Origin of the sequence: Micromonospora sp. 15K316 (assembly GCF_004348525.1) — a bacterium.
In the GTDB taxonomy this organism is placed as follows: Bacteria; Actinomycetota; Actinomycetes; order Mycobacteriales; family Micromonosporaceae; genus Micromonospora.
The window spans coordinates 1-80,879 of record NZ_SMKG01000007.1 but is presented as its reverse complement, the minus strand read 5'-3'; the positions used below and the strand labels follow the sequence as shown (position 1 = coordinate 80,879).

The following is an 80,879-nucleotide window of genomic DNA, read 5'->3' as shown; positions in this document are numbered from 1 at the left end:
CCCGCGCCCCGGCTCGACTACGCCGAGCCGATCGGCCCGAACCCACCGCCGACCCCGGTCGTACCCGAGCCCGCGCCCCCGGTCGTGGCAGACCCGACCCCTACGCCGGAGATCACGCCGGCCGTCCCGGTCACCGAGGTCAGCACGGTCGGTCACCCGGACACGCCCACCCCGCCCGCGCCGGCCAAGCCGTCCCGGCCGGCGGTGGTCTGGCCGGTGGTGCTGCTGGCCCTGCCGGCGTTCGTCGCCATCTGGTCCGGGTGGGTCGGACTCGGCGGACTCACCGGGTTCGGCGTGGTGCACCCGCTGCCGGGCATCTGGGACAGCTTCTCCCTCAACTCCGCGATCACGCTCCCGATCGGCGTCGAGACGTACGGCGCGTACGCGCTCTACGTGTGGCTGTCCGGCCGGGTGCCCGAGCGTGCCCGCCGGTTCGCCAAGTGGTCCGCGATCGCCTCGCTTCTCGTCGGCGCGCTCGGGCAGGTGGCCTACCACCTGTTGGAAGCGGCCGGCGTCACCTCGGCCCCGTGGTGGATCACCACCGCCGTGGCCTGCCTCCCGGTCGCGGTACTCGGCATGGGCGCCGCACTGGCCCACCTCGTGCGCGAGGCCCACTAGCCCCGCCCGGCGGCACGGCACACCGGCCTAGGAACCGCACCGTGCCGCCGGCCCACCGATCGACCGCAAGGACCCACCGGGGGAGCACTCATCATCCCCCGGCACCCAGCCAGCCCCGCAACCCGAAAGGAGCCCATCCGTGGGCCGCATCAACCGCGCATCCGGAAACGACCGCGTCGCCGTGCAGGTCGGCCAGATCCACCGCCGCAGCGACACCCGCAAGGCCAGCAAGGACACCCCGACCCCCGACACCACGCCCGCCCGGACGGAGAACATCCGCGCCGGCAACGCCCGCGTCGGCCGGCAGGCCGACGCGGTGACCGGTGACCTGCACATCGGCTTCTGACCCCCCGGCCCGGCGGCGCAGCCCCTGGCGACCAACCTGCGCCGCGCCGCCGGCCCCCACCTGACCCGAACCAACGGACCCGTTGGAGGAACCCCCATCATGACCTCCCCCCGAGACGATGACCGTTTCGACTGGCAGGCCGCAGAGAACGACCTGACCGACACCACCGGCGGCGTGGGCGCCGAGGTGGTCGACCTGGACGACGCCCGCGCCCGCCGGCTGCCCCGCCCCCGGCCCGCCGACGACACCGCCGAGGACGACGACACCGGCGACGACGACGCCGAGAGCATCGAAGACGGGCCGGAACGCCTCGGCGGCCCGGTCGACGCCGCCGAGGACATCCCGCGTGACGTGCTGGCGCGGCAGCGTGAACGGCGGCCGATCCTTGCCGACTGGGCTCGCTCCGGCCGCGCCTTGCGGGCCGCTGTGAAGCATCAGACCAAGGACGCCGGTTACGTGGCCGCGTACCACGGCGTGCGCCTACCCAAGTACGCGGTGAAGGCCCTCGCGTGGGCGCCGATCGGCGCGGTGCGGGGGATCGGTCAGGCGCTGCGGTGGGCGACCGCCGAGGAAGGGAACTGGCACCTACGGCAAGCCGCGGCGACCCGTGGTGACGCCGACACCTGGCTCAAGCTGGACGCCCGCCGGCAGCGTCAGAGCGTGTGGCGGTGGTGGGTCCTCGCCGCTGGCACGGCGGGCACCGGAACCGGCGTGATCGTCCTCGCGGCTGGGCCGGAGTGGTGGCGGTGGGTGGCCGGGGCGGTGGTGGTGCCGCTGCTGGCGACCCGGGGCCGCCCGGTCGACAAGCCGCTGACCGACCGGGTGTCGGAGGGCACCCGTTACCGCAAGCTCACCGCCAACCTCGTGCGGCGGGCGCTGACTTCGTTGCAGATGCCCGCGATCAACAGCGCGGTTGCCAAGGACCCGAAGGCGATCAGCTTCCCGGTCGACATCCACCGTGACGGCCCCGGCCACCTCGCGGTGGTCGATCTGCCGTACGGGGTGGAAGCGGCCGAGGTGGTCGCCCGACGGGGCAAGCTGGCCTCGGCGATGCGGCTGCCGCTGGATCAGGTGTGGCCCGAACCGGCACCCGGTCACACAGGCCGCCTGGCGTTGTGGGTGGGGTATGAACCGGCGTCGCAGATGAAGCAACCCGCCTGGCCGCTGCTCTCGGCGACGGCCAAGGTGGACGTGTTCAAGCCGTTCCCGTTCGCCACCACGCCCCGCCTCGACCCGGTGAGCGTCGATTTGATGTTCCGCAACTTCCTCTTCGGCGGTCAGCCCGGATCGGGCAAGACGTTCGCGCTGCGGGATCTGATCCTCGCTGCCGCCCTGGACCCGCGTGCCGAGATTCGCGGGTACGAGTTGAAGGGCGTCGGGGACTTCGCTGTGTTGGAACCGGTCATGAGCGAGTACGGCAACGGCTTCGATGACGACACCCTCGCGCGTTGCTTCGCCTTCATCGAGTGGCTGTATGAGGAGTGCCGCCGCCGCTCGAAGCGCATCGAGCACTACGCCCGACTCGGGAAGGCGCCCGAGAACAAGGTCACCCCGGAGCTCGCCAGCCTCAAGGGGTCCGGCCTGCATCCTCTCGTGGCGTGGTTCGACGAGTTGCAGGAGTTGATGACCAGCAAGTACGGCAAGGAAGCCGGCGAGATCCTGGAGAAGGTCATCAAGCTCGGCCGGGCGCTCGGGGTGATCATCCTGATCGGCACGCAGATCCCCGACAAGGACAGCCTGCCGACCGGCATCACCCGCAACGTCAACTCCCGGTTCTGCCTCTCCGTCGCGGACCAGACGGCGAACGACATGATCCTCGGGACATCGGCGTACAAGAACGGCTACCGGGCGACCGTGTTTCAGCCGGTCAGCGAGGCCGGGTGGGGCATCCTGCGCGGCTTCGGCCCCAAGGCGGCATCGGTCCGCTCGTTCTACGTCGACACCACCGCCGCCGGCCGCATCGTCGCCCGCGCCGTCACGCTGCGGCAGACGGCCGGGACGCTGCCCAAGCCCGACGAGCAGACCCGCGAGGTTGCCCCGGTGGCGGACGTCCTCGGAGACCTCGCCCGGATCTGGCCGGGCGACGACAAGGCCGCGTGGAACGAGACGCTGTGCGGCCTGCTCGCCGAGCTGCGGCCCGAGGTCTACGGCGGCTGGGAGGCCGCGCAACTCACCACCGCCCTCAAGCCCCACCCGGCGATCAAGGTCGCCGACGTGGGGCGGCGCATCGACGGCAAGCCCGTCACCCGGCGCGGCATCAAGCACACCGACCTGCTCGCCGCGATCGCGGAGCGTGACCGCAAGCGGTCCGCCGGCTGACAACTCCGCAGGGTGCTAGCGCTAGCGGTCCGACCTGCTAGCGCTAGCACCCCCGCTAGCACCCGAACCGAATCATGAGCTGCCCGCTAGTAGCTAGCAGCTCACGGCCTCGTGCACCCGAAAACGGCCCTGGGAGGCACTTGTGAACCCCCACCTGACCGCCGCTATCGTCCTCACCGCGATCCCCACCGCCGTCACACTCGGTTACGCCGGGCTGTGCGCGGTGAGCCCCTTCAAACGCTGCGACCGGTGCGCCGGAACCGGCCACATCACCACCCGCGTCCTACGCCGCCCCCGCGCCTGCCGCCGCTGTGACCGAGGGCTGCGGCTGCGCACCGGCCGCCGCGTCTTCAACTACTTCCGCCGGCTGCGCACCGAGGCCACCCGATGAACCGGCGGTCCGCTGGACACACCGACTGGTGCGGACGCGACCACCGCTGCAACCTCGGCGAGCACCGATCCGACGAAATCGTGGTCGACGCCGGCCACGCCCGCGCCGTCCTCGTGCGCGTCCGCACCGCCTCCGGACGGGAGCACGCCGAGGTGCGCGTCAGGGTCGCCCTCGCCCCGACCGAGGTGACCGCCCGCCGTCAGTTGGTCGGGCTGCTCGGCGACATGCGGCACGCGGTAGGCCGCGCGGCGATCGCGGCCCGGCCTCGGCCGGGGCGGTGACCCGGTGGCCGCCCGGTGGCTCGCCGCAAGCACGGTGCTCGGCCGACCGGTGACCGGCGCCGAGCCCTACCCGCACCTCTGCGGCCGGCTGCTCTCCGCCGCCGACAGCCTGAGCGGCCGACCCGTCCGGCTGCAACGGCGTGACTGCGCGGCCTGCGCGCACGAGCGCCACCAACGCACCGCGCGGCAGCCCGATACGGCGGGCGGGTTGCTGATCGACCTCGACAACGCCCGCGCTCGCCGCCGCGCCGCCGCCTGAATCTCCGATCACTCGGAAGGGAGACCTCGTGTCCCGTCCTGACCTTTTGGCCGCCGCGCTGGCCTGTGCTGCGCGTGGCTGGCATGTGTTCCCGCTACGTCCCGACCGCCCGCGTCTCGCCGACGCGGATGAGCCGAAGCGTCCGGCGTTCCCGGCCCGCTGCACCGCCGAACGCTGCGACCTGACCGACCCGCGCTGCCGGGCCGCCGGCCGTCACGTCGGGTGGGAGGAACGGGCCACCACCGACCCCGACCGGATTCGCCGGGCGTGGTCGACCCGCCCGTACGGAATCGGTGTGGCGTGCGGCCCGTCGGGGTTGGTGGTGGTCGACCTGGACCTGCCCAAGCACCCCGGCGACGCCCCGCCCCTGCAGTGGGAGGGAGCGCGTGACGGTGCGGACGTGTTCGCCGCGCTCGCCGCCCGCCACGGTGGGATCGAGGTGACCCACACGGTGGTCACGCCCAGCGGCGGTAGCCACCTCTACTACCGCCACCCCGACGCCGGCCCGAAGCTGCGGAACACCACCAGCGGCCGGGGACGCGGCCTCGGGTGGAAGGTCGACACCCGCGCGCACGGCGGCTACGTCGTGGCCGCCGGCTCGACGGTCGCCAGCCGACCCTACGTGGTGGCGTTGGACTGCGAGCCCGCGCCGCTGCCCGAGTGGGTCGCCACGCTGACCGCGCCGCACGAGCGGCCGGCGTACCGGCCGGCGGCCGTCGCGCTGCCAGCGGACCGGCGCGGTCGGTACGTCGCTGCCGCGATCCGCCGGCAGGTCGACCACCTGACCGGCGCCGCCGAGGGCGGCCGTAACGCGGCCCTGTTCGCCAGCGCGGTGGCGCTCGGGCAGCTCGCCGCGGGAGGCGCGCTCACCGACGCGGACGTGTACGCCGTGCTGGAACCGGCCGCCCGGTCCCTGCCCGGCCGCCGACCGCTCAGCGATCGGGAGATTGCCCGCACGATCGCATCCGGGCTACACGTCGGCGCACGTCAGCCCCGCCACCTGAACAACTCCGGGAGGGCAGCATGAGCAGCACCCGCTTGCAGATCGGCACCGGCCCAGAAACCATCCGCACCCTAAAAGCCGCCCTGACAGACGGGCTTCTGCCGGACACGTACGTGTCGGCCGGGTCGCTGGTGCACATGGAAGCCGTCTCGGGTGACCTCGCGCCAGCCGCCGACGAGGACTCGCCGTTGCCGGTGTCCGCCAGCGTGGTCACACCGGCCGGGCTGGCAGGGCTGCTCGCCGAACACGCCTACGTCTACCGGATGAAGACCCGCAAGGGCGACGGCGGTGACCCGGAGATGTACGAGGAGGAAGTCACCCCGCCCCGGGACACCCTGTCGTCGGTGCTGGCGGGGAAGACGTGGCCGGGTGTGGCGCCGCTGCGCGGCATCATCGGCGCACCGGTGCTGCGGCGCGACGGCACCCTGTTGCAGACCCCCGGCTACGACAAGGCCACCGGCCTGTACCTGGCAACCCGGGTGGCGCTGCCGGCCGTTCCCGACGAGCCGACCCCGCAGCAGGTAGCCGAGGCGAAGACGTTCCTGCTCGGCCGGTTCCTGCGTGATTTTCCGTGGGCCAGCGCGGCGGACCGGGCCAACTACGTGGCGCTGCTGGCAACGCCGATCCTGCGGCACTTCACCCGATCCCTGACCCCGTTCGCGCTCATCGACGCCACCATGCCATCGAGCGGGAAGACGATCCTGACCGCCGGGCCGGGAATGCTCTACGGGCAGCGCGTCATGAACTGGGCCTACTCCGACGAGGAACTACGCAAGTCCATCACTGCCGTGTTCGCCGAGCAGGTCGGCGTGGTCATCTGGGACAACCTCGCCGAGGGCACCGTCATCGACTCCGCCGTGCTCGCCCAGCTGGTCACCAACGGCGTGTGGTCCGACCGGCAGTTGGGCGCGTCGCGCAACATCGCCACCGTCAACGACCGGTTGTGGATGGCCACAGGCAACAACTTGCAAGTCGGCGGGGACATGGCTTCCCGCACCGTCCGGGTGCATCTCGACCCGGACATGCCCCGCCCCGAACTGCGCGACCAAACGGCGTTCGGTATTCCGCATCTTGACCAGTGGATCACTGCCCCGGCGAACCAACTCACGGTGCTGTGGCACCTGCTCGTGCTGGTGCTCGATTGGACGCGGCAGGGAGCGCCCCGGGCGGCCGGGTTATCAATGCGGCAGTTCACGCCGTGGGCGCAAGCCCTCGGGGGATTCCTGGCCCATCACGGCGTCGACGGGTTCCTGTCCAACGCGGCTGAGGTACGGGAGATCGATGAAGACGAAACGCGCTGGCGCGCGTTCCTCACCACCTGGCATGAGCGCCACGGCGGTCGACGTCTGACGGCCGCTGACCTGCGCCGTGACGCCGAGCCCATGCACCTCGGCAGCGACGAACATGACCCGTGGGATGGGCAGTTCATCACCACCCACAACGGCCGCCTACCCAACCCGCTGCAACTCGGCCGGCTGCTCACCGGGCAAGCCGGCCGGTGGCGCGGCGATCACGTCATCCGCGCCGGGAAGAACGAGCGCGGAGACCGGGCCGTGTTCTGGGTCGAACGCCACGACAGCTGAAACCCGCTGAACCATCTCCGCATCTCCGCAACGCCGCAGCAACCCACCCTCACCAGGGGAAACAGCCTGCGGAGATCAGACCATCAGGAACCATCGATCTCCGCATCTCCGCACGATCTTGCGGAGATGAACCTCTCTTGCGGAGATCTCCCTCAACGGAACTCCGCATCTCCGCAAGCATTCGCCCAGCTCACAGCCATGTTTGCGGAGATGCGGAGATGCGGAGATGGTTCAGCCCCTCCCACAACGAGCACCGATCACCGCGACCGACCCGCGTAGGCCGCCCCGCTGAGAGCCCTGAGTCAACCCGTTGCCTTCTGCGGTCGCTTCCGTTCGGAGCTGTGCAGGGCGGCACATTTCTTGGCCGTCCCGATGGTCTTGGCGGACGGGTCATGAAAGGGTGTTCCGATGAGCGCCACCTTAGCTGTGAGTCACCGGGCCGGTATCCTGGGTGTCGGCTACGAGGGCCGCTCCATCGATGAGTTTGTGACCGGCCTCGCGGACATGGGCGTCACGCGCCTAGTCGATGTTCGGATGACGCCGATCTCTCGCAAGCGTGGCTTCAGCAAGTCAGCCCTCAGTCAGGCGCTCGCCGCGCAAGGCATCGTCTACGAGCACCGTCGGGAGCTTGGTAATCCGAAGGAGAACCGCCCAGGGTTCGGTGGCAACTCCGAGGAGTTGCGATCTGCGCGGGCGGTGTATGCCTCTCGGCTGCGTCACGCTGAGTCCCTGGCAGCGCTCGATGCGCTCGCCGAGACGGCGCAACGCGAGCTGGTGGCGCTGCTCTGTTTCGAGGCGGATGAGAGTCGGTGCCACCGCCAGGTCGTGATGCGCGCGCTCGAAGACCGTATGCCTATCGCTTCGGCCAGTACACGCCCAGCACGCTGAAAACGTGAACGCGCTTGGCCTGGTTGCCGACGTAGAAGGCGACGTCACGGTTAGGCGCGCACATCTCCTCCAGAAATTTGGCCTCCAGCGCATCCCGAAGCGCGGCGTCGGAGTAGCCAGCGAGCCGACGCTGTAGCGCTACCAACTCCCAGTCGATGATGTGCTGCTTGTGTCCGTTGCACCCGGGTTCCTGGCAGCGGTAGTGGTACGCCGCCTTGAAGCGGGGCGCCTGTAGCGGAGATCTGCTCCGGCCGCTGAAGAGGTCCGGTTGACTCGCGTACGCCTCGATCTTGCGCTGCTCGTCAGCGCTCCAGCCAGGGTGCGGCTTGACCTTGAGATCGTGAACCTCCTTGGGCCGCACGAGTGCCAGCGATTGCGCGTCAGCGCGCTCCTGAGCGTCGCGGTTGAGGCGACACATCGAATCCTCGATAGCCGGATCAAGCAACGGCTGTCGAGACCTCCAGCCGTCGAGATGGCGCTCCTTCTGAATCCTGTCCATGATCGGCTTCCAACTTTCGCGCCGCTGATCCTGCCGCGCCGGTTTGGCATCGACGGAGATGATGTCGTACTTCTTGAACGCCTCGTCACTGTCGAGATGCCGGAAGTTGATCGGGTAGAGGCGAACCCACGTCGGCCGCAGCACGTCCGTCCGCAGCCCCGCTACGCAAACGGTCTCTCCGTACTTCTCTGAGGGGTTCGGTGCAGCCTTCACAGTGATCAGGAGCTGTAGCCGCACAGGGCGGTCGTCGGCCGGCTTCGGGTCAGGTCCCGCGTCACTGGGACCGAAGAGCGACATCTGGGCCATGCGCGCCTCCAGCGGAGATAGCCGTAGGTAGTCGTGTGATCACGCGAGGGATTCAGGTTCTCATGGGATCGACCGATCGGCATAGAGCGCGTGGTGCCGCTTGTGGTGCGAAGTGAGGGTGGTTCGAGTGGTTGCAGTGCGGGAGAGTCGCCTCGACTGTGGCTGTAGTTGCAGCTAGTGGGCGCAGTCTCCGCCACGAGGGCCACTCATAATCCCTCGGTCGCGGGTTCGAGTCCCGCCCGCCCCACCTCCAGCCTTTGAGCTGGGCAAACGTGAAAGCGGATGTGGCGGTACCCGAGCCGGCTTGGCGAACGCGCCGAGACCTGGGCGTCTGCGTGGTGCGGCCGTCGTCGTACGCGGACGACCGAGTGCTCCGAGGGCCGCGAGGATCGACCGGATCAGGTACGCCCTCGGGTTGGGCTTTGCTGGTGTGAGCGGTGCCGGAGGTGTCGCGCCGGGGCGGTGTCTGGCGGTCCGCCGATGTTGATGGACGGCTGCGCCGATGGGCTGCTGACCACCTGGCTGAGCTGGCAGCGCGCTTTTCAGCGGCATGAAGGTCGCTCAAGGGCTGGGCTCCTCTCGCGGCTCGGCAGTAGTTCTCGGCCATCCGGCCTACGAGGGCCTCACGAATGCGGCGCGGCCGAGGCGACCAACATGTCGCCGAGGTCGGAGCGGCGGTAGAGCACCGATCGGCCGTGTCGGGTGCCGACCAGCAGTCCGCCCGCACGCAAGGCCCGAAGGTGCTGATTGACCGCGGTCGGGGTGACGCCGAGGCGGGCGGCCAACTCGGTGGAGGAGGCGGGCGTGTCGAGATGGTTGAGCAGACCGGCCCGAGTGGTGCCCAGAAGTCCGGCGAGACCGTCCGGCGCGGGCAGGGTCTGCGGCTCCCACAGGGTCGCCGCGCCACGCGCGGAATAGAGGATCATCGGTGGCTCGTCGGCCGAGATGGGTGTCGAGGCGTTGGTGGTCCACAGGCTCGGCACCAGGGTCAGCTCGCCATTGGCCGGTCGCGCGTAGTCGAGCTTCGAGCGCAGCCGTACCTCGACCACGTTTCCGACGAGCCGCACCGCGTCCGACAATCCGCTGAGCATCGTGGCGAGACCCCGCTGGGCGATTTGTCGTCCTCGGAACGTGACGTCGCCTTCGAGGACCGCCCGCATCCGGGGCCAGTGCGGCTCGAAACAGCACCGCCAGTACGCGGCGAGCGCATCGATGATCCGATTGAGCACCTCCGCGGCGGAACCCTGTAGTGGTTCGGGAAGTGGCGTCGCGCCGTGCACCGCTCGCAGGTCTCGTTCGATGACCGCCGGGTCGTTACTGGCCAGTCTCGCGAGTTCGTCGTCGAAGCGGGTCAGCGGTGAGTGCGGACGCGGGTTGAGAAAATCCGGCGTCCACAGCCGTACGTCCGTCAATGCGAGCAGCATGGCCTCGTCAAGGCTGTCGCGCACGGCTTCGAGCGTGCGTAGCCAGCGCAACTGAAGCGGATATCGTCCTGGATCGCGCCAAGCCCGCAGGGACAGCACCGCCTCGTTGAGCGGGGACACCGCGAATCGGAGATCGGCGACATCCATGCCGAGCAGCTCGTACCGGACCATGAAGCAAAAGGCTACATCGTTGGCGTGGCCGGCCAGTACGCTGCGACAACTGACGGCATGCTTCTTGTGACAGACCGCCACAGGTCGGCGGCGGCCGGCTGGGTTCGGCGGTACCTGCGTCCGGACGATCCCGTCGCCCGCGCGCTGACCTGGGCCACCATGACCAGCTCGCTTTCCAAGGGAGTCTTCTTCAGCGTCAGCGTGATGTTCTTCACCCACGTCGCCGGCTTCGCCGCGACCACGGTCGCGCTCGGGTTGACGATCGCCGGGGCGGTCGCCGTCCCCGCCGCGCTGGCTGCGGGCTACCTGGCCCGTGTCGTCGGCGCGCGCCGGGTGCTGCTCGCCACGACCGCCGGCCAGGGCCTGGCGCTGGTGGCCTACCTCCTGGCGCACACCCCGGCCGCGTTCGTTGTCGTCGCCTGCGCCGCCGTCGGACAACAGGCCATGCAGCGCACCGCCCTGACGACGATGATCGCCGAGTCGTTCACCGGCCCGGACCGCGTGGAGATGCGCGCCCGCCTGCGGGTGGTCACCAACGCTTTCATCGGCGTGGGAACCGCGCTGGCAGCCGTCGCCCTCGTGCTCGACACGAAACTGGCATATCTGCTGGCGATGCTCACCACCGGAGCACTGCTGTTCGTCTCCGCATTCTTGCTGCGCCGGATGGACCGCGGCGCCGAACGCACCGCGACCGACGGGTCTCGGACGGCCGGCGTACGCCAATCACCACTGCGCGACCGGACCTATCTGGCCATCACCGGCCTCTACGCCGTCATGAGCATGCAGGTCGGCATGCTCACGGTGGGGGTACCACTCTGGGTCGCCGGCTCGACGAAGGCACCCCCGGCGACCATCGCTGCGCTGTTGGCATTGAATACCGTCATCGTGTCCCTACTTCAGGTCTGGGCGGCACGCGGGGCGAAAGCCATCCGCTCGGCCGGCCGCGCGGTCGGCGTGGCCGGTACCTTGCTCGCGCTGGCCTGTGGCCTGTACGCCCTGTCCGCCTACGGCGCGATCGCTGTCGTCGTGGTGATGCTGATGCTCGCGACCGTGGCACACAGCCTCGCCGAGATCCTGTCCGAGGCAGGCAGTTGGACGCTCGCCTTCGAGCTTGCCGACCCGGCCAACGTCGGCGCGTACCAGGGTGTCAGCCAGACCGGAGCGGCACTGGGCTCGATGCTCGCGCCGCTGGTCGTGACGGCGACCGCGATTCAGCACGGTTTGCCCGGTTGGATTCTTCTCGGCGTGCTGTTCCTTCTCGCGGGGGCATTGACGATGGTGCTGGTCCGACGACAGGTGGACGGGTCGCTGTTGCCTGGCTAGAAGACTGCCGCTCCGGCAGATCTGCCTGACGGGGCCGCCCGCCCCGACGGCGGGCGGCCCCGTCCGTCGAACAGTGGTGATCGCCAAGCGAGAGCGCCGTCGGCCGCTACGGAGCCGACGATCCGGTTGGGGTCCTCGGCCGGAGTCCCGACCTGCCTACGATGCCCGACCACGAACAGCCGAAAATGACACAGCAGGCCCCTGAACTGCGGGAACGCGGTTCGGGTTCTGCCACATCCGGTCCACGCACGATTCCTGGGCTGGGAGACGTGAAAGCGGATGTGGCGGTACACGAACCGCCTTGGCGCGTGCCGTGACCTGGTTGAACGTGGTGTCGGCGTACGGTTTCACGCGCATGATGCGTACCAGCCGTTAGCCAGGCTTGATGCTGGCGAGCTGCGCGAGCAGCTGAACCGCGACGTTCGCCGCGCCGGCTCGGCCCCGGCCTGCCGGCGACCTCCGGCCGGCCCTGCCCGACGAGGAGTTCCGACGCAGCAGCGCGGCTGTCATTCCATTGAACGAGCAGTGAGCTGACCTGGGGCCTCTGGCGACATGGCCTCTGGGCGGCTTGGAAGCGGGTCGTCGGACTGCCTCCATCCGGAGTCGTCACTCATATCCCATGGCCGGGATGACCTCGCCGAGTGCCTCTTCGATGAGCTCGCGGGTCTCGTCGTCGAGCTGGTCGTTGCGGTTCGTCAGCTTGTGCGACTGGAACGCCGAAGGGGTGGCGAAGTCGTCGACGCCGAGCTGTTCGAAGAGGGCGCGGCGCTGCCCGGGCCAGTCGGCCGCGAGATCTTCTGCTTTCACCTCGACGTATCGCCTGCCCGTCAGGGCGACCGTGTTCTTCCAGGTGAGCCACCGGTGGTAGACCGGCTTGAGGTAGGCGAGCGCGCCGTCGACGGTGGGCGGTGCCCAGGGCTGGGACAGGTGGGATGCGAGCACGGAGACCGGGTGACGTTTGATGTGCACGATGGTCGCTTCGGGGACCAGCTCCCAGAGGAACTCCATGTACAGCAGGTTGAACGGCGTCTTCTCGCACCAGGTCGGCTTGCCCGCGTCGGCGGCTGCACCGCCGAACATGGTGTCGATCAGGCCCCGCAGGATGCCGAACAGTTCGCCCCGGTCGCTGAAATACCTGGGAAGTACCCGCCGGCGGCTCAGCGGCTCGAACGGCCCGGCGGGACGGTCGGCGTTCCCGAAGCCTTCCGCGGGTGCGGGTTCGTCGTACGTGTACGCGATCAACTGCGGCCAGAGCCGCTGCACCGCGTCCCGGTAGCGCTCCTCGCCGACCAGTTCGGGAATGGTTCTGCCGCGGTCGTCACCGACGGTGGGGTCGTATCGATGGGTGAGCGCGTCGGCCAGGTCCCGCAGGCCATCCGGGTCGACGAGGAACCGGGTCTCCATGGGAATCCGATGGATCAGCGGATGTTCGCCGATGATGTCGGCGATCCGTGACGTTCCCGAACGACCCGTGCCCGCGACGAAGATCGGTGCGGGGAGCGGCATGGCGAGCAGTCAACCTCTCAACCCCGCGCCGCTGCAAGCCACTTATCCCCCGCACCCGCCGCTACGGCCCGGACCCGCGCCCACCGGGCTGTCGCTCCGTCGGCGGAGCGGTCCCCGCGGACCTCGGCAGCCGATCGGTCGGCAGGAACGCGGGCAGCGCGAAGCCGGCCGCGTGCTCGTCCTCGGAGAGCACGAACGTGCCACCTCGCTCCTCGGGCTGCCAGCCGATCCGCAGCTGCCGCAGTCGCGTCCGCGCGTGGATCACCTCCGTGATCGATCTTTCCGCACCGGCACGAGCCGCCGCGCTTAGTTTTCTGCGGCGTTCCCACGAGGGCGGGCGTGGGGGCTCAGGCGCTATCCGAGGGGCGCTCAGGCCACGTCCGCCAGCTGTGCGCGTAGCAGCGCCTTGTTCACCTTGCCGAGGGCGTTGTAGGGCAGTTCCGCCCGGATCACCGAACGGGTGGGCAGATACCACTCGGTCATTCCGCGGCCGGTCAGGAATTCGCGCAACTCGTCGAGCTCGGGTGGCGTGCCGGACGGCACCACCACGGCGCAGATCTGCTCCGTGCCGTCTTCGCCGGGTAGGCCGACGAGCGTCACGTCGGCCAGCGCCGGGTGGTCGCGCAGCGCGGCCTCCACGTCGGCGGCCGGCACCATGAAGACCCCGCCGATCCGATCGGCGAGCCGACCCGCCAACCGGATGCCGTTCCGGCCGTCGGGGACGGCGAGATCGCCGGTGTCGTACCAGCCGTCGTCCTGCTCGTGGGTGAGGGTGACGCCCTGCCCGTCCCGGTCCAGCGTCGCGAGACACACTCCGGCGCCCCGGATCATCAGCTGTCCGGGCCGGCTCTCGGTGACCGGTTCGGTCGCGCGCAGGTCGATCTCCGTACCGACCGGGGGCCGTCCGACACTGTGCGCCGCCCAGTCGGCCGGGTCGTCCGGGCCCGTGAAGGTGTTGCCGGCCTCGGTCATCCCCCAGACCGTGTACAGCGTGACGCCGAGGGTGTCGACGACGTCGGTGACGATCTGCGGCAGGACGGTGGTGCCGGAGGTGGCGACCACCTGGAGGCTGGGTATCGCCTCACCTCGCCGGCGCAGCTCGGCCATCAGGCCGTTGAGGAAGACCGGCGCCGCGCTCAGGAAGGTGGCCCCTTCGGCCGCCAGCATTGTCGCGGCGTGCGACGGCTCCCAGACATCCAGCATCAGCGAACAGCCGCCGACGAGCAGCGGGCACAGGTTGCTGCCGAGAATGCCGCCGAGGTGCGTGGCCGCGTGCGGGGTGAAGATGCGATCGGCGGGGCCGCGCGTCCAGGCCCGCAGGAAGTCGGTGTGGGCGTGGATGGTGTTCAGCGAGTGGACGGCGCCCTTGGGCCCGCCCGTGGTCCCGGAGGTGAACAGGACGAGGGCCGCCCGGTCCGGGTCGACGTCGATCTCGGCCGGTGTCGTCGCGTGCTCCGGCCGCCAGTCCCTGCGTACGAAGTGGTCGGTGAAGCCGACCTCGCCGGACCGCCGTGCCTCACCCAGCACGATGCGGTGCCGGAGCCGCGGGAGCTTCGGCGCCAGCCCGGCGAGGCGGCCGGCGTAGTCGGTGCCGCGCCACTCGTCGGGCGTGACGCAGACCGCTGCGCCGACGCGGCGCAGGATGAGCTCCAACTCTCGCGTGCCGAGCGTCGGCATGAGGGGCGCCACCACGGCCCCGACCCGGAGCGCCGCCAGCAGCATCGCGTTGGTCTGCCACCAGTTGGGAAGCTGGACGGCGACCACGGTGCCGGGGCCGACACCGAGCTGCGCCAGACCCGCGGCGAAGCGGTCCACCCAGTCGGCGTACTGCTGGTAGGAGAGCTGTTCGCGCCCCACGCCGGAGCGGTACGCCACGATCGCCGGGGCGTCCGGCGTCCGGTCCCGCCACTTCCACAGGTCGGTCAGCGGGCTCTCGGCACGCCAAGCGCCGGTACGCCGGTGGCGCGCGACGACGGCCTCCGGCGCGCGGATGCCGGCGATGTCCAGCCATGCGTGGTCGTGCGGCATCTGGGCTCCTCTTCGCCGGGTGGCCTGAACGGTCCGGTCCGTGTCTCGTGGCGCGGCCGGCCGCCTCCTCGCCTGACGAGGAGGCGGCCTTCACCACGGACGGTGTGGCGGGGGGCTGGTCCGCGTAGCGGCAGCCCCGGTGGCTGGGGCCGACCCCTGCGGTCGGCCCCGACGATCGATGACCGGTCGGTCAGTCCTTGACGATCTCGTCGATGAGCGCGGCCAGCTCGGCCGGGCGGGCGAGGAACGGGGAGTGGCCGGTGGGGACCCGGCGGGTGGAGGTGGCGCGGACGGCCATCTGCTCCTGCAGCTCGACCGGGAGTGAGGCGTCCCGCTCGGTGAGGATGTAGGTGGAGGGGAGGGTGCGCCACGCGGCCCCTGTCGCGCGGTCGGCCCACGGCTGGAGGCGCTGCTCGACGAGCTGGCTGATGGCCCGCTCGGCCACCGCGTCGGGCACGTCGGCGTAGAGCTGGGCCCGCGGGTCCGAGCCGATCGGGAAGAGGCCCTCCGTCGAGTCGGGGTCGGGCATGCCGTGCAGAGTGAACATCGACTCGTTCACGTCGGGCACGTAGGCGGCCAGGTAGACGAGGTGCCGGACGTTGGTCAGGCCGGCGAGCCCCTCGGTGGCCGGGATGCCGCCGTACGAGTGGGCCACCACGACGACCGGGCCCTCGATCGCCTTGACCGCCGTGCGGATCGCCTCGGCGTCCTCCCGCAGGCCGCCACGGGGCTCGGGGCCGGTGGTCGGCAGCTTCACCGCGCGGCTGGCGTAGCCGAGCGCGTCGAGCTCGCCACGGAGCAGGTCGAAGGTGGCGGGGAGGTGCCAGGCGCCCGGTACGAGCACGAGTGTGGGCCGCTGAGGGGTCACGTTGCTGTCTCCGCGTGAACAGGACGGTGAGTCCAGGTGGACAAGACGGTGTGTCGAGACATGGTGTCTCGCACAAGCGTAGGGTCTCACCTCTAAACTCGCCCTATGGCCTCTGTCACCCGCCGTCCCTCCACCGGGGGCAACCGCCGGGCGACCGCCGACGCCAAGATCCTTGAGGCGACCGAGCGGTTGCTGGCGGGCGGCGCGAGCTTCACCGAGCTGGGTGTGCAGCGCATCACGGCCGAGGCAGGTGTCGTCCGCTCGACCTTCTACCTGCACTTCCGGGACAAGACCCAGCTGCTGCTGCGGCTCATCGAGCCGCTCGCCGACGGCGCCTACGACCTGATCAGCTCGACCGCGCCGGAAAAAGGCCTCGAAGGCATCGTGGCAGCCATGGTCCTGGACATCCGCTACTACCGGGAACGGCGACACCTGCTCGCCGCGGTGCTGGAGGTCGCCGGCTACGACGCGGTGGTGCGGGAGTTCTGGAACGCCCAGATTCAGCGCTTCACCGACCTGGCCGAGGTGTGGCTGCGCGGCGAGCAGGAGGCCGGCCACACCGCGCGTGACCTGGAGCCCGCCACGGCCGCCCGGGTGCTCACCTGGGGCGGCTTCCAGGTGCTCGCCAACCACGTGCTCACCGGCCCCGAGGATCAGGACGAGATCGTGGCCCGGGAGATCGCGCTGCTCGAGTGGTACGGCGCGTTCCGCCGGCCGGCTCAGCACTGACCGTGCGGCCGGGGGACGCCGGGTGAGGACAGTGACGGGGGAGACGGGCGGGCTCGACGTCGTACGCGGCGCACTGGCCGAGGCGTGCCCCGGCATCGGAGTCGCGAGCGTCCGCCGGCTCGACGCCGGCTACACCAGCAGGCAGTGGGTCGCCGACACGGACGAGGGCCCGTTGCTGATCAAGACGCCGGTGCGGAACGCTGACCCCGAACACCTGCGGCGGTTGATCGCCACCACCCGCCGGGCCGCGGAGGGCGGCATCCCCGTGGTGCGGTTCCGTGCCTTCCTGCCCAGGAGCGGACTCCTCGACGCGCCACTGCTGGTGCAGGAGTACCAGGACGGCACGCCCGCCGACGAGCTGTGGGAGGGGATGAACCCCGCCCAGCGACTGAGCTTCGCCGCGGCGCTGGGCGAGCTCGTGGGGCGGCTCCACTCCGGCTCCGGCCCCTGGTTCGGCGACGTGCTCGGCGTACAGAAGCACCCGGACGTCCGCACCTTCCTGCACGCCCTCGTCGACGCGCGGCTCGCGGAGGCGCCCGAGGACATCACCTCGGCCGGGCGAGACGGCCTCGCCCCGGCCCTGCACCGCGCCGTCGACACCGTGCCCCCGAACGGCGTACCGGCGTTGACGCACGGCGACCTGTGGCGGCAGAACGTCGTCCTGCGCGACGGGCGGATCGCCTGCCTGCTCGACTTCGAGCACGGGCTCTACGCGGACCGATTCCTCGACTTCGGCAAGCTCGACGAGCACGTCTTCGACGGGTATCCGCAGGGGCGTCGGGAATTCCTCGACGCGTACGACGAGGTGTGCCCGCTGCCGGACGACTGGGAGGCGCGGGTACGGCTCGCGCACGCGGTGCACGCGCTGTCGATGGCCGTCTACTTCCTGCGCTGGACCCCCGAGTACGCGCCGCAGTACGTGGCCGAGCTGGAGGAGTGGCTCGCCGAGGCGGCGTGACCGGCCGAGGCCGAACGCGCGTGACACCGCGAACGGCGCCCTCCGGATCTCGAGTCCGGAGGGCGCCGTTGTCTCACCTGACCCGCACCGGGGTCGAGAGCAGTTCGTTGTCCGCCGGAAGCGCGTCCCGGTTCTGCACCACCTCAGCCACCGCCTGGAAGGTGACCTTGCCGGCAGTCCGGTCGTCCGCGGCGACGGTGTACGTGAACGGGAAGGCCGTCGTCCGGCCCACCGTCCTCGCCGGGACGGGCTGCGTGACGTCCCCGACGTACTCGTAGCCGTCGGGGCTGCCGCGGTAGAGACGAACCTGCACGTTCTCGTCGTAGCGGATGTTCTGAACGTTGACGGTGATGCCGACGGTCTGCCCGGCGCGGGCGGTCGAGGGCACGGAGAGGCGGACGATCGACACGTCGTGAGTGCGGATCGTGATGGCATGCGAGACGGAGTTCGACCGGCCGTCGACCGTCCACGCCGTCAGCGTCACGGTGTAGTCGCCGTCGGCGGTGAACCGATGGTTGGGGTAGAGCGTGTCCGACGTCGTCCCGTCACCGAAGTCCCAGGTGTAGCGGGCGATGCCCAGGCCGGCCGGGTCGTTCACCGAGGGCCAGAAGGGGATGGTGTCGAACGTGTTGTGGTCGACCCCGGCGGCGTAGAAGTCCACCACCGGAGGCGGCGCGACGTCCAGTCGGAAGGTGACCTGCTCGGCGAAGTCCGCCCCGATCCGGAACAGATAGGTGGTGCCCGCCTGCGCCTCGAAGGTGACCGGGGTGTAGCCGTGCGGCGGCTGGCAGGACACCTCGGAGAGGCTGTCCAGCGAGCTACCCGTGTAGATCGCGATTCCGGGATAACCCGGGCCGGTCTCGCCCGTGAGGATGCGGGTGGTCGTGGGTGTGTACGAGTACCACACGGTGCGGGTGGAGCTGAAGCAGGACGTCGGCTCACCGTCCTGCGCGGTTGCCGTGCGGAGATCCTGGACGTTCGAGTACGGCAGCGCCTCGACAGGGAGAGCGCCCGCGAAGTCGTCGTTGCCCGGAGTGGCGAAGGCCGCGGTGGGTGCCGCGACCAGTAGCGCGATCACCCCCGTGAACGCGACGGTGAGCCGTGCGAGATGTCGTCTGACCACTGGATACCTCCTGGGCTTCTGCCCATCGTCCGAAGGGCCGTCCGACCGTAGATCTCGGAAGCCAGTGGCGTAGTTAAAGAAATCATCGGATTCGGTTAAGGCGGTGGCCCCGAGGCGCGCGGTTCCGCACGGCTCGGACAGGCCGAGGAGCATCGGACAGACCGATGAGAAGTCGTCGACGCGCCGCCGGTGGCGGCGTCAGCGGGGACGGTCGTGCCTCGACGGTGATGCGGAGAGGTCGAACTTGCCGGCGACCGCGTGCTCGGTCTCCGTCACCTTCCCCGTTTCGAGGAGCTGCTTCAGCCGGCGGAGGTTGGCCTCGACCTCCGCGGCGGGCGGCTTGCCGATGAGGGTCAGCGCGGTGCGGCCCAGTCTGCCCAAGGGCATCGCGAGCAGCTGCTGTACGTCCGTCCCGGTCGGAGCGTCAGCGAAGCGAACGGTCCAGCGCGCCCTCAGTCCGGGCGGACCGGCGCTCTCGTAGCGGATCAGCTCGTTCGTACGCTCCTCGGTCACCGTGATCGCCGACGTCAACCGGATGCCGAGTGGGCCCTCGATCGTCCACCGGTACGTGGTCGGGTCGGTCCGTCGCACGGCCATGACATCGCCCAGGAACCGAGGCAGGTTCTCCAGGTCGCGGTAGAAGTGGAAGACCTCCGGGACCGGCCGTCCGATTGTCACTCTCGCCTCGACCGAACCGCACCAGAGACAGGAAAGTGGGGTGGGCATCTCCGTGCCACGCTCCTCCATCGGGTACCACGGCGGCCTGACCGGCCGGTGGCGCTTGCCCGAGTGCCCGCCGGTTAAACCTCGGCGTCCACGTACGTCGGGCGACCCGGCCGCCTCGTGGATCGAGCCGCAACCGGCTCCTCCGGGGAACGCGAGGGGTGCTGTCCGATAGCTGACAGGACGCCGGGGGCCTTCACGTCGCACTGTTGTAGCAGGTGAGAGGCGTACGGATGGCGGGCCACATCCGATTCCTCCGGCCCGGTGGCGACAGCAGCGTCCCGCCGGTGCCGTGATCACCGGGTCCGGCCCGCCGCCGCGGCGGCGCCGGCGTAGCGCAGCGCCGGCCCGTACGCATCGACGAGGTCGCGACCGTGGAGATCGTCCCGGGCGCCCGGGACCGCCACCTCCGACACCGACGTCGCCACACCCTCGCCGCCGTACGTCGGGCGCGTCGTGCCGCCGCTCGACCCGAACGGGCCACCGCGATCCGAGACCGGCGCAGCGCCGCACGCCTCGGCGCGAACCGACGACGCGACCGCTCACCCGGGGACCGGGAGCACCGACGCGCCCGGCGGCCCCGGTCGTTGCCGCAACCGACGACAGCCCGCCGGACCGGTCCCGAACCGCTCCGGCGTCGAAGAAGGAAGGAGGGGCCGGCATGGCCGCTCCCACCGCGTCCGCATCCCTGAACGCGTCGACCTACTCACCCGGTGACCAGATGAACCTCACCGTCACCTACGGCGACGCCGACACCAGACCGCTGACCCTCACGATCGTGGTCACCGACGCAGCGGGCAACAGCAGCGCGCCGATCCGCGTCGCCGCGGTCATCGATCCGCTCACCGTCACCGTCACCGACGACTCCGGCCGCACCTGGACCCGGTTGTCGGACAACGGCGCGGTGGCCGTCTACCGGGCGGTGGCGTGATGCCCCGGGTGACCGTCACTGTGCGCGACTCCGGCGGACGTACCGCCACCGCCGCCGCCGACTACACCATCGCCCGGCCGGTCCTCGGCGGCTACTACCTCTCCGGCGGCGCCGACCCGACGGCCGACATGGCGGGCGGCAACTTCCGCTCGCTCACCCAGTACCGCAGCTTCGCCGACGGCTACGTCTTCCCCGGCTACCAGCGACCGTGGCTGACCGCTCTCGGCAAGGCGGGCATCCAGATCAACATGGTCCTGGAGTTGAAGCACTACGGCGCGCCGAACGCCGGACCGCAGACTTTCACCGTGGACGGCACCTCCTACACGGTCCCGGCGCCCGCGATGACCATCCAGCAACGCCCGGGGACGACCTGGCCCAAGGCGTACGGCTACGGCCAGGTGCTCGCCGGGCAGTGCGACGGGCTCTTCGCCCGAGCCCTGTCCCAGTACCGCACCCTGGGGTTCCCGGTGAACATCCAGCTCGCCTCCGAGCTGGACACCGATCACGAGTTCGGCACCAGCGAAGCGGGCAAGGCCTACACCTGGGCCGAGTCGGACGCCCGGGCGGTGCAGGCGGTGACCTACATCGTGAACTGGTTCAAGGCACGGACGCTGCCGGCCGGCAGCACGTTCTCCGTCGGGGTGGGCGGCTTCGACCGGGCCTGCTACCGGCGCACCCACCCGGAGTCGCTGATGGCGCGCCTGGACTACCTGCAGTGGAACGTGTACGCGACCAGCCCCACCCACACCGCTCTCGACCGCTTCCGGCGTACGAAGGACTGGGCCGTCGCCGACCTCGGCCCGGTCGCGCTCTCCCGCCCGGTGATCATCGCCGAGTGGGGTGTGCGGGTCGCCGAGATCCCGAACCAGGCCGCCTGGATCGCCACCGTGCCGGCGGCGATCGCCAAGCTCAACGCCGAGCGCGGACCGCGGATCGTGCGGACGAACTACTTCAACTCCGGCTGGGGCACGCTCTCCCCGAAGGCGACGGGCCTGTCGGCGCTCAAGGCCGCCTACGCCACCCGCCCGTACGTCTGACCGTGGCCGGGACGCCGGGCCACCCGCCCGGCGTCCCGGGCGGTCGGCGCCCGCATCGACGCCCCGTTGATCGTGCCGGTCGGGCGGGCGCGGCCCGGAACCGCTCCATATGCTCGGGGCATGGAACTGCGGATCTTCACCGAGCCCCAGCAGGGTGCCAGCTACGACCAGTTGCTCGCCGTGGCCCGCTGCGCGGAGGACGCCGGCTACGGCGCGTTCTTCCGCTCCGACCACTACCTCATGATGGGCGACGCGAGCGGTGAGCCCGGCCCCACCGACGCGTGGACCACGCTCGCCGGGCTCGCTCGGGAGACCAGCCGGATCCGGCTCGGCACGCTGATGACCGCCGCCACCTTCCGGCTGCCCGGGCCGCTGGCGATCACCGTGGCGCAGGTCGACCAGATGAGCGGCGGCCGGGTCGAGCTGGGCATCGGTACCGGCTGGTTCGCCGAGGAGCACACCGCGTACGGCATCCCGTTCCCGTCGCTCGCCGAGCGGTTCGACCGGCTGGAGGAGCAGCTCGCCGTCATCACCGGTCTCTGGACGACGCCGCGCGGCGAGAGGTTCAGCTACGACGGCCGCTACTACCCGGTGGCCGATTCGCCCGCGCTGCCGAAGCCGGTGCAGACCCCACGCCCGCCGGTCCTGATCGGCGGAATGGGCCGCAAGCGCACCCCGCAGCTCACCGCCCGGTACGCCGACGAGTTCAACCTGCCGTTCGCCTCGGTGACGGACTCCGCGGCCCAGTTCGACCGGGTACGGGCGGCGTGCGCCGAGATCGGACGCGACCCGGCCGAGCTGTCCTGGTCGAACGCGCTGGTGCTCTGCTGCGGGCGCGACGACGCCGAGGTGGCCCGCCGGGCGGCGGCGATCGGCCGGGAGCCCGAGGAGTTGCGTGCCAACGGCCTGGCCGGCACGCCCGCCGAGGTCGTCGACAAGATCGGCCGGTACGCCGAGATCGGCGCCGAGCGGATCTACCTCCAGGTGCTCGACCTCGCCGACCTCGACCACCTCGAACTGGTCGCGGCCGAGGTGATGCCGAAGGTCTGACGCTCGTTCGCCGACCTGTTCCGCCGGGGCGGCGGGCCGGGTGTCGGCACCGGCGTCGGCGCGGGTGGCGGCGCCGGCGTCGGGCGGGGCCCGGGCGACGAGGCGTCCGGGCGTGCCGCGGCCGCATCGCGGGTGACCAGGGCGGCCCGCCCCGGCCGGTGCAGGACGTCCCCGCTCGGGGCCGGGTCGAGGTGACTTCTCATGGGCGTAGGGTTCCCCGAGGCGCCGGTGCCAATCGTGTCCGAATGACCGGTGCCCGCCGGTCCCGGGCTGTCGGAGGATGCGCACACCGACGCCCATGGTCAGAACGGGGGAAGGGCGTGGAACTGCGGCGGAACCGAGGATCGCTCGTGCTACCCGTGGTCTGCGTGCTGGTGGGCGTGGCCCTGCTGGTGGTGCCCAGCGAGGGCGCGTTGCTGCGCGACCTCGTCGCGACCGGCGCCATCGTGCTGGGTGGCGTGGTGCTGCTCGGCGGGGTCCGGCCGTTCCGGTTCGGCATCCGCCCGGAGGGGCTGACCGTACGGCGGCCGGGACCGCGGCGGGTGATCAGGTGGACCGAGAAACCGCTGACCGACCGGGAGACCGCCGCGTGACCACCGCCGACGAAGTGACCGACTCCGTGCCCACCGCCGCGGGGGCCGACGTGCCGCGCCGGAACTGGGCGGGGAACGTGCGCTACTCGGCGCGACGGTTCCACCGGCCGACCGGCCTCGACCAGCTGCGCCGGCTGGTCGCCGGCGCCGAGCGGCTCCGGGTGGTCGGCACCGGGCACTCCTTCAACCGGTTCGGCGACACTGCGGGTGACCTCGTGAGCCTGGCCGGGCTCCCTCCGGAGATCAGCATCGACAGGGACCGCCGGCAGGTCACGGTCGCCGCCGCGCTGCGCTACGGGGACGTGGCCACCCGGCTGCACGCCGAGGGGTACGCGCTGCCCAACCTCGCCTCCCTGCCGCACATCTCGGTCGCCGGGGCGATCGCCACCGGCACCCACGGCTCCGGCGTGGGCAACGGCAACCTGGGCACCTCCGTCGCCGCGCTGGAGCTAGTCACCGCCGACGGCGACCTGCTCCGGGTGGACCGCGACACCGACCGGGACGTCTTCGCCGGCATGGTGGTCGGCCTCGGCGCGCTCGGCGTCGTCACCCGGGTCACCCTCGATCTGCTGCCCACCTTCGAGGTGCGGCAGTACGTCCGGTTGGACCTGCCGCGCGAGCACGTGGGCGAGGCGCTCGGCTCGGCGTACAGCGTCAGTCTCTTCACCGACTGGCGCTCGCCCCGGATCAACCAGGTGTGGCGCAAACAGCGCGCCGATGAGGTCGCTCCGCCGCCCGACTGGCTCGGTACGACGGCGACCGACGCGCCGCAGCACCCGGTGCCCGGTATGCCGGCGCGCAACTGCACCCCGCAGCTGGGCGTGCCCGGGCCGTGGCACGAGCGACTGCCGCACTTCCGGCTCGGTTTCACTCCGAGCAGCGGCGACGAGCTGCAGTCGGAGTACCACGTGCCCCGCTCGGCGGCGGCCGAGGCGCTCGCCGCGCTCGACCCCATCGCGCACCTGATCGCGCCGGTGCTGCAGATCTGCGAGCTGCGTACGGTGGCCGCCGATCGACTCTGGCTCAGCCCGAACCACGAGCGGGACAGCCTCGCGGTGCACTTCACCTGGATCGACGATGCCGCCGCCGTGATGCCCGTGGTGGCCGCCGTCGAGGAGCGGCTCGCGCCGATGCTGCCGCGCCCGCACTGGGGCAAGATGTTCGGGATCGACCCGTCCCGGGTGGCCGCCGTCTACCCCCGGTACGCCGACTTCGCCGCCCTGCTGACGCGCCTGGATCCGCGGGGCGTGTTCCGCACCGAAGAGCTCGACCGCTACTTCCCGCGCTGATCGCCCGTATCGGGCGGCCGGGCGGCCGGCCGGGATCAGCGGCGCTCGCCGGCCATCTGGTCCCGGAGGCTGCCCCGCTGCACCGCCCGGCTGATGTCGCTCGGCGAGACGATGCCGACCAGCTGACCGCCGGTCACCACCAGCGCGCGGCCGTCCGCGCACTCGTTGAGCCGGGGGAGCAGCTCGTTCAGCTGCTCGTCCGGATTGGCGAGCACCAGCTGCTCCTCCCGGCACGCCACCTCGGCCAGCGTGGTCGCCGACCGGCGCTCCGGCGGGATCCCGCGTACCCGGTCGAGGGTGACCAGGCCGATCGGCCGCCCCCCGTCCTCGGTGAGCGGCAGCGCCGAGTGCCGGTACGCGAAGAGGTACCTGTCGACGAAGTCGGCGACAGTCATGTCGGCCGATGCGGTCTGCGGCTGCGCCGTCATCACGTCGCCCACCCGGACGCCCTGCAGGGCGCTGCCCATCCGGGCCTGCCGCTCCTCCATGGCGGCGGCGCCGATCAGGAACCAGCCGATCAGCGCCAGCCAGAGCCCACCGAACCCGACACCGGCCAGGAACTGCCAGATGCCGAGGGCGATGAGCACCGCGCCGAGCGCCCAACCGGCACGGGCGGCCACCACCGTGGCCTTCGTCCGGTCCCCGGTCCACCGCCACACCCCCGCGCGCAGCAGCCGTCCGCCGTCGAGCGGGGCGGCCGGCAGCACGTTGAAGACCGCCAGCAGGATGTTGATGCCGGCCAGCCAGGCCAGCACCCCGAGTGCGAGCCCGCGGTACCCGACCTGGGCGAGGATGATGGCGAACGCGCCGAAGACGACCCCGATGCAGAAGCTCACCAGCGGGCCGATGCCGGAGATGCGCAGCTCCGCACCCGGGTCCTTGGCCTCACCGTGCAGCTCGGCCACCCCGCCGAAGAGCCACAGCGTGATGCCGCCGACCTCCAGCCCGTTGCGCTTGGCCACGATCGCGTGGGAGACCTCGTGGGCCAGCAGCCCGACGAAGAAGACCACCGCCGCGATCAGCCCGGCCAGCACGTACAGGATCACCGGCCGGTCCGGGTAGGAGCGGGGGAACTGGCTCGCGGCCAGCCCCCACCAGATCAACGCGAAGATGACCAGGACGCTCCAGTTGACCCCGACCGGTACGCCCGCGACCCGCCCGAGCCGAAAACTCGCCCTCATGAGCGGGTGATACCCGTGCAGCGTCCGGCCATGCCAGGGGCGAGAGTCACCGACTGGGCGGTGTGACCGCGTCCAGGTGCTGCGCGAACGTTCTGACTGGCCGACGCCGGTGCGGGGTGCCTGCTCCCGTCGGTGCTCCGCTGACTGATCCGATAGAGGCTGCTGGGGTATGGAGTGCTTGGGTAAGCTCGATCACCTTTGCTCTCTCCGAGCGTCCAATGTGGAGTAGGAAGATCGCGCGGGACGCACGAGAGGAAAGGTGACGTGAGTACCGAATACGAGATGAACCGGCGTCGGTTGATGAAACTCTTCGGGCTCGGCGCGGGTGCGAGCGCGGCGACGATGTTGGCGGCCGACCCGGTGCTCGGCGCGACGATCGGCTACGACGAAAGCGTCGGCTTCGACCCGACGACCTACCGTGCGCCGTCCGGGCTGGCGCAGGACAACCCGGCGAAGAGCACCGCACTCGGCTGGATCGGCCGGAACGCGAGCGCCATCACCGGGCTGGGCGACCAGGTCTGGCGGCACGCCGAGCTGTCGCTGCGCGAGTGGCGGTCGTCCCTGGCCCACGCCGAGCTGCTGCGCAGCCACGGTTTCACCATCGAGTGGGGTTCGGCCGGTTTCCCGGCCGCCTTCGTGGCCACGTACGGCTCCGGCGGCCCGGTCCTCGGCTTCAACGCCGAGTACGACGCGCTGCCCGGCCTGTCGCAGAAGAGTGGGGCGGTTACGCACGACCCGCTCGTCTATAACTACGACGCGTACGGGCCGACGTACGGGGCGGGGCACGGTGACGCGCACAACGCGCTCGGCGCCGGGGCGACCGGCGCGGCGATCGCCGTCAGCAAGGCGATCCGACAGCACGGGCTGCGAGCCACGGTGAAGCTTTTCGGCTCGACCGGCGAGGAACAGCTGGTCGGCAAGCCGTACGCGGTCAAGGCCGGGGTGTACGACGGCCTCGACGCCTACCTCGACTGGCACCCGTTCTCCGCCACCCTGGCGAACTGGGGCACCACCGCGGCGCTCGCCTCGGCCACCTTCACGTTCCTGGGGGCGGCCGGGCACGGCGGCACGCCGCTGGGTAACAAGAGCGGCCTGGATGGCGCGTTACTGATGGCGACCATGACGGAGTACCTGCGGGAGAAGAACGTCGCTCCGTCGGGCCGGTTCCACTACGCGATCATCAACGGAGGTGGCGCGCCCAACGTCACGCCGGACATGTGCTCGATCTGGTACTTCGTCCGTGAGGGCAGCCCGGCCCGGGTGAAGGTGCTCTACGACAAGATCGTCGAGTGCGCCAAGGCCGCGGCCCAAGCCAGCCAGACAAAGCTCTCTTTCCGGTTCAACGCGGGCACCTGGAACTCGCTGGGCAACCGGGCCGGTGCCGAACTGCTCTACGACAACATGCAGAAGATCGGCGCACCCGCCTTCACCGACGCAGACCAGCAGTTCGCCAAGTCGCTGCAGAAGGCGCTCGGCAAGCCCGAGGTCGGCCTGCCCAGCACCGTGGTGCCGCTGACCCCGCCGGCACCGACCTACCTCGGTGGCCCCTCCACGGACTCGGCCGACGTCAGTTGGCATACGCCGACCATCACCGCGCTGATCACGACCTTCCCGGCCGGCGTGCCGAACCACAACTGGGCGGTCACCGCGGGTGCGGCCGGCAACATCGGCCACCAGGCGCTGCTCTCCGCCGCAAGGTACCTCTCCGCCACGGCGGTTGATCTGATCACCCAGCCGGAGCGGCTGGCCGCGATGAAGCAGGAGTTCGCGGATCGTACGGCCGGGGTGACCTGGACCAGCATGGTGCCGGACGGCACCCAGCCGCCGATCTACGAGCCGCCGGCGGACTTCCTGGCCAAGACCGGGCAGCAGTGGCCGCCCGCCGGGATCACCTGGCCTGTGCCGCAGGTCATCGCGCGCGAGCAGCTCGGCACGACCGGCCCGGACCTGCCGCCGCAGACCTGACCCGACCCGGCTGGGCTCACCGGAGGGCCGGGAGCGTGGACGACGAGGGGATGCCGTGGCCGGCCGTCGGCCGGCATCCCCTCCCGCGGCCGGTCAGTGGTTGCGTGCGGGTGCTCTTCCGCCACGTCATGCGGGCCAGGCTGTTCTCGTTCACCGCACCCCGTCCGGTCGGCGGCTCCGGGAAGGTCAGCAGGCTGAAGGCGCTGCCCATCGAGCCGTATTCGCCGGCGCCGAAAGGGAGGACCTGAAGGGTGCGGCCGGGACGATGCGTTTCCTTCGCCGGACGCGGCAGTTGTGCCTTCAACGCCTCGGAGCAGGCGGGAGACCGAACGGATCAAGGATGCGCTGCGCCGCTGGCAGTCCGAGCTGGCCCGCGCCCGTGGTGAGCAGGGGCGGGGCCGATGAGCGAGCGTTGGGTCATTCACCTGCCGGCAGTCGCCGACGACCTGAACTCCGCCCGGCGGCTCGCCCGGGTGGTGGCGCACTGGGCGCACGCCCTGACGCAGCTCGACCCCGGCGGCACGAGTGTGTCGGCCGAGGACGACCAGAACGTACGCCACCGGGTTTTTTGCGATCGGCTCCTGCCCGGCGGCCGGCGCTGCCTGCTCTGGCCCGACCACGACGGCGAGTGCTCCCGGCGGCCGAGGCGGCGGTGACAGTCGGTCAGAGCCGGGCCGGAGTCAGCGGCGCGGGCTCTCGCTCGCGATCGTCGCCGCGCGGGGCATGGCGGCCGCGTCCAGCGCCCAGTTCAGCGCGAAGTCGGCGACCTCCTCCCAGCCCTGCTCGCCCACGGTGAAGTGGGACCGCCCGGGGAACGGGTGGTACGCGGTCAACGCCCGGGACTTCGTGTAGAGCGCGGCGTTGCTGCGGACGACCCCCGGCGGGATGACGTGATCGGCGCCCCCGGCGATCAGCAGCAGTGGGGCGCGGTCGTCGCGGCGGGTGTCCACCTCGGCGGCCGAGTGCGGGTCCAGGTTGGCGAACGCGCTCTCGAAGAGCACGTGCCCGGCGCCGGGGACGGCGTAGCGCTGCCAGGCGCGGTCGGAGTCGGCGCGGTTCATGGTGTTGCCGAACGCGTAGTGGAAGTCGTCCTGGGTGAACGGGACGGCCCGATGCCGGTTCGCCGGGTTGCGCAGGATCGAGAAGCCGGAGCGCAGGGTGCTCAGCGGCAGTTTGGCCACGCCCTTGACGGCTACGGGGTGGATGCCCACCCCGGCCGCGCCGAGGCCCCGGTCGACGAGGAGCTGGGTGATGAGCCCGCCGAACGAGTGCCCCATGATGATCGGCGGTCGGGGGAGCGCCCGGATGATCTGCTCGTAGTGGTCGACGATGTCGGCGATCCGCTGCCCCGCGATCGGCGTGGGGTCGTCGCGCAGCTGTTCGACCTCGCCCTCCATACCGGGCCAGGCGGGGGCGAGCACCCGCAGGCCGCGTGCCTGGTAGCGGTCGATCCACTGTTCCCAGCTCCGCGGAGTCATCCACAGTCCGTGGATGAGTACGACGCTGTCCACGTTCCCCTGCGGCGTGCTGCCCATCGGCGTCCCTCCCCGGTCGCGACGTGCGGACCCCGGCGGTTACCCGGTTGGCGCGGCCGGAATCCTTCCAGCCCGCAGCCCGCAGCCCGCAGCCCGCAGCCCGCAGCCCGCAGCCCGCAGCCCGCAGCCCGCGCTCAGCGGGGAGCGGCGTACTGGGCGACGCCCTGCACCAGCAGGTCGAGGCCGAACTTGAACCGCTCGTCCCCGCCGCCGGCCATCAGCTCGTCGAGGTGGGCGAGCGTGTGGGGGAAGCGGTCGGCCGGCAGGCTGAGGTAGTACTCGCGGAGCTGCCCGAGCAGCCCGGTCCAGTAACCGTCGAGGTCCTTGCCGGAGGCGCGGACCTTCTCGCCGAAGAGCGCCCCCTCGTAGGCGTCCCCGGCGATGTAGAGGAAGAGCCGGTCCAGGAACCAGGCCGCCGGCTGGGGCGGTACCCCGCCCGCGAGCAGGATGGCCAGCATCCCCTCGGTGACCCGCAGCGCGTTCGGCCCGGTGGGGATGGTGGCCAGGGAGGCGAGCGCCAGGTTGGTGTGGGCCGCGTAGACGCGGTACGCCTGCCAGGCCACCTCCTTGATCTGGTCGGCCCAGCGCTGCGGGTCCGGTTCGGGGACGGTGATGGCGGCGCTGACCCGATCCAGCAGCAGCTCCAGCAGCTCCTCCTTGCCGGAGACGTGCGCGTAGAGAGAGGCCGGACCGGTGCCCAGCTCCTGCGCGACCCGTCGCATGCTCAGTGCGCCCAGTCCCTCCCGGCCGAGGAGGGCCAGGGCGGCATCCACCACGACCTGCCGGCTCAGCGGCCGGCGCGTCGGGCGGCTGCGGGCGGGGGTACGCCACGGCGGGTCGGGCAGGTCGCTCACGGTCACCTCCGGATCGGGACCCCGACATCGTACTTGCCGGAGAACCGTGTTCGCTGTTAGAACAGTGTTCGTTAACGAACAGCGTTCGCTCATCGGTTTCAAGGAGTTCTGATGTCCCAGGTCACCGTCGGGCCGGCGGGTGACGCGCCGCCGTCCGCAGCCGAGCCCCGGCCGTACCGTTGGCGCTGGTTCGCCCTCGCCGTCATCCTCGCCGCGGAGGTCATGGACCTCCTCGACGTGCTCGTCACCAACCTCGCCGGTCCCGCCATCCGCGCCGACCTGGGCGGCTCGGCGAGCCTGATCCAGTGGCTCGGCGCCGGCTACACGCTCGCCATGGCGATCGGCCTGATCACCGGCGGGCGGCTGGGCGACCTCTACGGCCGGCGCCGGATGTTCCTGATCGGGGTGCTGGGCTTCACCGTCGCCTCGGCGCTCTGCGCCGTCTCCGTCGCGCCCGGAATGCTGGTCGCCTCCCGGGTCGCGCAGGGGCTCTTCGGCGCGGTCCTGCTCCCGCAGGGCCTCGGCATCATCAAGGAGGTCTTCCCGCCCCGGGAGCTGGCCGCCGCGTTCGGCGCGTTCGGCCCGGTCATGGGGATCTCCGCGGTCGGCGGCCCGATCCTCGCGGGATGGCTGGTCGACGCCGACCTCTGGGGCACCGGCTGGCGGGCCATCTTCCTGATCAACCTGCCGCTCGGCCTGCTCGCGACGCTCGGCGCGCTGCGCTTCCTGCCGGAGTCCCGCCCCGCCCACGCCTCCCGGCTCGACCTGCCGGGCGTCGGCCTGGTCGCGCTCGGCGCGGTGCTCCTGGTCTACCCGCTGGTGCAGGGCCGCGAGCAGGGCTGGCCGGGCTGGATGTACGCGATGCTCGTGGCCGCCGTCGCCGTCTTCGCCGTCTTCGCCCGTCACGAGGTACGCCGGCAGCGCGCCGGCCGCGATCCCCTCGTGGTGCCGGCGCTCTTCCGCCGTCGCGCGTTCAGCGGTGGTCTCGTCGCCGGGCTGGCGTTCTTCACCGCGCTCACCGGGTTCTCGCTGGTGTTCAGCCTCTACCTCCAGCTCGGCCTCGGGTACTCGCCGCTGAAGGCCGGGCTGGCCGGCGTACCGCAGGCACTCGGCATGGTGGCGGCCTTCGTGATCGCCGGTGTCGGCCTGGCCCAGCGGCTGGGCCGGACGCTCATCCACGCCGGACTGCTCGTGGTGCTGGCCGGCGTCGGCGGGATGCTGCTGACCCTGCGACTCGCCGGCGGGGAGGTCACGCCGTGGCGGCTGGTGCCCGCGCTGCTGGTGGTCGGGTTCGGGATGGGCCTGGTGATGGCCCCGTTCTTCGACATCGTGCTCTCCGGAGTGGAGCCGGCCGAGACCGGTTCGGCCTCGGGCACGCTCACCGCCGTCCAGCAACTCGGCGGCGCGCTGGGCGTGGCGGTGCTCGGCACCGTCTTCTTCGCCCGGTTCTCCGACGACGGAGCCGGCTCGGCGGTCCGGGCCACGCTCTGGCTCGAGGCGGCGCTGCTCGCCGGCACCGTCATCGCCGCGTTCCTGCTGCCCCGGCGTGCCCGCGAACCGGAACCGGGACAGCACTGACTCACCGGGCGGGGGCGCACCACCGCCCCCGCCCCTGACAAATGTCACGGTGGGAACGTGACGGGCGCTCGGGGTGCGAAGCGCCGCGGCGCACGAGCATGATTGCCATGACGAGCACGCAACCGGCCGTGGAGCTGAGCGGCCTCACCAAGACCTTCGGCGCGGTCACCGCAGTCGACGGGCTGAGCCTGCGGGTGGAGCCCGGCGAGGTGGTCGCCTTCCTCGGCCCGAACGGCGCCGGCAAGACCACCACCATCGACATGCTGCTCGGCCTGGCCCGCGCGGACGCCGGCTCGGTCCGCATCCTCGGCGGCGACCCGGCGGACGCGGTGGCGCGCGGCCGGGTCGCCGCGGTGCTGCAGACCGGCGGTCTGCTCAAGGACCTGACCGTCGGCGAGACGGTACGGCTGACCGCCAACCTCTACCGGCACAGCCGCCCCGCCGAGGAGGTGCTGGATCGGGCCGGGATCACCGGCATCGCCGACCGGGTGGTGGGCAAGTGCTCCGGCGGCCAGCAGCAGCGACTCCGCTTCGCCCTCGCCCTGCTGCCCGACCCGGACCTGATGGTGCTCGACGAGCCGACCACCGGGATGGACGTCGAGGGGCGGCGCGAGTTCTGGCAGGCGCTGCGGCGTGACGCCCGGTCCGGACGGACCGTCATCTTCGCCACCCACTACCTCGACGAGGCCGACGCGTACGCCGACCGGATCGTGCTCGTCCGGCAGGGGCGGATCGTGGCCGACGGCACCACCGCCGAGATCAAGAACCTGGCCGCCGGCCGGCTCGTCCGGGCCACCCTCCCCGGCGCCGACCAGGCCGCGCTCGCCGCGCTCCCCGGCGTCGACGCGGTGGAGGTGCGCGGCGACAGCGTGCTCGTGCGTACCGCCGACTCCGACCTGGTCGCCCGGCACCTGCTCACCCGGACCGCGGCCCGGGACGTGGAGATCACCTCCCGCAACCTCGAAGACGCCTTCCTCGCCCTCACCACCGACCACGCCGGAGCCTGACGATGACCACCTCGCTGAGCGTCCCCACCACCGACCGCGTCGCGCCCGACCGGCGGCCCCCCGCGCTGGGCGGGTTCTCCCCGGCCGTGCTCGGCATCGAGCTGCGCCGGGTGCTTCGCAACCGCCGCACCCTCGCGTTCACCCTGATCATGCCGGCGGTCTTCTTCCTCATCTTCGGCCTGCCGCAGCGGGGGCAGCAGCTCCCCAACGGCCGCGCGGTGACCGCGTACATCATGGTCAGCCTGGCCGTCTACGCCGCCATGGTCGCCACCACCAGCATCGGCGCCGCGGTCGCCACCGAGCGGGCGCTGGGCTGGAGCCGGCAGCTGCGGCTCACCCCGCTGCGCCCCGCCGCGTACGTCGCGATCAAGGCCGTCACCGCGATGGTCCTCGGCCTGATCGCGGTCTGCGTCGAGTTCGCCGTCGGCGCCGCGACCGGCGTACGGCTGCCCGCCGACGTCTGGCTCTCGACAGGTCTCGGGGCGTGGCTCGGTTCGCTGGTCTTCGCCGCCTTCGGCCTCTTCGTCGGCTACCTCTTCCCGGCGGAGAACGTCATGCAGTTCATCGGCCCGATCCTCGCCGTGCTGGCGATGTTCGGCGGGCTCTTCGTCCCGCTCGACGTGCTGCCCGACGTGCTGCGGGACGTCGCCCGGTTCACCCCGGTGTACGGCGTCGGCGAGATCGCCCGCGCCCCGCTGACCGGCGACGGGGTGAGCGTCGCCGCGCTGGCGAACCTGGTCGTCTGGACGGTCCTCTTCGCGCTCGGCGCGACCCGGCTGTTCCGCCGGGACACCGCACGGGTCTGACCGGGAACCGACCGATAGCGTGGACGCGATGGACGTGTCGACGGGTCGGCGCCAGCCGGGGAGTCGCATGTGGCGGCTCACCGGCTGGTTGCTCGCCGCGGTCTGGCTCTTCTTCCTCAACGTGCCGCTGGGCACCGCCCTGGCGCAGACCGAGCCCTGGCGCAGGTGGCTCGGGATCGGCTCGCTGGCCGCCTTCGGCGTGGCGTACGTGCTGCTCTTCGAGTGGGCCCGGGCGCACCGGCAGACGGCCCGGCCGATCCCGCGGGGCCGGGCCGCGGCCCTGCTGCTGGGGCTGCTCGCCCTCGGCCTGGCCGGCAGCCCCGGCACCGGCGCGGACTGGATGACCACGCTCGTCTTCGTGGCCACGGGCGCGGTCTTCCTGCTCCCCGGGGTGTGGGCGCTGGTCGTCGTGGTGCTCGCCGCGCTCACACCGGTGGTGGCGGGCTACCTGGTGCCCGGCTGGTCGGGGGTGAGCGGCGTCTTCTTCGCCGTGCTGCTCGCCTCGTTCGCCATGTTCGGCGTGGCCGCGCTGGCGCAGCGCAACGGCGAGCTCCGGGCGGCGCAGCAGGAGATCAGCCGCCTGGCGGTCGCCGAGGAGCGGGCCCGGACCGCGCGGGACCTGCACGACATCCTCGGGCACTCGCTCACCGTGGTCGCCATCAAGGCCGAGTTGGCCGGGCGCCTGGTGGAGGTGGACCCGCCCCGGGCGGCGGCGGAGATCGCCGAGGTGGAGCAGCTGGCCCGGGCCGCGCTGGCCGACGTACGGCGGACCGTCGGGGCGTACCGGGGCGTACGGCTGGCCGACGAGGTGGCGGGCGCCCGGTCGGCGCTGACCGCCGCGGGCATCGCGGCCGACCTGCCGGCCGAGCTGCCGGAGTTGCCGGCCGAGCGGGACCAGCTCTTCGGCTGGGCGGTACGGGAAGGGGTGACGAACGTGGTGCGGCACAGCGGGGCGCGCCACTGCGTGATCCGGGTCGGCCCGGACGCGGTGGAGATCAGTGACGACGGCCGCGGACCGACGTCGGAGCCCGCGGCGGCCGGGCACGGCCTGGTCGGGCTGCGGGAGCGGGCCCAACGGCTCGACGCGACGGTGAGCGTCGGCCGTCGCCCGCCGGGGCGCGGGTTCGTGCTCCGGGTCGACCTGCCGGGGGCCGCCCGGTGACCGAGCCGATCAAGCTGCTGCTCGCCGACGACCAGGCGCTGGTCCGGGGCGCGCTGGCGGCGCTGCTCTCCCTCGAACCGGACCTGACAGTGGTGGCCGAGGTCGGGCGGGGCGACGAGGTGGTTCGCGAGGCGCTGCGGACCGGCCCGGACGTGGCGCTGCTCGACGTGGAGATGCCCGGGCTGGACGGGATCGCCGCGACCGCGGCGCTGCGGGCGGCGCTGCCGAGCTGCCGGGTGCTGGTGGTGACGACCTTCGGCCGACCCGGCTACCTGCGCCGGGCCATGGAGGCCGGCGCGAACGGCTTCGTGGTCAAGGACACCCCGGCGCGCCAGCTCGCCGAGGCGGTCCGCCGGGTGCACGCCGGGCTGCGGGTGGTCGATCCGACGCTGGCGGCGGAGACGCTGGCCACCGGGGCGAGCCCGCTCACCGACCGGGAGACCGGCGTGCTGCGGGCGGCGCGGGACGGTGGGACGGTGGCGGACCTCGCCGCCGCGCTGCACCTGTCCGAGGGGACGGTACGCAACCACCTCTCGGCGGCCATCGGCAAGACCGGCGCCCGGAACCGGGCCGAGGCGGTCCGCATCGCGGAGCAGAACGGCTGGCTGCTCGGCGAGTGAGGCGGGACCGGTCGAGGCCCGCGCCCCCGGCGGCCGCCGGGTCAGGTGGTGGGCGGATGCCGGGCCGGCGTCCGGCTCACGCGGTCGGCGGTGGGGTGGGCAGCTCCTCGACCACCACCACGCTGCTGCCCGGGCGTACCTCGGCGAGCAGCTCGCGCTGGCCGCTGCGGGTGAGCCGGATGCACCCGTTGGTGGTGTTCTCGCCCAGCTCGCCGTCGTGGTACCAGGTGTGCACGCCGATGTGCGCGCCACGCAGGCCGGCCGGGACCGCGTCCAGGTCGTCGGGGATCGAGCCGAGGGCGTAGATGTCGACGCCGCCGTACACGTCCTCCGGGGGCGGGGTGCGACCGAGGATGAAGGTGCGGCCGAGCGGCGTCTCCTGCCCACGCTGGCCGAGGCTGACTTCCCAGGTGCGTACCGCCTTGCCGGCCCGGTACCAGGTGAGCCGGTGCACGCGACGCTCCACCACGATCTGGTCCCGCAGCGGGACGACCGTGTACCCACCGGGTGGGAGCCAGGCGAGCGTCCGGTTGGCCGAGGGGAGCAGGACAGCCGTCCACCCCGACCGCCGGTCGGCGATCGGCATGGTCACCTCGACGCCGTTGATGGTGGGAGCGAGGAACGCGAGCGGTCGGCCGCCGGGCGCGTCGTACGCGGCGATCTTCCGGGTGGGGTGCAACCCCTCGGTGAGCGGTGTGGTGTCCATGGTGGCCGGGTCGGCCGGGAACCCGCCCGGTGCGGGGTCGTACGTCACCACCGGCAGGCCGGGCGGAGCCGGCGCGGCGGGGAGCACGCTCTCCTCGGGGCTCTGGTCGACCTCGCTCGGCGTCGGCACGGTGACGGGGGCGGCCCGGTTGGCCACCGGTTCCGTACCGGGGGTCAGCGCCAGGCCGGTGAGCAGCGCGGTGACGAGCAGTGCCGGTACGCCGACACCGGCGGCGATCCAGCCCCGACGTCCGGGCGATTTCATTCCGTCAAACGGCACGAAATCACTGTACGAGGGTCCAACGCCCCAGTGGGTCGAATAACGCCAAAACAGCCGATACTCCCCGTCGGGACGCTTCCTATGTACCGGCTCGGCCGGCGGCGCACGCGTGATCCCGCTCGCCGGTTCGATCCGGCGGGAAATTTCTCCGGCGGCGGTGATCCGGCCGCCTCGTCGATCCGTACTCGATGGCGGAGTGCAGCCGGCCGGCGGTCCGCCGCCGTGGGACGATCGAGGAGCAGATGGCCCGGGTCAAGCAGAAGCAGAGGGCGACGGCCGTCCGGACCAGCACCAGCAGCCGGGGCGTGCGCGTCTCGTCCGGGTCCGCGATGACCGTACTGATCGTCTCCACCCTCGCGGCGCTCTGGGCGGCGGTGATGCTCACCGGCGCCGGCCAGCGGGCGTACGCCTACGGCTTCTTCTTCACCGAGTTCTTCGCCGGGGTGGTGACCCTCGTCGCGCTCAGCCTCACCGTGATGCTGGGCCTGCTCGCCACCGACCGGCTGGTCCTGCTGATCCGGCACCGGGTGCTGCTGCAGTCCGCGCACCGGGCCACCGGCGTCCTCGGCGTCGCCGGCCTCGGCCTCCACGTGCTGACCAAGATCGCCACCGGCCGGGCCGCGAGCACCGACGCGGTGGTGCCGTTCGTCTCCGGCGCCGGGCTCTACGTGGGGCTCGGCACGGTCGCCGCGCTGCTGATGGTGGCGGTGCTCTGGACAGGCGTCATCCGGGCCCGCTTCGCCAACGTCGGTCCGAAGTGGTTGTGGCGGGCGCTGCACTCGTTGGCGTACGCCTCCTGGCCGTTCGCCCTGGTGCACGGCCTCAACGCCGGCCGCGCGGCCAAGCCGTGGGTGACGCTGAGCTACCTCGCCTGCGTGCTGCTGGTGGTGATGGCGCTGCTCGTCCGCCTCTCCGTGACGCTGGGGCGGCGCAGCCGGGAGCAGAACCAGGCCGCCGCGAGGAACAAGGCCCTCGCCGGCCGGCCCGTGGAGGAGGGGCGCCGGCCCGTGCTCGGCCTCGGCCGCCGCGGCGAGGCCCGGCGGGCCGCCGAGGCCGCCCGGCAGCGCCGCGAGGCAGAGTGGGCGCAGGCCACCGCCGAGATGTCCGTGCCGTCCACGCGCCGGGGCGCCGACCGGTTCGCCGTGCCGGTGGTGCCCGAGCCGGCCGCCGCCGGCGAGCGGACCCGACCGCGTGGCCGTCGGCGGGACGAGGAGCCGACCCGGCGGTCGGCGCGGTACCGCGCCGAGGGGGGCGAGCCCGCGTCGCGCCGATCGCGGGACGAGGAGTTCGAGCCGGCGGGACGAGGCTCGCGCGGCGAGGAGGTGGCGCCGGTGGCGCGCCGGTCGCGGCGGCGTCGCGCGGCGGAGCCGGAGCGGACCGGCCGGGTGTCGGCATCGGCCGGGCCGCGCCGGGACCTCGACGACCACGACGAGTCCGATACCGCCGCCCGGATCCCGGTGCCCGCTCGCCGCGTCGACGAGCCGGAGGAGCCGTGGACCAGCCCGCGCCGCTGGGAGGCGGCCGAACGCCTCTCCGCCGAGCCGGTCTCCGCGCAGCCGACGAGTGGCGGCGGGCGGCACAGCGCCGAGGACGACGTGCCGGAGGAGCCCGACTACTGGCGGCCGCCGACCCGGTACGTGCCCGAGGAGGCGCCGATCGACGACACCCCCACCCTGGTCGACCTCGCGTCCCGGCGGGCCCGGCGGGCGGCCGGCGAGGGCCGGGCGAGTCGCCGCCGCCGCGCGAACGCCGAGGCGGTGGACGGCGCGTACTGGGCCGGACTGCGGGGTGAGGCCAGGTGATGCGGACGACAGTGCCTCCGGTGGCCTGTGTCGGCGAACCACGGCTGACCGCGGGCTTCGCCGAGTTCGGTCGGCTCGATCACGCCGCGCACGAGGAGGTGCACGGGCTCCTCGGCCCGCTGGAGGCGGCGGGCCTGCTGCGGCTCGCCGAAGGGATCCAGCTCAAGGGCAAGGGCGGCGCCGGTTTCCCGTTCGCCCGCAAGCTGCGTGCGGTGCTCGAATCCTGCGAACGGCAGGACCTCGGCGCCGTGGTGGTGGTGAACGCCACCGAGGGGGAACCGGCCAGCTGGAAGGACAAGGTGCTGCTCACCCGGGCCCCGCACCTCATCCTCGACGGCGCGGCGCTGGCCGCGTACGCGCTGGACGCCGAGGAGATCGTGCTCGGCGTCGCCGACGACGGGGTGGGCCGCGGCTCGCTGTTGGAGGCGCTGGCCGAGCGGCGGATGCCCGTACCCACGAGCGTCGTCACCGTTCCGCACCGGTTCATCAGCGGTGAGGGTGGGGCGCTGGTCAACGGCATCAACGGGCTGCCGCACATCCCGCCGGGGACCAAGAAGCGCTCCAGCGACTCCGGGGTGAACGGGCTGCCGACTCTGCTCTCCAACGCGGAGACGTACGCCCAACTCGCCGTCGCCGCCCGGCTCGGACCGTACGAGTACGCCTCCCTCGGCACCGACGACGAGCCCGGCACCGTGCTGCTCACGGTCACCGGCGCGGCCGCCCGACCGGCGGTGGTCGAGTGCGCGGTCGGCACTCCGCTGCGGGACATCCTCGACCTCTGCGAGGTGCCCGACGGGGTGGGCATCCTGACCGGCGGCTACCACGGAAAGTGGATCACGGCGGAGGCGGCGGACCGCGCGGAGATCTCGCGCAAGGGCCTCGCCGCGGTCGGCGGGACCCTCGGCGCCGGCATCATCATCCCGCTCGGCGCGGACACCTGCCCGCTCGGCGAGGCGGCCCAGGTGGTGCGCTACCTGGCCGGAGAGTCCGCGGGGCAGTGCGGCCCGTGCAAGCGGGGCCTGCCCGACCTGGCCCGGGCGGTGGACCTCGCGGTCGCCGGCAGTCAGCCCGCCGACGTCGTCCGGGCCGCCGCCGGCGAGGTGAAGGGGCGGGGGGCGTGCAGCCACCCCGACGGTACGGCCCGCTTCGCGCTCTCCGCGGTCGAGGTCTTCGTCGACGACCTGCGGCTGCACGCGGCCGGTGAGGGGTGCGGCCGGCGGGTGAAGGGTGTGATGGGCCTACCGGGTGCGCCCGACCCGGCCCCGCAGAAGCTGATCCTCGACTGGTCCCGCTGCGACGGGCACGGGCTCTGCGCACACGTGGTGCCGGACTTCATCCGGTTGGACGCCAACGGCTACCCGGCCTTCCCCCCGACGCCGGTGCCGACCTGGCTGCGGGAGGGTGCCACGAAGGCGGTGAAGGTCTGCCCCGAGCTGGCGCTGCGACTGACGAAGATCGAGTCGTAGCCGCCGCGGCCCGGGGTGGGGCCGGCGCGTCGGCGGGAACCGGTGGTGCCGGCTCCCGCCGACGGCGGAGAACGGTCAGCGACCCGGCGTGAGGCGGTCGGCGCCCAGCCGGTCGCGGAGCACCTCGGGCACCAGCACCGAGCCGTCGGGCTGCTGGAACTGCTCGAGGATGGCCGGGAAGAGGCGGCTGGTGGCCAGCGACGACCCGTTGAGCGTGTGCACGAACCGGGTCTGCTTGCCGCCCGGCTCGCGGTAGCGGATCGCCGCCCGGCGCGCCTGGTAGTCGCCGGCCCAGGAGACCGACGACACCTCCTTGTACTTGTCCATGCTCGGCATCCACACCTCGATGTCGAGGGTCTTGCGCATGGACGCGCTGGCGTCGCCGGCCGACAGCAGGCTGCGCTGGTAGTGCAGCCCCAGCTTCTCGACCAGGCTCTCGGCGTGGGTGACCATCTCCTCCAGCGCCGCGTCCGCCTGCTCGGGCAGCGTGAACTGGAAGATCTCCACCTTATTGAACTGGTGACCCCGCACGGTGCCGCGCTCGTCGGAGTGCGAGCCGGCCGCCTCCCGGCGGTAGCACGGCGTGTACGCGAACCGCTTCAACGGCAGCGTCGTGGTGTCCAGGATCTCGTCCTGGTACGCCCCGAGGATGGCCGTCTCCGAGGTGGGGAGCAGGAACTGGCCCCGGGGGGCGCTCTCCCGATCGAGGTGGTAGACGTCGTCGTAGAACTTCGGGAACTGCCCGGCGGCGAAGCCGGCCGTGTCGAGCAGCAGGTGCGGCGGCAGCAGGAAGTCGTAACCGGCCTTGACGTTCTCGTCGATGAGGAAGTTCAGCAGCGCCCACTCCAAGCGGGCGCCCATGCCGGTGTACATCCAGAATCCGGAGCCGCCGAGCTTGACGCCCCGCTCGTGGTCGACCAGGCCGAGCATGCGGGACAGCTCCACATGGTCGCGGACCTTCTCGATCACCGGTGCCGTACCGAAGGTCTTGACGACCCGGTTGGCTTCCTTGCCACCGGGCGGTACCTCGTCGGCGGGCAGGTTCGGCAGCTCGCTCATCGCGGTGCGCAGCCGGCCCTGCACCTCGTCCAGCTCGGACTCCAGCTCGGAGAGCTGCTTGCGACCGGCCTCCGGCGCGACGACCTCCGGCTCGCGGCCGGCCCGCTTCGCCTCCGCGTAGGCCCGCGCTTCCGCCTTGCGGCGCTGCCGGTCGGCGTCGATCTCGCCGATCAGGGCGCGGCGCTCCTGGTCGAGCCGCTGGATCTCGTCCAGCGCCCGGTTGACCTCGGCGGGATCCAGACGCTTCGCCAGCGCGGTCGCCACCGCCTCGCGATCCTTCCGGATCAACTCCATGTCGAGCATGCTGCTCCGTACGCCTCCGTCCGGGAGTCGGGTGGATCCCCAGATGCTACCGTCGCGGCCCGTCGCACCCCGGCCTGGGGAGCGCGGTGACCCCCTCGCGGGCGGGCGGTCAGAGCCGGATCGGCATCAGGATCGAGAGGGCGGCATCGTCGTCGGGGCGGCGTACGGCCAGCGGGGTGATCGGGCCGTCCAGCTCCAGCACCAGCTGCGGACCGCCCGCGGCGTCCAGCGCGTCGAGCAGGTAGTCCCCGTTCACCCCGAACCGGAGCCCGTCGCCCGGGCCGGCCTCCTCCGGTTCCAGCACCCGCAGGCCACCCCGGTCGTCGACGCCGAGCACGCTCACCGCGATCGGCACCCCGTCGTACTCGCGGGCGATCGTCGGCGCGCCGGGTCGGCGCAGCGCGGTCCGCAGCGCCACCGCGTCGACCGGGATCCGGTACGCCGGCGCGTCGCCGGCGGCCACCCGGAGCAGCCGCCGGTAGTCCGGGAAGTCGTACGGCAGCGGCGAGACGGTCACCGTGCGGTCGGCGACCGAGACCGTGATCGTGTCGTCCGCGACGCTCAGCCGGGCCTCCGGGGCGGCGTCGCCGTCGAGCAGGGCGCGTACCTCGTCGACGAACCCGGCCGGGGCGAGAACCCGCACCGCCGGCCCGGCCGGCCGGGTGGCGCCGGCCCGGGCCAGGGCCAACCGGTGCCGGTCGGTGGTGACCAGGCGGAGACCGTCCGGCGCCACGTCGAACAGGACGCCGGTGAGCGCCGGCAGCTCCGGGTCCGTGCCGACGGCGAACCGGACCGCGTCGATGGCGTACGCCAGCTCGGCGCGGGAGAGCGCGATACGGACGGTCCCGGCGGGCTTCTCGGGGCCGACCAGGGCGCGGATCCGGGAGAGCTCGCGGCGGGCGTCGGCGAGGCCGTCCTCGAGCCGGCGCAGGTGCACGTCGAGCAGCCGGTGCACGGCGGCCGGTTCGGCCCGCACCGCGGCGGCGATCTCGGCGACCGGCATGCCGATCCGGCGCAGTCCGGCCACCAGCCGGGCCGGTGCCAGCTGGTCGTCGGCGTACCAGCGGTAGCCGGTCACCGGGTCGACCAGCGCCGGCACCAGCACTCCGGCCGAGTCGTAGAACCGCAGGGCGCTGACGGTCAGCCCGCTGGCCCGGGCCAGCTCGCCGATGCTGCGCAGTTCGCTCTCCACGCCGACCGATCCTGCCGTCTCAAGCTGGTCGAGGGTCAAGCCCCCTCGGCGTCGACCGCGTCCAGCACCCGGAAGGTGATCCCGGCGCGGGTGAGCCGGGTGAGCAGCGCCTCGCCCATCGCGGTCACTGGCGTGACCTGGCCGGCGGTCGGCGGTAGGTCGTCCAGGGCCAGGCAGAGCGCCGACTCGGCGAGCATCTTCGCCGTCTCGTCGTACCCGGGGTCCCCTCCGGCCACCTCGGTGCGTACCCGCCGTCCGCCGCCCACGCCGACGAACCGGACCCGGAACCACGAGCGGGCCCGCTGGTGCGGGGCCGGCCCCTGCCCGGAGGCGAGCCGGCCGAGCAGCCAACGCCGGGTCGGCGCCAGCCGTACCAGCCCCACCGCGGCGCCCAGGCCGACCCCGGCGGCCAGCACCGTGGTCAACCGCTTCACGGCGGCGAAGTGCCGGTAGCGGAAGTCCGGACCGTACGCCGGGCAGGCCGCAGCCGACCGACGCACCACCTGGGGGTCGATGGTGGGCAGCGGTACCGCCCACATGCCCAGCCCGGCCGGGCGGGCGAGCCGTCCGCGTACCGCACGGACCCGCCGGCCCTCGGGCCGCGGCTCCACGGACCGCCGTTCCCGGGCCGCCCGGCCGGCCTGCGCCGACCGGGAGAACGCGATGAGCGCCGAGTGGTACGTGCCGGCGGAGAACCGCCCGCCGGCCCGGACGAAACCGTCGACGGTGATCGGCGCGTCGGAGGGGAGTTGCCGCACGGTGAACCAGGCACCCAGGTCGTGCGGGATCGAGTCGAACCCGCAGGCGTGCACGAGGCGTGCTCCGGTGCGTACCGCCTCGGCGTGGTGGCGCAGGTACATCAGGTCGACGAACTCCGGCTCTCCGGTGATGTCCAGGTAGTCGGTGCCGGCCGTGGCGGCGGCGGCGACCAGCGGCTCGCCGTGCCGGATGAACGGGCCGACGGTGCTGGCGACGACCCGGGTCTGCTCCGCCAGCGCGCGCAGCGAGTGGGGGTCCGTGCTGTCGGCGGTCAGCAACGGCAGCTCGGTCAGCGCCGGGTCGATCGCGGTGAGCCGGTCGCGGACCGCCGCCAGCCGGTCGCGGTCCCGGCCGGCCAGCGCCCACCGCAGCCCGGGCGGCGCGTGCCGGGCAAGGTACTCGGCGGTCAGCCCGCCGGTGAAGCCGGTCGCCCCGAAGAGCACCACGTCGTAGGCCCGCTCTCCAGCCATCCCGCGAGTGTGCCACCCGTCCTCGTGCCGTTCGAGAGGGCTGTCCGGAAGATCCGGTCAAGTCCGGGTTGCGGTCCTCGGCCCGTCCGGGGTGAACGGGCTCGCCCCGAAGGGGTGAACGGCCGCCCGCCGGGTAACCGCCCGCCGACCGGGGGGTGGAACGCGTCCGTGGGGGTGGGCCGGATGCCGGAGCAGCGAAGCGGTGCCCGAGTGGGGGCGGCGGACGGCGCGCGACCGCCCCTGCTCGCGTCCCGCCTGCACCCGCCCGCGCTGCCCGACTCGGTGCTGGCCCGCCCCCGTCTGCTGCGCCGGCTCGACGTGGGCAGCGCCGGGCCGGTGACGCTGGTCAGCGCGCCCGCCGGCTGGGGCAAGAGCACTCTGCTGGCGGCCTGGACCCGGCTCGTGGGCGGCAGCGCGGGGGAGGGCGCCGAGGTGCGCCCGGACGGCAGCGTCGCCGAGGCGGCCCGGCCGGGGCCGGCCTGGGTCTCCGTGGAGACGGGCGACGACGGTGATCGGCTCTGGTCGTACCTGGCGGCGGCGCTGCGCGCCGGCACGGGCCCCGGGTGGGACAGCGCGCCGCTGCCGGATCGGCGGCCCCGGCCGGATCAGCTGGAGCTGCTGGCCGCCGGACTGGCCGCCCGGGAGGAGCCGGTGCTGCTGGTCCTCGACGACCTGCACCGGGTCACCGACCCGGCCGCGCTGACCGGGCTGGACTTCCTGCTCCGCCACGCCGAGCAGCGGTTGCGTCTGGTGGTCGGGGCGCGGGCCGGGCTGCCGTTGGCGGTGCACCGGCTGCGGCTGGCCGGCGAGCTGACCGAAATCGGTCCGGACGACCTCGCCTTCACCGACGACGAGGTGGCCGACCTGCTGACCGCGCACGGCGTGGCGCTGACCGGGGCGGCGGTGCACCGGCTGCGGGAGCGGACCGGAGGCTGGCCGGCGGCCCTCCGCTTCGCCGCGCTGGCGCTGCGGCGGCAGCCCGACCCGTCGCGCTGGGTCGAGCAGTTCGGTGGCGACCAGCCGGACGTCGCCGGCTACCTGCACGAGGAGGTGCTCGCCGCGGTCGAGCCGGCGGCCCGCGAACTGCTGCGGCGCACCGCGCTCGCCGAGACGGTCTGCGCCGACCTGGCCGACGCGCTCACCGGCGGGTCGGACGCCGGGCGGACGCTCGCCGACCTCGCCGGCGACGGTGGCCTGCTGCGTCGCGACGAGAGCCGTCCGCCCTGGTACCGCTGCCACCCCCTGCTGGCCGACCTGCTCCGGGCGGAACTCGCCCGGCTGCCCGCCGACGAACTGCGGGAGCTGCACCTCCGGGCGGCCGGTTGGTACGCCGACAACGGCCGGCCGGCGGAGGGGCTGCGACACGCGCTAACCGGCGGCCACTGGGACCGGGCGACCGAGATCTTCGTCGCGCAGTGGCCGGAGTTGGCCCCGTACGACCCGGCCGACTTCGGGGTGCCCGCGCCGGCGCCACCACCGGCCGAGGCCGTGCGGCGCGATCCCGAGCTGGCCCTCGCCTGCGCGGCCGAGCGGGCGCACGCCGGTGACCCGCCGGCCGCCACCGCGCACCTGCACGCGGCGGTCGCGGCCGCGAACACCCTGCCCGCCCAGCGCCGGGACCGTTTCCTCCGACTCACCACGGCGGTGGAGCTCACGCTGGCCCGGCTCACCGGCGACCACGCCGAGGTACGCGCCGCGGCCGCCCGGCTGATCCGGGCGCACGGTGCTGCCCCGGCCGGGGCGCCCACCACCGGTTCGGACCCCGCCGCCGGGGCGGCACCGCTCGTCTCGCCGGTGGCCGGCGGTCCCCGCGGCAGCGCCACCGAGGACGCCGAGCTGCGGGCGTTCGCCGGTACCGCGCTCGGGCTCGTGGAACTGGCCGAGGGGCAACTGCCCTCGGCGCGGTTCGCGCGCGCGTTGGGGGCGGCCCGGGAGGCGGGCCGGCTCCGCACCGAGCTGGTCTGCGCCAGCCGGTCCGCGCTGCTGAACGCCGTGCAGGGGAGGTTGCGGGCCGCCGAGGCGTCCGCCCGGGCGGCGCTGGCCATGCCGCCCTGCCACGGCTGGGCCTGCCGGCTCGACTGCGCGTACGCCCACCTGGCGCTGGCCGTGGTGGCCCTGCACCGGGACCAGCCCGAGGAGACCGCCGGGAACCTGGCCCTCGCCGGGGCCGCGACCGGGCAGCCCGAGACGTCGGCCGGCGCCGGCACGGCAGCAGCGGAGACCACGGCCACGGCGCTCGCCGCGCTCTGCCGGGCGCAGCTGCTGCACGACCGGGGCGAGGTGGCCGCCGGTCACCGGCTGTTGGCGGAGGCGCGGCACCGGATCGCGGATCGGCCGGCCGCTCTGGAGTTGGCGCACCAGCTGCTGGCGGCGGAGGCGGACCTGCTCGGCGCGCGCGGTGACCTGGAGGCGGCCCGGGAGCTGCTGGCCGCGCCGCTGCGGGACCAGGTCGAGCCGCTCGCCCCGGTCGCGGTGGCGCTGGCCCGGGTCGAGCTGCGCGCCGGTGATCCGCGGGCCGCCGCTCGCGTCCTGCCGGACTGGTCGGCGCCGGAGGCGGCGCGGTGGCCGCTGCCGGTACGCCTGGACGCGGGGCTGCTCGACGCGGTGCTGGCCCGGCAGGGCGGGGACGAGCGCCGGGCCGGCCGCACGGTGGAGCAGGTCCTCGACCTCGCCGGCCCGGAGGGCGTCCGGCGGGTCTTCACCCGCGCCGATCCGGCCGTGCGGGATCTGCTCGCCGCGCACCTCGACACCGGCACCGCCCACTGGTCGATGGTCAGCGACCTGGTGCGGGGCGCGGACGAGCCGGCCGAGCGGGGGCCGGTCGAGCCGGGGCCGACGCTGGAGGAGCCGCTCACCGAGCGGGAGCTGACCATCCTGCGCTACCTGCAGAGCATCCTGTCCAACGTGGAGATAGCGAGTGAGTTGTCGCTGTCGGTCAACACGGTGAAGACCCACGTGCGCAACATCTACCGCAAGCTCGACGCGACCCGCCGGCGGGAGGCGGTCCGGCGGGCGCGCGAGCTGCGGTTGATCTGAGCGACTCAGGTGTCGGCCGCGGCGTCGACGGCGGCGAGCAGCTCCGGCAGGGCGTACCCGCCGTCGTGCCGGGCGCCGTTGACGAAGAGCGTCGGGGTGCCGTTGACCCCGCTGCGGATCCCGCCCACGAAGTCCCGGCGTACCCGGTCGGCGTGCGCGTGCCGCTCCACCTCGGCGTCGATGTCGTCCGGCGGCATGCCGAGCTGTTCGACACCGAGCGACAGGTGCACCGGATCGAGCTGGTCCTGGTGCTCGTAGAGCCAGTCGTGCATCTCCCAGAACCGGCCGCGGACCCCGGCCGCCTCGGCCGCCTCGGCCGCGCTCTCCGCGTACGGATGCACGTTGGCGATCGGGAAGTAGCGGTAGACGAGCCGTACCGTGCCCTCCCGCTGGCGGAGCAGCTCGTTGAGGTTCGGGTACGCGGCGCCGCAGTAGTGGCACTGGAAGTCGGCGTACTCGACGATCGTCACGGGGGCGTCGGCCGCGCCCCGGACGTGGTCGGATCCGGTCACCGGGGTTCGTAGACGGGCGGTGACCTGCAACGGGGTGGTCATCCGATCCTCACCTCCCCGCTGGTGCGCATCCGCTCCAGCGCGTCGAGGATGCCGTCCGCCCCCGGGTTGACCTCCGGCGGGTAGAGCTGGGCCCAGGCGACCGTGCCGTCCGGGTCGATCACCACGAGTGCCCGCGCGGCCTCGCCGCTGCGGGTGTAGGCGCCGTACGCGCGGGCCACCTCCCCCTTCGGCTCGAAGTCCGCCAGCAGTGGGAACTCGATGCCCTGGTCCTGGGCGAAGGCCCGGTGCGACCACAAGCTGTCCACGGAGATGCCCAGCAGGGCCGTCCCGTAGTGGTCGAACTCCGGCATGGCGGCCTGGTAGAGCGCCATCTGATCGCCGCAGACCGGACTCCAGTCGGCCGGGTAGAACGCGAGCACCACCGGCCGGCCGCGGTGCTCGCGTACGCCGGTCCGCCGCCCGTCCGGGGTGGCCGGCAGCGCGAAGTCCGGCGCCGGCCGCCCCGGTCCGATCAGCCCGTTCGGATCAGTCATGACTCCCACGCTCGCCTGCGGCCGGGTGAAGTCGGCTCACCCTGCCCGGGTGGTTCAGGGGCTGTCCGGAGAACCGGCCCCTGGGCATTCCCGACGGTCTCTCAGCGCAGCACCGGGGCGACGGCGATGTGGTTCTGCACCTCCCGGATGCCCGGCGCGGACCAGGCCACCCGCTCCACCTCGGCACGTTCGGGGATGGAGTGGACCAGCCCGGTCAGCATCACCGTGTCGCCGTGCACCCGGACGGTGACGTGCTCGGACTCGATGGCCCGGCTGCGGGCGAGGGCGTCGACGATCCGCTGGGCCAGCTCGTGACCGTCCGCGCGGACCGCCGGCCGGACGGTGATCCCGTTGCTCACCCCCCGTACCCCGGTGAGCCGGCTGACCGCCCGTTCGGCGGCTCGCCGCTGGTACTCCCACTCCACCTCGCCGTGCAGGGTCACCCAGCCGTCCGAGACGGTGACCTGCAACTGCTCGACCGGTACGAACGCGTCCCATTCCAGGGCGTGCCCGACCGCGCCGGCCACCTCCGGATCGGCCCGCTCCGCCCCGCCGGGCAGCTGCACGGTCAGGTCGTTGGCGACCGCGCGGACCCGGGGAACGCGGTGCGCCGCCCGCTCGGCGGCCCACTTCTTCGCGTAGCTGTCCACCCGGCCGGTGAGGGTGACCACGCCCTCGGCCACTGTCACCCCGATCTCGTGCGGCCGGACCCGCGGCTCCCACGTCAGCTCGTCGAGGACGTCGGACTGGATCTCCTGGTCGGTACGGGTGACGGTCTCGGTGGCCATTCGCTCCCTCCTCCTCCTCGCGTCGGGCGGCTCCCGCGGGCACGCCCTCCCGGAGGCGATGCTGCCGCCGGTCGGGGTGAGCCACCCTCGCCCGACCCGGGTGATCGCGGTCGACGATCTTGGGCGGGGCCCGCAGGTCTAGGCTCGCCGTGGTTCCACCCCCGAAGGAGGTACGACATGGCTGCGATCAGGACCGCCTACCTGACGGCCGCTCGCTCGGCCGTGCGGCTGCTGGACGACCCGGCGGTCGCCGAGGGCTGGGGTCGACCCAGCGCGCTCGCCGAGTTCGGTGTCGCCGGCCTCGCGGGGCACCTCGCCTCGCAGGTCTTCCAGGTCGAGGCGGTGCTCGCCGAGCCCGTCCCGGCCGGCGATCCGATCGGTCTGCTCGACCACTACGCCCGTGGCAGCTGGATCGGCGCGAGCGTCGACGATGACGTGAACGTGGGCATCCGCCGGGTGGGGGAGGAGATCGCGCAGGAGGGGCCGCAGGCGTTGGTCGCCCGTACGGCCGAGGCGGTGCAACGGCTCGCCGAGGCGTTGACCCGGGAACCGGCCGGGCGGGTGGTGCACCTGACCCGGGGGCCCTGGTCGCTCACCCTTGACGATTTCCTGACCACCCGCCTCATGGAACTCGCCGTGCACTCCGACGACCTGGCGGTCAGCGTCGGCGTGGCCGCTCCGGAACTGCCCGTCGACGTTCTCGAGCCGGTGCTCTCGTTGCTCGCCCGGCTGGCGGTACGCCGCCACGGGCAGCAGGCCGTGCTGCGTGCCCTGGCCCGCGCCGAACGCGCGCCGGACCGGATCAACGCCATCTGACGAGCCGATGCCGGGGTGTCGGCGAACGCCGGACACCCCGGCATCGGCGCACCCGATTCGATCGTCCGCGGGGGCCCGGCCGGAAGCGCGGCTGCTCGATCAGGTGTCGAGGCCGGCGGGGGAGTTGGGGCGGTCCACGTCCACGAAGTCGATGTCGTCGACGGCGCGGTCCTCCTGGCTGCCCGCGGCCCGGGCGGCGGTACCCGCGGCCCAACCGATCGCCGCGCCGACCAGCGCCACGCCGATCAGCAGCGTCCACGGCAGCGCCGGCCGTCGACCGGCGAGCGCGTCGAATGCGAGGGTGGCCCGGCGGCGGGCCTCGTCGGCGGCGTTGCCCACCAGGTCACCTGCTCCGTCGCTGAGCCGGTGTCCGCCGCGTTGGGCGTGGCGGGCGGTGCCTCGGACGGTGTCCCCGGCGGTGTTGACGCTGGAGACCAGGTGCTGCCACGCCTGGTCCGCGATCCGCTCGGGTCTGCTGCGGCGGTCCAGCAGGGTCGTTCCGAACATCGGGATTACCTCCTCGGGGGCGCCGGCCGCGGCGGTCGGGGTCGGCTCTCGGCCAGCCGGACCGGCGCGTCACGGTTGGCCTACCCGCCAGTGCCCCGCCCACCGGTGCCCCAAACCCGCCGAATCACCCCAGCGGGGCCGCCACCGGTACCCGTGGTGGGACTCGCCGGCCGGTCGCCCCGGACTCGCCACGCCCGGCGGCCGGCCGCGGTCACGCAGCCGGCCCGTCGCAGGGAGTGGGGGTGGTCAGCGCACCGAGACGACAGCGGCGCCCCGAGCGAAGTCGTCGTCATCGTCGTCGTCATCATCGCCTCCGCCACCGAAGCCGCAGGCCAGTACGAGGGCGAGCAGGGCACCGACGCCGGCCAGGCCGGCCAGTCTCTTGATCATTGATCATCCCCTCTGTCGTGGACTCCCGGCCGATGCTAGGTCGCCCCGGCAAACACGCCCGTGCCGTGCGGAACCGGAACGAGATCGGGATCTCGGGTCCGGAGCGTTCCCGGTCGCGTCGTTTCGGCCCGGCTGGCGTGGACCGGCTACCCTGGGCGGCGATGCGTCGGTCCGGACGGGCCGTCGAACGAACAGACGAAGAGAAGAATCCGGACAAGGGTGACGAGTCGTGCCCTGATCCGCGAATTGCTCATCCCCCGGGGGTGGCGACCGAGGCCATCGGAGGAATACTCTCGGTCGCGGCCCGCGTACTGATGAGGCGCCCGGGGGACGGGCGGGTGGAGGTGCTCGCGTGAGCCTGTCGATCGTGAAGTCGGTTCTGTCCGGTGGTGTCGTGGAGATCGCCCCACGCGGCGAGATCGACGTCGACACCGCATACGAGGTGCGCGAAGCGATCGCCGAGGTGCTGGCCAAGGGCCACCCGGCGCGCATCGAGCTCAACATGCGCCTTGTCACCTTCATCGACTCCGTCGGCATCAGCGCGATGGTCGCCGGCTTCCAGACCGCCGAGGTGAGCGGCGTCAAGCTCGTGGTCACCGAGCCGAGCCGGTTCGTGCACCGGCAGCTCTGGGTGACCGGCCTGCTCGGGCTCTTCGGCGCGCCGGAGCCCTACTACGCGGGGGCCGCCACGCCCGAGGTGCTCCCCGGCGCCTGACCGCGCCCGTCCCGAGTGAGGATCGGGTGACCGGCGACGGCGGGAGGACGGCGTGCTCAGGCGGGACTCCTTCAGCTACAGCGTCCAGGCGCGCTGCTCGCCGGCCGACGCCGCTGCTCTCCTCGGCGACCTGGGCCGGCAGGGCGAGCTGCATCCGCTGGTCGTCCGGGTTCGCCGGCTCCCACCTCGGCCCGGCGCACGGGCCAGCTACGCCATCACCGACCGGCTCGCCGCCGGGCCGCTGCGGTTCCCGGTGCGGTACCGGGCCGACGTGCTCGTCCGGGCGGCCGACGAGATCGTGACGGTGGCCCGGCAGTGGCCGGCCACCACGGTGCGCAACCGCACCCTGCTGCGGGCCGAGGCGGACGGGCTGCTGCGCATCGACGTCGAGATCACCCTCGCCGCGCCGGCGCCGCTCTTCGCGTACGCCTTCGGGCAGGCCCGCGCCGCGCACCTGGCGCTGGCGACCCGGCTCGCCGGCGCGCTCGACAGTGACCGCGAGGGCCCGGCCGCCACGTCCTGACCGACGTCGGCCGGCGGCGGTTCGACCGGTCAGCCGTCCGCGCGCCCGGCCACCGGCGAGCGCCGGCCCGTCGCGGCCGAACCGGTCCGCCGCATCCGTCCCCACGGCTTGTACGTCGAGAGCACCGTCGCAATGATCATGAGGCTGGTCGACACGGCGGGCGCGATCACCAGGTCGGCCCGGTCCCGTGCCGGCAGGCCGGCCCCGAGCTCGCCGCCGGCGCGCAGGTTCGGGGTGAGCAGGACCAGCACCAGCACGACCATCGCCGTGGTGATCAGCAGCTTCACCAGCACCCAGCGGTACCGGAAGAGCTTCCACGGGGTCAGCAGCGCGCTGACCACGCCGACCGCCCATACGGCCACCGCCAGCGGGGCGAAGAGCGTCGTACCGATCAGCGCGGCGACCGGGTAGACCACGTCCGGGTCGGCGCCGCGCAGCACCGCGACCCCGAGGGTGAGCAGTACGAGGTCGGCGCCGAGCCACCCCAGCGAGGTGACCAGGTGCAGCGTGAGCAGCGCCTTGCGGGCGGTGGGCGATGTCCGGGTCATGCCCGTGATGCTGCCCGTGCGGGGCGGCCGGATCGTCGGCCGACCGACGACATCGCGGCTACGTCCGGTGACGTACCGCCCGCGGCGGTGCGGGTGGCCGAGCGTGGCCACCCGCGGCCGCGACGTCAGTACACCGAGAGGTGCACGTGGTTGGTGTGGTCGCTGGACGGGTCTCCACCCGCCCCGCTGTACGACTTCCAACCGCTGCTGGGCAGCCAGATCTGCCGGTACCAGATCACGTAGAGGACCGCGAGCCGGTCGGCGTTGCGGATGAAGTACGCGGCCAGGTTGTTGCCGTACGTCTTGTCGGCGCCGGTGGCGTCGCCGCCGAATCCGTTCTTCTGCGCGGCGAAGTCGCACGCCCGGCCCTTGGGGTGCTCGCCGGAGCCGCCGTTGCGGTGGCACGAGACGTAGTGGGTGAAGCCGGCCGCCTTGGCCTGTTTGAGCGCGTGCAGCGTACGCGGGGTGATGCAGCCGCTCGCCGGTGTCGGGTCGTCGACGCTGCACGACTCCTTGGGCCAGGAGCCGTCGCGGTTGCGGGGCGCCGGTTCCGCGTTCGCGGTGGAGGTGCCCCGGTTGGATCCACCGGCCGTGGCGCGGACCGCGTTGGCGTTGGCCACCTCGAGGGCGCGCTCGGCCTGCTGCTTGCGCTTCGCCATGACGGCGACCTGCTTGCGCTGCTCCTTGATCTCGCCGTCCAGCGCGGCGCGGGTCCGGTTGGCCTGGTCCCGGGTCTCCGTCAGGTCGGCCAGCACCCGGTCCTCGTTGGCGGCGACGGCCTCCAGGGCGGCGGCCCGGTCCATGAAACCGTCCGGGCTGGTGCTGTTGAGCAGCGCCGAGATCGTGCCGAGCCGGCCGGTGCGGTAGGCGACCCCGGCGATCTCGCCGACCTTGCCGTTGCGCTCCGCCAGTTCGACGTCGATCGTCTTGAGCTGCCCGGTGAGCTGCTGCTGCCGCTGGACCGAGCGGGCGAGGGCCGCCTTCGCGTCGAGCCAGCCCTTGCTCGCCGCGTCGAGCTGGGCGCGGAGCGCGGGGGTTCCGCCTTCGGCGTCGTTGTGCGGAACGGCGGCGGGCAGGGCCGCCGGGGGAGCGGCCGCGGCGGCGGGGGTGACCACGACGGCGAGGGCGAGCGTCGCGGCGATCAGGGCCGCCATCCGGGCGGCGCGTCGTCGTACGGGTGCCACTACAGGCATGCACATGTCCTTCCGTCAGCCGCCGACCGGGTTAGCTGACGGGTTCGGGACGGAAGATCCCTACCGCTCGCGCGGATGCACCCCAGGAACATGGTTCCCCGGCTCGCCGAACGTCGGCGATTAGGCGACGGCCACCGCTGGCGCCGACGGGCGCCACCTGCCGGAGGCCGGAGCCGAGACTACCGGTGCCAGAGAGCCCCGCGCAGCAGATGTGACTCTCGGTGCCGCTGTGGTCACCGCCAATTCCGGCATAACCGGACAATACACGCTGAAAATTAAGGTTGTGCTCATTACCACTCACAGGACCCGCAGGCCCCAGGCGTCGCGCCGGGCTCGATCTGCAACGTCGCGTGCTCGATGTGGAAGTCCTCGTGCAGGGCGGTACGCGCGGCGGTGAGTACCGTGCCGACGTCGGCGCCGGAGGTCGTGGTGAGGTGCGCGGAGGCCACCTCCATGCCTGACGTGAGCGTCCAGACGTGCAGGTCGTGGACGCCGGCCACGCCGGGCACGGCGGCGAGCCGGTCGTGCACCGCGGTCACCTGGAGGTGCTTCGGGGCGGCCTGGACGAGGATGCGGACCGCGGCCCGACCGAGCCGCCAGGTGCGCGGCAGGATGAAGACGCCGATGGCGATCGCCACCAGCGGGTCGGCCCACCACCAGTCGGTCACCGTGATGAGCAGCGCCGCGCCGATCACGCCGAGCGAGCCGAGCAGGTCGCCGAGCACCTCGAGGTAGGCGCCCTGGAGGTTGATGCTCTCCTGGGCCCCGGGCCGCAGCAGGGCGAAGGCGACCACGTTGGCCAGCAGGCCCAGCACGGCCACCGCCAGCATCGGGCCGGCGAGCACCTCCGGCGGGTCACCGAACCGGCCGGCGGCCTCGACCACCACGTAGACCGCGACCCCGGAGAGCAGGACGGCGTTGGCGAGCGCGGCCAGCACCTCCAGGCGGTAGAGGCCGAAGGTGCGCTGCGGGTCCCGGTTGGTGTGCTGGGCGGCGGTGATGGCGGCGAGGGCCATGCCGATGCCGAGCACGTCGGTGAACATGTGCCCGGCGTCGGAGAGCAGGGCCAGCGAGCCGGTGCGGAACGCGGCCACCGCCTCGACCACCATCAGGGCGCTCAGCAGGCCGAGCGCCGCCCAGAGCCGGCCACGGTGGTGCGCGGCGGCGTTCGCCACCGACCCGTGGTGGTCATGCCCTGCGCCCACGAAACCACCCTCCGCCGACGGTTCGGACCGATCAAACATATGCTCACATCGCAATGTATGCAACCTTCGGCCGAGCGCGAGGCCCGATCGGGAACGGCCGGGCGAGCGGTCAGCCGGTCGGGTCGATCGTGCTCAGCCGCTGGGTGGCGCGGGAGAGCGCCACGTAGAGCGTCCGGACGCCCGAGCCGGGATCCGCGCGGATCTCGCTCGGCGCGACCAGCACCACCCCGTCGTACTCCATACCCTTCGCCTCCAGGCTGGTCACCACCTGGAGGCGGGAGCCGCCCAACCCGCCCAGCCAGCCCGCCACCTCGTCGCGGCGGGGGACCGGCGTGATCACGCCGACGGTCCCCTCCACGTCGTCCAGCAGGGCGGCGGCCGCCGACACCGTCGCGCGCTCCAGCTCCGCGACCGGTACGGCCAGCTCGACCGGGTCGACACCGGTGGAGCGGACCGCGGTGGGCAGGGCCAACTCCGGGTCGAGCCGCCGGATCTCGGCCGCCGCCACCGCGAAGATCTCCGCCGAGTTGCGGTAGTTGGTGGTGAGCGTGAAGTGGTGCCGGCGACGGCGGCCCAGCGCCTGGTCCCGGGCGCGGGTCAGCTCCGCCGGATCACCGGTCCACGCCGTCTGCGCCGGATCGCCCACCACGGTCCAGGACGCGAGGCGGCCGCGGCGGCCGATCATCCGCCACTGCATCGGCGACACGTCCTGCGCCTCGTCCACCACCACGTGCGCATACTCCCGGTAGTCGACCGGACGCTCCCGGGCCGCGTCCCGGGCGGCCCGCTGCCGGTCGGCGTACGTGCTCAGCTCACGTACCCCGCCGGCCAGCTGGAACGGATCCCGCTTCGCCCGCGCCGGGCGCACCGGCTTACCCAGCAGCGCGTCCAGCTCGTCGAGGAGCGCGATGTCGGCGACCGTCAGCCCGACCGGGTCCAGGGTCCGGTACGCCTCCGTCAGCAACCGGATCTCCGCCCCGGAGAGGATGCCGCCGGCGTACCGGCGCAGCCGCTCGGGGCGCGCCAGCCAGCCCAGTACGTGCCGGGGGTGCAGCCGCGGCCACCACGCCTTGAGGAACTCCCGGAACTCCGGCCGGTCGGCGATCTCGTCCTCGAAGGCGCGCTGCTCCGGCAGCCGGCCGATGTTCAGCCGGCGAGCCTGCGCCCAGAGCGCCGCGAAGACACCGTCAAAGCCGGCTCGGCGCACCTCGTTGCGGCGGGCGCCCCGCGGCAGCGCGCGATCCCGGATCCCGTCCAGCTCCCGCCGCTCCAGCCGCAGCAGCTCCCCCCGGTAGAGCAGGCGCAGCTCCGTCGGGCCGTCCGGTACGGCGTCCCGGACCGCGCGCTCCAGCACCCGGCGCATGCGCAGCGAGCCCTTCACCGCGGCGACCTCGGGCGGGTCGGTCCGGGTCGCGCCCATCCCGGGGAAGAGCGTGCCCAGGGAGTGCAGAGTGGCGGTCTCCTCGCCGAGGGAGGGCAGCACCGAGGCGATGTACTCGACGAAGACCGAGGAGGGGCCGACGACCAGGATGCCGCCGCCGGCGTACCGGCTGCGGTCGGAGTAGAGCAGGTAGGCCGCCCGGTGCAGGGCGACGGCCGTCTTGCCGGTGCCGGGACCGCCGGAGACGATCGTGACTCCGGAGCCGGGGGAGCGGATCGCCTCGTCCTGCTCCCGCTGGATGGTGGCCACGATGTCCCGCATGCCCCGGCCGGTGGCCCGGGAGAGCGTGGCCAGCAGCGCGCCGTCGCCGACCACCGCCAGCTCCGGCGGCGCGGCGCCCGGGTCGAGCAGGTCGTCCTCGATCCGTACGACCCGCTCCCCGCTCGACTGGATCGTCCGGCGGCGCACCACGCCCTGCGGCTGGGCCGGCGTCGCCTGGTAGAAGGCGGCGGCGGCAGGCGCCCGCCAGTCGACCACGAGGCTCGCCGCGTGCTCGTCCCGGATGCCGAGCCGACCGATGTGCAGCACCTGGTGGTCACGCAGGTCGAGCCGGCCGAAGACCAGCCCCTCGTGCTCGGCGTCGAGGGCGTGGCGCCGCTGGGCGGCGTGGAAGACCATGGCGTCCCGCTCGACCAGCGCGCCGAAGTTCCCGACCCGGGCGAGCCGGTAGCCGTCCCGTTCGGCGCGGACCGCCGACCGCCGCAGCTCGGCGAGTCGGGCGTACACCCGGTCGAGATGCCGCTGCTCGACGGCGATCTCCTGCTCCAGGGTGGTCTGGTCGGTCACGCTCGCTCCTGATCCCTCGCCGGCGGCGGGCACCGTGGTAGACCACGGGCCGCACGCCGGGCCAACCGAACGAGGGTACGGCCCCGACCGGTGGCGCCGCGTCGCCAGGTGCGCCGTCGCCCCTCGTCAGGCCGGGGTGGCGGGCGCGAGTCGCCCGGCGGGCCGCGGCCCGCCCAGTACCTGGCGGACCACCCCGAGCAGCGCGGCGTTCACCTCGTCGGGGCGCTCCATCATCAGCATGTGCCCGGCACCGGGGCAGACGGTCAGCTCGGTGTTCGGCAGCACGGCCGCGATCGACTCGGCGCACGGGGGCGGGGTGAGCCGGTCCCGGTCCCCGACGAGGGCGGCTGCCGGCAGGTGGGCCAGTTGGGCGAGGGTGTCCAGGCGGTGCTGTGCCCCGATGGAGGCGCGGAACCCGCCGATCGAGCGGAGCGTGGCGCGCGCCACCGACGAGGTGACCAGCCGGATGTCGGCCGGGTCGCACTCCTCGCCGAAGAGCAGCCACCGGATGCTCGGGCGCAGCGCCCGCAGCAGCGGCAGTGGCGGCCGCCACGATCCGCAGCGGGCCAGTACGCCGGCGCCGGTGGTCTCGGCGAGCCGGATGAGCCGGGCGATGCGGGACGAGAGTCCGTAGACGGTGTGCGTGTGCCCCTCGGCGGTGGTCGAGACGAAGGCGAGGCCGGCCGTACGCGCCGCGAAGTGCTCGGGATGCCGGTGCGCGTACTCCATGATCGTCATCCCGCCCATCGAGTGCCCGACCAGGACGACGCGACCGGTCGGGGCGGTCGCCTCGATCACCGCGGCGAGGTCGTCACCGAGCTGGGCCAGGGTGGCCGTACGCAGCGGCATGCAGCTGGAGCGGCCGTGGCCGCGCGCGTCGTACGCGACCAGCCGTACCGCCGTGCCGACCGCCTCGTCCAGCGCGGTGAGCTGCCGATGCCAGCTCCGGGCGTCCAGCGTCCAGCCGTGCAGCAGGATCACCGTGACCTCGGCATCGGCCGGCCCGGACGTCTCGACGTGCAGGCGCACGCCGTCGGTCAGGCGCACCTCGGACTGCTCCGGCATCGCCGCCTCCCCGGGCCGCGTGGATCCCGCCACCGGGGTACCCGGTGGTAACACCGGCTACCCGCCATGACACCACGCCAACCCTCGGGGCGGGAAGATCCGGCGGCCGGCGGCCGGCGCCTGTCGAGCAGGAGGCTGCCGGTGGCCCGGTGGGGACGGGGCCGGCCGGGGCCGCAGACGCAGAACCGCCCGCCGGGAAGTCCCGGCGGGCGGTCACGTGTTGCGCGGCGGGAGGGCTCAGCCCTCGAAGACGCCGGCCTCGACCAGGCGCTTCTCGGTCGCGTCCCAGCCGTCACCGGGGTGCGCCTCGGCCAGCATGTTCAGCTCGGCGCGGATCTTGGTGGCGTGGCCCGCGGCCGCCAGCGTCCGGATCTCCTCGACGAAGGCCTCGGAGTCGGTACGCAGGTGGGCGGTCTTGCCGTTGGTCAGGTTCCGCACGTAGGCGTGCTTGCCGCCGTTGAGCGGGATGAGGTACTTGAACTCGCCCAGCACGCTGAGGGCGCCACCCTGGCCAGCCTGGCCGGCCCGGACGGACGCGCGCGCGGTCTTAGAGGTGTTGCTCGCCACGGAGGTACTCCTTGCAAGACGTACGGGAGGACTGGAACGTCCGGGGGCTGTGCGGACGACTCCGGATGGATGGGCCCGCAGAAGACGTGCGCGGCACAAGCCGCCGATGGAACTGTACACGACCACGATCCCTGGCTGGTCATCGCGGCGTCGTGGGTTCCAACGGCCACCACCCTTGCGGCTATTCCGGCGGCTCTTCCCGGTGAATTTTCCGATTCCCTGGCGCACCATGCGTCACAGGAGTCATCATGTGTCGCAGGAACCACTCGGGTGGTCGAGGTCGTAGGGGAAGACGCACCTCGCTCTCCGGGAGGTCACCGTGCCAACGCGTGGCGTCGTATACGTCCACTCGACCCCGCTCGCCGTGTGCTCGCACGTCGAGTGGGCGATCGCGCGCGTCCTAGCCGCGCCGGTCGACCTGCAGTGGACCGCACAGCCCGTCGATCCCGGCGCCCGCCGGGCCGAGTGCGGGTGGACCGGCCGTCCGGGGACGGGCGCCGAACTGGCTGCTGCCCTCCGGCAGTGGCCCATGATCCGTTTCGAGGTGACCGAGGAGCCGAGTCCCGGCACCGACGGTGAGCGCTTCATGCACGTGCCGGGGCGGGGCCTCTTCCGCGCCACGGTCGGTGCGGCCGGCGACATCCAGTTGGGCGAGGACCGGCTGCGCAGCATCCTGGCCACCGCCCGTGCGCCGGAGGCGATCACGCACGCGATCGAGAAGGCGCTCGGCACGGCGTGGGACGCGGAGCTGGAGCCCTACCGCTACGCCGGCGACGGCGCGCCGGTGACCCTGCTCACCCGGGTCGGCTGACGGGCCGCTGCGGCGCGTACCTCCTGGTGCCGGCGGCGGTCGGTGCGGGTCGGCGGCGGCTGGGCCGAGTTGCCCCGATACGCGGTGAACTGGTGGGATAGGCGGCGTGTCCATTCGCCCCCACCGCGCCGTCGTCGCCGCCACAGCCCTGACCGCCCTGCTCCTCGCCGGTTGCTCGGGGTCCGCGGAGCGCCCGTCCTCCCCTGCGGCCCCGTCGGCCCCGTCGACGCCGCAGGCCAGCGACCCGGCGGCCCGCGCCACCGCCCTGGCCGTGACCCTGGCGGACGAGGACCTCGTCGGGCAGGTGCTGATGCCGTACGCCTACGGCAACGCGGCCACCGAGGTCTCGGCCGGCTCGGCCGCCGGCAACCAGGGGCTCGCCGGGGTGGACACCCCCGCCGAGATGATCGCCAAGTACCGCCTCGGCGGGCTGATCCTGGTCGGCTTCAGCGCCGACGACCCGACCCAGGGCAACCAGGAGACCACCAACGTCGACAGCGCGGACCAGGTCCGGAAGCTGACCACGGGGCTGCGCGACGCGGCGGCCGGGCTGCCCACCGGCGCCGCGCCGTTCCTGATCGGCACCGACCAGGAGTACGGCGTGGTGACCCGGATCACCGACCGGGTGACCGCGCTGCCCAGCGCCCTGGCCGCCGGGGCGGCGGGTGACCCGGCGCTGACCGAGGCGGCCTGGCGGGCCGCCGGCAGCGAACTGGCCGCGCTCGGCATCAACCTGGACTTCGCGCCCGTCGCCGACGTGCTCGCCACCCGCAGCACCGTGATCGGATCCCGCTCGTTCGGCGCCGACCAGGAGCGCGTCTCGCCGCAGGTGGGCGCCGCCGTCCGGGGCCTGCAGAGCGCGGGGGTGGCGGCCACCCTGAAGCACTTCCCCGGGCACGGGCACAGCGCCGACGACTCCCACAAGGAGCTGCCGGTGCTCACCCAGCCGCGGGCGAAGCTGGAGGCCGAGGCGTGGCCGCCCTTCAAGGCGGGCATCGACGCGGGCACCATGGCGGTGATGTCCGCCCACCTCGACGCCCGGTCGGTCGACCCCGGCACGCCGGCGACCTTCTCGCACAAGCTCCTCACCGACGTGCTCCGCGGCCAGCTCGGTTTCCAGGGTGTCGTGATCACCGACGGCATGAACATGGCGCCGGCCAAGCGCTGGTCACCCGGGGAGGCCGCCGTGCGTGCCCTCAACGCCGGCAACGACCTCATCCTGATGACCCCGAACGTCGGCCAGGCGTACGACGGGCTGCTCGCCGCGCTGCGCGACGGATCGCTGCCCCGGGCCCGGCTCCTCGACGCGGTGACCCGGGTGCTGACCATGAAGTTCCGGCTGGCCGGTACGGCGGCGCCCGACATGTCGACGCTCGACGACCCGGCGCACCGCGCGGCGGCCGACGCGCTCGCCGCCGCGGCGGTGACGGTCCTGCGGGGCTCCTGCGGCACCACCCCGGTCACCGGGCCGGTCACCGTCACCTCCTCCGACGGTCGGGACCACACCCGGGCGCTGCTGACCGACGCGCTGAAGGCGGCCGGGGTGCGGGTGGTGCCCGAGGGCGGCACCGTGGTGCACCTGGTCGGCTACGGCGACGGCACCGGCGACCTGCGCGCCGACGCCGCCGTGACGGTCGCCATGGACACCCCGTACGTGCTGGCCAAGGCCACGTCGCCGACGTTGCTGGCGACCTACTCGTCCAGCCGGGCGGCCATGAACGGGCTGGCGGCGGTGCTCGCCGGCAAGGCCCGCCCCGGCGGTCGTTCCCCGGTCAAGGTGACCGGCCTACCCGCCACCACCTGCGACAGCTGACCCGCTCAGGGCTCCGTACGGCCCGGGGCGTCCGGATCGGGGTGCTCCGCCGGTCGGCCCGGGGCCCGCGCGGCGAGCAGGCGCAACGGCGGCGGCTCGACCAGCGCGGGCGGGTCGGCGCTCGGTACCGCCCGGGGGAGCAGCGCGGCGAGACCGGCCCGGGTCGCCACCACGACGAGCCGGTCGGTGCGGACCAGCGGGCGTCGTCCCGGCAACGACCAGATGGTCTGCCCGGCCCGGCCGGTACGCATCGCGATCACCCGGACCTCGCCGGGCCGCGAGAGGTCGGGGCAGAACCGGCCCTCCAGATCTGAGCCCGCGCCGACCGGGAGTTCGGCGACGAGCAGCAGATGGCGGCCGATCGAGATGGTGTCGATCACCTCCCGACCCATCATGGCGGCCGCGAACGCCGGTGCCGCGAGGTACGACACGCTGCGCGAGTGGGTCAGGCCGAAGCTCCGCTGCACCCGCTGGGCGAAGCCGTCGTCGAAGAGCCGGAGCACCACCCGCGGCGATCCGCCCGGGCGACCGGTGGCGGCCCGGGCCGCGGCGTGCGCCGAGCGACCCGACAGCGCGGTCTCCAGGTTCGTCACGTCGTCACTGGTGAGCACCACCAGCGCCCGGCAGGTCTGCACCGACGCGGCGCGCAGCGTCTCCGGACTCGTCGCGTCCCCGATGATCACGGGCAGCCCCAGCTCGCGCCCGACGGCCACCCCGCGCGCCGACTCCGCCCGGTCGACGCCGACCACCGGCAGGCCCGACGAGTGCAGCTCCTGGAGCACCCGGGTGCCGATGTTGCCCAGGCCGACCACGATCACGTGCCCGGCGACCGCGTCGACGAGCCCGCCCGCGGCCACCTTGAGCCGGGCGTGCACGAGCGCGTCGACGACCAGCGCGGTGACCGTGGGGACGATGGCGACACCCGCGATCACCAGTACGACGGCGGTCACCTTCTCGGCGAGCGGGGCCGCCGGATCGGCCTCGGCGCCGCCGAGCGCGGTGAGCAGCACGACGTAGGCCGCCTCGGCCGGGGCCAGACCACGGGCGTACGCGAGCACCGCGCCGGCGGCCGCGAAGAGCAGGGCCATACCGGCCAGGGCCAACCGCAGGTTGCGCCCGAGGACCAGCGCGGTGCTGCGCAGCAGACGTGGCCGGCGTCGCGGTGGCGGCTCGGCGCGGGGCCGCCCGTACGTCCGGACGAGGACCAGGTCCGCCTCGGCCTCGTCCGCCGGCAGCCGCACCGGCTCCGGCCCACCGGTGTACGCCAGCCCGCAGACGATCTCGGCGGCCTCGTCGAGGGTGCGCCGATCGGCCACCCGGACGAGCTCGTCGTCGGGCAGTCGCAGGTACGCCGGGGCCTCGTCGCCCAGCGTGGCGGCCACGAACGCCGGGGCGGCGATCTCGGAGCCGGAGAGGACGGCGCAGTCGCCCAGCATGGTGGCGACACCCTCGCCGAGCACCGGGTTGAACAGCCGGACCACCAACCGTACGTCCGGGTTCAGCTCACGGACGATCATCGCGCCGTCCACGTTGGTGACGTCGTCGTCGGCGACCAACGCCACCGCCGCCGCCTGTGCCACCCCGGCGCGTTGCAGCACCTCCACGGTCAGCCGCCGGGCCACCAGGACCTCCGGCCGCAGCTCAGGCCGGCCGGTCTGCGGCCCGAACTCCGCGATGTCGGGGGCGTGGTTGTCGTTCAGCGACGGCAGCACCACCGTGACCCGCACCCCGTACCGGTCGACGAGCTCCCCGACCAGACGGCGGGCCAGGGCGCCGTCGCCGCACACCACGAACCGCTGTCCGCTGGGCTCGGACGCCGGTCTGGTGTCGTCGGACACGCCGGCATCGTAGCCATTCGATTCGACGCCTGAGCAACGGGAAGGCGAACCGCCGGCGGCGCGTCCGCCGGGCCGTCAACGCGGCGTGCGCAGCGCCGCGATCAGCCACTCCACCGGCGGTACGGCGGGCGGGAACTGCTCCCGGCCGTTGAGCACCCCGATCAGCTGCCAGTACCGCTCGACGCGCCGGTCGGTGAAGGTGGCGAGAGCGTCGGCCAGCTCCCGCCGCCCCTGCGGGGTGAGCGACGGGTCCACCAGCTCGTCGAGCACCGCCTGCCCCTCCGGCGAGGCCGGCTCGATCCCGGCCGTCAGGGCCGCCCGGGCCAGTTCGAGTCTCGTCATCGGCTCCGGCGGTGGCGGCGGCTCGTCGGTCGTCCCGGCCACCGCCATCTCGCGTACCCGGCGGCGGAAGTCCGGGTCGGCGACCAGTTCGGCCAGCTCCAGCCAGGCGTCCACCTCCTCGTCGGTGGGCTCGTCGGGCAGTTCCGCGGGGAGTGCCCGCATGGCCTGCGCCAGCCCGGCCGGGGGGCCGTCCACGTCGGCGAACACCTCGGCCACGAAGTCGTCGATGATCTGCTGCCGCTCCCGCGCGGAGAGCCGGGCCAGGTCGTTCATGAGTCTCAACTCCTCGGTCGTACTGCCACGTCGGGTGACCGACCGCAGCACCGCCCGGCGCAGTCGCAGCGTACGGATTTCCGCGTCCGTCGCCCGCAGGTGCGCCCGCGCCACGTCCTGCACGCTCGCCTGCCGGTCCAGGATCCGGCGCACGTCGTCCAGACCGATGCCCAGTTCCCGCAGGCTGCTCAGCAGCTCCAGCCGGGCCACCGCGGCCGCGTCGTAGCGCCGGTAGCCGGCTGCCGAACGGGCGGTCGGCGGCAGCAGCCCCAGGTCGGACCAGAACCGGATGGTCCGGACGGTGAGACCGGTCCGGCGGGCGAGTTCCCCGATGCCGAGCAGGTCGGTGCGGTCGTTCACAGCGGTCAGCCTCCCGTCTCCAGCCACTGGAGAGTCAACCCGACCGGCGGAGAATCGGGTCGCGCCCTCCGGGGTGTCCTGGCACCCTCACCGGATGGCGCAGGCGCAGGGATTCCGGTACGTCGAACGGGCCGACGGCACCGTGGTGATCTGGCACCACGGGCGGGCCGCCGCCACCCTGCGCGGCGGTCGGGCCGCGAGGTTCCTCGCCGAGGTCGGCGACGACCCGCAGCCGGTGATGGCGCGGTGGACCGGCAACTACCGTCGAGGCAACGAGCGGACCGCGCGGCGACACCCGCGCAACCAGGGCTGACGACGGGAGAGGGCCCGCGCTCACTGAGCGCGGGCCCTCGACGGGTACCAGTCGTTACCGGGGGTGTCGCGGTGGGCGCTTGGCGCCCGGACTCTGCTCAGGCCCGCGTGAAGACGAGCGCCACGTTGTGTCCACCGAAGCCGAACGCGTTGTTCAGCGCGGCGGGGATCTCCATGGTGCGCGCCTTGTGCGCGGCCACGTCCAGGGTGAGGGCCTCGTCCGGGTCGTCGAGGTTGATCGTCGGCGGGACGACACCGTCGCGGATGGCGAGAATGGTGGCGATCGACTCGAGCGCGCCGGCCGCGCCGAGCAGGTGCCCGGTCATCGACTTGGTCGCGGAGAGCACCGGGTGGTCGCCGAGCGCCTTGCGCAGCGCGCCGATCTCCAGCATGTCGCCGATCGGGGTCGACGTGGCGTGCGCGTTGACGTGCACGATGTCCTGCTTGGCGACACCCGAGTCGGCGATCGCCTTCGAGATCGCCCGGATCGCGCCCTCGCCCTCGTTGTGCGGCTGGACGATGTCGAACGCGTCGGAGGTGATGCCGGCGCCGGCCACCCGGGCGTACACGCGGGCCCCACGGGCAGCCGCGTGATCGGCCCGCTCCAGGACGAGGACACCCGCGCCCTCGCCGAGGACGAAGCCGTCCCGACCCTTGTCCCACGGCCGGGAGGCCTTCTCCGGCTCGTCGTTGCGGGTGGACATCGCCCGCATGGAGGCGAAGCCGGCGATCGGCAGCGGATGGACGACGGCCTCGGTGCCACCGGCGACCACCACGTCGGCCCGGCCGGACCGGATGATGTCCAGGCCGAGCGCGATCGCCTCCGCACCGGTCGCGCAGGCGCTGGCCATCGAGTGCACGCCGGCCTTGGCGCCGACCTCGATCCCGACCCAGGCGGCCGGGCCGTTCGGCATCAGCATCGGCACGGTGTGCGGAGACACCCGGCGCGGGCCGGACGCCTCGAGGATGTCGTCCTGGGCGAGCAGGGTGGTCGCGCCACCGATGCCGGAGCCGACGCTCACCGCCAGCCGCTCCGGGTCCAGCCCGGAGTCGGCCAGCCCGGCGTCCGCCCAGGCCTGCTGCGCCGCGATGAGGGCGATCGCCTCGGAGCGGTCCAGCCGGCGCAGCCGGACGCGGTCCAGCACCTCCGAGGGCTCGACGGCGAGCTGCGCGGCGATCTGGACCGGCAGTTGCGCCGCCCACTCCTGGGTGAGCGGGCTCACCCCGGAGCGGCCGGCGACCATGGCGTCCCAGGTCGACGCGACGTCCCCGCCGAGCGGGGTCGTCGCGCCGAGCCCGGTGACGACGACGTCGGGGCGAGTCATGATCAGGACTGCGCCTCGATGTAGCTGACCGCGTCACCGACGGTCTTGAGGTTCTGCACCTCGTTGTCCGGGATCTTGACGCCGAACTTCTCCTCGGCCGCCACCACGACCTCCACCATGGAGAGCGAGTCGACGTCCAGGTCGTCGGTGAAGGACTTCCCCTCGGCCACGTCGTCCGGGTTCACCCCGGCAACCTCCTCGAGGATCTCGGCGAGGCCGGCGGTGATCTCTTCACGGGTCATTACTGTCGGTTCCTCTCATCGGGTTGATCTCGTCGGGCGGCCTCGCCGCCGACGTTTCGCCTCGACGCTGCGCGCCGAGTCGGGTCTCAAGGGCAGCGGACGACCTGACCCGCGTAGGTCAGGCCACCGCCGAAGCCGAAGAGCAGCACCGGGGCCCCGGACGGGATCTCCCGTCGCTCGACGAGCTTGGAGAGGGCCAGCGGCACGCTCGCCGCCGAGGTGTTGCCGGACTCGACGATGTCCTTCGCGATGATCGCGTCGGGGATGTCGAGCCGCTTCGCGATGCCGTCGATGATCCGGGCGTTCGCCTGGTGCGGCACGAACGCGGCCAGCTCCGACGGGGCCACCCCGGCCCGCTCGCAGGCCTGCAGCGCCAGCGGGGCGAGCGCGGTCGTCGCCCAGCGGAAGACCGTCTGGCCCTCCTGCTGCACGTACGCGCGCCAGCCCTCGATCCGGACCGCGTCGCTCTTCTCGGGCACGGAGCCCCAGAGCACCGGGCCGACTCCGGTGGGCTCGTCGTCACCGGTGGCGGTCACGACCGCGGCGCCCGCGCCGTCGCCGAAGATGATGCAGGTCGAGCGGTCGGTCCAGTCGGTGAAGTCGGAGAGCTTCTCCGCGCCGATGACGATCGCGTTGCGCGCCGCACCGGCCCGGATCGCGTGGTCGACGGTGCCCAGCGCGTACGAGAAGCCCGAGCAGGCGGTGTTGATGTCGTACGCCCCGGGCGCGTTGACGCCGAGCTTGGCGGCGACCCGGCAGGCCACGTTCGGGCTGCGGTCGACCGACGTGCAGGTGGCGACCACGACCAGGTCGATGTCGGCGGCGGTGAGGCCGGAGTTCGCCAGCGCCTTGCCGGCGGCGGCGGCGGCCATGTCGGCCACCGTCTCGTCACCGGCGATCCGTCGGGTGGCGATGCCGACCCGGTCGCGGATCCACTCGTCGCTCGTGTCGACCATCTGGGCGAGCTCGTCGTTGGTGACGACCCGCGAGGGCTGGTAGTGCCCCAGGGCGACGATCCGGCTTCCGGCCATCAGTTCCTGCCTTTCGTTCGCGACTGCGGGGCCCGCGGGATCGTCTCATTCCTCGCGCTCGCCGTGGTGTCGTTCGTTCGGGACCGCGGGATCCGCGGTCCCGGCTCGTTGCTCGCGCTCACCGCTCCCCGCCGACCCGCGCGATCAGGTCGCGCGCGGCGGGCAGGTCGTCCGGGGTGTTCAGCGTGACGATCTCCGGCGCGTTGCCGCCCTTGAACTCCCGCTTGATCAGCCCGGCCAGCGTGCCGGCCGGCGGCAGTTCGATAACCCCGGTGACGCCGAGGTCGGCGAGCGTACGCATGCAGAGGTCCCAGCGGACCGGGGCGGTGACCTGGCGGACCAGGCGCTGCACCAGCTCCCCGCCGTGCGCGACGGCGGTGCCGTCGAGGTTGGAGAGCAGGACGCGGGCCGGGTCGGCCGGAGTGATCCCGCCGGCCACCGCGGCGAGCGCGTTCTCCGCTGGCGCCATGTACGGGGTGTGGAACGCGCCGGCCACCTGGAGGCGGATGATCCGGGCCTTCGCGGGCGGCTCGGCGGCGAGCTTGTCGAGGTTCTCCAGCGCCCCGGCGGCGACGATCTGGCCGGTGCCGTTGCGGTTGGCGGGGTAGAGCTGGTGCGCCTCGATCGCGGCGACCACCCCGTCGGGGTCCCCGCCCAGCACGGCGGCCATCCCGGTCGGCTCCAGCGCGCAGGCGGCGGCCATCTCCCGGCCGCGTACGCCGGCCAGCGTGATCGCGGCCTCGGCGGAGAGCACGCCGGCGAGGGCGGCGGCGCCGAGCTCGCCGACGCTGTGCCCGGCGGTGACCCGCACGTCCTGCATCGGCAGGTGCTCGGCGGCGAGCAGCGCGGCCGCCACCAGCAGCGGCTGGGTACGGGCGGTGTCCTTGATCTCGTCGGCGTCGGCCGCCGTGCCGAGGTGCACCAGGTCGACGCCGGTGAGCGCGGAGAACCAGCGCAGTCGCGCCTCAGCGCCGGGCAGGTCCAACCAGGGGGTCAGGAAGCCGGGCTTCTGGGAACCCTGCCCGGGGGAAAGTACGGCCAGCACGACTACGACTCTTCCGGATACGCGCGGGTAGCGCTGTGCCGCCCCCGACCAAACCACACTAGAACCTTTGGCGGGATCCTACAAAGATCGGCGGTGATCATCACCTGTCTGTGAGGTTTTGCCGGAAGTTGAGCCCATTGTCTGAGTTGGGACTGGCGGGGCCACCGGGTCGAGCCGGCCGACCGTCAACGCCACCTGGAGCGCGAAGGCGTCCCGTGCGGTGAGCGGCGACAACCCGGTCACCTCGGCGATCCGGCGCAGCCGGTACCGCACGGTGTTCGGGTGCACGAAGAGCGCCCGCGCGGCACTCTCCAACGTGCCACCGGCGGCGAAGAAGGCGTCCAACGTCTCCAGCAGCTCGCCGCCGGCGCGGATCAGCACCCCGTACACGTCGTGCCGCAGTCGCCGGCGGGCCTCCGCGTCCCCCGCGAGGGCCCGCTCCGGCAGCAGTTCGGTGGCGGCCACCGGCCGGGGAGCGCCCGGCCAGGCCGGAGCCGCCCGGAAGCCGGCCAGCGCGGCCCGGGCCGACTCGGCCGCCGCGTCGAGGCTCGGCACCGCCGGGCCGACCACCACCGGCCCCTCACCGAACGCGCTCAGCAGCTTCCGGGTGGCCGCCAGCGGATCGTCGGCGCCGCCGAGCACGACGACCAGCCGGTCCCCGTGCACGCCCCCGATCACCTCGGCCCCGATCCGGCGGGCCTGCCGGTAGACGGTGTGCAGCACGGCGGAGACCTCTCCGCCCGGGGAACGTCCGACCGCCACCGCGACCGGCGGGGCGTCCGCCCAGCCCAACGCGGCCGCGCGACTGGCCAAGACGTCCGGCGAGTCCCCCCGCAGCAGCGCGTCCACCAGCAGCGCCTGCAACCGGGCGTCCCAGGCGCCGCGCGACTCGGCGGCCCGGGCGTACACCCGGGCCGCGGCGAAGGCGATCTCCCGGGAGAAACGCAGCACCGCGTCGTGGAGCTGCTGCTGCTCGCCCTCCGCGGCGAGGTGGGGCACCTGCTCCTCCACGACGTCGATGGTCACCTTGATCAGTGCCACCGTCTGCTGGAGAGTGATCGAGCGCGCCAGCGCCTGCGGGGCGGCCGCGAAGACCTCGTCGGAGACCTCCTGGGTGCTGTCGGCGCTGCCACCGCCGGAGCCGAGCCACTGCACCAGGGAGCGGACACCCGCCTGGGCGACAAGCATGACCCAGGAACGCTGGTCGGCCGGGAGGGCGCGGAACCAGGGCAGCGTCTCGTCCATCCGGGCGACGCTCGCCGTGGCGAGCGCGCCCGCCGCCCGCTCGATGCGGCGCAGCGTGGCCGTCAAGTCTCCGTCGCCCGGCTCGTTCCCCACCACACCAGCCTGACACACGGCCTGACCAGCGCCGCCCCGGCGGGTGGGCCGGAGGTCGCCGCTCGGGCGGGCCGACCGGCGCGGCACCGGCCGGGGGGGGTCAGCCGGTCGGGGGCTCCGGCAGCCCCAACTCCTGGGCCAGGATGGCCGCCTGTACCCGGCTGCGCAGCTCCAGCTTGGCCAGGATCCGGCTCACGTGGGTCTTGGCGGTGCTCTCCGCCATCGCCAGCCGGTCGGCGATCTGCTGGTTGGACAGGCCGAGGCCGAGGCAGGACAGGACGTCCCGCTCCCGCCGGGTGAGCCCGTCCACGACCGTCCGGCTCGCGGCCGGGGCGGTGGCGGCGAAGGCCCGGATCAGCCGCCGGGTCACCGCCGGCGCGATCACACCCTCGCCCCGGGCCACCGCCCGCACCGCCGCCAGCAGACCGGCCGCGTCGGTGTCCTTGAGCAGGAAGCCGGCGGCCCCGGCGCGCAGCGCGCCGAAGACGTACTCGTCGAGGTCGAAGGTGGTGAGCACCAGCACGTCGGCGAGCCCCCCGGCGACGATCTCCCGGGTCGCCGCGACGCCGTCCCGGCGCGGCATGCGGATGTCGAGCACCGCGACGTCCGGGCGCAACTCGCGGCAGAGCCGTACGGCCTCGTCACCGTCACCGGCCTCGCCGACGACGTCGATGTCCGCAGCGGCGGTCAGGATCAGCCGCAGTCCCGCCCGGACCGCCGGCTGGTCGTCGGCGAGCACCACCCGCGCGGTCGTGGCGGTCGACGCCGTCGGCGGGCCGCTGCCCTCGCTCGCCGCCTCCCCGGCCGGGCCCCTCCGCAGCTCGCCCGGCGGCTCGTCGGCCGGTGCCGGAGGGGCGCCGTGGCCGGTCACGACGGCTGCCGGGCGGCCGGCAGGGCGGCCTGGACCCGCCAGCGACCGTCCTGCGGGCCGGCGGCGAACCGGCCCTCCAGCAGCACCGCCCGTTCCCGCATGCCGATCAGGCCGGCGCCCGCCCCGGGCAGGCCGCCGCGACCGGTGCGGACCGGGTTCTCGACCGTGACCACCACCTCCGCAGGCCGGTACGTGATCTCCAGATCGGCCTCACCGCTGCCGTGCTTGAGCGCGTTGGTCAGCGACTCCTGCACGATCCGGTACGCGGCGAGGTCGACGCCGACCGGCAGACCGTGCGGCTCTCCCGTCGTGCTGACCCGGACGGCCAGCCCCGCGGCCCGGGCCCGCTCGACCAGCCGGTCCAACTCGCCGAGCCGGGCCGGGACGGTTCCGTCGGGGTCGCCGCCGTCGGTCGCGGGCGGCTCCGCCGGAGCGCGCAGCACACCGATCATCTGCCGCATCTCGGTCAACCCCTGCACGCTATTCTCCCGGATCACCCGCAGCGCCGAGTCGACCTGCGTCCGGTCGAGCCCCGGCACGGAGAGGGCGGCCGTCGCGTGGATGGCCACCGCGCTCAGGTGGTTGGCGATCACGTCGTGCAGCTCGCGGGCCATCCGTGCGCGCTCCGCGGCGACCGCCTGCCGCCGGTCCAGTTCGACCAGGCGCGCGGTCTGCTCGGCCCGGGTCCGTTCGGCCGCCGCCTGGTCGCGGTACTGCCGCACGCTGATCCCGGTGAGCACGGGCATCACCCCGGCGATCACGAACGGCGTACCGAAGCCCACACCGCGCCAGTTGCCGACCAGCAGCACGCCGAGCGCCGTGCTCAGCACACTCAGCCCGACGGTGATGCGCAGCAGCCACCGCCAGGTGCGCCGCGAGCCGTACACGCAGGAGTCGTAGAGGACCTGGGTGTAGACGAGCACCGTGCCCAGGGAGGCGCCGAGCAGCAGGTCGGCCACGACCGCGACGGTGCCGATCGCCAGGCTGGCCCGGGTGGCGACGCGGCGCAGGCCGACCGCCACACAGGCCGCGACCAGGGGCGGCAGGAACAGCGCGTCGGGCAGGCCGGGGTCCCAGGAGATCTGTCGTTGGATGCCCAGGGCGAACAGGACCAGCCCGCCGGCGAGCGATGCACCGGCCAGGGCGAGGTCCCGGCCGCGGGTGCCGGAGCGGAGCCACGGGGGCAGTCGCATGGCCCGATCCCACCACATCCACAGCCGCCCACCCTCCGCCCACGGGAGGAGTCCGGAGCTGGTCCGGCTCCGCCGAAGGTGGTACGCGGGGCAGGTCCACGTGGCGGGGGACCCCGGTACGCCCCCGCGCAGCCGTCGGGGGCGGCCAGTACGGTGGCAGGGCACCTCGGCGCTACCGCCGAGGTGCGATCGCGAGTGTGAGGAGACCGGGATGGCGCAGGGGGAGGCCGATCACGGCTGCGCCCAGGGGGAGCCGTGCCGGCCGGGCTACGACCAGCAGGCGGCCGCGAAGCACCGCCGCCTGGGCGGTGCCTCGCCCTCGTTCCCGGCGGACCCGGCGGCGGGGCGGTCGGGGCTGACCGAGCCGGCGCCGGCGCGAGGTGCCGACCGGCCCGAGGAGGATGCCGCCGTGCCGCGGCAGCGGGCCGACGAGCCGGCCCCGCCCGTCGAGCCGGAGCAGGTGCCGTCCCGCTCGGGGTGCCGGAGCGACCTTCCCGGTTGGGCCGGTGCGCACCGGCACGGGGCGGTCCGTCCGCCGCTGCGCGGCACCCGTCAGGAACGCCCGCCGCGCCGCTGGTGCTGACCTGCCGTGATCTTCGACGGCCACCGATCCCGCCGCCGCTCGCGGGAACGGTCGGCGGGCACGGTGATGGTCAGCGGGTGCGGCGGCGGATCAGCAGCGCGATCCCGGCGAGGCCGGAGGTGATGACGAGCACCACCGCCACGTTCACGAGCAGCAGGCGCTGAAGGTCGCCGAGCGCCTGGTCGATGTCCCGGGCGGGGTTGAGCGCGTCCTCGGGGATGACCCGCTCACCGCCGCCCACCCCGCCGCTGACCGTGTCGAACTCCCGCTCCAGCGGGACGCCCGCGTTGCGCAGCGTCTCGGACATGGAGAGCCGGCCGAGGAACCAGCCGGCTTTGGTCTTGCGGGAGTCGGGCTGCTTGGCCGGGCGGTAGATCCTCGGCCCGCCGACGGCCTTCGGGTACAGGTCGTACGTCTGCTTCGGGGTGTTCCCGGCGAGCACGACGATTGTGTACTTCGGACCGAGGTCGGCCGGCTTCGGCCCGGTGGCCGCGCCGGTGCGGCCGAGGAAGTTGACCTGATCGATCACGGCGGTCACGTGCGCCGACTGGCCGTTCGGGCGCAGCCGCAACGGTTCCGTGAGGCCCGCCCCGGTGACGTCCACTCCGGGCGGTGGCGGCGGTTTCGGCGCGGCGTGCGCCGGGCCGGCCAAGCCGACGGACAGGGCGGCTGTGAGCGCGCCGGCCAGCATGGCGAGCATTCGCCTCACCTGTCGGACCATCGCCGCCTCCTCGCCCCGTTCGATGGCTGGCCTCGCTGCGTCGGACACCTCGTCAGCGGTGGCGAGCAGGTCCGATGACCGGACGCCACCCTTCAAGACTCCGTGAGATGTCGATTGGTTGCAGCTCGTGGAACAGTAATTGGAACTATCTGCGATCCCGGCTCGACCAACGAACAGCCGTTGATCAGCGGGCGGATCGTACCTTTACGGAGGTCTCCATGGGGGGCAGGGTCGCACGGGTGGCACGCCTCGTGCTAGCGGTATCCGGCGTGGCGCTCGGTGTGTCGTTGGCTCTGCCGGCGGCGCCGGCGGCCGCGCACAACTCGTTGACCGGCAGCGATCCGCGCGACGGCGCCCGGATCGCGGCCGCGCCGGCCCGGGTCGAGCTCCGGTTCCTGTCCCGACTGGATCCGGCTACGACGAAGATCACAGTCACCGGTCCGGACAATGTGGTCGCCGCGGGCGGCGAGCCGCGTTTCTCCGGCAGCCGGGTGAGCGTGCCGTTCAGGCCGGGCCGGGCAGGGCTCTACATCGTCGGCTACCGGGTGGCGTCCGGCGACGGGCACCCGATCTCCGGCGAGGTGCGGTTCACCCTCACCACCGGCACGCCGGCCGACCCGTCGGCGTCTCCGGCCGACCCGTCCGCCACCCCGTCGACGACCGGCGGCGCACCGGCCTCGCCCGCCACTCCCACGTCCGGGCCGGCGCTGACGGCGGGACCGGACGCCGCCAGCCCGAGCGCGGCCACCGTGCCCACGGCCGGCGAGAGTGACGACGTCAGCGGTTGGCTCTGGGCGCTCGGCGCGCTGGTGCTGCTCGCCGCCCTGGCGGCCGGTCTCCTGTTCCGCCGACGTTCCGCCCGCGGCCGGCGGTGAGCCGCCCGACCGCCGCACGCTGATCGCCGGCCACCCGCGACCTTTACACACCGGACGCGGAGCGTGGCTGGTGGTGTCACCCGCAGGGGCGGGTCGGGATCAGACCAGGCGGACCCGGGCGGCACGCAGTCGGGTGAGGGCGCGCTCCCGGCCGAGAACCTCCAGCGACTCGAAGAGCGGCAGGCCCACGCTCCGGCCGGTCACCGCGACACGTACCGGCGCCTGTGCCTTGCCGAGCTTGAGCCCGCGCTCGGCGCCGACCGCCTCCAGGGTGGCCTTGATCGCCTCGGCCTTCCACGACGGCAGCGCCTCGAACGCCGAGATCGCGGCGTCGAGCAGGTCCGCCGAGCCCTCCTTCATCGCCTTGGTCCAGGCGGCCTCGTCGATCGTCGGGGCCGCCAGGAACAGGAAGTCGACGTTCGGCACGATCTCGCTGAGCACCGCGATGCGGGTCTGGGCCAGCGGGGCGACCGCGGCGAAGGCGGCCGGGTCGAACTCGTCCGGCTGCCAGGGCGGCGGCGCGATTGTGCCGGTGCCGGTGAGCCACGGCTGGCAGGCCGCGACGAAGTCGTCCACCGACAGCGCCCGGATGTAATCGCCGTTGAACGCGCGCAGCTTCTTCTCGTCGAAGAACGCGGGCGACGGGTTGACCTCCTCGAGCCGGAACTCCTCCTCGATCACGGACCACGGGACGATCTCCCGGTCGCCGCTGGGCGCCCAGCCGAGGAGCATGAGGTAGTTGCGCATCGCGTCGGCGAGGTAGCCCTCGTCGCGGTACGCCTCCAGGGCGACCTTGTCCCGCCGCTTGGAGAGCTTCTGCCGCTTCTCGTTGACCACCACCGGCACGTGCGCCCAGATCGGCGGCTCGGCCCCCAGCGCGGCCCAGAGCAGCTGCTGCTTCGGGGTGTTCGGCAGGTGCTCCTCGGCGCGGATCACGTGGGTGATCCCCATGACCATGTCGTCCACGACGTTGGCCAGCAGGAAGACCGGCGAGCCGTCGCCGCGGGCGATGACGAAGTCCTCGATCAGCTTGTTCTCGAAGGTCGGCTCGCCCCGGATCAGGTCGACCACCACGGTCTCGCCCTCGTCGGGCGTACGGAAGCGCAGCGCCCGCCCCTCGCCCGGACCGAGCCCTCGGTCCCGGTGGTAGCCGTCGTAACCGGCGTACTGCGAGCCGGTGCGCGCCTGGACGTCCTCCCGGGTGCAGTCGCAGTAGTACGCCCGGCCCGACTCGTAGAGCCGCTGCGCGGCCGCCCGGTGCTCGTGGGCGTTCTCCGACTGGAAGTGCGGGCCCTCGTAGCTGGTGCGTTCGATGCCGATCCAGTCCAGCGCGGAGAGGATGCCCTCGGTCCACTCGGGCTTGTTCCGGGCCGCGTCGGTGTCCTCGATGCGGAGCACGAACACCCCGCCCTGCTGCTTGGCGTAGATCCAGTTCTGCAGGGCCGAGCGGGCGCCGCCGACGTGGAACATACCGGTCGGGGAAGGGGCGAAGCGTACACGTACCGTCACGCCCCCAGCCTACGGCGCTGCGCGAGCCTATTAGGCCAGGGGTCCGGTCAGGGCACCGAGCGGATCTTCACGACCAGCGCGCTGCCGAGCAGGGTGACGGCCGCGGTCACGGCGTAGAGCGTCGGGTATCCGCCCAGGTGCACGACGAGCGGCGCGGAGAGCGCCGGGCCGAGCACCTGCGGCGCCGAGTTCGCGATGTTGATCACCCCGAGGTCCTTGGCCCGATCGGTGGCGCGGGGGAGCACCTGGGTGATGAGCGCCGCGTCGACCGAGAGGTAGACGCCGTAGCCGGCGCCGAGCAGCAGCGCGGCGACGACGGCCATCGGCCAGACCGGCGCGACCGCGAGCAGCAGCGCCGCCACCGTCATGATCAACCCGGAGGCGATCACGAAGACCTTGCGCCGCCCGGAACGGTCGGAGAGCCGGCCGGCGACGACCGCGGTGAGCATCATGCCGAGCGTGTAGAGCAGGATGAGCACCAGCAGCGACCCCTCCGGGTCCGCGACCCGCACCCCGTCGGTGAGGAAGTAGAGCAGGTAGAGGGTGCCCAGGGCGTTGCCGGTCTGGACGAGGAACCGGGTGAACCACGCCCAGGCGAAGTCCGGGTGCCGGCGTGGGCTGACCCACATCGAGGCCAGCAGGGCGCGCGACCGCAGCGCCGGCCGGTGCGCCCGGGGCAGCGGGTCGTCGGCGGTGAGCAGCGCGAAGGGCAGTGCCAGCACCAGCATCGCGACAGCGATGGCCAGGTAACCGGCGGCGTTGCCCGTGACCACCGCGGTGACCAGCACCGCGCCGACCACGAGCCCGAGCGCCTGCGGGATGCCCACCCAGCCGGAGACACCGCCGCGCTGGGCCACGGGCACCCGGTCCGGGACGGCCGCGGTGAGGCTGGCCAGCATGGCGTTGAGGCAGACCTGGGTGGCGACCCAGCCGAGCGTCACGCCCAGCACGGTGCGCTGCCGGGCGAGCAGCACCAGGGCGAGCGCGCCGAGCACGGCCCCGCCGACGGTCCAGACGTGCCGGCGGCCGAACTCGCGTCCGCCCAGACGCAGGCAGGTCCGGTCGGAGAGGGCGCCGGCCAGTGGGTTCGCGAGCACCGCGGCGACGGCGCCCAGCCCGGTGACCACGGCCAGCAGCTCCTCCTTGCCGCCCGGTGAGATCCGCTCGACCTGCTGCGGCAGCAGCACCTGGATCGGGGTGAAGAAGGCCATCCAGACGCCGAGGTTGGCGGCGAAGACCAGCGCGATCCAGCCCCGCCGGACCGGGACCGTCGGCTCGGCCAACGCCGCCGGCAGGGCGGCGCGCGTCGGGTCGACGGCGGTCACCGGGCCGACTGCCGGCGCGCGGCCGCGATGACGTCCCGCAGCCAGGCGTACGAGGACTTCGGCGTACGCGACTGGGTGCGGTAGTCGACGTGCACCAGGCCGAAGCGTTTGGTGAAGCCCTCGGCCCACTCCCAGTTGTCCAGCAGTGACCAGACGAAGTACCCGCGTACGTCGACCCCGTCGTCGAGCGCGGCCCGTACGGCGCGTAGGTGCCCGTCCAGGTACGCGACGCGCTCCGGATCGTGCACCCGCCCGTCGGCGTCGGGCACGTCGTCGTACGCGCAGCCGCTCTCGGTGATCTCGACGGGCGGAAGCGCCGCTCCGTACGTGCGGTGCAGCCAGCCGAGCAGCTCGTGCAGCCCGTCCGGGGCGACCGGCCAGTCGAACGCCGTCCTCGGGTAGCCGTCCAGCGGGACCAGCTCGAACGGCAGCGGGGAACCCTCCTGCGGCGCGCGTACCCCGGTCGGGTTGTAGTAGTTGACTCCCAGCACGTCGAGTGGGGCGGCGATGACGGCGAGATCCCCGTCGCGCACCACCGACGGGTCGCCGGCGGTTCCGTCCGGGTAGCCCCGCCCGAGCAGCGGGTCGGTGAAGAGGCGGTTGTGCAGCGCCTCGTACGCGGCGGCGGCGGTCCGGTCCGCGTCGGTCCCGCCGAGGGTCCGCACCGGCGAGTAGTTGTTGGCGATCGCGATCGGGCTGCCGCTGCGGGCTCGCAGCGCGGCGACCGCCAGGCCGTGCCCGAGCAGCTGGTGGTGGGCGGCCGGGAAGGCGTCGAAGAGCAGCGTCCGCCCGGGCGCGTGTTCGCCCGTGCCGTAGCCGAGGCTCATGTGGACGAACGGCTCGTTCAGGGTGATCCAGAGCGTGACCCGGTCGCCGAGGCGGGCGGCGACGAGGTCGGCGTACGCGGCGAAGCGGGCCGCGGTGTCCCGGGCGAGCCAGCCGCCGGCGTCCTCCAAGGGTTGGGGCAGGTCCCAGTGGTAGAGGGTGGCCACCGGGTCGATCTCGTGGGCGAGCAGGTCGTCGACGAGCCGGTCGTAGAAGTCCAGCCCGGTGGGGTGGGCCGGCCCGGCGCCGGTGGGCTGGACCCGCGGCCAGGCGACGGAGAAGCGGTAGGCGGTGACGCCCAGTCCGGCGAGGAGCCCGATGTCCTCCCGGTGGCGGTGGTAGTGGTCGCAGGCGACGTCGCCGGTGCTGCCGTCGGCGATGCGGCCGGGGGAGTGGGCGAAGGTGTCCCAGATGGACGCGCCGCGGCCGTCCGCGCCGACCGCGCCCTCGATCTGGTACGCCGACGTCGAAACGCCCCAGCGGAAGTCGGCGGGGAACTGCGGCAGCGGTGCGGTCGGCATGACGCCCTCCCGATCAACGCGAAACGTGTTCGGGACTCTAGGACGCGAGCCGGGATTGCGCTATAGGCCGTCATGACTGTCCGCGCAATGCTTTTCGGCGTGTCTTTTTCCGAACCCGTCCCAGTACGTCCGAATTTGCGCATAGAGTGCGGAATATCGCGGATGTCCTCACTGGAGGAAGACGGAAATGATCCTCGTGGAACGCAGTGCGCACGTGGCGGCGCCGGTGGAAGCGGTCTGGGACGTCGTACAGCGGGCCGAGCAGCTGCCGGCCTGGCTGGCGGGGGTTCGCGCGGCCGAAGTGCTCTCGGGTGAGGGCTTCGGACGGCGGCAACGGGTCCAGGCCGGGCGCGGCTCGGCACACGAAGCCGAGGTGATCGCCTTTCAGGAGCCGACCCTGATCGGGTGGCGCGAGCGCGCCAAGGGTGCCGGCGCCCGAGCGGAGGCGCGCACCGAGATCTACGTACAGCTCACTCCCGACGAGGAGGAGGGCGGCACCGTCGTACGGCTGATCGTCGTACGGTGGCCGGCCGGTCCGGTCAAGGCCGCCCTGCTCCGGCTCGGCCTGCGTCGGGTCGGCGCCGATCTGGAGGAGTCGTTGGCCCGGCTCACCGACCTGGCCGCCGTCGGCTGACCAGGCTCGCCCCCGGCGTCACCCGCGATGGTGGTGGCCCGGCGCTCCCGCCAGGGGCACCGGGCCATCGCTTGCTGTTCCACCGGCCACCCGCGCCGACCACGTCGGTCCCCGGTGGACGGCAGCACGAGTACCCGTTCGACGGGCCCTGGACCGGCCCGGCAACGGCGAAGGGCCCGCGCGGTGCGCGGGCCCTTCGTGCGGACGGATGCGGCTAGCTGTCGCCGCCGGTCTCGCCGACCGGCGCCGCGCTCACGTCGTCGATCGCGTACTTCTTCGCGGCCTCGCCCGGCACGTTGGCCGGCACCGCGCCACGCAGCGCGAGCTGTCGCAGCGTGGCGACCGCCACCGACTCGGCGTCGACGTGGAAGTGCCGGCGCAGGGCGTGCCGGGTGTCCGACATGCCGAACCCGTCGGTGCCCAGCGAGGTGTAGTCGCCCGGAACCCACCGGGCGATCAGGTCCGGCACGGCGCGCATGAAGTCGCTGACCGCGACCTTCGGCCCGTCCGCGTCGGCCAGCTTCCGCGCCACGTACGGCACCCGCTGCTCGGCGCCCGGGTTGAGGAGGTTGTACTCCTCGCACTCGACCGCGTCGCGGCGCAGCTCGGTCCAGGAGGTCACGGACCACACGTCGGCGGCGACCCCCCAGTCCTGGGCCAGCAGCTGCTGCGCCTTGAGCGCCCACTGCATGCCCGTGCCGGAGGCCAGGATGTTCGCCTTCGGCGCGCCGCCGTCCAGCTTCGGCGCGGCGGCGTAGCGGTAAACGCCCTTGACGATGCCCTCGACGTCCACGCCCTCCGGCTCGACCGGCTGGAAGATCGGCTCGTTGTAGACGGTCAGGTAGTAAAAGATGTTCTCCTGCGCCTCGCCGTACATCCGGTGCAGGCCGTTCTCGACGATGTGCGCGATCTCGAACGCGAACGCCGGGTCGTACGCGGCCACCGCCGGGTTGGTGGCGGCGATCAGGTGCGAGTGGCCGTCCTCGTGCTGGAGACCCTCACCGTTGAGCGTGGTCCGCCCGGCGGTCGCGCCGAGCAGGAAGCCCCGCGCCATCTGGTCGGCCGCCGCCCAGAGCCCGTCCGCGGTGCGCTGGAACCCGAACATCGAGTAGAAGATGTACATCGGGATCATCGGCTCGTCGTGCGTCGCGTACGACGAGCCGGCGGCGGTGAACGACGCGACCGAGCCGGCCTCGTTGATGCCCTCGTGCAGGATCTGCCCGGCGGTCGCCTCCTTGTAGGACAGGAACAGCTCCCGGTCCACGGAGGTGTAGCGCTGGCCGTGCGGCGAGTAGATCTTCGCCGTCGGGAAGAGCGAGTCCATGCCGAAGGTACGGGCCTCGTCCGGGATGATCGGCACCCAGCGCTTGCCGAACTCCTTGTCCTTCATCAGGTCCTTGAGCAGGCGGACGAAGGCCATCGTGGTGGCCACCTTCTGCTTGCCCGAACCCCGCTTGACGTCGGCGAAGCGCTCCGGCCCGGGGATGACCAGCCGCTTCGAGCTGGTTCGCCGCGACGGCAGGTAGCCGCCGAGCTGCTGGCGCCGCTCGTGCAGGTACGCGACCTCGTCGGACTTCTCACCGGGGTGGTAGTACGGCGGCAGGTAGGGGTTCTCCTCCAGCGCCGAGTCCGGGATGTCCAGGTAGAGCCGGTCGCGGAAGGTCTTGAGGTCCTCCAGCGTCAGCTTCTTCATCTGGTGGGTCGCGTTGCGGGCCTCGAAGTGCGAGCCGAGCGTCCAACCCTTGATCGTCTTGGCGAGGATCACGGTCGGCTGGCCGGTGTGCTCCGTCGCCGCCTTGTAGGCCGCGTAGAGCTTGCGGTAGTCGTGGCCGCCCCGCTTGAGGTTCCAGATCTCGTCGTCGCTGAGGTGCTCGACCATCTTGCGGGTGCGCGGGTCGCGCCCGAAGAAGTGCTCCCGGATGTACGCGCCGGACTCCGCCTTGTAGGTCTGGTAGTCGCCGTCCGGGGTGGTGTTCATCAGGTTCACCAGCGCGCCGTCGGTGTCCGCGGCGAGCAGCGGGTCCCACTCGCGGCCCCAGACGACCTTGATGACGTTCCACCCGGCGCCCCGGAAGAACGCCTCCAGCTCCTGCATGACCTTGCCGTTGCCCCGGACCGGGCCGTCCAGCCGCTGGAGGTTGCAGTTGATCACGAAGGTGAGGTTGTCCAGCTCCTCGCGGGCGGCCACACCTATCGCGCCGAGCGTCTCGGGCTCGTCCATCTCGCCGTCACCGAGGAAGGCCCAGACCCGCTGGTCCGAGGTGTCCTTGATGCCCCGGTGGTGCAGGTAGCGGTTGAACCGCGCCTGGTAGATGGCGTTCAGGCCGCCGAGCCCCATCGAGACCGTCGGGAACTCCCAGAAGTCCGGCATCAGCCGCGGGTGCGGGTACGACGGCAGCGCGCCGCCCGGGTGGGAGAGCTCCTGGCGGAACCCGTCGAGCTGGTTGTCGCTCAGCCGCCCCTCCAGGAACGCCCGGGCGTACATGCCGGGGGAGGCGTGACCCTGGTAGAAGATGTGGTCGCCACCGCCCGGGTGGTTCTTGCCACGGAAGAAGTGGTTGAAGCCCACCTCGTAGAGCGACGCCGAGCTGGCGAAGGTGGAGATGTGGCCACCGACGCCGATCTCGGGGCGCTGCGCCCGGTGCACGAGCATCGCCGCGTTCCACCGGATGTAGGCCCGGATCCGCCGTTCGATGTGCTCGTCACCCGGGAACCACGGCTCCCGCTCGGGGGTGATGGTGTTGATGTAGTCCGTGGTGGTCAGGGACGGAACCCCGACCTGGCGCTCCCGCGCGCGCTCGAGCAGGCGCAGCATCACGTAACGAGCGCGCTTGGTTCCGCGCTCGTCGATGACCCCGTCGAGCGACTCGACCCATTCGCTGGTTTCGTCCGGGTCGATGTCCGGGAGCTGGCTCGGCAGGCCGGCGGTGATCACCGGGCGCTTGCGTTCCGTAGCCACAGGCGGTCCCTCGGTTGTGTGTGGGATAGGTCTCTAGCGCCATCCTGCCCTCTGCTGGCACCCGCCGTCACGTCTAGGTCCCCCTGACGCGACGCTCAACACACGTACCGGCCGGTAACTTCGGGTGCCCGGCGGCAGGTCCCTGCCTGCTTGTCCGTTCTCAATACCATGCCGACATGAATGGGCGGCGAACGGTGTCGGGTGGGCTCCTCATCGTGGCCGGCGCGCTCCTGGCGCTTCCGGCGGTGCCCGTGCTGCTGGTCGGTGACCCCGCCGCGCTGCCGGTGGCGCTCGTCGCCGGCCTCGGCGTGGTTCTCGGCACGATCCTGCTCGTCCGCGGGGTGCGGGCGCCGGCGCGACGACGGCCCGCCGGGATCCCGGCGCCGCGTCGACGGCACGCCGACACCGCCATCCCGAACCAGGGCCCGCCCGACTCGTACTCGTGGTGGGACTCGACCCACCACCGGTGGGGCGATGGCTGGTCCGGCGGCGGCGACTCCGGTGGTGGCGGAGGC

The 80,879-nt window shown here is 73.0% G+C and carries 76 protein-coding genes, 1 tRNA gene, 3 pseudogenes and 1 riboswitch; of the genes and pseudogenes, 39 read left to right on the top strand and 41 right to left on the bottom strand.

Translation table 11 applies throughout. The features are described from left to right. From E1211_RS03715 to E1211_RS03675, 9 genes and pseudogenes are all read left to right on the top strand, one after another. Window positions 1-618: pseudogene (locus E1211_RS03715) on the top strand (ABC transporter permease); the annotation flags it as partial. A gap of 139 nt (window positions 619-757) precedes the next feature. Continuing rightward, window positions 758-964 (top strand): hypothetical protein, encoded by a 207-nt coding sequence (locus E1211_RS03710; protein WP_132345371.1) that lies wholly within the window; start codon window positions 758-760, stop codon window positions 962-964. Between the two features lie 99 nt (window positions 965-1,063). Then, window positions 1,064-3,283, top strand: a complete 2,220-nt coding sequence (locus tag E1211_RS03705; protein ID WP_132345369.1) for a cell division protein FtsK — start codon at window positions 1,064-1,066, stop codon at window positions 3,281-3,283. Between the two features lie 142 nt (window positions 3,284-3,425). After that, entirely contained in the window at window positions 3,426-3,674 is a 249-nt protein-coding gene (locus E1211_RS03700; RefSeq protein WP_132345367.1) for a hypothetical protein, read from the top strand. Further along, complete coding sequence (locus E1211_RS03695; RefSeq protein WP_132345365.1) at window positions 3,671-3,955, top strand: hypothetical protein; 285 nt, start codon at window positions 3,671-3,673, stop codon at window positions 3,953-3,955. The genes E1211_RS03700 and E1211_RS03695 overlap by 4 nt, the downstream gene beginning before the upstream one ends. Before the next feature lie 4 nt (window positions 3,956-3,959). Beyond that, window positions 3,960-4,214 carry a hypothetical protein gene (locus E1211_RS03690; protein WP_132345363.1) on the top strand — a complete coding sequence of 85 codons (255 nt, stop codon included), beginning with the start codon at window positions 3,960-3,962 and terminating at the stop codon, window positions 4,212-4,214. Between the two features lie 28 nt (window positions 4,215-4,242). After that, entirely contained in the window at window positions 4,243-5,241 is a 999-nt protein-coding gene (locus E1211_RS03685) for a bifunctional DNA primase/polymerase (protein WP_132345361.1), read from the top strand. Further along, a complete protein-coding gene (locus E1211_RS03680; protein ID WP_132345359.1) occupies window positions 5,238-6,800 on the top strand; it encodes a hypothetical protein in 1,563 nt (520 codons plus the stop codon). Before E1211_RS03685 ends, E1211_RS03680 begins: the two co-directional genes overlap by 4 nt. 408 nt (window positions 6,801-7,208) lie before the next feature. After that, a complete protein-coding gene (locus E1211_RS03675) occupies window positions 7,209-7,688 on the top strand; it encodes a DUF488 family protein (protein ID WP_243709322.1) in 480 nt (159 codons plus the stop codon). On the opposite strand, the gene E1211_RS03670 is transcribed toward E1211_RS03675, so the two are convergent. Next, window positions 7,654-8,493, bottom strand: coding sequence for a hypothetical protein (locus E1211_RS03670; protein WP_132345357.1), 840 nt, complete (start codon window positions 8,491-8,493; stop codon window positions 7,654-7,656). The two genes, E1211_RS03675 and E1211_RS03670, sit on opposite strands and share 35 nt — an antisense overlap. 158 nt (window positions 8,494-8,651) lie before the next feature. On the opposite strand from E1211_RS03670, the gene E1211_RS03665 reads away from it, so the two are divergent. Further along, window positions 8,652-8,740: transfer RNA gene (locus E1211_RS03665), tRNA-Met, on the top strand. 376 nt (window positions 8,741-9,116) lie between these two features. Here E1211_RS03665 and E1211_RS03660 read toward each other — a convergent pair. Continuing rightward, window positions 9,117-10,088 carry a helix-turn-helix transcriptional regulator gene (locus E1211_RS03660; RefSeq protein ID WP_132345355.1) on the bottom strand — a complete coding sequence of 324 codons (972 nt, stop codon included), beginning with the start codon at window positions 10,086-10,088 and terminating at the stop codon, window positions 9,117-9,119. 24 nt (window positions 10,089-10,112) lie between these two features. On the opposite strand from E1211_RS03660, the gene E1211_RS03655 reads away from it, so the two are divergent. Continuing rightward, the gene (locus tag E1211_RS03655; RefSeq protein ID WP_243709321.1) at window positions 10,113-11,411 is read left to right on the top strand and encodes an MFS transporter; all 1,299 of its coding nucleotides are present in this window, start codon (window positions 10,113-10,115) and stop codon (window positions 11,409-11,411) included. A 606-nt stretch (window positions 11,412-12,017) separates the two neighbouring features. Here the strand turns inward: E1211_RS03655 and E1211_RS03650 are convergent. The 4 genes from E1211_RS03650 to E1211_RS03635 all read right to left on the bottom strand — a co-directional run bounded on the left by E1211_RS03650 (window position 12,018) and on the right by E1211_RS03635 (window position 15,813). Next, complete coding sequence (locus tag E1211_RS03650; protein ID WP_132345353.1) at window positions 12,018-12,917, bottom strand: sulfotransferase; 900 nt, start codon at window positions 12,915-12,917, stop codon at window positions 12,018-12,020. 61 nt (window positions 12,918-12,978) lie between these two features. Next, window positions 12,979-13,182, bottom strand: coding sequence for a hypothetical protein (locus E1211_RS03645; RefSeq protein WP_132345351.1), 204 nt, complete (start codon window positions 13,180-13,182; stop codon window positions 12,979-12,981). Between the two features lie 104 nt (window positions 13,183-13,286). Then, window positions 13,287-14,945, bottom strand: coding sequence for an AMP-binding protein (locus E1211_RS03640; RefSeq protein ID WP_132345349.1), 1,659 nt, complete (start codon window positions 14,943-14,945; stop codon window positions 13,287-13,289). A gap of 190 nt (window positions 14,946-15,135) precedes the next feature. After that, a complete protein-coding gene (locus tag E1211_RS03635) occupies window positions 15,136-15,813 on the bottom strand; it encodes an alpha/beta hydrolase (protein WP_165947158.1) in 678 nt (225 codons plus the stop codon). Window positions 15,814-15,918: 105 nt separating this feature from the next. Between E1211_RS03635 and E1211_RS03630 the strand changes: the two genes are divergently transcribed. Both E1211_RS03630 and E1211_RS03625 read left to right on the top strand, forming a co-directional pair. After that, window positions 15,919-16,542 carry a TetR/AcrR family transcriptional regulator gene (locus E1211_RS03630; protein WP_132345345.1) on the top strand — a complete coding sequence of 208 codons (624 nt, stop codon included), beginning with the start codon at window positions 15,919-15,921 and terminating at the stop codon, window positions 16,540-16,542. A 31-nt stretch (window positions 16,543-16,573) separates the two neighbouring features. Next, complete coding sequence (locus E1211_RS03625) at window positions 16,574-17,500, top strand: phosphotransferase family protein (protein WP_165947157.1); 927 nt, start codon at window positions 16,574-16,576, stop codon at window positions 17,498-17,500. Window positions 17,501-17,573: 73 nt separating this feature from the next. Here E1211_RS03625 and E1211_RS03620 read toward each other — a convergent pair whose 3' ends face one another. Both E1211_RS03620 and E1211_RS03615 read right to left on the bottom strand, forming a co-directional pair. Continuing rightward, on the bottom strand, window positions 17,574-18,623 hold the full coding sequence (locus tag E1211_RS03620; protein ID WP_207915221.1) for a PKD domain-containing protein: 1,050 nt from the start codon (window positions 18,621-18,623) through the stop codon (window positions 17,574-17,576). A gap of 198 nt (window positions 18,624-18,821) precedes the next feature. Beyond that, window positions 18,822-19,349: an SRPBCC family protein gene (locus E1211_RS03615; RefSeq protein WP_256371305.1), complete on the bottom strand. Its 528-nt coding sequence runs from the start codon at window positions 19,347-19,349 to the stop codon at window positions 18,822-18,824. Window positions 19,350-20,007: 658 nt separating this feature from the next. On the opposite strand from E1211_RS03615, the gene E1211_RS03610 reads away from it, so the two are divergent. The 5 genes from E1211_RS03610 (at window position 20,008) to E1211_RS03585 (ending at window position 24,246) form a co-directional block, all read left to right on the top strand. Beyond that, entirely contained in the window at window positions 20,008-20,277 is a 270-nt protein-coding gene (locus E1211_RS03610) for a hypothetical protein (RefSeq protein ID WP_132345337.1), read from the top strand. Further along, on the top strand, window positions 20,277-21,314 hold the full coding sequence (locus E1211_RS03605; protein ID WP_132345335.1) for a hypothetical protein: 1,038 nt from the start codon (window positions 20,277-20,279) through the stop codon (window positions 21,312-21,314). The genes E1211_RS03610 and E1211_RS03605 overlap by 1 nt, the downstream gene beginning before the upstream one ends. A gap of 120 nt (window positions 21,315-21,434) precedes the next feature. Beyond that, window positions 21,435-22,364 carry an LLM class F420-dependent oxidoreductase gene (locus E1211_RS03600; protein WP_132345334.1) on the top strand — a complete coding sequence of 310 codons (930 nt, stop codon included), beginning with the start codon at window positions 21,435-21,437 and terminating at the stop codon, window positions 22,362-22,364. Between the two features lie 350 nt (window positions 22,365-22,714). Next, window positions 22,715-22,957, top strand: coding sequence for a hypothetical protein (locus E1211_RS03590; protein ID WP_132345330.1), 243 nt, complete (start codon window positions 22,715-22,717; stop codon window positions 22,955-22,957). Window positions 22,958-23,007: 50 nt separating this feature from the next. Continuing rightward, window positions 23,008-24,246 carry an FAD-binding protein gene (locus tag E1211_RS03585; RefSeq protein WP_132345383.1) on the top strand — a complete coding sequence of 413 codons (1,239 nt, stop codon included), beginning with the start codon at window positions 23,008-23,010 and terminating at the stop codon, window positions 24,244-24,246. Between the two features lie 35 nt (window positions 24,247-24,281). Here E1211_RS03585 and E1211_RS03580 read toward each other — a convergent pair whose 3' ends face one another. After that, window positions 24,282-25,427, bottom strand: a complete 1,146-nt coding sequence (locus tag E1211_RS03580; protein ID WP_132345328.1) for a site-2 protease family protein — start codon at window positions 25,425-25,427, stop codon at window positions 24,282-24,284. A 264-nt stretch (window positions 25,428-25,691) separates the two neighbouring features. Here E1211_RS03580 and E1211_RS03575 point away from each other — a divergent pair, with 264 nt between their 5' ends. Further along, entirely contained in the window at window positions 25,692-27,392 is a 1,701-nt protein-coding gene (locus E1211_RS03575) for an amidohydrolase (protein WP_207915219.1), read from the top strand. Window positions 27,393-27,408: 16 nt separating this feature from the next. Here E1211_RS03575 and E1211_RS33195 read toward each other — a convergent pair whose 3' ends face one another. Continuing rightward, a complete protein-coding gene (locus E1211_RS33195) occupies window positions 27,409-27,696 on the bottom strand; it encodes a Scr1 family TA system antitoxin-like transcriptional regulator (RefSeq protein WP_243709320.1) in 288 nt (95 codons plus the stop codon). A 5-nt stretch (window positions 27,697-27,701) separates the two neighbouring features. On the opposite strand from E1211_RS33195, the pseudogene E1211_RS33840 reads away from it, so the two are divergent. Both E1211_RS33840 and E1211_RS03565 read left to right on the top strand, forming a co-directional pair. Continuing rightward, a pseudogene (locus tag E1211_RS33840) lies at window positions 27,702-27,797 on the top strand (DivIVA domain-containing protein); the annotation flags it as partial. Then, complete coding sequence (locus E1211_RS03565) at window positions 27,794-28,048, top strand: hypothetical protein (protein ID WP_132345326.1); 255 nt, start codon at window positions 27,794-27,796, stop codon at window positions 28,046-28,048. The pseudogene E1211_RS33840 and the gene E1211_RS03565, both read left to right, overlap by 4 nt. A gap of 24 nt (window positions 28,049-28,072) precedes the next feature. Here the strand turns inward: E1211_RS03565 and E1211_RS03560 are convergent, their stop codons facing one another. Together E1211_RS03560 and E1211_RS03555 are read right to left on the bottom strand one after the other, a co-directional pair. Then, window positions 28,073-28,927, bottom strand: coding sequence for an alpha/beta hydrolase (locus E1211_RS03560; protein WP_132345324.1), 855 nt, complete (start codon window positions 28,925-28,927; stop codon window positions 28,073-28,075). A gap of 134 nt (window positions 28,928-29,061) precedes the next feature. Next, a complete protein-coding gene (locus tag E1211_RS03555) occupies window positions 29,062-29,781 on the bottom strand; it encodes a TetR/AcrR family transcriptional regulator (protein ID WP_132345322.1) in 720 nt (239 codons plus the stop codon). Window positions 29,782-29,892: 111 nt separating this feature from the next. Here E1211_RS03555 and E1211_RS03550 point away from each other — a divergent pair, with 111 nt between their 5' ends. The 5 genes from E1211_RS03550 (at window position 29,893) to E1211_RS03530 (ending at window position 34,954) form a co-directional block, all read left to right on the top strand. Further along, complete coding sequence (locus E1211_RS03550; RefSeq protein WP_132345320.1) at window positions 29,893-31,359, top strand: MFS transporter; 1,467 nt, start codon at window positions 29,893-29,895, stop codon at window positions 31,357-31,359. Window positions 31,360-31,466: 107 nt separating this feature from the next. Beyond that, window positions 31,467-32,366 (top strand): ABC transporter ATP-binding protein, encoded by a 900-nt coding sequence (locus tag E1211_RS03545; protein ID WP_132345318.1) that lies wholly within the window; start codon window positions 31,467-31,469, stop codon window positions 32,364-32,366. A gap of 2 nt (window positions 32,367-32,368) precedes the next feature. After that, window positions 32,369-33,172, top strand: coding sequence for an ABC transporter permease (locus E1211_RS03540; protein WP_132345315.1), 804 nt, complete (start codon window positions 32,369-32,371; stop codon window positions 33,170-33,172). Between the two features lie 28 nt (window positions 33,173-33,200). Next, window positions 33,201-34,334 (top strand): sensor histidine kinase, encoded by a 1,134-nt coding sequence (locus tag E1211_RS03535; protein ID WP_132345313.1) that lies wholly within the window; start codon window positions 33,201-33,203, stop codon window positions 34,332-34,334. Beyond that, window positions 34,331-34,954 (top strand): response regulator transcription factor, encoded by a 624-nt coding sequence (locus tag E1211_RS03530; RefSeq protein WP_132345311.1) that lies wholly within the window; start codon window positions 34,331-34,333, stop codon window positions 34,952-34,954. Before E1211_RS03535 ends, E1211_RS03530 begins: the two co-directional genes overlap by 4 nt. A gap of 76 nt (window positions 34,955-35,030) precedes the next feature. On the opposite strand, the gene E1211_RS03525 is transcribed toward E1211_RS03530, so the two are convergent. Continuing rightward, on the bottom strand, window positions 35,031-35,939 hold the full coding sequence (locus E1211_RS03525) for a L,D-transpeptidase (RefSeq protein WP_243709319.1): 909 nt from the start codon (window positions 35,937-35,939) through the stop codon (window positions 35,031-35,033). A gap of 188 nt (window positions 35,940-36,127) precedes the next feature. On the opposite strand from E1211_RS03525, the gene E1211_RS03520 reads away from it, so the two are divergent. Beyond that, on the top strand, window positions 36,128-37,741 hold the full coding sequence (locus tag E1211_RS03520; RefSeq protein WP_243709318.1) for a ferric reductase-like transmembrane domain-containing protein: 1,614 nt from the start codon (window positions 36,128-36,130) through the stop codon (window positions 37,739-37,741). Beyond that, complete coding sequence (locus E1211_RS03515) at window positions 37,738-39,207, top strand: NADH-quinone oxidoreductase subunit NuoF family protein (RefSeq protein ID WP_132345309.1); 1,470 nt, start codon at window positions 37,738-37,740, stop codon at window positions 39,205-39,207. Before E1211_RS03520 ends, E1211_RS03515 begins: the two co-directional genes overlap by 4 nt. Before the next feature lie 75 nt (window positions 39,208-39,282). Here the strand turns inward: E1211_RS03515 and serS are convergent, their stop codons facing one another. The 3 genes from serS to E1211_RS03500 form a co-directional block, all read right to left on the bottom strand. Further along, window positions 39,283-40,569 carry a serine--tRNA ligase gene (gene serS / locus E1211_RS03510; RefSeq protein ID WP_132345307.1) on the bottom strand — a complete coding sequence of 429 codons (1,287 nt, stop codon included), beginning with the start codon at window positions 40,567-40,569 and terminating at the stop codon, window positions 39,283-39,285. Between the two features lie 109 nt (window positions 40,570-40,678). Then, window positions 40,679-41,749, bottom strand: a complete 1,071-nt coding sequence (locus tag E1211_RS03505) for a MerR family DNA-binding transcriptional regulator (protein ID WP_132345375.1) — start codon at window positions 41,747-41,749, stop codon at window positions 40,679-40,681. A 47-nt stretch (window positions 41,750-41,796) separates the two neighbouring features. Then, window positions 41,797-42,990, bottom strand: a complete 1,194-nt coding sequence (locus E1211_RS03500) for a trans-acting enoyl reductase family protein (RefSeq protein ID WP_132345305.1) — start codon at window positions 42,988-42,990, stop codon at window positions 41,797-41,799. Window positions 42,991-43,104: 114 nt separating this feature from the next. On the opposite strand from E1211_RS03500, the gene E1211_RS03495 reads away from it, so the two are divergent. Beyond that, the gene (locus tag E1211_RS03495) at window positions 43,105-46,026 is read left to right on the top strand and encodes a LuxR C-terminal-related transcriptional regulator (protein WP_371686120.1); all 2,922 of its coding nucleotides are present in this window, start codon (window positions 43,105-43,107) and stop codon (window positions 46,024-46,026) included. 5 nt (window positions 46,027-46,031) lie between these two features. On the opposite strand, the gene E1211_RS03490 is transcribed toward E1211_RS03495, so the two are convergent. The 3 genes from E1211_RS03490 to E1211_RS03480 form a co-directional block, all read right to left on the bottom strand. After that, window positions 46,032-46,580, bottom strand: a complete 549-nt coding sequence (locus tag E1211_RS03490) for a DsbA family protein (protein WP_132345301.1) — start codon at window positions 46,578-46,580, stop codon at window positions 46,032-46,034. Then, window positions 46,577-47,074, bottom strand: coding sequence for a redoxin domain-containing protein (locus E1211_RS03485; protein ID WP_132345299.1), 498 nt, complete (start codon window positions 47,072-47,074; stop codon window positions 46,577-46,579). Before E1211_RS03485 ends, E1211_RS03490 begins: the two co-directional genes overlap by 4 nt. A 101-nt stretch (window positions 47,075-47,175) precedes the next feature. After that, window positions 47,176-47,862 carry a BON domain-containing protein gene (locus tag E1211_RS03480; protein ID WP_132345297.1) on the bottom strand — a complete coding sequence of 229 codons (687 nt, stop codon included), beginning with the start codon at window positions 47,860-47,862 and terminating at the stop codon, window positions 47,176-47,178. A gap of 177 nt (window positions 47,863-48,039) precedes the next feature. Between E1211_RS03480 and E1211_RS03475 the strand changes: the two genes are divergently transcribed. Further along, window positions 48,040-48,678: a maleylpyruvate isomerase N-terminal domain-containing protein gene (locus tag E1211_RS03475; RefSeq protein WP_132345295.1), complete on the top strand. Its 639-nt coding sequence runs from the start codon at window positions 48,040-48,042 to the stop codon at window positions 48,676-48,678. 99 nt (window positions 48,679-48,777) lie between these two features. Here the strand turns inward: E1211_RS03475 and E1211_RS03470 are convergent, their stop codons facing one another. Further along, entirely contained in the window at window positions 48,778-49,185 is a 408-nt protein-coding gene (locus tag E1211_RS03470; RefSeq protein ID WP_132345293.1) for a hypothetical protein, read from the bottom strand. A 246-nt stretch (window positions 49,186-49,431) separates the two neighbouring features. Then, window positions 49,432-49,575, bottom strand: coding sequence for a hypothetical protein (locus E1211_RS32320; protein ID WP_165947155.1), 144 nt, complete (start codon window positions 49,573-49,575; stop codon window positions 49,432-49,434). A gap of 352 nt (window positions 49,576-49,927) precedes the next feature. Between E1211_RS32320 and E1211_RS03465 the strand changes: the two genes are divergently transcribed. Both E1211_RS03465 and E1211_RS03460 read left to right on the top strand, forming a co-directional pair. Beyond that, on the top strand, window positions 49,928-50,290 hold the full coding sequence (locus E1211_RS03465) for an STAS domain-containing protein (RefSeq protein WP_132345291.1): 363 nt from the start codon (window positions 49,928-49,930) through the stop codon (window positions 50,288-50,290). A gap of 52 nt (window positions 50,291-50,342) precedes the next feature. Then, on the top strand, window positions 50,343-50,813 hold the full coding sequence (locus tag E1211_RS03460) for an SRPBCC family protein (protein WP_132345289.1): 471 nt from the start codon (window positions 50,343-50,345) through the stop codon (window positions 50,811-50,813). Window positions 50,814-50,842: 29 nt separating this feature from the next. Here the strand turns inward: E1211_RS03460 and E1211_RS03455 are convergent, their stop codons facing one another. The 6 genes from E1211_RS03455 to E1211_RS03430 all read right to left on the bottom strand — a co-directional run bounded on the left by E1211_RS03455 (window position 50,843) and on the right by E1211_RS03430 (window position 57,618). After that, window positions 50,843-51,361 (bottom strand): hypothetical protein, encoded by a 519-nt coding sequence (locus tag E1211_RS03455; protein WP_132345287.1) that lies wholly within the window; start codon window positions 51,359-51,361, stop codon window positions 50,843-50,845. 125 nt (window positions 51,362-51,486) lie between these two features. Beyond that, window positions 51,487-52,554, bottom strand: a complete 1,068-nt coding sequence (locus E1211_RS03450) for a hypothetical protein (RefSeq protein ID WP_132345285.1) — start codon at window positions 52,552-52,554, stop codon at window positions 51,487-51,489. 4 nt (window positions 52,555-52,558) lie between these two features. Next, window positions 52,559-52,691: riboswitch (cyclic di-AMP (ydaO/yuaA leader) on the bottom strand. Between the two features lie 153 nt (window positions 52,692-52,844). Then, entirely contained in the window at window positions 52,845-53,759 is a 915-nt protein-coding gene (locus E1211_RS03445; protein WP_132345283.1) for a cation diffusion facilitator family transporter, read from the bottom strand. Between the two features lie 109 nt (window positions 53,760-53,868). Then, entirely contained in the window at window positions 53,869-55,986 is a 2,118-nt protein-coding gene (locus E1211_RS03440) for an AAA family ATPase (protein ID WP_132345281.1), read from the bottom strand. Window positions 55,987-56,112: 126 nt separating this feature from the next. Then, window positions 56,113-57,051: an alpha/beta fold hydrolase gene (locus E1211_RS03435; RefSeq protein WP_132345279.1), complete on the bottom strand. Its 939-nt coding sequence runs from the start codon at window positions 57,049-57,051 to the stop codon at window positions 56,113-56,115. 237 nt (window positions 57,052-57,288) lie between these two features. Further along, window positions 57,289-57,618, bottom strand: coding sequence for a hypothetical protein (locus E1211_RS03430; protein ID WP_132345277.1), 330 nt, complete (start codon window positions 57,616-57,618; stop codon window positions 57,289-57,291). A gap of 319 nt (window positions 57,619-57,937) precedes the next feature. Between E1211_RS03430 and E1211_RS03425 the strand changes: the two genes are divergently transcribed. Together E1211_RS03425 and E1211_RS03420 are read left to right on the top strand one after the other, a co-directional pair. Next, window positions 57,938-58,429, top strand: coding sequence for a DUF3145 domain-containing protein (locus E1211_RS03425; RefSeq protein ID WP_132345275.1), 492 nt, complete (start codon window positions 57,938-57,940; stop codon window positions 58,427-58,429). A 106-nt stretch (window positions 58,430-58,535) separates the two neighbouring features. Continuing rightward, entirely contained in the window at window positions 58,536-60,242 is a 1,707-nt protein-coding gene (locus tag E1211_RS03420; protein WP_371686119.1) for a glycoside hydrolase family 3 protein, read from the top strand. Window positions 60,243-60,247: 5 nt separating this feature from the next. On the opposite strand, the gene E1211_RS03415 is transcribed toward E1211_RS03420, so the two are convergent. Next, entirely contained in the window at window positions 60,248-62,080 is a 1,833-nt protein-coding gene (locus tag E1211_RS03415) for a TrkA family potassium uptake protein (protein WP_132345271.1), read from the bottom strand. Between the two features lie 75 nt (window positions 62,081-62,155). Then, entirely contained in the window at window positions 62,156-63,055 is a 900-nt protein-coding gene (locus E1211_RS03410; protein ID WP_132345269.1) for a MerR family transcriptional regulator, read from the bottom strand. 94 nt (window positions 63,056-63,149) lie between these two features. Between E1211_RS03410 and E1211_RS03405 the strand changes: the two genes are divergently transcribed. Then, window positions 63,150-63,368 (top strand): hypothetical protein, encoded by a 219-nt coding sequence (locus tag E1211_RS03405; RefSeq protein WP_132345267.1) that lies wholly within the window; start codon window positions 63,150-63,152, stop codon window positions 63,366-63,368. Between the two features lie 97 nt (window positions 63,369-63,465). On the opposite strand, the gene fabF is transcribed toward E1211_RS03405, so the two are convergent. From fabF to E1211_RS03370, 7 genes and pseudogenes are all read right to left on the bottom strand, one after another. After that, window positions 63,466-64,692 carry a beta-ketoacyl-ACP synthase II gene (fabF, locus tag E1211_RS03400; RefSeq protein WP_132345265.1) on the bottom strand — a complete coding sequence of 409 codons (1,227 nt, stop codon included), beginning with the start codon at window positions 64,690-64,692 and terminating at the stop codon, window positions 63,466-63,468. Window positions 64,693-64,694: 2 nt separating this feature from the next. Continuing rightward, window positions 64,695-64,934 carry an acyl carrier protein gene (locus E1211_RS03395; RefSeq protein WP_120678564.1) on the bottom strand — a complete coding sequence of 80 codons (240 nt, stop codon included), beginning with the start codon at window positions 64,932-64,934 and terminating at the stop codon, window positions 64,695-64,697. A gap of 86 nt (window positions 64,935-65,020) precedes the next feature. Further along, window positions 65,021-65,965: a beta-ketoacyl-ACP synthase III gene (locus E1211_RS03390; RefSeq protein ID WP_132345263.1), complete on the bottom strand. Its 945-nt coding sequence runs from the start codon at window positions 65,963-65,965 to the stop codon at window positions 65,021-65,023. 127 nt (window positions 65,966-66,092) lie between these two features. Then, a pseudogene (locus tag E1211_RS03385) lies at window positions 66,093-67,010 on the bottom strand (ACP S-malonyltransferase); the annotation flags it as partial. 78 nt (window positions 67,011-67,088) lie between these two features. Continuing rightward, complete coding sequence (locus E1211_RS03380) at window positions 67,089-68,366, bottom strand: CdaR family transcriptional regulator (RefSeq protein ID WP_207915213.1); 1,278 nt, start codon at window positions 68,364-68,366, stop codon at window positions 67,089-67,091. 82 nt (window positions 68,367-68,448) lie between these two features. Beyond that, entirely contained in the window at window positions 68,449-69,090 is a 642-nt protein-coding gene (locus E1211_RS03375; protein WP_207915222.1) for a response regulator transcription factor, read from the bottom strand. A 125-nt stretch (window positions 69,091-69,215) separates the two neighbouring features. After that, a complete protein-coding gene (locus E1211_RS03370; RefSeq protein ID WP_132345257.1) occupies window positions 69,216-70,412 on the bottom strand; it encodes a sensor histidine kinase in 1,197 nt (398 codons plus the stop codon). 211 nt (window positions 70,413-70,623) lie between these two features. Between E1211_RS03370 and E1211_RS03365 the strand changes: the two genes are divergently transcribed. After that, entirely contained in the window at window positions 70,624-70,995 is a 372-nt protein-coding gene (locus E1211_RS03365) for a hypothetical protein (protein ID WP_132345255.1), read from the top strand. A 70-nt stretch (window positions 70,996-71,065) separates the two neighbouring features. On the opposite strand, the gene E1211_RS03360 is transcribed toward E1211_RS03365, so the two are convergent. Beyond that, complete coding sequence (locus E1211_RS03360) at window positions 71,066-71,716, bottom strand: hypothetical protein (protein WP_132345253.1); 651 nt, start codon at window positions 71,714-71,716, stop codon at window positions 71,066-71,068. A 239-nt stretch (window positions 71,717-71,955) separates the two neighbouring features. On the opposite strand from E1211_RS03360, the gene E1211_RS03355 reads away from it, so the two are divergent. Continuing rightward, complete coding sequence (locus tag E1211_RS03355) at window positions 71,956-72,591, top strand: copper resistance CopC family protein (RefSeq protein ID WP_243709317.1); 636 nt, start codon at window positions 71,956-71,958, stop codon at window positions 72,589-72,591. A 99-nt stretch (window positions 72,592-72,690) separates the two neighbouring features. Here the strand turns inward: E1211_RS03355 and gltX are convergent, their stop codons facing one another. From gltX to E1211_RS03340, 3 genes are read right to left on the bottom strand one after another with little or no spacing between them, the layout of a single operon-like run. After that, window positions 72,691-74,100, bottom strand: coding sequence for a glutamate--tRNA ligase (gltX, locus tag E1211_RS03350; RefSeq protein WP_132345249.1), 1,410 nt, complete (start codon window positions 74,098-74,100; stop codon window positions 72,691-72,693). A 47-nt stretch (window positions 74,101-74,147) separates the two neighbouring features. Then, entirely contained in the window at window positions 74,148-75,425 is a 1,278-nt protein-coding gene (locus E1211_RS03345; RefSeq protein ID WP_132345247.1) for an MFS transporter, read from the bottom strand. Further along, entirely contained in the window at window positions 75,422-76,771 is a 1,350-nt protein-coding gene (locus E1211_RS03340; RefSeq protein WP_132345245.1) for a GH1 family beta-glucosidase, read from the bottom strand. Before E1211_RS03340 ends, E1211_RS03345 begins: the two co-directional genes overlap by 4 nt. 187 nt (window positions 76,772-76,958) lie before the next feature. Between E1211_RS03340 and E1211_RS03335 the strand changes: the two genes are divergently transcribed. After that, window positions 76,959-77,405: an SRPBCC domain-containing protein gene (locus E1211_RS03335; protein WP_132345243.1), complete on the top strand. Its 447-nt coding sequence runs from the start codon at window positions 76,959-76,961 to the stop codon at window positions 77,403-77,405. 214 nt (window positions 77,406-77,619) lie between these two features. Here E1211_RS03335 and aceE read toward each other — a convergent pair whose 3' ends face one another. Then, complete coding sequence (gene aceE / locus E1211_RS03330) at window positions 77,620-80,364, bottom strand: pyruvate dehydrogenase (acetyl-transferring), homodimeric type (RefSeq protein WP_132345241.1); 2,745 nt, start codon at window positions 80,362-80,364, stop codon at window positions 77,620-77,622. Between the two features lie 176 nt (window positions 80,365-80,540). Between aceE and E1211_RS03325 the strand changes: the two genes are divergently transcribed. Continuing rightward, the coding region (locus tag E1211_RS03325) for a phage holin family protein (RefSeq protein WP_207915211.1) at window positions 80,541-80,879 on the top strand (339 nt) is incomplete at its 3' end.

Bases quoted from the DNA above. Each gene is read 5' to 3' on its own strand.
- fabF (WP_132345265.1), bottom strand. From the start codon at position 64,692: ATGACTCGCCCCGACGTCGTCGTCACCGGGCTCGGCGCGACGACCCCG.
- E1211_RS03705 (WP_132345369.1), top strand. From the start codon at position 1,064: ATGACCTCCCCCCGAGACGATGACCGTTTCGACTGGCAGGCCGCAGAG.
- E1211_RS03550 (WP_132345320.1), top strand. From the start codon at position 29,893: ATGTCCCAGGTCACCGTCGGGCCGGCGGGTGACGCGCCGCCGTCCGCA.
- E1211_RS03360 (WP_132345253.1), bottom strand. From the start codon at position 71,716: ATGGTCCGACAGGTGAGGCGAATGCTCGCCATGCTGGCCGGCGCGCTC.
- E1211_RS03650 (WP_132345353.1), bottom strand. From the start codon at position 12,917: ATGCCGCTCCCCGCACCGATCTTCGTCGCGGGCACGGGTCGTTCGGGA.
- E1211_RS03480 (WP_132345297.1), bottom strand. From the start codon at position 47,862: ATGGCCACCGAGACCGTCACCCGTACCGACCAGGAGATCCAGTCCGAC.
- E1211_RS03455 (WP_132345287.1), bottom strand. From the start codon at position 51,361: ATGACCCGGACATCGCCCACCGCCCGCAAGGCGCTGCTCACGCTGCAC.
- E1211_RS03370 (WP_132345257.1), bottom strand. From the start codon at position 70,412: ATGCGACTGCCCCCGTGGCTCCGCTCCGGCACCCGCGGCCGGGACCTC.
- E1211_RS03485 (WP_132345299.1), bottom strand. From the start codon at position 47,074: ATGACTGATCCGAACGGGCTGATCGGACCGGGGCGGCCGGCGCCGGAC.
- E1211_RS03610 (WP_132345337.1), top strand. From the start codon at position 20,008: ATGGCCGCTCCCACCGCGTCCGCATCCCTGAACGCGTCGACCTACTCA.
- E1211_RS03535 (WP_132345313.1), top strand. From the start codon at position 33,201: ATGGACGTGTCGACGGGTCGGCGCCAGCCGGGGAGTCGCATGTGGCGG.
- E1211_RS03540 (WP_132345315.1), top strand. From the start codon at position 32,369: ATGACCACCTCGCTGAGCGTCCCCACCACCGACCGCGTCGCGCCCGAC.
- E1211_RS03520 (WP_243709318.1), top strand. From the start codon at position 36,128: ATGGCGGAGTGCAGCCGGCCGGCGGTCCGCCGCCGTGGGACGATCGAG.
- E1211_RS03490 (WP_132345301.1), bottom strand. From the start codon at position 46,580: ATGACCACCCCGTTGCAGGTCACCGCCCGTCTACGAACCCCGGTGACC.
- E1211_RS03675 (WP_243709322.1), top strand. From the start codon at position 7,209: ATGAGCGCCACCTTAGCTGTGAGTCACCGGGCCGGTATCCTGGGTGTC.
- E1211_RS03365 (WP_132345255.1), top strand. From the start codon at position 70,624: ATGGCGCAGGGGGAGGCCGATCACGGCTGCGCCCAGGGGGAGCCGTGC.
- E1211_RS03390 (WP_132345263.1), bottom strand. From the start codon at position 65,965: ATGGCCGGAAGCCGGATCGTCGCCCTGGGGCACTACCAGCCCTCGCGG.
- E1211_RS03475 (WP_132345295.1), top strand. From the start codon at position 48,040: ATGGCTGCGATCAGGACCGCCTACCTGACGGCCGCTCGCTCGGCCGTG.
- E1211_RS03630 (WP_132345345.1), top strand. From the start codon at position 15,919: ATGGCCTCTGTCACCCGCCGTCCCTCCACCGGGGGCAACCGCCGGGCG.
- E1211_RS03500 (WP_132345305.1), bottom strand. From the start codon at position 42,990: ATGGCTGGAGAGCGGGCCTACGACGTGGTGCTCTTCGGGGCGACCGGC.
- E1211_RS03335 (WP_132345243.1), top strand. From the start codon at position 76,959: ATGATCCTCGTGGAACGCAGTGCGCACGTGGCGGCGCCGGTGGAAGCG.
- E1211_RS03670 (WP_132345357.1), bottom strand. From the start codon at position 8,493: ATGGCCCAGATGTCGCTCTTCGGTCCCAGTGACGCGGGACCTGACCCG.
- E1211_RS03615 (WP_256371305.1), bottom strand. From the start codon at position 19,349: ATGCCCACCCCACTTTCCTGTCTCTGGTGCGGTTCGGTCGAGGCGAGA.
- E1211_RS03405 (WP_132345267.1), top strand. From the start codon at position 63,150: ATGGCGCAGGCGCAGGGATTCCGGTACGTCGAACGGGCCGACGGCACC.
- E1211_RS03435 (WP_132345279.1), bottom strand. From the start codon at position 57,051: ATGCCGGAGCAGTCCGAGGTGCGCCTGACCGACGGCGTGCGCCTGCAC.
- E1211_RS03470 (WP_132345293.1), bottom strand. From the start codon at position 49,185: ATGTTCGGAACGACCCTGCTGGACCGCCGCAGCAGACCCGAGCGGATC.
- E1211_RS03395 (WP_120678564.1), bottom strand. From the start codon at position 64,934: ATGACCCGTGAAGAGATCACCGCCGGCCTCGCCGAGATCCTCGAGGAG.
- E1211_RS03580 (WP_132345328.1), bottom strand. From the start codon at position 25,427: ATGAGGGCGAGTTTTCGGCTCGGGCGGGTCGCGGGCGTACCGGTCGGG.
- E1211_RS03680 (WP_132345359.1), top strand. From the start codon at position 5,238: ATGAGCAGCACCCGCTTGCAGATCGGCACCGGCCCAGAAACCATCCGC.
- E1211_RS03660 (WP_132345355.1), bottom strand. From the start codon at position 10,088: ATGGTCCGGTACGAGCTGCTCGGCATGGATGTCGCCGATCTCCGATTC.
- E1211_RS03545 (WP_132345318.1), top strand. From the start codon at position 31,467: ATGACGAGCACGCAACCGGCCGTGGAGCTGAGCGGCCTCACCAAGACC.
- E1211_RS03640 (WP_132345349.1), bottom strand. From the start codon at position 14,945: ATGCCGCACGACCACGCATGGCTGGACATCGCCGGCATCCGCGCGCCG.
- E1211_RS03565 (WP_132345326.1), top strand. From the start codon at position 27,794: ATGAGCGAGCGTTGGGTCATTCACCTGCCGGCAGTCGCCGACGACCTG.
- E1211_RS03340 (WP_132345245.1), bottom strand. From the start codon at position 76,771: ATGCCGACCGCACCGCTGCCGCAGTTCCCCGCCGACTTCCGCTGGGGC.
- E1211_RS03695 (WP_132345365.1), top strand. From the start codon at position 3,671: ATGAACCGGCGGTCCGCTGGACACACCGACTGGTGCGGACGCGACCAC.
- E1211_RS03600 (WP_132345334.1), top strand. From the start codon at position 21,435: ATGGAACTGCGGATCTTCACCGAGCCCCAGCAGGGTGCCAGCTACGAC.
- serS (WP_132345307.1), bottom strand. From the start codon at position 40,569: ATGCTCGACATGGAGTTGATCCGGAAGGATCGCGAGGCGGTGGCGACC.
- E1211_RS03605 (WP_132345335.1), top strand. From the start codon at position 20,277: ATGCCCCGGGTGACCGTCACTGTGCGCGACTCCGGCGGACGTACCGCC.
- E1211_RS32320 (WP_165947155.1), bottom strand. From the start codon at position 49,575: ATGATCAAGAGACTGGCCGGCCTGGCCGGCGTCGGTGCCCTGCTCGCC.
- E1211_RS03450 (WP_132345285.1), bottom strand. From the start codon at position 52,554: ATGCCTGTAGTGGCACCCGTACGACGACGCGCCGCCCGGATGGCGGCC.
- E1211_RS03560 (WP_132345324.1), bottom strand. From the start codon at position 28,927: ATGGGCAGCACGCCGCAGGGGAACGTGGACAGCGTCGTACTCATCCAC.